The organism is Chelatococcus composti, assembly GCF_014201415.1.
GTDB classification, from domain to species: Bacteria; Pseudomonadota; Alphaproteobacteria; order Rhizobiales; family Beijerinckiaceae; genus Chelatococcus_A; species Chelatococcus_A composti.
This window is the reverse complement of record NZ_JACHEH010000003.1, coordinates 1-110,831: the sequence shown is the minus strand read 5'-3', so window position 1 is coordinate 110,831 and position 110,831 is coordinate 1. Positions and strand designations below refer to the sequence as shown.

Here is a 110,831-nt window from a genome sequence, read left to right as displayed (position 1 = left end):
TGCGATGACGACAATGACCTACAAACACTGGCGCGACGTGCCCGAGCGCTCGTGGCGCTGGCCGAACTTCTCCCCTGCCGAGATCGCCTGCCGGGGCACCGGCAAGCTGCTCGTCAACGAACCCGCGCTCGACAAGCTCCAGGCGCTGCGCGACCGTCTTGGCAAGCCGCTCATCGTCCGTTCGGCCTACCGCAGTCCGGTGCACAACCGGGCCGTCGGCGGCGCGCCACGCTCAAAGCACATGGACGGCACGGCCTTCGACATCGCCATGGCGAACCACGACCCGGTGGCCTTCGAGGCGGCGGCGCGGGAGGTCGGGTTCCTCGGCTTCGGCTTCTACCCGCGCTCGGGCTTCATTCATGTCGACCTCGGGCCCGCACGGCAGTGGGGCGAGCGGTTCCCGGTACGGGCGACGGCATTTGCAGCCGAAACGCCGCCCGCCCGCGAAGTGCTGGCCGACAGCCGCACCATGAAGGGTGGAGGGGCGGCTGGTGTGGCGACGCTGGGCGCCGCAGGGGTGGAGGTCGCGCAGAGCGTCTTGGCCGAGACCCAGACCGCCATCCTGCCGCTCGTGCCGTATCTCGACACGTTGCGCTGGCTGTTCATCGCCGTCGCGCTCGGGGGCATCGCAGTCACGATCTACGCCCGGCTCGATGACTGGCGCTGGGGGCGGCGATGATCGCCGCGCTCCTCACCGGGATCGCCGCCAGCCCATGGATGCGGGCGGCGCTGCGCTACGGAGCCATCGGGCTGGCAGTGCTCCTTTTCCTGTTTTCGCTTCGGAGGTCCGGCGAGCGAGCGGGACGCCTCGCTGAACGCCTTGAGACCACGGAGAAGGCCAATGATGTCCAACGCCGGATGCTGGAAGCGGCAGCTCGCCGCCCTCGCGATCGCGACGAGCTTGCTGAGCGGCTGCGCGACGGTCGGTTCTGAACCTGGCGGCAGCTCTGCATGTCCGCCGGTCGTGGAGTACAGTCGCGATCTCCAGGCACGTGCGGCCGACGAGCTCTTGCTGCTGCCGGAACGCTCGGTGCTGTCGGAAATGATGAGCGACTATGTCGTACTGCGCGGGCAGGCCCGGGCGTGCAGGGCCATTGACGATCGGAGCTGATCTGCCGATCTCTGGGGATTGATTACCCTTAACTTCTCCAATAATGTGGAGATATGGAAAAGCAGGACACCTTAGCCGCGCTGGCTGCGCTCTCGCAGGAGACGCGTCTCGACATCTTCCGTCTTCTGGTCGAGGCCGGTCCGGACGGGCGTGCAGTGGGGCGGATCGGCGAGGCGCTGGATCTCCCTTCGGCCACGCTCTCGTTCCACCTCAAGGAACTGAAGCACGCCGGGCTGGTGACGGTCCGGCGCGAAGGACGCTCGCTGATCTACTCAGCGGACTTCGCCACCATGACAGGCCTCATCGACTATCTGACCCGCCACTGTTGCGCCGGCGATCCGGCAGCATGCGGGATCGCCCCCTCGACGCACGCCGCCCGGAAAGAGACCGCATGACCACCAGGATCTATCACAACCCGAACTGCGGCACGTCGCGCAACGTGCTGGCGCTGATCCGCAACTCCGGCGATGAGCCGGAGGTTATCGAGTATCTGAAGACGCCCCCGAGCCGCGAGCGGCTCGTGGCGCTGATCGCCGCGATGGGGATCCCCGTGCGCGACCTCCTGCGCCGGAAGGGCACGCCCTACGACGAGCTCAAGCTCGATGCCCCCAAGTTCTCCGACGACGAGCTGATCGACCTGATGCTGGAGCATCCCATCCTCATCAACCGCCCCATCGTCGAGACGCCGCTCGGAACACGGCTCTGCCGCCCCTCCGAGGCGGTGCTCGACATCCTGCCGAACCCGCAGCGCGGGGAGTTCCGCAAGGAGGACGGCGAGCTCGTGGTGGACGCCGACGGGCGCCGCGTAAACGAGAGCCCCGCCCGATGAGCAACGACACCTACGCGCCCACGGCCGAGGCCATCGCAGCGGCGCCTGCCGGCATCGGCTTCTTCGAAAAGTGGCTCTCTGTCTGGGTGGCGCTCTGCATCGGCGCCGGGCTGCTGCTCGGCAACGTGCTGCCGGGCCTGTTCGAGACGCTCGCCGCGCTCGAGATCGCGTCCGTCAACCTGGTCGTTGCCGTCCTGATCTGGGCGATGGTCTATCCGATGATGGTGGCGGTCGACTTCGCGAGCCTGCGCCACATCGGCGATCGGCCGAAAGGGCTCGTGCTGACGATCGTGGTGAACTGGCTGATCAAGCCCTTCACCATGGCAGGGCTCGCCGTCCTGTTCTTCGAGGTCCTGTTCGCGGACCTGATCGCACCGGCCGATGCGCAGCAGTACATTGCCGGTCTGATCCTGCTGGGCGCGGCACCCTGCACCGCGATGGTGTTCGTCTGGTCGCAGCTCACTCGGGGCGACGCCACCTACACGCTGGTGCAGGTCTCGGTGAACGACGTCATCATGATCTTTGCCTTCGCGCCCATCGTGGCGCTGCTCCTCGGCGTCACCGATATCGTCGTGCCCTGGGAGACGCTCATCCTCTCGGTCGGGCTCTACATTCTGATCCCGCTCGCTGCCGGCGCCGCCACGCGCCAGTGGCTCGCGCGGGGCCGCCGGGGGGCGGACGCCGAGGCGGCGGTCGCGCGCTTCACGGCGGCGGTCAAGCCCTTCTCGGTGCTCGGCCTGCTGGCGACGGTCGTGCTTCTATTCGGGTTTCAGGGGCAGATCATCCTGGAGCAGCCGCTGCTGATCGCGCTGATCGCGGTGCCGCTCCTGATCCAGTCCTACGGCATCTTTGCGCTGGCCTATGCTGCGGCCTGGGCGTGGCGCGTGCCCTTCAACGTCGCCGCGCCCTGCGCGCTGATCGGTACGTCCAACTTCTTCGAGCTCGCGGTGGCCGTCGCGATCAGCCTCTTCGGACTGCAATCCGGCGCTGCGCTCGCGACCGTGGTCGGTGTTCTCGTCGAGGTTCCGGTCATGCTGTCACTTGTCGCCTTCGCCAATCGGACTTGTCACCATTTTCCCGCGGATGACGGAGGCGCGCGGCATGGCTGACCATCCCGTCCCGATCGAAGACCTGCCGAACATCGACCCAGCATCGCTCCGGCCGATCGACGTGGCTGCGCTCGCCGGGCCCGGCGCGCCGGCGCACCCGCCCCGCATCCTGATGCTCTATGGATCGCTCCGGACGCGCTCCTACTCGCGCTTTGCCTCGGAGGAGGCGGCGCGCCTGCTGCGCTGGTTCGGCGCCGAGACCCGCGCCTTCAACCCGTCCGGCTTGCCGCTGCCGGACGCGGAAGACCCCGACCACCCGAAGGTCAGGGAGCTGCGTGAGCTCGCCACTTGGTCGGAGGGCATGGTCTGGTGCTCGCCCGAGCGGCACGGCGCGATGACCGGCGTCATGAAGGCGCAGATCGACTGGCTGCCGCTGTCGCTCGGCGGCGTGCGGCCGACGCAAGGCAAGACGCTCGCGGTCATGCAGGTCTCCGGCGGCTCGCAGAGCTTCAACGCCGTCAACCAGATGCGCATCCTCGGCCGCTGGATGCGCATGGTGACGATCCCAAACCAGTCCTCGGTGGCGAAGGCGTGGGGCGAATTTGATGAGGGCGGCCGCATGCGGCCGTCGCCGTACTACAATCGCATCGTCGACGTCATGGAGGAACTCGTGAAGTTCACCCATCTCACGCGCGGCCGTTCGGCCTATCTAACCGACCGCTACTCGGAGCGGGTGGAAAGCGCTGAGCAGCTGTCCAAGCGCGTCAACCAACGCTCGATCTAGCATTTTCCTCTGCCGCTGAGGTGCTTGCGCGGAGCGGGGCCATTAATATCGCAGCATCGCACTCACTGAGACGAGGCGCTTGTCGACATCATCGCAAGAGGCGCAGCGGGTCGCTCCCGACCAACAACTACGAAGAAGCGCTACATTGCGTTGATCGACGCAGCGCGCGTGGTCAGTCGAGGAACTCGGGCTACCCCCGGACGCGTACGCCATCACCGACCGCGCCCCGTCACGCCAGAGCGCCATGAGGACCAGTACTTTCTCGATGGAGAAACCGTGCCCCTGAACGGGGCGGATAAAGCGCAACGTGTGACGCGCCGCAGGTCTCCTCTGGGCCGGGGGCCAAGCATCACCCTTGAAACGCCCGCTCATGAGGGAAATCGCCTTCCTTCAGATATGCAACTTCCGCCCGCGACGAGCGGCGGCCAAGAACCTGATTGCGATGGGGATGACGGCCGAACGCCGCGATCACTTGCTTCACGTCCAGGGCCTGCTTCACGAGCGAACGGTAAATCGGCTGCAGGTGCGTGGGGGCTTCTGCGGCGATCTCCTCGCGAAGTCCGATGAGAAGGTCCAGGCGCTGGAGATGGTCTGGCCCTTCGCAGTGGCCGAGTGGCAGACCATGAACGACCTTGAACCATGGCGTTGATAGCGCGGCGTAGTGGCCATTCAACAATCCGTTCATTGCCAGCGCCAGCGCCGCCTTGTCCTGCGCGAAAGCGTGGGCATCGCCTCGCCAGACCGATCGCGAGAACTGATCGAGCACGATGATGAGCGCGAGCCTGCCTTCGGGATCGGAGGCCCAGTGGTCAAGATTTCCCGCGGCTCCTTCAACTGTGAGTTCCGCGAAGCGGGCCGTGATTTCGTCGTCCGCGCCGCCCCGCATCCGCCAAGACCAATGGCTGCGATGGACGTCCGCATCTATGTCGAGCGAGTTCCCCTCAGGGAACCAGAATTCGAGTACGACCTGCCATTCATTGCGTTTGTTCGTGTTCTTCATCGCAAAACGTGTGCGCCGAGGGACTGAACATCGAGACTAACGCCCATCCATGTCAACAGGTCCAAAACGAAACACTCCATTTGGCCAACAGGTTTATACGAGGCCAATGTGGAGGCAAATTCAGGCCAGCTGGTGTCGCAGCAGCACGCGGACTGGTCATCCACACGTGATGGACCTATGGTTAAAGAGGCCTGCCAAAATACAAGGAGCACACCATGCGCGGATTTGTCGATGACATCGAAAAGTTGACCGAGGAGAACGCCGACTATCGGCGGGTCCTCTATACGGCGAGGAACATGCAGTTGGTCCTGATGGCGCTACAGCCCGGCGAAGAGATTGGCGAAGAGGTGCATGACGGTGGCGACCAGTTCTTCCGTGTCGAGAAGGGGCAAGGCGAGATCCTGATCGATGGCGCCGCACACAAGATAAAGTCGGACATGGCGATGATCGTACCGGCGGGCGCGCGACACAATGTCAGGAATACGGGCGACGAGCCCCTCAGGCTTTACACGATCTACAGTCCTCCCGAACATGTCGATGGCGTCGTCCATTCGACCAAAGGCGAAGCCGACGCTGCCCACGAGCACTTCGACGGAAAGACGACCGAAGAATAGCTCGGCTTTGCCGACTCTGTCGGAAACCGGCACCAGTCTCACTGACAGGAGCCAGCTGCGACCATCGTCGAACGTTCATGATCTCGTCGCTACGGCGGGCGGCGCGCGTTGTTGCGCCCGGAAGCATAGTTTCGGCATGAGAGCCTGCGCCGCGATTAGGAGATGAAGTGGGAAAAGCATTCGAGATCGATCGTTCGTTCGTTTTGACGGTCCTGACCGTCGCTGGGATGCTTCTGGCCATACTCGCTCTTTGGCCGCTGCAGGGTGCCGCCGCCGCGTACTTTTCCCTCGCAGGTCTGTTGCTCGTTTATCTAGCGGGCGGACTGCCAGCCGCTTGGCGGGCGGCCGCCACCTTGTGGGAGGAGCGGATCCTCGACATCGACCTCTTGATGGTCGTTGCAGCGGTCGCGGCTGCGGCCGTCGGGGCGCCTTTCGAGGGCGCCGTCCTGCTGACGCTCTTCAGCATCTCCACGACGCTGGAGGAACGGGCGCTCGGCCGCGCGCGCCGGGCCATCGAGGCGTTGATGGAGCTTCGGCCGGAGACGGCACTTCGCAAGGCGCCGGACGAGTCAGTCTCGGAAGTCCCTGCTGCCGATCTTCAGGTGGATGACGTCGTGGTGCTGCGGCCTGGCGCGCGGGTTCCGGCGGACGGGGTGATCGTCAGCGGCCGGGGCTCTCTCGATGAAGCCCATATCACCGGCGAGTCCATGCCCGTCGCCAAACAACCCGGCGCCCCGGTCTTCGAGGCGACGGTCAACCTCGACGGCGTGCTCGAGATGGCCGTAACGAAGACGATCGAGGAAAGCACCGTCGCCCGCATGATCGCACTCGTGACCGAGGCGCAGGCGGCCAAGGCTCCGTCGGAGCGCTTCAGTGCCTGGTTCGGGCAACGCTACACGGTCGCGGTCATGGTCGGAGCCGTCCTGGCCTTCGCCGCGTTCTACTGGCTGGGGCGCGACTGGGAGGAGGCGCTCTACCGATCAGCGACCCTGCTGGTAGCGGCGAGCCCCTGTGCAATCGTGATCTCCGTCCCTGCCGCGATCCTCTCCGCCCTGTCGGCTGCCGCGCGCGGAGGTGTATTGTTCAAGGGCGGCGGCGCGCTCGAGACGCTGGCGGCGGTCGACACCTTCGCCTTCGACAAGACGGGAACGCTGACGACCGGCAGGGCCTCGATCACGAAGGTGGTGGCGCTCGACGGCAATGAGCGACGCTTCCTCTCGCTGCTGGCTGGACTTGAGGCCCACTCGGAACATCACAGCGCGGCAGCCATCCGGCAGGAAGCCGTCAGCCGCGGTGTTGAACCGGCCAAGGTACTTAACGTGATCACCCGGCCGAGTGCCGGCATCGTCGGCGACGACGGCGGGAGGCAGGTATGGGCAGGCAATCCGCGACTCGCCAGGCAAATGGACGCTTCCATCGATCACCCGATGCTGAAGGCGTTGGCTGCGGACACCGAGACGGTCATCTATTTCGGGCGGGATCAGCAGGTGATGGGAGCTGTTACCATCGCGGATCAGGCCCGCCGACCTCTGCGGCGGCGCTTGCCGCATTGCGGGAAGGTGGGGTCACCGCAATCATCATGATGACCGGCGATCGCCGTCCGGTTGCGTTGCGGATTGGCGAAGAGCTCGGATTGAAGCCCGAGGAAATCCATGCCGACATGCTGCCGGAGGACAAAGTCAGGATGGCGGGGGAGTTGGCTGCAAGAGGCAAGGTCGCCTTCGTCGGCGACGGGGTAAATGACGCCGCCGCGCTGGCCCGCGCCGATGTCGGGATCGCCATGGGTGCTGCGGGCTCCGACGTCGCGCTCCAGGCAGCCGATGTGGCGCTTCTGTCGGAAGACATGGGACGGCTCGCGGAGGCGCATCGACTGGCGCGGCGCACGGCGCGGATCATTCGGCAGAACCTCGCCTTCGCCATGGGTGCCATGGTCATTCTGGTGACGGGCGCGCTGTTCTTCGAGCTGCCTCTGCCGCTCGCAGTGATCGGTCACGAGGGCGGAACGGTTCTGGTGGTGCTCAACGGGCTGCGTCTGCTGCGGGACCCCATCCGCCGCAACGAAAACAAGTCAGCGTCACCAGATCAGGTGGTGACGGTCGACAGCATCAGCGCCCCCGTCCAACGTCATGCCTATCGCAGGAAAATCCCGCGGCGCGCGGGTTGAAGACAACGACTTCAACTCGTTTCCGGCCCAGAGAAGGTTGGATGTCAGTCCCTCTCCCTCCGCCATCCCTCTTTCCAGCCTTGCTCTCCGGCAAAGCAAAATCGGCTGAAACCTCTAGGGGTTATCCCTCTTTCGGTGTTCCGTCTTTCCCGCCTGCGGACTGATCGGGCAGACCATCGCCACACGCGGCGCGCGGGTCAGGCTGGCGGCTATTATCGCCAAGGGCACGGCGGACATGCCGGGCTGCCGCAGCTAAATCGTCGCCTGCGACATGGAGGATACCGGCCCCCTGTGGGTGACGGGAGGTGTGGAAGGTCAGGCAGAGCCCCACCCGCTCGCTCGACCTGCCGGCGGTGAGGGCGTCAATCGCCGAGGCGCGGCCGCTCATCGCCGCCTTCCGCAACCGCCGCGAGACGCTGGCGATCGCCGGCGTGGACGAGGGCTCAGCCTGCGTCGGCGCGGCCTGCAAGCGCCACGTAGAATCCGGCGCCGTCACGGGCAGGAAGCGGCGTGAGCCGCGCCACCCAGCCCTTGCGCCGCGCCTCGAGCAGAAGGCGGCCGACGGGCTGGAACAGGGTCTCGCCGCTCGTCGGCGTCGCCGGATCGATGAGGACGGCGACGGACTTGCCGGCAGCGAAGCGGCTGCGCTCCAGCATCTCCTGGATGGAGGCGAGCGCCCGCTGGCGGGAGACGCCGCGCAGGTCAATCACCGATTCGGCATCTGCGAGGCCGAGATTGCCGCGCAACTTGGCTGCATAGACGTCGTCAAAAAAGGGCATGGGCGCGACAACTCGGGCAAGGCGACGCAGGTGGGGAACGCCGACAACGGACGCGCGCGGCGCGGCCGCGAAGCGTTTCGTCGTCGACAGTCTGTCCACGCCCGCGCTGCCACGTCAACCGCGTCGGCAAGCCGCTGCCGGAGCGTGAGCCGAGCGGCCGGGCGCGGCCTCAGCGCACGATGACGTTCTTGAACTGCCAAGGGTCGTCGTAGTCGACATCCTCGGGGAAGAGCACGCCCCGCCCCGTCACCGGCGTCCAGTCGGTATACCGGCCGACGACGGGCCCGAGGTAGGGCCGCTGCACCTCAAGACAGCGGCGAAAATCCATCTCGTCAGCCTCGACAACGCCGCGGTCGGGATTCTCCAGCGCCCAGACCATGCCGGCCAGCACGGCCGAGGTTACCTGCAGGCCCGTCGCGTTCTGGTAGGGAGCGAGGCGGCGCGTCTCCTCGATGGAGAGCTGCGAACCGTACCAGTAGGCGTTGCGCGCATGGCCGTAGAGCAGCACGCCGAGCTCGTCGATGCCGTCGACGATCTCCTCCTCGTCCAGGATGTGCCACACGTCCTGGACCTTCCACTGCCCGCCCGCCATCTCGTGCAGGGACAGCACGGCATCGTCGCAGGGATGGTAGGCATAGTGGCAAGTGGGGCGGAAGAGCACCCGCCCGCCCTCCCGGGCGGTGAAGTAGTCCGCGATCGAGATCGCCTCGTTGTGGGTGATGAGCCAGCCGTGCTGGGCGTCGGCGGTGGGCGTCCACGAGCGCACGAGCGTGCCCGCTCCGGGGCGCGTCAGATAGATGCCGGCGCCGCAGCCGAAATCGTGCGCTCGCGCCTCGGGCGGCAGCGCCTTCTCATGCGTGCCCCAGCCCAGCTCCGCCGGCTGCAGCCCCTCGGCGATGAAGCCGTCGACCGACCAGGTGTTGACGAAGGTGCCGCGCTCCTTCGGCTTCCTGGCACGCTGAGTATCGCGCTCGGCGATGTGGATGCCCTTGACGCCGGCCTTCATCATGAGCAGCGCCCACTCCTTTCGGCTCGTCGGCTCGGGCTCGTCGAGCCCGAGGTCGGCGACGAGGTTGAGGAGCGCCTGCTTGACCAGCCACGACACCATGCCGGGGTTGGCGCCGCAGCAGTTCACGGCCGTGCGCCCGGGGCCGAGCGCCCCCTTCATCTCCAGCACGGATTCGCGCAGCGCGTAGTTGGAGCGCTGCGACATGGTGAGGCGCGGGTCGGTGTAGAAGCCGGCCCACGGCTCAGCCACGGTGTCGATGTAGAAGGCGTCGCACTCGCGCGCGAGGCGCATCATCTCGGTGGAGGACACGTCGACCGACAGGTTGACGAGGAAGCCCGGCCCGGGCCCGGCTGTGAGCAGGGGCTTGAGAAGGCGATCAAAATTCTCGCGCGTGACCGCCTCGTTGATGAAGCGGATGCCGCGCTCGTCGAGCACGCTGCGGTTCTTCTCATCGGGATCGATGACCACGAACTTCGACCGGTCGTGCGCGATGTGACGCTCGATCAGCGGCAGGGTGCCCTTGCCGATGGAACCGAAGCCGATCATGACGATGGGGCCGTCGATGCGGGCATGCACGGGCCAGTCGGTCATCTCTTCCCCTCCTGCTGGCGGCGATGTCCCGCGATCGGGACGGGCGAAACGGCTGCAAGTCGCACGAAGCCATGTCCGTGCGACGCGATCAATCGGAAATGCCGGATCAGGCCGCGCGGGCGAGCCCTTCATCACCCTGCTTCGCAGCGGCGACGAGCTCGCCGAGGTCGGGCAGGGCCGCCGGCTGGCCCGTCGGCGAGACGAGCCCGCGCGCCCCGGCGAGCGCTCCGGGGACGAGCTCCAGCCCGAGGAAACGCTCGCGCGCGAAAGGCCCCGGCAGCCACAGGCCGGCGGTATGCGCCGCCGAGAAGCCGAAGCGCGCATAGTAGGACGCATCGCCCACAAGCAGGATCGCGCGATGGCCCAGTGCCGCCGCATCGGCGATGGCCCGGCGCATCAGCGCCCCGCCGATGCCGGCCGAGCGCATGTCGGCTGCCACCGCAAGCGGCCCGAGCAGAAGGGCCGGACGCGCCGGCCCGGCCGTCACGTGCCACAGCCGCAGGGTTCCGACGAGGCGCCCGTCATGGCGCGCGACCAGGGCCAGCCCCTCGGCCGGCAGGCGCCCTTCCCTCAGGCGCTCGGACGTCTTGCCGAAACGCGCCTCGCCGAAGGCCTCGTCAAGCAGCGCCTCGCGCGCCGCGGCGTCGCGCGGCTGCTCCCGTTCGATGATCATGGCAATGCCTTCCCCGTCCCGCGCGCGAGACGATGCGTGCGACACTGGTCGCTGCTGAGGAAGGGGAGCCGGCAGCCCGGCTCCCGACGACGGCGAAGCCGGAACCCGTCCTGGGCTGCGGCTCAGATGTGGTACGCCTTGAGCGGTGGGAAGCCGTTGAAGGCGACTGCCGAGTAGGTCGTCGTATAGGCGCCCGTGCCTTCGATGAGGATCTTGTCACCAATCGACAGGCTCACCGGCAGCGGATAGGGCACCTTCTCGTAGAGCACATCGGCGGAATCGCACGTCGGCCCTGCGAGCACGCACGGCTCCACCGCATCGCCATCGCGCGGCGTGCGGATGGGATAGCGGATCGCCTCATCCATCGTCTCGGCGAGGCCGCCGAACTTGCCGATGTCGAGATAGACCCAGCGGATGTCGTCGTCCGCGCTCTTGCGGGAGATGAGCACCACCTCGGCCTCGATGACGCCGGCGTTGCCGACCATGCCGCGGCCCGGCTCGATGATCGTCTCCGGAATCGCGTTGCCGAAGTGACGGCACAGCGCCTGGAAAATCGATGCGCCATAGGCCTCGACCGCCGGCACATCCTTGAGGTAGCGCGTCGGAAAACCGCCGCCGAGGTTGACCATCGACAGGTTGAAGCCGCGCTCGGCGCACTCGCGGAAGATGCCAGCCGACGAAGCGAGAGCCTGGTCCCAAGCCTCGGTGTTGGCCTGCTGCGACCCGACGTGGAAAGACACGCCATAGGCCTCGAGGCCAAGGCGATGGGCGTACTCCAGCACGTCGACGGCCATCGACGGCTCGCAACCGAACTTGCGCGACAGCGGCCACTCTGCGCCCGCACCGTCGCACAGGATGCGGCAAAAGACCTTGGAGCCGGGCGCAGCACGGGCGACCTTCTCCACCTCTTCCGTGCAGTCGACGGCATAGAGGCGCACACCAAGCTCGTAGGCGCGCGCGATGTCGCGCTCCTTCTTGATGGTGTTGCCGTAGGAGATGCGGTCAGGCGTCGCGCCGGCAGCCAGGGCCATCTCGATTTCGGCCACGGATGCCGTGTCGAAGCAGGAGCCGAGACCGGCGAGCAGCTTCAGCACCTCGGGCGAGGGGTTGGCCTTGACGGCGTAGAACACGCGCGTGTCGGGCAGCGCGCGCGCAAAGCTGAGGTAGTTCTCGCGCACCACCTCGAGATCCACGACGAGGCAAGGGCCGTCTTCTCGTCGGCTGCGCAGGAATTCGCGAATGCGCTCGGTCATCGACCTGCTCCCAAAGCTCAAACGGGGGGCGGACAACCACCCGGCATGACACAGGTGCGATAGCCTCCGCCGCCACGCTGTGGAGACGTGACGGCGCCGAGGGGTTTCACACCCGAACGTGCTGCCTACGCTTTGGAAGGGATTGCCTTCCGCACGCCTGGCAATGATGGACAAGCCTCTTCGGTAGCCCGAGCCGACCTTTGGAGGGTCGGTAGAGACCAAAAAAGCCCGTTCCGTCGTTGCTTTAAGCCGCGTCCCCCGCGGAGAGCGGAGTGCGCCGGTTTCGCCTCCGGCTGCCAGTCAAGTGTTCGAAGCCTGCGCTTCGGGCGGCTGTCCGGCCTCTTGTCCGGATGCCCACCGACCGGCACGCGACCACAGGCACGTGCGAAATTGGGCATGCGTTTAATAGTATCCTTGCCCGTCTCTCTCAAGACCTGCGGCAGGCCAAAATGACGAAAATTTTCGTGCGGTGGACGCAGCCCCGCCTTGATGCTGCCGCATGGGCGGATTGATGGGATCTTAAAGGTGGGACTGACACCGTTCCAGCGCCCATCCAATGGGATTCAACCCGCAAGCGAAGCAGATGACGATCGACCGACGCATATTCCTGAAGCTCGCCGCAACGGCCACCGCCGCCGCTTCCCTGCCGCGGGCCGGTGTCGCCCAGCAGGTCGACCCCGCCATCCGCGGTCCGCAGGCTCGCCCTCCCTTCGGCTACGAGGACGTCATTCGCCGTGCGCGAGACCTCAGCTCTCTGCCCTACGAGCGTCCGACGAGCACGGTGGAGGACATGCTCGCCAAGCTCGATTTCGACGCCTATCGCGACATTCGCTTCCGGCCGGACAAGGCCCTGTTCGCCCAGAGCGGCAGCCCCTTCCGCATGCAGCTCTTTCATCCCGGCTTCCTCTTCCGCCAGCCGGTGACGATCAACGTGATTCGCGAGGGCGTGCCGACTCCGGTACCCTTCTCGGCCCAGATGTTCGACTACGGCCGCACCAAGCTCGACAAGCCGCTGCCGGTGAACACGGGCTTCGCGGGTTTCCGCCTGCACTATCCACTCAACAAGCCGCAGGTGTTCGACGAGGCCATCTCCTTCCTCGGCGCGAGCTACTTCCGCTTTCTCGGCCGCGGGCAGCATTATGGCCTTTCGGCGCGCGGGCTGGCCATCAACGCAGGCGGGGATCCCGAGGAGTTTCCGGTCTTCCGCGAGTTCTGGATCGAGACCCCGGCGCCCGACGCCGAGCGCGCTACAATTTACGCCCTGCTCGACAGCCCCTCGATTACGGGCGCCTTCCAGTTCCACCTCTATCCTGCGGCGCAGAGCGTGCTCGACGTGACGGCGACGCTGTTCCCGCGCACGAGCATTCCCAAGCTCGGCATCGCGCCGCTGACGTCGATGTTCTTCTCCGGCGAGAACGACAGGCACAGCGATTCGGGCTACCGGCCCGAGCTGCATGATTCGGATGGGCTGCTCATCCACTCCGGCTCGGGCGAATGGATCTGGCGGCCCCTGCGCAATCCGCAGCGTCCGTCGATCTCCGCCTTCGTCGAGAACAACCCGCGCGGCTTCGGCCTGATGCAGCGCGACAGGCAGTTCTCGCACTATCAGGATCTCGACCTGCACTACCAGACGCGCCCGAGCTACTGGATCGAGCCACATGGCAACTGGGGCGAGGGCCATGTGGAGCTCGTCGAGCTACCGACGGGCGACGAGACCAACGACAACATCGTCGCCTCGTGGATCCCGCGGCAGACGCCCGAGCGGGGGCAGGAGCTGACCTACGGCTACCGCATCACAGCCCTCGACCGGGAGACGGAGATGCACCCGGGCGGCAAGGTGCTGAACACCTTCGTCACCCTGCCGAAGGCGCACGGCTCGGACGAGCCCGTGCCGGCCGGCGCGCGGCGCTACCTCGTCGACTTCAACGGCGACGATCTGCCCTACTATCTCTCCGATCCGCAACTCGTGCAGGTCGACGCCAGCGTCTCCGCCGGCCAGGTCACGCGTGCCTTCGTACTGCCGAACCCGGCCATCGGCGGCTTCCGCGCCTCCATCGACATCGAGGCGCCAGAGGGCCAGACGGGCGACGTGCGCGCCTTCCTGCGCGCGGGCGGAAAGGCCCTGACGGAGACCTGGATCTATCCCTGGTCGAGCCAGTGAGGGCTTGATGCCCTCACCTGCGCCACAGCTGCGGCGGCGGGCAATCCGCCACCTCGCGCAACAGGGCGATGAAAGCCTCGGCGCCGTAGGCGGCCGCGGCCTCGCCCTTCTCCCGGCTGGCGCTCGCAGCATCGCCCATGGCGCCGGCCGCGTGAAGATCCTGGCTCATCCAGCCGAAGGACGTGGACGTGCCGATGCCGATGTGGCGGTAACGCTGCTCCATGGCGACCGAGCGCGGCTCGAAGTTCTCGGCCTTGTCCATGTGCACGGTGTCGGGCCGGAAGGCGAGCATCAATGATGTCTCCACCTCGCCGGCATGGATGCCGTGCCGCAACTCCCGCGCATCGAAAAGGTCGGGATAGCCGAAGCGGTGCCACGAGGCCGCGACCACCAGCATGTCGCAGGCAATGCGCAGCTCGCGCGCCACGATCTCGATGACGGCGACATTGCCGCCGTGCGAATTGACAATGACGAGCTTGCGGCAGCCGGCGCGGGCAACGCTCTGGCCGATCTCCGTCCAGGCCCGGATGGCCGTCTCGGCCGAGAGTGTGAGCGTGCCCGGATAGGCGAGATGCTCGTTCGACTTGCCGACCGCCTGCACCGGCAGGAAGAGCACGGGCAGGTCATCCGGCAGGCGCTCGATCACCGCATCGAGATAGCCCCGCATGATGTGGGTGTCGACGCCGACCGGCAGGTGCGGGCCGTGCTGCTCGACCGCGGCAACGGGCAGCACGGCGATGGCCTCGCCCATCGGCAGCCGGCGAAAGTCCTCGCTCGTCAGGTCGATCCAGTAGCGGGAGGGAAACATGCGGCAGATCCTCGGCATGAAGAAGGTGGGCCTTCCGGGCCTCATCGCGGCCGGGCGGCCGGCTGTCAGCCCTTGGCGGCGGCGATGATCTCCACCTCCACCTTGAATTCCTCGCGCGTGAAGCCGGAGACGATCATCAGCGTGGAGGCCGGCGGTGGTTCGCGCACGAAGCGGTCGCGCACCTCCATGTAGGGTTTCATGTAGGCCCGGTCGGTGACATAGGCGTTGATGCGCACCACATCGCCGAAATCCATGTCCGCCTCGGCGAGAATCGCGCCGAGGGCGCGGAAGCACAGCTCGGCCTGGGCGCCGGCATCCTCCGGCACCTCGTCGTTGACGCTGATGCCGAGCTGGCCGGAGGCGAACAGCATGCGGCTGCCGGCCTCGACCTCGACGGCATGGCTGTAGCGGGCGAAGGGGCGGCGGACGGCCGCCGGGCTGTGGGCCTTGTTCATTGCTGATCCGTCCCGTGCTCGGATGGCTGTCACACCATCGCGGACAGTGCGCGTCGCGGCAACGTCCGAATGGCGAAGATCGCCATGCAGCGGTGGAAGGCGCGCTCCGGCACGGGTCTTGCCAGCGCCGGCGGGGGTCGCCGTTGTGAATCTTGCCAAGACTCGCGCGAGCATCGCACAACTGGCGCCTGCGTTTCACAGGCTGCGCAAGAGGGAGGCAGCGCATGATCGGTTCAAAGGCACTGGCGGCGGGCGTGACCGCCTTGGCGATGCTCGCGGCGACGGGCGCCGAGGCGCTCGACAAGGTCCGCTTCGGCACCAACTGGGTCGCACAGGCCGAGCACGGCGGCTACTACCAGGCTCTCGTCGACGGCACCTATGCGAAATACGGGCTCGACGTGGAGATCGTCCCCGGCGGGCCGCAGTCCAACAACCGCATGCTGCTGCCGGTCGGCAAGCTCGACTTCTACATGGGCGGTAACATGATCCAGGCCTTCTCGGCCGTGCAGGAGAACATCCCGACCATCGTCGTCGCCGCGCATTTCCAGAAGGATCCGCAGGTCATCATCTCCCATCCCGGGCTCGACAAGTGGGAAGACCTGAAGAAGGCGACGCTGTTCATCTCCAAGGAAGGCCTCGCCTCCTTCTACCAGTGGATGGTCAGTCAGTACGGCTTCAAGGAGAGCCAGGTCCGTCCCTACAACTTCAACGCCGCCCCGTTCATCGCCGACAAGAACTCGGGCCAGCAGGGCTACCTCACGTCCGAGCCGCTCGCCGTGGAGCGCGAGGCGGGCTTCAAGCCCAACGTCTTCCTGCTCGCCGACTACGGCTTCTCGACCTACGCCACGACCGTGGAGACGCGTCTCGACCTTGTGGAGAAGAACCCCGATCTCGTGCAGCGCTTCGTCGATGCCTCGGCCATCGGCTGGTACAACTATCTCTATGGCGACAACACAAAGGCGAACGAGGCCATCAAGCGCGACAACCCGGAGATGACCGACGAGCAGATCGCCTATTCCATCGCCAAGATAAAGGAATACGGCATCGTCGATTCGGGTGATGCGCTCGAGAAGGGCATCGGTGCGATGACCGACGAGCGCATGAAGGACTTCTTCGACAAGATGGTGAAGGCCGGCGTCGTGCCGGCGGATCTCGACTACAAGAAGAGCTACACCCTCCAGTTCGTCAACAAGGGCGTCGGCCTCGACCTGCGTCCCAGGAACTGAGGGACCGGCAAGCTGCCGGAGGCGACAGGCGCTTCCCCGGAGCGGTTGACGCGCCGGGGAGCAAAATGCAACCACTGGCGCGGCTGACGCGGGGCGAATGCCCGCCCCGCCGCCCGGCGCGTGAGACCCCACGATGCTCGATATCCAATGACGCTCGCTTCGCTGTCACCCACCCTCGCGGACCGGGAGCCGGTCGTGTCCCTGCGGGGAGTGGGCAAGACGTTCTCCAACGGCACCGTGGCGCTCGAGAACCTCGATCTCGACGTCTTTCCGGGCGAGTTCCTGTCGCTGCTCGGGCCTTCGGGCTGCGGCAAGTCGACGGCCCTGCGCCTGATGGCGGGCCTCGGCCGGCCGAGCCGCGGCCGGGTTTCCATCGCCAGCCATGATCCCGGCGAGCGCCGCGGCAACATCGGCTTCGTCTTCCAGGAGCCGACGCTCATGCCCTGGGCGACGGTGGCCGACAACGTCTGGCTGCCCCTGCGCCTCAAGGGCGTGTCGCGGGCCAAGGCGGATGCCACCATCCGCGACAGCCTCGCGCTCGTCGGCCTTGCAGCCTTCGCCGACGCCTACCCGCGGGAACTGTCCGGCGGCATGAAGATGCGCGTCTCCATCGCCCGCGCGCTCGCGACGAAGCCCGCCATCCTCCTCATGGACGAGCCGTTTGCGGCGCTCGACGAGATCACCCGTTTCAAGCTGAACGACGACCTCTTGCGCCTCAAGGCGGAGCTCGGCTGCACCGTGGTCTTCGTCACCCACTCGGTCTACGAGAGTGTCTACTTGTCGAGCCGCATCGTGGTGATGGCGGCCCGGCCCGGACGCGTCATCTCGACCATCGACGTCGACGTGCCGATGCCGCGAAGCGACAGCTTTCGCTCCACGCCGCGCTATGCCGAGCTGTGCCGCGAGGCATCGGCGGCCCTGCACGGTGCCATGGCGCCCGACGACCATCTCTAGCAAGGCCACGATGAGCGCCTCGACAGACGATACGCCCCCTGCCTCCGGCGCCGCCCGCTTCGATGCGGCGCGCCTTGCCTCCGTCCTCCTGCCCGTCGCTATCCTCGTCCTTGCCCTCGCCGGCTGGGAGGCGGTGGTGCAGATCAACGAGATCCCGCCCTACATCCTGCCGGCGCCGTCGCAGATCGCAGCAACACTGGTCAAGGACTGGCCGGTGCTGTTCGGCTCGTTGCTCGTGACGCTGCGCATCACGTTCCTTGCGCTGTTCGCGGCCGTCGTCGGGGGCGTCCTGCTCGCCATCCTCTTCGCCCAGTCGCGCTGGATCGAGCTGTCGTTCTTCCCCTTCGCGGTCATTCTGCAGGTGACACCCATCGTCGCCATCGCGCCGCTCCTGCTCATCTATCTCGAGCCCGGCACGGCCGTGCTGGTGTGCGCTTTCCTCGTCGCCTTCTTCCCCATCCTGTCGAACACCGCGCTCGGCCTGGCCTCGGCCGACCACAACCTCCGCGATCTATTCGACCTCTATGGCGCCTCGCGCTTCAAGCAACTCGTCTACCTGCGCCTGCCGGCTGCCCTGCCCTATTTCCTCGGCGGGCTGCGCATCGGCGGAGGGCTGGCGCTGATCGGCGCCATCGTGGCCGAGATAGCAGCCGGCACAGCCGGCCAGGGGTCGGGCCTGGCCTTCCGCATCATCGAATCGGGCTACCGGCTCAACGTCCCGCGCATGTTCGCCGCCCTCTTCCTGATCTCGGTGGCGGGCATCCTCATCTTCCTCATCTTCACCGCGCTGAGCCACCTCCTGCTGCACCGCTGGCACGAGAGCGCGCGCAGGCGGGAGGCATGACATGAGCCGCGGCTTTATTTCGCTTCCCGACACCCCGGTCTATGTGCTCGCCGATGCGACCGTGCCGGCAGCCGTGCTGCCGCCGGAGGCCGCGCGCGGCGCCGTGGAAGGGCTCGTGCGCTGCGACATCCACGTGGCGCGAGGCCGTATCACGCGCATCGTGCCTCAAGGGGGCGGTCCGGACGCTCCGTCCGAGGCGTCTGCCGTCCCCGTCCGCATCGACCTCGACGGCGGCATCGTCCTGCCGCGCCTTGTCGACGTGCACACCCACCTCGACAAGGGCCACATCTGGCCGCGCTCGCCGAACCCCGACGGCACCTTCATGGGCGCGCTCCACAGCGCCGGGCGCGACCGGGTCGCCTTCTGGAGCGCCGAAGACGTTGCCGCACGCATGGACTTTTCGCTGCGCGCGGCCTTCGCCCACGGCACCTGTGCCGTGCGCACGCACCTCGATTCCCTCGGGCCGCAGACCGCCATCTCCTGGCCGGTCTTCGCCGAGATGCGCGAGGCGTGGAAGGGGCGCATCACTTTGCAGGCCACCGCCCTTTTCACCTGTGACATCGTCACCAACGACGAGCCGCAGTTCCGTGACATCGTCTCCACGGTCGCCCGCCACGGCGGCGTCCTCGGCGGCGTTACCTTTCTGGGAGCTGCGCCAGACGCCGCGCTCGACCTGGCGCTCGACCGCATCTTCATGGCCGCGGCAGCCAACGGCCTCGACCTTGACTTCCACGTCGACGAGAGTGACGCGCCCGAGGCGCGCAGCCTTGAGCGCATCGCCGACGCTGCCCTGCGCCACCGCTTCCAGGGCCGCATCCTCGCCGGTCACTGCTGCTCGCTCGCGCTACAGGACGAGGCCGATGCCGCACGTGTCATCGACAAGCTCGGCGAGGCCGGCATCGCCGTCGTCTCGCTGCCGATGTGCAACATGTACCTGCAGGACCGTCGGCCGGGCCGCACGCCGCGCTGGCGCGGTGTCGCGCCGCTGCACGAGCTGAAAGCGGCGGGAGTGCCGGTGATGGTGGCGAGCGACAATACGCGCGATCCCTTCTACGCCTACGGCGACCTCGACATGATCGAGGTCTTCCGCGAGGCAACGCGCATCGCCCACCTCGACCACAGCGACGACAACTGGATCGCTGCGGTGACGACGACACCGGCGGCCGTGATGCGTCTTGCCGACGCCGGCCGTCTCTCCGAGGGTGGCGCTGCCGACTTCATATTGACGCGGGCGCGCAGCTGGACGGAACTTCTGGCACGACCACAGGCCGACCGCGTGGTCGTCGTGGGTGGGCGGACCATCGACGAGACCTTGCCGGACTATCGCGAACTCGACCGGCTGGTCGCAGCGCAACAAGAGGGACAACAGGACCGATGACCCACCGCTACGACATCGAGGGGCTCAAGACCCGCATCGAAGGTATCAAGACGGAGGAAAACCCGGCCCTCGTCCGCCAGAAGAGTCGCGATTTCTACTGGTATTCGCCCACACTCAAGCGCCAGCTCGAGAACGTGACCGGCGACATCCTCGTCTCGCCTGCGAACGAGGGCGAGGTGCTGCGCGTGCTCGCCGCCGCCTACGAGCTCGGCATCCCCGTCACGCCGCGCGGCACCGGCACGGGCAATTACGGCCAGGCGATGCCCCTCTCGGGCGGCATCATTCTCGACATGTCCGGCATGGACAAGGTCAAGGAGATCGGCCTCGGGCGCCTCGTGGCCGAACCTGGCGCCATGCTCGCCAAGATCGACCGGCAGACCCGCCCGCATTCGGGCCAGGAGCTGCGCCTCTTTCCCTCCACCTACGCAACGGCCTCGCTCGGCGGCTTCATCGCCGGCGGCTCGGGCGGCGTCGGCTCCATCCGCTGGGGCGGCCTGCGCGACGCAGGCAACATCCTGTCGCTCAAGGTCGCGACCATGGAGGCGACCCCGCGCATCCTGACGCTCACCGGCGACGACCTGCACAAGGTGGCCCATGCCTACGGCACCAACGGCATCATCACGGAGGTCTCCGTGCCGCTGGCGCCAGCCTATACCTGGGTCGACCTCATCGTCGGCTTTAACACGCTGGCGGAGGCGGCGGCCTATGCCAACGCGCTCGGCGAGCAGGACGGCCTGCTGCTGAAGGAACTCGCCGTCATCGCCGCGCCGGTGCCGCACGACGTCTTCCTGCGCCACCAGAAGTTCCTGCCGCGCGACAAGCACATCGCCGTCATCATGGTGGCGGAGCACGCGCTCGACGCGACCCTCGCCTTCACCCGCCGCGTCTCGGGGGCCGAGGTGCTGTTCCGCCAGGATGCGATAAGCCCGGAGGAGCTGCGCGGCCTGCCGCCGGCCTTCGAGCTCGCCTGGAACCACACGACCCTGCGCGCGCTGCGCGTCGACCCCAGCATCACCTATCTGCAGACGCTCTATCCCTTCCCGAACCAGCTCGAGCTCGTCGAGAAGGTCCATGCGCACTTCGGCGACGAGGTGATCGCGCATCTCGAATTCGTCCGCTTCGATGGCAAGATCACCTGCTTCGGCCTGCCGCTCGTGCGCTTCACCAGCGAGGAGCGCCTCGAGGAGATCATCCGCATCCACGAGGACATGGGCGTGCCCGTCTTCAACCCGCACCGCTACACGCTGGAGGAAGGGGGCATGAAACAGACCGACGCCGTGCAGCTCGCCTTCAAGCGCGAGGCTGACCCGCGCGGCCTGCTCAACCCCGGCAAGATGATCGCCTGGGAGAACCCGGACTACGACTATGCGTCGGGCCGGACCTATCTCTTCCCCGGCCTTGCCGACCGCGCCGCCTGACGGCCGATGCGCATTCTCCTCGTCTACTGCCACCCGTGCGCGGAAAGCTTCACGGCCGCTGTGCGCGATACGGCCCTCGCCACCCTGTCGCGCCGCGGCCACGAGGTGCACCTGCTCGACCTCTATGCCGAGGGCTTCGATCCGGTGATGAGCGCGGAGGAACGGCGGGGCTATCACACGCCCGGTGCCAACGAGGCACCGGTCGCCAACCACCTCGCCCTCGTGCGCTGGGCAGAGGGCCTCGTCTTCGTCCACCCCACGTGGTGGTATGGCCCGCCAGCCATGCTGAAGGGCTGGCTCGAGCGGGTCTTCGTGCCGCACGCCACCTTCCGGATGCCCGAGCGTGGCAAGCCAACCGTCGGCGCCCTGCACCACATCCGCCTCATCGCCGCCATCTCCACCCTCGGCAGCCCGCGCTGGTGGTGGTGGTTCATGGGCATGCCCGGCAGGCGCATGCTGCTGACCGGCATCGGCGCCCTGTGCGGCCTGAGGTGCAAGCGCCTCTGGCTCGGCCTGCATTCCATGGACACGGTGACGGAGGACGAACGCCGCCGCTTCCTCGCCAAGGTCGAGCGCGTTCTCGGCCGCATCTGACCGCGCCCATGCCGGTTGTCATTGAAGTGTCGCAACCGGGCGACCATTATTCTGACGGCAGGCAAGCCCTTCAATGGGCGAAACCGTTCGAGGCCCGCAATGAAACACCCGGTCGCCAAGAGTGTCGGGTGGGCCCTTGTCCACGCGGCCCGCCTCCACCGCACGCGCGTCGGCGAGCGGCTCAACCGCCTCGGCCTGTTTCCCGGCCAGGAGCAGGTGCTGCAGGCCCTCGTCGGTGGCAGGACGCTGACCATGGGCGAGCTGGCCAGCCTCCTCCGGGTGAAGCCGCCCACCGCCTCCAAGACCGTCGCGCGCCTTGCCGCCCAGGGCCTCGTCGAGCGCGCCACCGAGCCGGGCGATGCCCGCGTCGTCGTCGTGCGACTGACGGAAGAAGGCGCCCGCCGCGCATCGTCCATCGACAATCTCTGGAACGAGGTGGAGAACGAGCTGCTGCGCGGCCTCGACAACAAGGACCGCAAGCGCCTGCGCAAGCTGCTGCGCAAGGTGGCCAGGAATCTCGCCGCCAGTGGCACCGCAGACGGTGCCATGGGCCTCGACGACGATCCGGACGACATGGAGGATACGCCGGCCGTCGCCTCGGTCGGCTGAACGCTCGCCGCAGCGCAGCAACGCGCAAGGTGCAGGGGAGCCCTGCGAGGGAACGCCTGCCTCCTCACCTGCTCCTGGTCTAGCGTCATGCAGGCTCGATCAAAACGGTTGAAACCGGCACATGACGTCGCAGGCTTCGCTCGACGCGGCGGATGAGAAGGCGCGCAGGGACCGGCTGCTCGCCATCACGCTCATGTGCGGCGCCCTCATGTGCTTCGCCTGCCTCGACACGAGCGCCAAGTGGCTCAACCGCTACATGGACCCCATCCAGACGGTCTGGGTGCGCTACATCGGCAGCATCCTCTTTGTCACGGCGCTCATCAACCCGGTCACCCATCCTGGCGCCCTCAAGTCGAACCGGCTCGCGCTGCAGCTCGCGCGCTCGCTGCTGCTTTTCCTCTCGACGATTCTCAACTTCTTTGCCCTGCGCTACCTGCAGCTCGTCGAGACGATGTCGATCCTGTTCTCGACACCACTCATCGTGGCGCTCATTGCCGGCCCGCTCCTCGGCGAATGGGCGGGGCCCAGGCGGCTTGCCGCCATCGCCGTCGGTTTCGTCGGCGTCCTCGTCGTCACCCGGCCCGGCATCGGCGGGCTGCATCCGGCCGCGCTGCTCTCCGTCGCCGGCGCCTTCTGCTACGCCCTCTACAGCCTCGCCACCCGCGTTCTGGCCGCGCACGATTCGTCCGAGACGACGATGGTCTATTCCGGCTTCGCCGGGGTTGTGCTGACGACGCCGATCATTCCCTTCGTCTGGACGGCGCCGCCCTCGCTCATGGTCTGGCTCGTCATGTTCGCCGTCGGCGCCTTCGGCGCCCTCGGGCACTGGCTGCTGATCGTCGCCCATCGCTATGCCCCGGCGCCCGTTCTGGCGCCGTTCATCTACACCCAGATCGTTTGGATGATCGCGCTTGGCCTCATCGTCTTCGGCGACGTGCCGGACGCATGGACCCTCACCGGCGCGGGCATCGTCGTCCTCTCAGGGCTTTATCTGCTCTATCGCGAGCGGGAGCAGAAGACCTCCACAGACCGGACGGCCGGCTGAGGTCACGCCTTTCCAGCACAGCAGTTCAAGAATGGATTCGCCAAATGGCCCCTTGACTTAATTCGATTGAAAATGCGTGCTTGCGAAAGGTGCGAGGCCCCGCCGACCGGGGCAGTCCGAGGGGGAAGCGCAGACTATGACCGTCGATGGCTTGATGAACGAGGGCCAGGAACGCGGCCGTGTAACGCTTCAGGTCATCGCCGACAAGCTCTCCCTTTCCACGGCGACGGTCTCGCTCGCGCTGCGAGACAGCGCCGTCGTGGCCGAGAGCACCAAGCAGCGCGTGCAGGAACTCGCCCGCGAGCTCGGCTATGTCTACAACCGCAGCGCCGCCAGCCTGCGCACCGCGCGCACCAACATCATCGCGGTCGCCTTCCACGACATCACCAACCCCTACTTCACCGAGCTGCTCAGCACCATCGAGGACACGGCGAGCCGCAACGGCCTCTCGATCCTGCTCGGCACCTATTCCGAAAGCCTGGAGAAGCAGAACAAGGTCTTCGCGACGCTTCGCGAATACAGGCCCGACGGCATGATCATCTGCCCTGCCGGCGGCACCACCAGCGCCAACCTGCGCCTCCTGACCTCGGCCGGCATCCCCGTCGTCCAGGTCTCGCGCGAGGTGCCGGGTACGACCCTCGACTTCGCGGGCTCCGACGATGCGCGCGGCATGGAGCTGGCTGTCGAGCACCTGCTCGCGCTCGGGCACCGGCGCATCGCGCTCATCGGCGGCAACACGCTGATCTCCACGGGCAACAACCGCAGGACCGGCTACCGCAACATGCTCGCCCGCCACGGCATCCGCTTCGATCCCTCCCTCGTCGTGGAGGGCTTCGGCACGCGCGAGCTGGGCTTCCGCAGCATCCAGCGCCTGCTGCAGCTCGACGACCCGCCGACGGCCGCCGTGTGCTTCAATGATCTCGTCGCCTTCGGCGCCATGCTCGGCCTGCGCCACGCCGGACGCGAGGCGGGCGTCAACTTCTCCATCGTCGGCTGCGACGACGTCGCCGAGGCAGCGCAGTGGTACCCGGCCCTGACCACAATCCACAACCGCCAGCTCGAGATGGGCCAGAGCGCCGCCGAACTGCTCATCCGCCGCATCGCCGACCCGCAGGCCGACGTGCGCCGCGTCGTGCTGGAGCCGCGCCTCGTGGTACGCAACTCCACCTGCCCGCTGCGCTGACGGGGCCGACGCTCCGTCGCCCCGCACTCGCTGCCACCCGTCTTCCCAAAAAAGCGAATGCCCGCGACGGGCGCGGGCATCGCAGCGGACTGTGCCTGTCAGCCGTGTCTATTCCTTCACCGCGCCGGTCATCGACGAGACATAGTGCTCAACGAAGAAGGAATAGAGGATGACGACCGGCAGCGAGCCGATGAGCGCGCCGGCCATCAGCGAGCCCCATTCATAGACGTCCGAACGGACGAGCTCCGTCAGCACGCCCACCGGCACCGTCTTGTTCTCCGACGAGGCGATGAAGGTCAGCGCGTAGATGAACTCGTTCCACGACAGCGTGAAGGCGAAGATGCCGGCCGAGATGAGCCCCGGCACCGACAGCGGCAGCAGCACCTTCATGAGGATCTGCCAGCGCGAGGCACCGTCGATCAGCGCGCACTCCTCGAGCTCGTAGGGGATGGAGCGGAAATAGCCCATCAGCAGCCATGTGCAGAACGGCACGAGGAAGGTCGGATAGGTGAAGATGAGCGCCAGCTTGGTGTCGTAGATGCCGAAGTTGAACACCATCAGCGCCAGCGGGATGAACAGGATCGACGGCGGCACCAGATAGGCGAGGAAGATGGCGAGGCCGACGAAGCGCGCCCCCCTGAAGCGCAGCCGCTCGATGGCATAGGCCGCGAACACCGAGGTGACGAGCGACACGAAGGTTGCCGCCACTGCGACGATAATCGTGTTCACGAGCCAGCCGGGATACGAGGTCTCGAACAGCAGGTAGCGGATGTGGTCGAGCGTCGGCTCCACCACCCAGAAGGGGCTGTAGTTGTTGTAGTCCGTCAGCTGCGCATTCGGTTTGATGGCGGTGATCGCCATCCAGTAGAACGGGAACAGCAGGACGAACAGGAAGACGAAAAGCGGCAGGTAGACCGTCACGAGCCGGCGCGGCAGGCGCTCGAGATAGCCCATCCCTCCCTCGTCGCCGACGAGGGGCTCGCGAACAGGCGCCGTTTGGGTGGAAGCGCTCATCGGTGTCTCCTCAATCGGCCCCGCCCTGCTGCCAGCGGCGGCGCTGCAGGCCGAAGTAGCTGAACAGGATGGCAGCGAGCAGGAAGGGGATCATGGCGACCGCGATCGCCGCGCCCTCGCCGAGCTGCCCGCCCGGAATGGCGCGCTGGAAGCTCAACGTCGCCATGAGATGCGTGGCGTTGAGCGGCCCGCCGCGCGTCAGCACGTAGATGAGCTGGAAGTCGGTGAAGGTGAACAGCACCGAGAAGGTCATCACGACGGCGATGATCGGCGTCAGCATGGGCAGCGTGATATAGCGGAAGCGCTGCCAGGACGTGGCGCCGTCCAGCGTCGCCGCCTCGTGCAGCGAGGGCGGAATGGTCTGCAGGCCGGCGAGCAGCGAGATGGCGACGAAGGGAATGCCGCGCCAGACGTTGGCCGCGATCACCGAAGCCCGCGCATTCGTCGCGTCACCGAGGAAGTTGATGGGCGCATCGATGAGGCCCATGCGCTGCAGCGCCCAGGAAATGATGGAGAACTGCGCGTCGTAGATCCACCAGAAGGCGATGGCCGACAGCACCGTCGGCACGACCCACGGCAGCAGCACGATGGCCCGGAAGAAGGCCTTGAACGGCAGCCGCTCGTTGAGGATCAGCGCCAGCCACAGCCCCAGTGCGAACTTCAGAACCGAGGCGACGGTGGTGTAGAGGATGGTGTTGAACACCGAGAGCCAGAAGATCTGGTCCTCCCACAGGAGCTCGTAGTTTTCCAGCCCCACGAAGACGCCGGCGCGGCCGATTCGCGTGTCGGTGAAGCCCAGCCAGACGCCGAGGCCGAGCGGATAGGTGAGGAAGACCAGCAGAAAAACGGCCGCCGGCAGCAGGAAGAGGAGGCCAAGGAAGTTGTGGTCGTGCGCGAGCCGGGACAGGCTCCAGCGCGACGAAGGGGCAGCCGTTATCGTATCGGCACTGACGGACATGCGCCGCTCTCCGGTTATTCTGAAAAACAGTCCGCCGCTCGGCCAGACAGGGAACCGCGACGGCCGTGAAGGGGCGGCGGCGATGCCGCCGCCCCTCCGATGATCACACCCGATAGTAGCGGTTGGCGCGCTGCTCGGCGCGCTTGGCGGCCTCCTCCGGCGTACGCTGGCCGGTCGCGGCCTCGGCGAACATGTCGACCAGCACGTAGTCGGCCATCACGGCAGCCGAGGCATAGCCGAGCGGGCCGGCATAACCGTTGGGCCGCAGCGTCTCGGATGCCTTCGCGTAGGGCTCGTGCAGCGGAGTCGCCTTCCAGATGGGGTTGCTGGCGTAGGCCTTCAGCGTCTGGCAGCAGTAGGCGTTCGAGCCCTCGATCCAGTTGTTCATCTGGTCGGCCTCGAACATGAACTGCAGATAGGCCTTCGCCGCCTCCGGATACTTCGTGTACTTGAAGATCACCGCCGTCGTCGTCTGGTGCAGCTCCACAGACTCGCCAACCGGGCCGATCGGCAGGTTGGTCGTCTTGATGTCCTCCGCCATCTCCGCCAGCTTCGGGTCGTTCTTGGCGGAGTAGTAGAGCGACACGCCGTTGGCCGTGAGCGAGATCTCACCCGCAAGGAAGGCGCGGTTGTTGTTGACGTCCAGCCAGCTCTCGGTACCGGGGATGAAGGTCTGGTAGAGCTCACGGGCGTATTTCAGCGCCTCGATGGTCTCCGGGCTGTTGATGACGACCTTGCCGTTCTCGTCGACCATCTTGCCGCCGTGGCTCCACAGCAGCCAGTGGGCATAGTTGTTGCCGTCGCCCACGGCCTTGCCGTGCGGGAAGCCCGCCGGGTGGCCGTTGGCCTTCAGCGCCTTGCACAGTTCCAGGAAGCCCTGGGTGTCCTTCGGGAACTCGCTGAAGCCGGCCTCCTTCACCCAGCTCTCGCGATAGCAGATGGCGTTGCCGATGGTGGCGAGCGGAATGCCGATGAACCGCCCGTCACGCTTGGCATAGCCCTCGGGGCCGGCATACCAGCCACCATAGCGCGAGGCCAGGTCGTCGGCGAGGTCGGTCACGTCGAGGAGCTTGTCCGGATACTGGTGGGCGTCGTCGAACCACACCCACATGATGTCCGGGCCGGAGCCGACGTTGGCCGCGACCGCCGCCTTCGGGCGGATGTCCTCCCAGCTCTCCTTGTCGATGCGGACCTCGACGCCGGTGAGCTCCGTGAACTTCTTGGTGTTGGCGAGCCAGGAATCCTCATCCCCCTTGACGAAGGGCGACCAGCGCAGCACGCGCAGCGAGGCCCCCGGCTCGGGCGTGAACTTCAGGGCCGACTGAGCGCGTGCCGGCCCGGAACCGAGCAGGGACATGCCGGCTGCACCGGCCGCGAGGCCGGCGCCGCCGAGAAGCAAATCGCGTCTTGAAATGGTCATGGGCAATCCTCCGATGTGATGGGACGCAACTCATTGCGCGGTGCGGCCGTCCCTTCGCCATTCTTCGTGACGACACCGCCATCACGACCGCAGCCCCCCGGGGCTGCGGCCGAAACCCTTAGAGGCGCTTACCCGTCTGCGCGTCGAACAGGTGCACGAGCTCCGGATTGGGCGCGAGCGGAATGGTGTCGCCCGGCCCGACGGTGACACGCTCGCGGAACACGCCGACGATGTCCTGCCCGCCCAGCTTGGCGAAGACCTGCGTCTCCGACCCCGTCGGCTCGACGACGACAACCTCGGCCGGGATACCGTTCTGCGCATCGATGACGAAATGTTCGGGGCGGATGCCGTAGACGGCCGGGCGGCCGTCGGCACCGGCCGGCGCCGTGGCGAGTGGCAGCTCCAGGCCGCCCTCGGCCTTGAAGACAGCCTTGCCGTTGACCTTGATGCTGCCCTTGATGAAATTCATGGCCGGCGAGCCGATGAAGCCGGCGACGAACATGTTGGCCGGCCGGTCGTAGAGCTCCAGCGGCGCACCCATCTGCTCGACGATGCCGTCGTGCATCACGACGATCTTGTCGGCCATGGTCATGGCCTCGATCTGGTCATGCGTCACGTAGACGGTGGTCGTCCTGAGGCGCTGGTGCAGCTCCTTGATCTCGGTGCGCATCTGCACGCGCAGCTTGGCATCAAGGTTCGACAGCGGCTCGTCGAAGAGGAAGACCTGCGGGTCGCGCACGATGGCGCGGCCCATGGCGACGCGCTGGCGCTGGCCGCCGGAGAGCTGACGCGGATAGCGGTCGAGCAGGTGGCCGAGCCCCAGGATGTCCGCGGCCTTCTTCACGCGCTGTTCGATCTCGCTCTTGGGCGCGTTGCGCAGCTTGAGCGAGAACGCCATGTTGTCCGCCACCGTCATGTGCGGATAGAGCGCGTAGTTCTGGAACACCATGGCGATGTCCCGCTCCTTGGGCGGCACGTCGTTGACGACGCGGTCGCCGATGCGGATCTCGCCACCGGTGACGTTCTCCAGGCCCGCCACCATGCGCAACAGGGTCGACTTGCCGCATCCAGACGGGCCGACGAGAATCACGAACTCGCCGTCCGCGATGTCGATAGAAACGCCGTGGATGACCTGCGTCGCGCCAAACGCCTTGCGAACGTCTCGAATCTCAACCGATGCCATTTAAGTCGACCGTCCCTTTTGAGGCGGCTCTTCCGGCCGCAACACTACTCGCCCCGAAGCCTTGAGCGGCATCAGGACACGCGAAATCGTTCGTCAAACGCAGTTTCTGCGCAAGACGGAAACCTTGCCATCGCGAAAAGCTGAGATGCGCGACCTGTCGTGCACGCCGTCTCCCTCCCCTGGGCCCGTGAAGGCCGTTTCCCCTTCGCCGGTGATCCGGCTGTCATTGGTGTGCCGCATCTGCGCGACACCTTGTTGACCGTAACGCTAGCCGGGTCTCAACTTGAATTCAATCGTTTAAACGCTTAAGCCGGCGAAACCCAACGACAGCCAAGGAAACGCACCCGTGAGCAAGCCCGAGATTCTTCTTGTCCGCCCCATCATGCCGCTCATCGAAGAGGGGCTGACCAAGCACTTCACGCTGCACAAGCTGGCCGAGGTCGGGGACGAGGCAGCCTTCTTCCGCGAGGTGGGCCCGCGCATCCGCGGCGTCGCCGCCGGCGGGGCCGGAAAGGCGGACCGGGCGCTCATCGAGAAGCTTCCGGCGCTTGAGATCATCGCCAACTTCGGCGTCGGCTACGACGGCATCGACGTGAAGGCGGCCGCCGAGCGGGGCATCATCGTCACCAACACCCCTGACGTGCTCACCGGCGAGGTGGCGGACCTGGCGCTGGGCCTGCTGCTCGCCACCGTCCGCCAGATTCCGCAGGTGGACCGCTACCTGCGTGCCGGCAAGTGGCTGGAGAAGCCCTATCCGCTCACCACCACCCTGCGCGAGCGCAAGATCGGCATCCTCGGCCTCGGCCGCATCGGCAAGGCCATCGCCAGGCGCTGCGAGGCCTTCGACCTCGAGATCGCCTATCACGGCCGCCGCCGGCAGGACGACGTGCCCTACCGCTACTACGACAACCTCGTCGACATGGCGCGCGACGTGGACGTGCTGATGGTGGTCGCGCCGGGCGGGGACGCAACCTATCACATCGTCAACGAGGAGGTGCTGAACGCCCTCGGGCCGAACGGCATCCTCATCAACGTCGGTCGCGGCACCGTCGTCGACGAGAAGGCGCTCATCGCCGCGCTGCGCGACGGCAGGATCCTCTCCGCCGGCCTCGACGTGTTCGAGAACGAGCCGCATGTGCCGGCCGAGCTCATCGCCATGGACCACGTGGTGCTGCTGCCCCACGTCGGTTCCGCCTCGGTCTACACGCGCAACGCCATGGGCCAGCTCGTCGTCGACAACCTCGTGTCGTGGTTCGAGGGCAAGGGCCCGAAGACGCCCGTCCCCGAGACGCCCTGGCCGCGCAAGTGACGGCAGGGCCGAACGAACCAGGGCAGATCGCGAAAGAGCGGCCTGCCAACCCGTGAGCAAAAGAAAAGGCCGGGCGATCCGCCCGGCCTTGTCGCATCAGATGCCCAGCTTGCCGCCGAGCTCGTCCTCGATGTGGACGCGGATGATCTCGTCGAAGGTCGTCTCGGCCCTGAAGCCGAGGGAGAGGGCGCGCCTCGCATCGAAGTTGCGCGGCCAGCCGGCCACGATCTTCATGATGACCGGGTCGGGCTCGCGGCGCACCAGCGCCACCGCCTTGTCGCCTGCCACACGGCGCAGTGCCTCGAGCTGCTCGCCCACCGTCACCGACAGGCCGGGCATGGTGATGTTGCGGCGCGGCCCCACCGCCTCGCCGTCGATGGTCGCGGCGTGGATGAGGAAACCGACGGCCGACCGCGGACTGGCGTGCCAGTGGCGCACGTCCTCGCTCACCGGCAGAATGGCCTCCATGCCGGACAGCGGCTCGCGGATGATGTTGGAGAAGAAGCCGGACGCCGCCTTGTTGGGCTTGCCTGGCCGCACGCAGATCGTCGGCAGGCGGATGCCGATGCCGTCGAAGAAGCCACGCCGCGTGTAGTCTGCCAGCAGCAGTTCGCCAATGGCCTTCTGCGCGCCGTAGCTCGTCAGCGGCGTTGTGAAGAACTCGTCACCGATCGCCTCGGGGAAGGGCGCGCCGAACACCGCGATGGAGGACGTGAAGACGAGCCGCGGCACGTATCCCTCGATGGCCCGCACGGCGTCGAAAAGATAGCGCGTGCCGTCGAGGTTGATGCGGTAGCCCTTCTCGAAGTCCGCCTCGGCCTCGCCGGAGACGATCGCCGCGAGATGGAAGATGACGTCGGGCCGCTCCGCCACCAGCTTCTCGGCCTCGCCCGGCTGCGAGAAGTCGGAGGCCAGCGTCTTGACCGCGAAGGGCGCGCCAGCCGGCGCGGTCGGCTCCACGATGTCGTGCAGCGTGACGCGCGTGATCTCCTTGCCGCCGAGCGCGCCGTCCCGGGCGAGGCGCTCCGTGAGCTTGCGGCCGACCATGCCGGCCGCGCCGAGGATGAGAATATGCATGCTTCCTGGATCCTTTCAGAAGGCCGCAGGGTTGGGACGGCGCGCACCGGAGGCGCCGCCGCCCCGGCCCTGTGGATGTTCAGAGCGCGAAGCCGCCGTCGACGATGTGGATCTGCCCGGTGGTGAAGGCCGACTCGTCCGAAGCGAGGTAGACCGCAAGCGCGGCGATCTCCTCGGGCTTGCCGAGGCGCCCCATCGGCTGGCGATCGATAAAGGCCTGGCGCACGGCCTCGACGGCCTGGCCGGTCTTTTGCGCCAGCGTGGCGATGCGCTCGTCGAGCGAGGGCGATTCAACCGTGCCGGGGCAGATGGCGTTGGCGCGGATGCCCTTGCGGATGAAGTCCGCCGCCACGGCCTTGGTGAGGCCGATGACCGCCGCCTTGCTGGCGCCATAGACGTAACGGTGCGGGATTCCGCGCACCGAGGAGGCGCCTGAGGCGATGTTGATGATGGAGCCCGCGCCCTTCTCCAGCATGGCCGGCAGGAAGGCCTTGATGGTGCGGTGCATGGACTTCACGTTGAGGTCGAAGGAGAAGTCCCAGTCCTCTTCCGAACACTCGAGGACGGTGCCGTGGTGAACGAAGCCGGCAGCGTTGACGAGCACATCGACGGCGCCGATCTCTGCGCGCAACGCTTCGACCGCCGGGGTGGAGCGCACGTCGAGCTGGCGGATCTCCGCGCCCTTCAGCCCCTGCAGCTTCTCTGTATAAAGATCGGTCGCCACCACCGACGCCCCTTCACGCACGAACGCCTCGGCAATCGCGCGGCCAATTCCCTGTCCCGCCGCCGTCACCAGCGCGCGCTTGCCCTCTAGCCTTCCGGCCATAGTCGCCTCCTCAGATGCTTGTTGTGGTCGTGGAAGCCGCCCCTTCGACCGGGGCGGTGATCGATCTTGCCATGTGGATGACCGTCCGGTCGGGCCGCACGTCCTCGCGCTCGATCGCGAAGCCCTTGCGGCCGTACCAGGCGATGTTCCGCTTGAGCGGCGCGCCCGTGTAGAGCCGGGCGACAGGCCGCTTCAGCGCCGCCGCGCGGGCCAGCGCTGCCTCGAGCAGGCGGTTGCCGATGCCGCGCCCCTGCGCATGGGGGGCGACAGCGATGCTCTCGATGAGCAGATCATCCTGCCGTGGCTCCAGGATGAGCGCACCGTCGAGCCGGCCTTCCTCCTCGAGCAGCCAGACCTCGTTGGTCGCGAGCACAGTGCCGTAGTCCCACAGGAGCGGGATGGGCTCGACCCCGAGGATCTCACGGTTGCGCGCGTAGGAAGCGGCCTGCAGCGCCTCGAGCGCGGCGCGGTCCGCAAGGCTCGCGCGGCGCAGGCCCGAGGGCAGCGTGAGTGCGTTGTAGGCGGAGAGGCTCACGCGCTGGCGCCCCCCGGCGTCGAAGTTCTCCGGTGCGAGCCAGGCCTCGAAGGCGCGCTTGCGCACCGGCCATTCACTGTCGAGCATGGAGAACCAGGCCGTGTCCCGGTTCCTGCCCTTGACGATCATGTGCTGGCGGAAGACCCCCTCGAAGCTGAAGCCGAAGCGCAGCGCCGCCCGCCGGGAAGCGGCGTTGAGGGCATTGCACTTCCACTCGAAGCGGCGGTAGCCGAGATCCTCGAAGACGTGACGCCCGAGGAGGAAGATCGCCTCGGTTGCCGCGCGGGTGCGTTGCAGCGCCGGCGAGAAGACGATGTGCCCCACCTCGACGACCCCATGGGCGGGACGGACCTCCATCAGCGTCACGAGGCCGACGGCCCGGCCCGTGCCCCGGTCGATCACGGTGAAGTAGAACGGGTCGCTCAGCTCCTCCCGCCCCCCGAGCCACAGGGCAAAGGCCTTCTCGTCCGCGAAGGGACCGTAGGACATATAGTCCCACAGGCTGTCGTGGCCGGCGAAGGCTGCCCAGAGGTCTCCAGCATGGCGCCTGGCGTCGAGAGGCGCGACAACCACCGTCTGCCCCACGTGCTCGCGGCGCACCGGCAGGCCGCGCGCCGGGCCAACGACGGGTGCATTCATCGCCTCGGCCTCCTGCCACGGGCAAGATCGTCGCGGAAGAAGCCGTTGATCTCGTCGAAGGGCACCGCCGGCGCGAGCGCGTCGAAGCGCCCCGTCGTCGCGACCTGGCGCGCAGCCTGCATGAAGGCCTGCCACGCGACACGGCACAGGGCCGAGCCGCCGCTCAGCCGCTTAACGCCAAGCGCCGCGAAATCGTCAAGCCCCATCGTCGTGCCCGCGGGGATGAGCACGTTGACGGGCTTGGGCGCGACAGCCTCGACGATGGCGCGGATCTCCTCCGGCGTCCGGCAGCCGGGAGCATAGAGGCAGTCGGCCCCGGCCTCGGAATAGGCAACAAGCCGGCGGATGGCCTCGTCGAGCGGCGCCTCATGGCCGACGAGCCAGCACTCAGCCCTGGCCGTCAGCACGACGCCCTTGCCGGCCTCGTCGATGGCCGCCCGTGCCGCCGCGATCCGCTCCTTGGCCAGGGACAGCTCGTAAAGCGGGCGGGACCGCTCGCCCGTCGCATCCTCTATGGAGAGACCGGCGACACCTGTCTCCACGCACAGCCGCACGTTCTTGGCGAGATCGCCGGGCTCATGGGCATAGCCCGACTCGAAGTCGGCATTCACCGGCACGTCGACAGCCTGAACGATCTCACGGATATGCGCCAGCATCAGATCACGCGGAACGGCCCAGTCGGTATCCGGGAAGCCCTGCGAGAAGGCGACGCCGGCACTCGTCGTGGCCAGCGCCTTGAAGCCGAGGCTCTGCAGGAAGCGGGCGGTGCCCACATCCCACGGATTCGGCATGATGAAGGCGCCGCCGGCCTCGTGCAGCCGGCGGAAGATGTGACGGCGGTCGTGGATGGAGCTCACTGCTCTCTCCTTCAGGAAGGGCGAGCCGGGTGAGAACAACGTCAGTGGTTGTCGCGCGGCACCCCGAAGGTTTGCGAAACCTTCTGATATTTCACCGCCGGCTTGAGCACCATGCCCTCCGAGAGCTGGTCCACCATCGAACGCTGGATCTCCTGCCACGGCGTCTGGCTGGGCGGATAGGGATAGCCGCCGTTCTTCTCCAGCTCTGCCCGACGGGCGGCCAGCTCCTCGTCGGAGATGAGAATGTCGGCCCTGCCCTTGCGCAGGTCGATACGCACCCGATCGCCGGTCCTGACCAGGGCCAGGCCGCCGCCAGCCGCCGCCTCGGGTGAGGCATTGAGGATGGACGGCGAGCCCGACGTGCCGGACTGGCGCCCGTCGCCGACGCAGGGCAGCGAGGTGATGCCCTTCTTCAGCAGGTAGTCGGGCGCCTGCATGTTCACGACCTCGGCCGCCCCCGGATAGCCGATGGGCCCGGCCCCGCGCATGAAGAGGATGCAGTGCTCGTCGATGCCGAGCGCCGGGTCGTCGATGCGCTTGTGGTAGTCCTCCGGGCCGTCGAAGACGATCGCCCTCCCCTCGAAGGCGTCGGGATCGTCGGGGTTCGAGAGGTAGCGGTCGCGGAACTCCTTGGAGATCACGCTCGTCTTCATGATCGCCGAATCGAACAGGTTGCCCTTGAGCACGATGAAGCCGGCATCCTGCATCAGGGCATTGTCGAAGGTGCGGATCACGTCGCGATCCTCGGCCTCCCGGCCGCGGCAGTTCTCGCCGATGGTCTTGCCGTTGACGGTCAGCGCGTTCTCGTGGATGAGCCCGTGCTTCATCAGCTCGTTGATCACTGCCGGCACGCCGCCGGCGCGGTGATATTCCTCGCCGAGATACTTGCCGGCCGGCTGCAGGTTGACGAGCAGCGGCACCTTGTGCCCCACCCGCTCCCAGTCCTCCACCGTCAGCGGCACGCCGATGTGCCGGGCAATGGCGTTGATGTGGATGGGCGCATTGGTCGAGCCGCCAATGGCCGAATTGACCACGATGGCGTTCTCGAAGGCCTCGCGCGTCAGAATGTCAGACGGCTTCAGGTCCTCCCACACCATCTCCACGATGCGCTTGCCGGTCTCGTAGGCGATCTGCCCGCGCTCGCGGTAGGGGGCGGGAATGGCGGCGCAGCCGGGCAGGCTCATGCCAAGCGCCTCGGCAAGCGAGTTCATGGTCGAGGCCGTGCCCATGGTGTTGCAATGGCCGACCGACGGCGCCGACGACGAGACGAGTTCGATGAACTTCTCATAGTCGATCTTGCCCTCGGCCAATAGCTCGCGTGCCTTCCACACGATGGTGCCGGAGCCCGTGCGCTCGCCGCGGAACCAGCCGTTGAGCATCGGCCCGCCCGAGAGCACGATGGCAGGGATGTTGACGGTCGCCGCAGCCATGAGGCAGGCCGGGGTCGTCTTGTCGCAACCCGTGGTCAGCACCACGCCGTCGAGCGGATAGCCGTAGAGCACCTCCACGAGGCCGAGATAGGCGAGGTTGCGGTCGAGCGAGGCTGTCGGGCGCTTGCCCGTCTCCTGGATGGGATGGACCGGGAATTCCATGGCCACGCCACCGGCAGCCCGGATGCCCTCGCGCACGCGCTGCGCCAGCTCCAGATGGTGGCGGTTGCAGGGCGAAAGGTCCGAGCCTGTCTGGGCGATGCCGATGATCGGCTTGCCGGACTGCAGCTCCTCCCGCGTCAGGCCATAGTTGAGGTAACGCTCGAGATAGAGCGCGGTCATGCCCGGATTGTCGGGATTGTCGAACCAGAGGCGCGACCGCAGCTTTGACTTGTCTCGGGTTTGCGCAGACATGGCGTTGTCCTTCCCCGTTCCCGGCCCTTTTGAAAAGGCACTATAAAACGATTTAGCCGTTTGATTTCCCTGCCAGCATCGCCCTAAATGCAGCGGAAAATCAATCGCCGGACCGATGCATTGGAGGCAGGGCTCCGTTGTCTCACACTGGCAGCGGACGGGGAATGGAGGCTTGGCAAGCGATCACGGGGGGCGGGCGCCCCAGTCATGAAGCTCCTTGCGGCAGCGGTGGCCACCGGCGCGCTCGCGTTCGCGGGACAGGCGCTCGCGGCCTGCCCAGAGCGGCCGCCGTGCCGCGGCTGCGGCTGCAAGGGCGGCCCCGGCTATCGCGGCCCGGACGGCCGCTGCGTCGGCTTCCGCGACCTCGCCAGGGTCTGCGGACCGCAGCCGGAGCTCAGATGCACCTTCGAGAACGCCCCGGGCGCCGGCGCCAACCGCGACTGTGCCCTTGGCAGATGAAAGACCAACCAGGACGCCAACTGAACAGGCAGGGAGTGAGAATGCCCAGGATCGTCGACGCCTTCGGGCGCATCGGAGAGGAGAATGCCTTCGCCGTGCTGGCGCGCGCCACGGCGCTCGCCGCCGAGGGGCGCGACATCATCAACCTCGGCATCGGCCAGCCGGACTTCCCGACACCGCCCCACATCGTCGAGGCGGCGGTGAAGGCCCTGCGCGACGGGCACCACGGCTACACCCCGGCCACCGGCATCCTGCCGCTGCGCGAGGGCGTTGCTGCCGACATCCACCGGCGCCTTGGCGTATCGGTCTCGCCGGAAGAGGTGCTGATCGTGCCCGGCGGCAAGGTCACCATGTTCATGGCGATCCTCATGTTCGGCGAGCCGGGGGCCGAGATCCTCTATCCCGACCCGGGCTTCCCTATCTACCGGTCGATGATCGAGTTCACCGGTGCCAAGCCCGTGCCGGTGCCGATCCGCGAGGAGAACGGCTTTGCCTTCTCTGCCGAGGAGACCCTGTCGCTGATCACGCCGCGCACGCGGCTCGTCATCCTCAACTCCCCTGCCAACCCCACCGGCGGCGTCACGCCCAGGGCGAAGGTCGAGAAGCTCGTGGCGGGGCTTGCCGCCCATCCGCACGTGGCCGTGCTGTCGGACGAGATCTACGGCCAGATGACCTACGACGGCGAGGAGCACGTATCGCTGCTCGCCTATCCGCAGATCCGCGACCGGCTGATCTTGCTCGACGGCTGGTCGAAGACCTACGCCATGACCGGCTGGCGCATGGGCTACTCGGTCTGGCCGAAGCCCTTCTACGAGGCGGCGCGCAAGCTGGCCGTCAACTCCTATTCCTGCGTCAACGCCGCCGCCCAATGGGCCGGTCTCGCCGCCCTCACCGGCCCGCAGGACTGCGTGCGCGAGATGGTGGCCGAGTTCGACCGACGGCGGAAAGTCGTCGTAGAGGGGCTCAACAAGCTGCCCGGCGTCTCCTGCGCCACGCCCAAGGGCGCCTTCTACGCCTTCCCGAACATCTCGCGCACGGGCTGGAAGGCCAAGGCGCTCGCCTCCGCCCTTCTCGAGGAGGCGGGCGTCGCCGTCATCGGCGGGCCGGACTTCGGCGTCCACGGCGAGGGTTTCATCCGCCTCTCCTACGCCAACTCCACGGAGAACATCCTGAAGGCGCTGGAGCGCATGGGCGACTTCCTCGCCTCGCACAAGGCGGCCTAGGCGCGGCAGCAGCCTGCCTGCCCCGGACGGCCGCATCCGCAAGGCGCGGCGCGGCGCGTCCGGGGTGGCCTGCCCTCAGGCCTTGGCCGCCGTCGCCGCCGCGTCGATGTGGGCGATGAGCGCCCTGTCGAGACCGAGCGCATCCCCGAGCTGGGCGAGAAAGGCCTTCTCCTCCGGGGTGTCCGGCTCGATGGCGAGGCGCGCGGCCGTGTAGATCTCGCTCGCCAGCTCCGGCGTGCGGGCGGCGGAGGCAAGCGTCGTGATCGAGGCAGGATTGGCGAACTCGCTGTCGAGGAACTGCGTTGCCTCGATGTCGAAGCCGGCCTGCTTCAGCCCGCCGATGATGCGGCCGCGCTCCTGGGTGTCGATGTGCCCGTCCGCAGCGGCGGCGGCGATCATCGCCCTCAGCAGCACCAGCGCCGTGTCCTGGGACGCCGAATCCGCGCTGAAGGGCGACTGCGAGGGCGGCGCCAGCATCGGCGTCCCGCCATCGGCCTGCGTGGCAGCGGATGCGGCCGGCTGCTGCCCGGCCTTCCAGTTGCGATAGGCGGTGTAGGCGAGGCCGCCGATCAGCGCAAGGCCGCCGAGCTTCGCGGCCGAGCCGGCCAGCTTGCGGCCGGATTTCGAGCCCATGAGCAGCCCCGCAAGCCCGCCGATGACGGCGCTCGTCGCCATGTTGCCCTGCGGGGTGTTGAGATAGCCCATCGCCTTTTCCGCGATGTTGCCGCCAGCGCCCGCCCCGCCGGTGAACTGCCCGAGCACGTCGTTCAGCATGTTTCCGAGGCCGGCATCGGCCGGCTTGCCATGGCTGCCAGCAGCAGCCGAACCGACCAGCGCATCGAGAAGCTTCTTGGCGTCGAACATCCCCTCTCTCCCTGTTGCGGGCGCTGCTCGCCGCCCTCTCTTCCCGGCAGGTAGGAAGAGCCGGCGACGATTGCCAGATGGCCCTTGCGCCGAACGATGACAAATCGCCCGGCCCCGACTCGCGCGCCCTCGCCGCGACAGGTCGTCAACGGCGACCGGCCGATGCCTTCCATGCCGTGCGCCCGACCTTCCGAACGCACGCGGGACGCTCGGATCGAGAGGATATCGTTACCGACGCGGGCGGGCTCGCCAAGACCCGCGATGACGGGGCCTGAAAATGCCTCGCGGCGCGAGGGCCGCGAGGCACTGCGACTACTCTGCCGGCGTCGCGCCGGCAGCAGGGGTACCGCTTGCGCCAGCCTTGCGCTCGCGGCGGCGGGCGCGGCGCTCGTCACGCCAGGCGGAGAAGTTGGCGATCGCCATCAGCGCAGCCGGCGTGACAATGAGCGTCAGGATCGTCGCGAAGCCGAGGCCGAAGACGATGGCGGTCGACAGGTGCACCCACCACTGCGTCGACGGCGCGCCGACGAAGACGTCGCGGTTGACGAAGTCGATGTTGACGCCGAACGCGATGGCCGCCACGCCGAGCACCGCCGTCACCGCCGTCAGCACCACCGGCCGCGCACGCTCCCGACAGGTCTCGATGATGGCGTCGTAGGGCGCCCAGCCCTCGCGCCGCAGCCGGTCATAGGTGTCAATGAGAACGATGTTGTTGTTCACGATGACACCCGCGTTGGCGATGATGCCAATACCGGTCATGACGACGCCGAAGGCCTGGCCCATGACGAGGAGGCCGACGAGCACACCGATGGTCGACAGGACAACCGCGGTCAGGACCAGGAAGACGCTGGTGAACTTGTTGAACTGCGCCAGCAGCACAGCGAAGATGAGGAACAGGGCCGCGCCGAAGGCCTTCATCAGGAAGGCGCCGGCCTTCTCGCGCTCCTCGTCCTCGCCCTTCATCTTGAAGGCGATGCCCTCGCCGAAGTTCTCCTTCGCGAGCGCCTCCATCACCGCCTGCTGAACCTGGGCGGTCTGCACGCCCTCGGCAACGTTGGCCGTCACCGTCACGACGCGCTGTCCGTTGACGCGGTTGATGAGGCCCACCTTCTGCTCCGGCACGCGCGTGACGAAGTTGCCGATCGGCACATAACCCGAGGGCGTGTTCATCCGCAGGTCATCGAGCTGGTCGATGCTGCGCCGGTTCTCCGGGAAGCGCACGAGGATGTCGACTGACTTGTCGGTGTGGTCGGGCCTGTACTCGGCCACCTTCACGCCGTTGGTAACGAGCTGCACGGCGGTGCCGACCGAGGCGGGATTGGCGCCGTACTTGGCGGCCTCTGCCTGGTTCACGTCGAGCCGCCAGTCGATGCCCGGCAGGGGCAGGCCGTCATCGACGTCGCGCGTGTCGGGCATGGCGCGCAGCATCTCGGCCACGCGCGCCGCCGTGGGAAAGAGCTTGTCGGGATCGAGCGAGGTGATCTGCAGCGTGATGGGTTTGCCCGTCGGCGGCCCGGCCGCCGGCTTCGTCACCTCGATGATCACGCCCGGAATGTGCGCCGTCTTGCGGCGGATCTCCTCCATGATGACCGAGGCGGGACGGCGCTGGCGCCAGTCGACGAACTCGAACTGGATGGTGCCGACCGTATCCTCGGTGACCTCGTTGGAGCCGCGCTGGCCCTCGCCGGCGCGGGCATAGACAGTCTCCAGCTCCTCCATGTCGAGGAGCGTCTGCTCGACCTGCCGTACCAGCGCATCCTTCTCCGCGATGGAGAGGTTGCCGCGCGCACGCACCTGCACGAGCGCATAGTCAGGCTCCACCTCGGGGAAAAACTCGACGCCGTTGCCGTAGCGCGCATAGGCTTGGATCACGCCGATGAGCAGCAGCACCGCCAGGCCGAGCGTCGCCAGCGGATGGCGCAGGGCGAGGCGCACCGTGCGCATGTAGAAGCCACGGTCGGCGGCGCGCTCGTCCTTGACCTCGGTGGCACGGCCCATGAGGGCACCGAGCGTCGGGGTGAAGAAGAGGGCGACCGCCAGGGAGGCCGACAGCGTCGCGATGAGCGTCAGCGGCAGGTATTTCATGAACTCGCCGACGACGCCGGGCCAGAACATCAGCGGCGAGAAGGCGGCGATGCGCGTCGCCGTGGCGGCGATCACCGGCCCTGCCATGCGCTTGGCGGCCATCGAATAGGCGGCCTTGGCCGGCATGCCCTCCGCCATGCGCCGCTCGGCGAACTCCGACACGATGATGGCATCGTCCACAAGCATGCCCACGGCGAGGATGAGCGAGAACAGCACGACGATGTTCACCGTCAGCCCGGCAAGCTGCAGCCCGAGGATACCGGTGAGAAACGATGCCGGAATGGCGATGCCGATGAAAATCGACGCCCGGCCGCCGAGCGAAAAGAGCATGATGACGACGACCAGCAGAACGGCGGTGATGACGCTGTTCTGCAGCTCGTGCAGCATCGAGCGGATGTCTTTCGACTTGTCCTGTGTGAAGGTGACCTCGACGGTCTCGGGCCAGGTCTTCTGCAGGTCGAGCACCGTCTTCTTGACCGCGTCCACCGTCTCGATGAGGTTGGCGCCGGTGCGCTTGACGATCTCGAGCGTCATTGCCGGCTTGCCGTTGATGCGCGTGATGGAGGTCGGGTCCTTGAAGGTCGGCCGCACCTCGGCCACGTCGCCAAGCGTGACGACGGCGGACGGCGTCGCAGCCACGGGGATCTTCAGCACGTCCTCCGGCCGCTCGATCAGTGAGGGAACCTTCACGGCAAAGCGCCCCGAGGCGCTCTCGATGGCACCGGCAGCGACGAGGCTGTTGCCGGCTGAGAAAGACTGGACCAGCGTATCGAGCGAGATGCCGTAGCTCTTCATCAGCATCGGCTCGGCGATGATTTCCACCACCTCGTCGCGCGCGCCGCGCAGATCGGCCGAGAGCACGCCCGGCACCTGCTCGATCGCCGTCTCGGCCTGGCGTGCGAGCTGAAGTAGCGTCCGCTCCGGCACGTTGCCGCCGAGCGCCACCACAAGGACAGGGAACAGCGAGAGATTGACCTCCTGCACCTTCGGCTCGTCTGCCTCGCGCGGCAGGTCGCTCTTGGCGTCGTCCACCTTGGCGCGCACATCGGCGAGCGCGGCGTTGGAGTCGAAGCCGGCCTCGAACTCCACGAGCACGTAACCGCCGCCCTCGAAGGCGGCCGCCCGCATCTCCTTGATGTGCGAGACCGACTTCAGCTGCGTCTCGAGCGGCCGCAGGATGAGCCGCTCGGCATCCTGCGGGCTGATGCCGCGCTGGGTCACGCTGACGTAGATGATCGGGACCTTGACGTCCGGCTCAGCCTCCTTGGGGATCGAGAGATAGGCCGAAAAGCCCGCGATGAGCAGGAACGCGAGCGTCGCAAGCGTGAGCCTGGCGTGGGAGATGGCATAATCGACAGGATTGGCCATGGGCCCGGTCCCCGAACGTTGCGGCGGAGAGGCCGCTCGCGCCGCTCCGCGGTAAAGATGCATGGTGCCCGGGCACCTGCCGGCGGCCCGGAGCGGGAAGGCGTCGGCCTCAGCCCTTGCCGATCACCGTCGCCGACGCCTCGACGGGCGTCACGCGCTGGCCTTCCTTGACGAAATCCTGGCCTTGCACGATGACGCGCTGCCCCGTCTCGAGGCCGCCCAGCCACACATGGTCAAGCCCGTCCTCGACGATCCTGACAGGTACGAAAGCCACCACGTCACCGGCGCCGACGACCCGCACCCCGAGGCGCCCCTCGGCCGAGAAGGTCAGTGCCGAGCGCGGCACATGGGCCGCCGGCTCGGGCGCAAGCTCGAGGATGACGTCGCAGGTCACGCCGTCCGGCAGCCGCCCGTCGGGATTGGCGAGCTCGATGTCGACGCGGTAGGTGCGCGTCTGCGCGCTCGCCGCCGCCGAGATGAAGCGCACACGCCCCTCGGCCTCGACGCCGTTCACCGTCTTGACCTTCGCGGTATCGCCCACCGCGATGCCGCCGAGCTGGCGCTCGGCGATCTCGACCACGGCGAGCATAGGATCGAGGCCGATGATCTCGGCCACCTTGGCGCCGATCTGCAGGGGCTGGCCGGTCTCGACAGGCACGTCGATGACCATGCCGTCGATGGGCGCGCGCACCTTGTTCTTGCTCAGCTCCGTCTCCGCTTGGGCGAGCGAGGCCTCCGCCGCGCGCAGCTCGGCCTCGAGCTGCGGTTTCTGCAGGGGGGCGAGGTTGCCCTGCTCGATGAGCTTGAGGCGTGCCCTGAGCTCCGTACGCCGCTGCTCCAGCTTGGCCTTGGCCTGCGCCACCAGCGCCTCGCGCGCCTCGTCGGAGATGACAGCGAGAATGTCGCCGGTCTTGACCTGCGCGCCGCGCCGCACGTTGAGCTGCTCGATGGTGCCGTCGGCGCGCGCGATGACAGTGACGCGACGGTCGGCTTCCGTGCGTCCAGACAGGACGATGCGGCGCGCGTGATTCTCCACCGTCACCGGCAGGACAGCGACGCGGAAGAGCGACTGCTCCTGCGTCTCGGCCTGGGGAGCCAGCGCCGCCGTCTGCTCGCCGTCGCGGCCGAACACGCCGGATCCGATCCACGCGATGGCACCGAGCAGGATGACGAAGGCAAGAACTCGACTCGGCTTCATGAGGACGCCCCCGCGTCGCTGACGCCTTGCGACAGGGTGATGTGCCCCTTCAGCAAGGCGCCGATGATTGACAGAACATGACCGACCTCCCGTCCGGCATCGAAGTCCGGCAGGGTGGCCCGACGCACGAACAGCCCATCGGCGAGCGTCGCGATCAGCACGGCTATGTCCCGCGCCTCGTTGAGCCGCGAGACAGAGCCGTTCTCCTGCGCAGCGGCGATCATGTCCGTCAGGTGTCCGATGAGATCGCCCTCGAACTCCTGCACCGTCGCCGCCACCTCGCGGTTGCGGGTCGCCTCCGCCCAGATCTCGAGGCCAAGGATCGCCCTTTCGCGCGGCTCCTCCTCGAAATGCTTGCGCCCCAGCTCGCGGAAGGCGGCGATGAAATCATCCCCCGGCCCGATGACGGACAGGTCCGACGCCATCTGCGCCCTGTCCCGCTCCGCAAGACCCGCGACGATGGCGTCCTTGGAGCGGAAATAGCGGTAGAGGTTGCCGGCGCTCATGCCCGCCTCGGCGGCAACGTCCTGCATCGTCGTGCGATGAAAGCCGCTGCGGACGAAGCACCGTTCGGCGGCATCGAGAATGCGCGCGCGCCTGTCGGCGTTCGCGTCGTTCCCGGCAGGTCTCTCCCATTCGTCGTTACGCAAACTGCACCCGATGAGAATGAACGTTCATTCTCATATGAATCGGCGCGCTTCCGGTGTCAAGCGGGGATGCGCTTGCCCGGCGATCGCGGCGGCATCGTGGCCAAGCTGGAAAGGCGCCCGGCAAGGGGCGCCTTTCCAATCAGACTGCGCGAAAGCTCAAGCGGCACGGCGATCGTGCCGTCCCTCGCGGATCTCCTCGGCCAGCTTGCTGCAGAAGGCGTCGAGGTCACCGGGATTGCGGCTCGTGACGAGGCCCTGGTCGGTGACCACCGCGCTGTCCTCCCACTTGCCGCCGGCGTTGATGACGTCGGTCTTGATGGACCTGTAGGAGGTGACGCGGCGGCCGCGGACGATGTCGGCCTCGATCAGCAGCCACGGCGCATGGCAGATGGCGCCGATCACCTTCTTGTCCGCCCAGAAGCGGCGGAGGAAGGCGAGCGCCTTCTCCTCCACCCGCAGCAGGTCGGGATTGATCTGGCCGCCGGGCAGCACCAGCGCGTCGTAATCCTCGGGCCGGGCTTCGTCGAGCGTCCTGTCGACCGGCACGGGCCGGCCCCAGTCGTCGCCGTCCCAGCCCGTGATCTCGCCGGCCTTGAGAGAAACCACATCGACTTCGGCACCTGCCTCGCGCAGCCTGTCGCGCGGCACCTCGAGCTCCGACTGCTCGAAGCCGTCGGTGGCGAGGATGGCGACTCGCTTGCCGGAAATGTCCTGCATCCGTCTTCTCCGTTCGTTGTGGGGACAGCCCCCAACGAAGCGCGACGGCCTTCGTTCCGACGCCGGGGAGAAGAGGAGCGGCAGACCGGGCGGCGCCGGCCTCAGCCAGCGCCGGGGGCCGCCGCGCGCCGGCTGGCGAAAAACTGGCGCAGGACGATGGGGCTCGCGACAGCGATGCCGGCGAGCGTGCTCGGCAGCCCCGGTGCCGCGGTGGGCAGCGCCGCAAGGCCGATGACCCACCGCTCCCAGCCTGCGAGCGGGGCAAGCCCGTAACCCGCGAAGGCCGCCGAAAGCAGCGTGATGCCGACGATGCAGCCGGCCGTCGTCATCAGGAAATCGGGCCAGTTGAAGCCTTGCGTAACGATGAGCATGGACGGGCCGTAGACGAAGACGAAGGGCACCATCACCTTGCCGAGCGCCAGCCGGAAGGCCGTGTTGCCCGTGCGGAAGGGATCCGCGCCCGCCATGCTGGCGCCTGCATAGGCCGCCAGCGCCACGGGCGGTGTCACGTCCGCCAGCACGCCGTAGTAGAAGACGAAGAAGTGCGCGACGATGGGCTCGATGCTGAAGAGCGCGAGCGTCGGCGCCGCCACCGTCACCATGATGATGTAGTTGGCCGTCGTCGGCACGCCGCAGCCGAGCAGGATGCAGACGACGCCGGTCAGCACCAGGGTGAAGAAGAGCGTCAGCCCCTTCTCGCTCAGCAGTTCGCCGGGTACGACCGACATCACAGCCTGGCCGATCTGCGCCGCAAGGCTCGTGACGATGTACGAGATCTTGAAGCCGACACCCGTCAGCGTGACGACGCCAATGATGATGCCCACGGTTGCCGCCGCCGCGCCGACCGAGATGGCATACTTCGCGCCGACCACGAAGCCGTCGAGGATGTCGATGACAAGCGCCTTGTGCTTCTCGTCGCGCAGCCAGCCGACGACGCCGAGCCCGATGGCAAAGAGCACCATCGGCACGGAGAACCAGAGCTTGGTGACGAATCCGAAGGCCACCGCAAGCACCAGCGCCGCGAAATAGCCCACCGTGATCAACGGTACGCGCGCGAGCCCCACGACCATGCAGGCCGTGATGCCCCAGAAGGCGGCGAGGTAGGGCGTATAGCCCGAGAAAAGGATCGTCAGCAGCGCCGCAAGCGGCATGATCGTCTGCCAGCCCTCGCGCACCACCTTGACCGGGTTGGGCAGCTCGGCCGCGCTCAGTCCGCGCAGCCCGGCCTTCTTCGCCTCGAAATGCACCTGCGTGAACACGCCGTAGAAGTGCATGAAGGCCGGCACCACGGCCGCCAAGATGACGCTGGTGTAGGCGATGCCGAGGAACTCGACCATGAGGAAGGCCGCAGCGCCCATGATGGGCGGCGTGATCTGCCCGCCGGTCGAGGCCGTCGATTCCACCGCCGCCGCGAAATGGCGCGGGTAGCCGAGCCGGATCATGGCCGGAATGGTCAACGAGCCCACGGTCACGGTGTTGGCGATGGACGAGCCGGAGATCATGCCGAAGAGGGCGGAGCCGAAGATCGAGATCTTGGCCGGCCCGCCGGCGTAGCGCCCGGCGAGGCAAGAGGCGAGATCAATGAACAGCTTGCCGAGGCCGATGCGCGTGGCCAGCACGCCGAACAGCACGTAGTGGAAGACATAGGTCGCCACCACGCCGAGCGGAATGCCGTAGATACCCTGGCTCGTGAGATAGAGGTGGTTGACGATGTTCGACCAGGATGCGCCGGGATGCTGGAAGATGCCCGGCATCAGCGCGCCGAAATAGGCGTAGGCCATGAGGCACACCGCGATGATCGGCAGTGGCCAGCCCACACCGCGACGGGTCGCCTCGATGAGCGTGATGATCATCAGCGTGCCCATGGTGACGTCGGTCGTGGTCGGGTTGCCGACGCGGAAGGCGAGATCGCTGAAGATCCACGGCACGTAGAGGCTGGCAGCCACGGCGGCAACGGCGAGGCCCCAGTCGAGCAGCGAGATGCCGCCGGGGCGCCACCACTGCGACGGCGCCACCTTGTCCTGGTCGGACTTGCGGGCGGCGAAAACGAGGAAGATGAGGCCGACGACGAAGGCCATGTGGATCCCGCGGTGCGTCGTCTCCCGCAAGAGGCCGAAGCCCGCCGTGTAGTAGTGGAAGCACGACAGCGCGAAGAGCAGTCCCGCCACCAGCCATGCCACCGCGGGCCGCAGCGGGCGGAAACGCATCTCCGGATCGAACTTTTCCTCGAGCGAGCGACTCTCGGTTACGGCGTGGAGGCTTGCTTCGGCCATCGTCGGACCATCCCAGTCGTCGGCGCTTTGCTGCGCCTTGTGTTTTCGCGCGCCGCCCCGACGGGGGCAGCGCCCCTCAAAAAGAAGCCCTCCGCCGGGCGAGGCACCGCTGACCGCGGAACCGGCGGAGGGCCTCTCGATCGAACGGCCCTGTTACTTCAAAAGGCCGGCTTCCTTGTAGTAGCGCTCGGCGCCCGGATGCAGCGGAATGCCCGCGCCGGCGAGTGCCGTCTCCTTGCGGATGAGCTTGCCCTTGGCATGGCCCGCGTCGAGCGCCTGACGGGCCTTGTCGCTCCACAGCGCCTTGGTGATCTCGTAGACGACGTCATCCGGCACCTTGGACGAGGTCACCCACTGCGCACCGACGGCCAGGGTCTCGACCTCACCGACACCCTTGTATGTGTCGGCCGGGATCTTGTCGGCAGCGAAGAACTTGTATTCGCTCATGATCTTCGCAGCGCCCTCGCCGTTGATCGGCACGAGGTCGATGCCGGATGCGCTCGTGGCCGCAAGCTCCGCGATGGCGCTCGTCGGATAGCCGCCGACGAAGAAGAAGGCGTCCATGCCGCCGTCGCGCATCTTCTCGGCGGCCTGGTTCGGCTTCAGGTAGTCCGCCTCGATGTCCTTCTCGGTCAGGCCCCAGCCGCTGAGGATGATCTTGGCGTCGACGAGCGTGCCCGAGCCCGGCTCGTCCAGCGACACCCGCTTGCCCTTGAGGTCGGCGACGGACTTGATGTTCGCCGCCTTGGAGGCGACGAGGTGGATGCTCTCGGGATAGAGGTTGGCGATGAGCCGCAGGACCTCGACCTTGCCCTTGCCCTCGAACAGGCCGGTGCCGGTGTAAGCCCAGTAGGCAACGTCCGCCTGGCTGAAGCCCGATTCGATGGCGCCGGAGGCGATGCCGTTGACGTTGGCCACCGAGCCGTTGGCCGCCTGCGCCGTCACGATGAGGTTGGGCGGATTGGAGACGACATTGGCGATGAGACCGCCAACCGGATAATAGGTGCCGGCGGTGCCGCCCGTGCCGATACGGAAGAAGGCCGGTCCCTGCGCGAAGGCCTCGCGCCCCGCGAGCGCAGCCGCTCCGAGCCCAAGCCCCAGACGCGCAACGTCACGACGCGAAAACAGTTTCTGCATAATCAGTTGCCTCCCGAAATGCGGGCTCCACCCGCTGTTCGCCGATGACGGCGCTGACGGCAGATTAGTCAGGACACGGTGAATTTAAAAGCCGCCCCCGTCGCATGCTCCACGACCGGATTGCGCGGCATCGTTGACAGGCGATGCGACGATGCCGCGAATAGCGCCATGGACGCTCGCCGGCCAACAATCGGGGAACATGCGCTCGATCCCTCCCTGCCCGCAGACGAGGCGGTGCGGGTTCTCGCGCGGGCCCTTCTCGCGGACATGACCCACGCCCTCGCCACCTTCGGCGCCGCGCCGGCGGCAGCCGCGCATGAGACGCGCAAGGGCATCAAGGCGCTGAGGGCGCTGCTGCGCCTCGCCGACCCGGCCTGCGAGCGGCTGGGCGGGATCGACAGGCGATTGCGGAGCAGTGCCGATCTGCTCGCCGGCGCGCGCGAGGCGCGTGTCCTCGCCGAAACGCTCCGCACCCTGGCGCCCCGTGCGCGTGGCGCGGCCGCCGCGCCGCTCGCCCGCCTGGCCCGCTGGGCAGGCGAGCGGGCCACCGCTGCCGAGGCCGAGGCTTTCGAGCACCGGCGCGTGGCGCAGGCGGAGGAGGCGTTGAACGAGATCGGCGAAAGTATCGGCGGCTGGCCTGTGCCGGGTAACTGGTCCGCATTGCTCGATGGCGCAAGACACGCGGCGCGCCGGGCGCGACGGCGCCTCGCGAAGGGCCTCGCTCGCCGCGATGCCGACGAGCTGCATGCGGCGCGGCGCTGGGTGGTGCGCCACCGCTACCATCTCGGCTTCCTCGCCGCTGCGGGGCGGCACAGGCAGACGCGCCGCTTGCGCATGCAGGACCTGCGCGATCTGCTCGGCCGTCACCACGATCTTCACGATGCCCGCCGCGCCATCACCGAGTCCGGCCTCGTCGGCATCACGGAACTTGCGGCTATCGAGAGGCTCGTCACGAAGGAGCAGCGACGGCTGGAGAAAAAGATCTGCCGCGCGGCCAACCGCCTCTTCGGTGGCAGGAACCGCCGTCTCACGAAGGCCCTGAAGGCCAATTTCGGCCAGCGGGCGGACTGACCACGCTCAGCCGGCCCGGGCGGTGGCCGGCTGCTCCATCGCGGCCCGCCATTCGGCATCGGCGCTGAAGTCAACGCCGTTGTCGACCGAGAGCACATGCGCGAGGCGCGTGCGTGCCCGGTTGATGCGGCTCTTGATCGTGCCGAGCGCGCAGCCGCAGATCTCCGCCGCTTCCTCGTAGGACATGCCAGCCGCACCGACGAGCACGAGCGCCTCGCGCTGGTCGGCCGGCAGGGTCATCAGCGCGGCGCGGAAATCGCACATGTTCATGTGGTCGAGCTGCGAAGGCGGCATGGCCTGGGCGGCGGCGGCCCGGCCGTCCACGTCCTCCACCTCGCGGCTGCGCTTGCGGTACTCGGAGTAGAAGGCATTGCGCAGGATCGTATAGAGCCAGGCGACCATGTTGGTGCCCTCGGTGAAGGATCCGAGGTTGGCCCAGGCGCGGATAAGGGCCTCCTGCACGAGATCATCTGCGCGGTCGGGGTTACCCGTCAGGGACAGCGCAAAGGCCCGCAGGCTCGGGATGGCCTTCAGCAGATCCTGCTTGGTCTTCTCAGTCGGCTGCATCGGCGGCTCCCTGTTGGCGATCGAGCGCTTCGAGAAGCTGGCAGAAGCGGTCCGGCACCGGCTCGTCGAGAATGTCGTCGTACATTGCCTTCAGGCAGCGCGTCAGATGCTCGGGCAGCGGAATCGCCGGCCGAGTGGCAGGAAACGGCGCAACAACCGTTCCGTTCGTGTCATCAGCCATGAAGCGCCCGCTTTCTCTCTTGCGTAGCTGAGGGGCTGCCCGGCCGCCGCCGGCGGCAGCATCACGGCGTCGGTTGCGGCCGTCTCCGGCCCTTCCGTCGCTCGCCATGGTCATCACGGTTTCTCCGTAAATGCTGTCACGATGATGTGTCCGTCCTGTGTCCATCCCCGTTTAACGTGACGCGAGCCGAGAAGTTCCAGGAAAAGCCGGCGCCCGCGAAGAACAGCGAACGGAACCAACCTCGTCGCCGCGACGTTCTTTCCGGTGAGCCGCCCGCCGCGGCTTTTCGCGACATTCCTCAGGAGGTGAAAATGAACTGGGATCAGGTCGAAGGTAACTGGAAGAAGTTCAAGGGCATGGCCCAGCAGCAGTGGGGCAAGCTCACCAACGACGACCTCGATGTCATCGAGGGCAAGCGGATGGAACTCGTCGGCCGGCTCCAGGAGCGCTACGGCTACGCCAAGGACGAGGCCGAACGCGAAATCGACAGCTGGCTCAACCGGAAGTAAGCGGGACCGAGCCCCATCGACGGGGAGGAGGAGAGGATGGCCACCAAGACAGAGGACGTGTCCGCCGAGGCGGTTGAGCTGCGACGGGAGATCGACAACCTGCGGGGCGATATCGGCCGTCTGACCGAAGCTGTTTCCGCCCTCCTGCAGCGCGAGATTGCCGACACCGGCGAGCGCGTACGCGAGGCGGCGGGCGAGACGCTGAACCGCTTCTCGTCCACTGCCGAGGACATCGCCCGGGCCACGCGGGACGCGGCCGCGGGCGCCGAGCAGCGCCTGCGGTCGGCTGGCTCCGAGATCGAGCGCGGCATTGAGCGCAATCCGCTCACGGCCGTGTTGATCGCCGGTGGCATCGGCCTCATCCTCGGCATAATGAGCCGGCGCTGATGGGTGGCCTGTTCTCGCTCGTCACCAATGTCGCCCGCCGGCAGGTGGAGGAAACGGTTGCGCGCGCCGTGCGCAGCGTTGTCCTCACCTTGCTGGCGGCCGTCCTGCTCGGCATCGGCCTTGTCTTCGGGGCGATCGCCGCACACCGCTGGCTGGAAGGGCTCTACGGGCCGATCGTGGCCCCGCTGATCGTGGCGGGGACCTTCGTCGTCATCGCGGCCATCGTCCTTCTGGCGTCCCGTTCCGAGCGCGCGCCCCCGCACCTCGTCAGCACACCGCGCACGAGCGCGGCGGCCGCAGGCGCACCACCCACGGCGGCATCCGCGTCGGACAAGCAGACAGCGCTGGAAGCCTCGGCGCTCGCCGCCGGGCGCGAGCTTGCGCAGTCGCTCGACGGCAAGCAGCTCGCGCTCGTGGCGCTGATCGCCGGTTTCGTTTCCGGCCGGCTCCTGGAAACGCGCGGCCCGGCAAAGCGGCAGGACTGATTCGGGCGGCCCCGGCTCCGGCCAGGGCCGCTCTGTCCGTCAGCTCGCCTCGGCGACGGAGCCGACGCCGGCCTGGTGCGAGCGCCGGTCGAAGAACAGCGCCTGGCTGATCACCGCCTTTACCGCATCCGGGTTGAACGGCTTGGTGACGAGGAAGGTCGGCTCGGGCCGTGCGCCCGTCAGCAGCCGCTCCGGATAGGCCGTGATGAAGATCACCGGCATTTCCGCCTCGGAGAGGATGTCGTTCACCGCATCGAGGCCGGACGAGCCGTCGGCGAGCTGGATGTCGGCGAGAACAAGCCCCGGCCGGCGGCGCTTCACCGCCTCGAGCGCTTCCTTGTGCGTACGCGCCACGTCGATGACACGGTGACCGAGGCTCTCGACGAGCGCCTCGAGATCCATGGCGATGATCGGCTCATCCTCGATGATGAGAATGTCCGTCGCCAGCTGCTGGGAGAGTTCCCGGCCCGCCTCCGTGAGGAGGCCGGTGGCCTCGTCCTCGGAGCAGTCGAGCGCCTCGGCCACGTGCGCCGTCGAAAAGCCCTCCACGGCCGCGAGCAGGAAGGCGACACGCGGGCGCGGCGTCAGCTGCTCGAGCCGCGCGAAACCTTCATCCTGCTGCCCGGGCGCAACGGGCGCTTCCACCCTCGGCTGGGCCGACTGCCACACCTTGAGGAAGACACGGTAAAGAGCGACGCGCAGGTCGATCCGCCGGTCGAGCGCAGCGGGATCGGCAAGGATCGCCTCCAACGTCGCAACGGCATAGGCATCACCGCCGCTCTGGCTGCCCGCGAGCACACGCGCGAACCGGCGCAGATAGGGCAGATGGGGAGCAATCGCTTGGGCCAGGGACATGAACAACCTCTGTTTCGTTGTCGTCAGCACACCGCCGCAGCGGTGACGGCCCGCCCGCCTCATGCGGCGTCAGCCATCATGAGCAAACTAAGTCTATCCAAAAAAGTTCCGATGGGGCAGGAACAAATTAAAATCCCGTCCATTATTTGATGTAACGGGAAGATTGCAGACGGAACACGAGCAGGCATATGGGCGCTGACGAGGCCGCAAAGAGTGGTCGCACCCGACGGCAGCAGGACCCCGCGACGGGCTCGCCCCTCTCCGGAGGGAGGGGGCCCGGCAGGCAGCGGACCCTCGACAGGGACATCCAGGCGCAGATCGGCCAGCAGTTGCGGGCGATCTACGATGATGTCCTGACTCAGGAAGTGCCCGACCGTTTCACGAAGCTGCTCGCCGAGCTCGACGCCCGGATAAGCGAGGCTGCTCCTGCCGCGGAAAAGCCGGACAAGAGCGGGCAAGAGCGATGAGGATCGGCCGAGGTGCTGGCAGTTTCCCCGACGATGGAAGCGCGTTGGCATGAACGGTCGCCATTGATGCCCGTAGCCTCCCGCATGTGCCCGGCGCGTCGGTCACGCTCATGGAGTTGACCGGCGCATCATGACCATCCTTCGCAACACCGGCGCGAGCGCCCCCAACGACGACCGCCAGATCCATGCCATGGACGGAGTGAGCGGTCTCGGCCGCAGTTTGCGCGGCCGCCTTGTCGCGGCGCTGGCTCTTGTGCTGTTGCCTTCGGCGCTGATCGCGCTCGGCTGGACCGTGGCGCAGAACCGGCAGTTGCGGCAGGAGCGGATCGATGCCGCCGTCCAGGCCAACGCATATGTCTCGGCGCAGATCGACGAGGTGCTCAGGGAAGCGCAGCTTGCCGCCGCCGAACTCGAGGCGCAGCTCGAGAAAACCCGCGATGCGGCCGATCCCTGCAGCGCGGCTGCGCCGGTTCTCGGCTCCTACCCCGAAATGACGGCGGTCGCCGTCTTTGCCGGCGATGCACTGCGCTGCGCCTACGGCTTCGAGCGCGAGGCCCTCGTCGCCCGCGCCAGCGCGACGACGCGCGACCGGCTGTCGGCGCAGCTCGCGCAGGGGCTCACGGCCGTGATCGACAGCCCCGTCACCGGTGGCCCGGTGCTGGTAGCGAGCGCCATCGGCTCGGGGCGTGACCAGGATACGATCGCCATCTTCTCCGTCTCGCACATCGTCTTCGAAATTGCCCTGCGCTCGGCCCGGGTGCTGCAGGAGCGCGGCTCGATCGTCCTTTCGCCGTCGGACCGGCTGGTGGCCGAGTACCGTACCGAGAACATCCCCGCCGACTGGCTGCCGAGGAACGGCGTCTCCGCCCGGCAGTTCGGCAGCGGCTCCCACGTCTTCACGGGCGAGAGCCGCGGCGGCGAGGACTACCGCTACTTCGCCACCCGCTCGTCGCGCACGGGGGTGACGGTCCTCACCGGCTATCCCTCGGCATCCTTCTTCAGCAACGAGCAGCGCCAGCTATGGGGCGCCATCATGCCGCCGGTCATCATGCTGGTAGGCGCGACAATCGGCATCGTCTTCGCTGTCGACAGGCTGGTGCTGCGCTGGCTGCACTACCTCAAGCGCCTGACGCGGGTCTACGGCAGCGGGCGCTTCTCGGTCCGCGCCGTGCGGCTCGCCCATGCGCCGAGCGAGCTCGCGGAACTCGGCGAGGCCTTCGACAACATGGCCGAGAAGGTCGCCCAGCACGCCGAGGCGCTGGCAACGGTGGCGGAGGAGAAGTCGCAGCTCCTGCGCGAGCTGCACCACCGGGTCAAGAACAACTTCCAGGTCATCGTCAGCCTGCTCAGCCTGCACAAGCAGGCGCTGCCGGCGGAGCGGCGCGACGACATCCGCTTCATTGAGGATCACGTACAGGCCATGGCGGTGGCCTACCGCGTCTGCTACGCGCTGGGCGACGTCACGGATGCCCAGCTTGCCGAACTGCTGGAGGACGTGGTGGACGGCCTGCGCCGCTCAGCCGCCCTGCCGGCGGACCAGGTGAGGGTCGAGGTGACCGCCCGCGACATCATGGTGGACCTCGACCGCGCCATCGGCATCGGCCTTTATCTCGCCGCGCTGCTGCCCGCCTATTTCGACGAGGCGCGGCGCAAGGGCCGATGCGTCGACATATCGGCCGTGCAGAGGGAGAACGGGCTCGTGCTGAGCTGCCGCTTCGCCGACGACGCCCCCGTCTGCGCCCTGCCACCCCTGCGGGAACGGCTGACACGGGCCTACATCCGCCAGCTTGCGGCACGGCCGCTCGACGCCGACTGCGCCAGCGAGCGCAGCATCGTGCTCGCCATTCCGGCACCGAGGCCTGCCGCCGGCTGATCAGCCTTCGCCGAGCCGCCGCGACCAGTCCTCAACCTCGCCGCGCTCCAGCCGCCGGGTCGCCAGTGCCTTCCACGACGCTGGCAGGCGCGGCAGGCGCGCCAGCTCGGCGAGCGCCTCGCGGTCGAGCACATCGACGTAGAGAACGTGCAGCACGCGCGACAACGGCCAGCGCGGCTGCTGCCGCTCAACGAGTTCCATACGGTCGCCCGGCGTGACCAGGCCCGGTTCCAGCACCCGATAGTACCAGCCGGTGCGGCCGCTCTGCTGCACGCGGCGGGCCATGTCCTTACGGTCAAAACGGTGGTTCAGCTTCCAGCAGGGCTGGCGCGCCTGCGAGACCTGGAGCAGCGCGGTGCCGACGCGGAAGACGTCGTCGATGCACACGTCCGCCTCGACGAGGCCCCGCGTACGCAGGTTCTCGCCGAAGGCGGCCCGCTGCGGCAGGAATACGGACATGTCGATGCCCTCGCCCGCCCAGGCGTCGTAGTGCTCCGCCGGGTAGTGGTGCACCGCCTTGTCCAGCCCGCCGTGATTCCTGCGGTCGGCCTGCTCGTCGCCGGCGAGCCCCGTGGCGCGGATCTCGACCGGCCCGTCGAGACGCCGCTTGTCGATGGCGCTGAAGGTGCCCTCGCGTGCGTAGGGCACCGCCTTGCCGGCAAAGACGGCCTCAATCGCGATCATCGGCCCGTTTCTCCTTTCCGCTCGCGTTGTAGCGGCTCGACGAGCGGGCCGGCATGTGCCACGGCGTCGCCGCCCTGCCCTATTCGGTGCCGAACAGCTCGGCGCAGCGGGAGAAGGAGAGGCCCGCCCCTTCCGTGTCCCGGTTGATCCGCACCGAGGTGATGATGCCCTGCGCATCCGTCACGATCTGCGCCTCGCAGAACAGCTCGACACGCTGCGCCGGCTGCACGATCACCGAAGTCGGCATGGCGAAGCGGAAGGAGGTCGACGTGCTGCGCGTGCGGGTGATCGTGGTGCCCGGCGCCGGATTGGACACGGTCGTCACCGTGCGCTCGGAGCGGGAGATCGGCTGCGAGAAGCCCTGTGTCTGCACCCGCGCCGGCCGCACGTAGCTCGTCTCGCCGCCGCGCCAGGTGTAGATCGCCCCGCCATCCTCGAGCTCGTAGCGCGACTGCGGCGGGCCGTGCTCGATGAAGAAGTCGTCAGCCTTCTGGCCGATCCACTTGCCCCTGAGCGCCCTGCTGGCCTCCTCCGTCGTCTTGCAGCCTGCGAGCGCCGCGCCCATCGCGAGCGCCAGCGCGATTCGCGTCCATTTCATGAGCACCCCCCAGGTTCTGGCAAACCGGGAAGGTGTTCTTGCCGTCCCGTTCCGGAAAGACAAGGGGACAAAGGAACGCGGCCGCGACGACGGCCGCCGGCCTCACAGGCGCCAGTGCAGGACGCCGCCGGGCAGGCTCCCCGGCACGATGGCCGAGCGCACGTCGATCACCACCGCGTCCGGAGCCAGCATCGATGCGAGAAAAGCTCCGCCGTCAGACAGATAGGCCCGGTGCGGCACGGCGAGCACCAAGCCGTCGAGCCGCTGCAGGGCTGCGAGGTCGGCAAGGGCGATGCCGTAGACGCGCTCAGCCTCCCGCGCGTCGGCGAGCGCGTCATGCACGAGGGGACGGATGCCATACTCGCCGAGCTCGGCGATGATGTCCGGCACGCGGCTGTTGCGCAGGTCCGGCACATTCTCCTTGAAGGTGAGGCCGAGGATGGCGACGCGCGCCGTGCGCAGGTCACGCCCGCGCCCCAGAAGCAGCTTCACCAGCTTCTGGCCGATGAAATGGCCCATGGAGTCGTTGATGCGCCGCCCGGCGAGGATCATCTGCGGGTGGTAGCCGAGCGCCTCGGCCTTGGCGGTCAGGTAATAGGGATCGACCCCGATGCAATGGCCGCCCACAAGGCCCGGCGAGAAGCGCTGGAAGTTCCACTTCGTGGCCGCAGCGTCGAGCACGTCGCTGGTGGCGATGCCGACCCGGTCGAAGATGAGGGCGAGCTCGTTCATCAACGCGATGTTGAGATCGCGCTGGGTGTTCTCGATGACCTTCGCCGCCTCCGCCACCTTGATGGACGGCGCCTCGTGGATACCGGCCCGCACCACCGCGCCGTAGACCGCGGCCACGGTCGCGAGCGTTGCCTTGTCGGATCCGGAGACGACCTTGGTGATCGTGGTGAAGCGGTGGGCGCGATCGCCGGGGTTGATGCGCTCGGGCGAGTAGCCGACGGTGAAGTCGCGACCGAAGACGAGGCCGCTCTCGGCCTCCAGCACAGGCACGCAATCCTCCTCGGTCGCGCCGGGATAGACGGTCGATTCGTAGACGACGATGTCGCCCTTTTTCAGCGCGCGCCCCACGGTACGGGAGGCAGCGAGGAGCGGCCGCAGGTCGGGTAGGCGGTCCGGCGTGATCGGCGTCGGCACCGTGACGATGTGGAAGTCCGCCTCGCGCAGCGCCTCGGGATCGCTCGTCAGCCGCAGTGTGGGCGCCGCAAGCTCCTGCGGCTCGACCTCACCCGTGCGGTCGATTCCTTCGTTCAGCTCCGCGATGCGGCCTGCGTCGATGTCGAAGGCGATGACGCGAAAGCCACCCGCCGCGAAGGCGCAGGCCACCGGCAGGCCGACATAGCCGAGACCGACGACCGAAATGGTCCGGTCCGGCCTGTCAGACACCGTAATACTCCCGATACCAGTCGACGAAGCGGCCGACACCGGTCTCAACGGGGGTGGACGGCGCATAGCCGGTGTCGCGCGCGAGGGCACTCGTGTCAGCGAAGGTGGCAGCCACGTCGCCGGGCTGCATCGGCAGCATGTTGCAGATCGCCCTGCGGCCCAGCTTCTCCTCGAGCACGCGGATAAAATCCATCAGGGGCACCGGGCTGCCGCGGCCTATGTTGTAGATGCGGAAGGGGGCGATGCCGCTCGACGAGGGGTCCGGATGCGGCGAGGCGGCATCCCAGGCGGGATCGGGCCGTGCCGGCCGGTCGAACACGCGCACCACGCCCTCCACGATGTCGTCGATATAGGTGAAGTCGCGGCGCATGTCGCCGTTGTTGTAGACGTCGATGGCCTCGCCCGAGAGGATGGCGCGCGTGAACTTGAACAGCGCCATGTCCGGTCGCCCCCACGGGCCGTAGACCGTGAAGAAGCGCAGCCCCGTGCACGGCAGTCCGTAGAGATGCGCATAGGAATGTGCCATGACCTCATTCGCCCGCTTGGTGGCTGCGTAGAGGCTCATCGGATGGCCGACGCCGTGCTGCTCGCTGAACGGAAGGGCGGCATTGGCGCCGTAGACCGAACTCGTAGAGGCGTAGACCAGGTGCTCGACGCGCGCCTGCCGCGAGCATTCGAGGATGTTGAGGAAGCCAACGAGATTGCTGCCCGCATAGGCGTGCGGATTGGAGACCGAATAGCGCACGCCCGCCTGGGCAGCGAGGTGGATGACGCCGCGCGGCCGGTGGCGGGCGAAGACATCCTCGAGCGCCGGCCTGTCGGCCACGTCAACACGCATCTCGACGAAGCCGGAGCGTCGGGCAAGGCGCGCCAGCCGCGCCTCCTTCAGCGCCGGGTCGTAATAGTCGTTCACGATGTCGAGGCCGACCACGGTTTCGCCGCGCGCCAGAAGCGCCTCGGCTGTGTGATACCCGATAAAGCCGGCCGCACCGGTGACGAGAATGGTCATATCGCTGGCCCGTCCGCTCGCCTGTCCGCGACCGAGGCGGACAGCGTTTCATAACCGCTGACGTGGCCTTTGCACAGACGGGCATGACCGGCCCTTCCGGGCAGTCTCCCACAAGGGCATGCGTGCCTTCCCGTTGCCCGGGCCTGCCCACGCGTTGCTCTTGACGACCGCTCGCCGGCATGCCCTCGTATGGCACAAAAACGGGGAACCAGCCATGTCGAGCACACGCATGCCCATCAACGCCGTAAGAAACTTCCTCTCCCGCAGCCTCTCCCGACGGGCGCTCGCCCGCGGCCTCGTCGGCGCCACCGCTGCCGTCCTCATCGCCTCTGCCAGTCCCGTCGCCCTGGCCGCGACACCGAAGGACACGCTCGTCCTCGCATGGGCCATCGACGACATCATCACGCTCGATCCCGCCGAATCTTTCGAGATCAGCGCCGGCGAGATCATGGGCAACACCTATGACCGGCTGGTGCGCTTCGACGTGGCCGATCCCTCCAAGCTCTACGGCGACGTCGCCGAGAGCTGGACAGTCTCCGAGGACGGCAAGACCTACACCTTCAAGCTCAAGCCCGGCCTCAAGTTCGCCTCCGGCAACCCGCTGACGGCGGAGGATGTCGCCTTCTCGCTGCAGCGTGCGGTGAAGCTCGACCTAGCACCGGCCTTCATCCTCACCCAGTTCGGCCTGTCGAAGGACAATGTCGAGCAGAAAGTGAGGAAGATCGACGACCTCACCGTGGTGCTGGAGACGGACAAGGCATATGCGCCGACCTTCGTCCTCAACTGCCTCACAGCGAACGTGGCCGCCATCGTCGACAAGAAGCTCGTGCTCGAACACGAGAAGGACGGCGACCTCGGCAACGGCTGGCTGAAGACGAACTACGCCGGCTCCGGCCCGATGAAGATTCGCGACTGGCGCGCCAACGAGATCCTGGCGCTTGAGCGCAACGACAACTACTACGGCGAAAAGGCCAAGCTGCCGCGCGTCATCTATCGGCACGTGAAGGAGAGCGCGACGCAGCGCCTGCTGCTCGAGAAGGGCGACGTCGACATCGCCCGCAACCTCACGCCCGAGGATCTGGCGGCGGTCGAGAAAAATGCCGACATCGCCATCACCAGCCGGCCCAAGGGCACGATCTACTACATCAGCCTCAACCAGAAGCACCCGATCCTCTCCAAGCCCGAGGTGCGCGAGGCGATGAAGTGGCTGGTGGACTACGACGCCATCGGCGAGACGCTGATCAAGGGCATCGGCAAGATCCACCAGACCTTCCTGCCCATGGGCCTGCTCGGCGCCATTGACGAGAAGCCCTACAAGCTCGACGTCGCCAAGGCCAAGGAGCTGCTGGAGAAGGCGGGGCTGAAGGACGGCTTCTCCATCACCATGGATGTGCGCCAGACCCAGCCTGTCGCCGGCATCGCCGAGGCGGTGCAGCGCACCTTCGCCCAGGCCGGCATCAAGATGGAGATCATCCCCGGCGACGGCAAGCAGACGCTCACCAAGTACCGCGCCCGCAACCACGACCTCTATATCGGCCAGTGGGGCGCCGACTACTGGGATCCCCACACCAACGCCGACACCTTCGCGCGCAACCCGGACAATTCCGACAACGCGGCGTCCAAGCCGCTCGCCTGGCGCAACGCCTGGGACATTCCGGAGCTGACCAAGAAGGCCGACGCCGCGGTGCTGGAGCGTGACGAGGCCAAGCGCGTCGAGATGTACGCCGAGCTGCAGCGCGACCTCCTGAAGACGAGCCCGTTCATCATCATCTACCAGATGGTCGAGACCGCCGGCGTACGGAAGAACGTGCAGGACTTCGTCCTCGGCGCGACCTCGGACTCGACCTACGTGTTCAAGGTCTCCAAGAACTGAGGGCCGCATGGCACCCGGTACCGCCAGGGCAGGCGGGCGCAGACGCGCCCGCCTGCAGGCGACGGCCATGGCCATTGTGCGCTTTCTCGTCGTCGTCGCGCTGACCTATCTTGGCCTGCTCGCCGTCACCTTCTTCATCGGCCGCGTCATTCCCGTCGACCCGGTGCTCGCCATCGTGGGAGACCGGGCCCCAACGCACGTGGTGGAACGTGTGCGCGAGGAGCTGGGCCTCAACCTGCCGCTCTACCAGCAGTTCCTTATCTATATCGGCAAGGCGCTGAGCGGCGATTTCGGCACCTCGGTGCTGACGTCCAACCCGGTGATGGCCGACATCCGCCGCGTCTTCCCCGCGACGCTGGAGCTGGCGACGCTCGGCACACTCATCGGCACCGTCCTCGGCGTGCCGCTCGGCGTCCTCGCGGCGGTGCGGCGCGGCAGCTTCCTCGACCAGATCGTGCGCGTCATCGGCCTCGTCGGCTATTCGGTGCCGATCTTCTGGCTGGGCCTGATGGCGCTCCTCGTCTTCTACGCCCGGCTTGGCTGGGTGGAGGGACCGGGACGCATCGACGTCGTCTACGAATACACGGTGACGCCCGTCACCGGCATCCTGCTCATCGACACGGCGATGCAGGGCGAGTGGGAGGCCTTCCGCAACGTCTTCGGCCACCTCATCCTGCCGGCGTCGCTGCTCGGCTATTTCTCCATGGCCTACATCAGCCGCATGACGCGCTCCTTCATGCTGACGGAGCTGGGGCAGGAATATGTGGTGGCAGCGCGGGCGAAGGGCCTGTCCGAGGGCAAGATCATCTGGCGCCACGCGCTGCGCAACGCGCTGGTGCCACTCGTCACCGTCATCGCCCTGTCCTACGCCACGCTGCTCGAGGGCTCGGTGCTGACGGAAACGGTGTTCTCCTGGCCCGGCCTCGGCCTCTACATCACCGATTCCCTGCAGAATGCGGACATGAACGCCGTCCTCGGCGGCACCATCGTCGTCGGTTCGGTGTTCATCGGCCTCAATCTGCTGTCCGACCTGCTCTACCGCGTCCTCGACCCCAGAACACGAGCCCGATAGCGGATCCGCGCAAGATGAAGAACGACGCTCAAACCTGGCGCGAATGGCTGACGAGCGAGCGGCCGGCCTCGCGCCGGCAGGCCCGCCTCGGGCGCGCCTATGCGGCCTGGTCGCGCTTTGTCGACAACCGGCTCGCCATGGCCGGCCTCTTCATCATCCTGGCGCTCCTCCTCGTCGCCATCTTCGCCGACGTAATCGCGCCCTACTCGGCCGTGACGGACGGAGACCTGCGCACGGCGCGCCTCCTGCCGCCGAGCGCCGAGCACTGGTTCGGCACCGACGACCAGGGACGCGACATCTTCGCCCGCCTGGTGCACGGCTCGCGCATCACGCTCTTCGTCGTCGTTCTGGTGGCGGTGATCGCAGCGCCCGTCGGCCTGCTCATCGGCACGGTCTCGGGCTATGCCGGCGGCTGGATTGATGCAGTGCTGATGCGCATCACTGACATCTTCCTCGCCTTTCCGCGCCTCGTGCTGGCGCTGGCCTTCGTGGCGGCGCTCGGACCGGGCATCGTCAACGCCGTCATCGCCATCGCCATCACCTCATGGCCGCCCTATGCCCGCATCGCCCGCGCCGAGACCCTGACGCTGCGCCATGCGGACTACATCAATGCCGTGCGGCTGATGGGCGCCTCGCCGGCACGCATCATCGCGCGCCACATCACGCCGCTGTGCGTGTCGTCGGTCATCATCCGCGTGACGCTGGACATGGCCGGCATCATCCTCACGGCGGCGGGCCTCGGCTTTCTCGGCCTCGGGGCCCAGCCGCCGTCACCAGAATGGGGTGCCATGATCGCCTCCGGCCGCCGCTTCGTGCTCGACCAGTGGTGGGTGGCGGCCGCCCCAGGCGTGGCCATCTTCATCGTCAGCCTCGGCTTCAACCTGCTGGGCGACGGCCTGCGCGACGCACTCGATCCGAAGGCGGCCGGCCAATGAGCGCGCTTCTCGAAGTCGAGAACCTCCGCGTCAGCTTCCCCACGCGCTCGGGCGTGGTTGAGGCCGTGCGCGGCGTCTCGTTCACCCTCGGGCGTGAGCGGCTCGGCATTGTCGGGGAATCCGGCTCGGGCAAGTCGCAGACCGGCCGCGCCATCCTCGGCCTCACACCGCCGCATGCGACCGTCTCCGCCGACCGGCTCGTCTTCGACGGCATCGACCTACTCTGTGTGAGCGCGAAGGAGCGACGGGCCCTGCGCGGCAAGCGCATCGCCATGGTTCTGCAGGACCCCAAGTTCTCGCTGAACCCGGTCATGCGCATCGGCGACCAGATCATGGAAACCCTGGCCGCCCACGGCCGCGGCACCGGCGCCGAGGCCCGGCGGCGCACGCTCGCCATGCTGGAGGCCGTGCAGATCCGCCACCCGGAGCGCGTCTTCAGGCTCTATCCGCACGAGGTCTCCGGCGGCATGGGGCAGCGGGCGATGATCGCCATGATGCTGGTGGCCGAGCCGGACCTGCTCATCGCCGACGAGCCGACCTCAGCCCTCGACGTGACGGTGCAGCTGCAGGTGCTGTCCATCCTCGACAAGCTCGTGGCCGAGCGCGGCATGGGCCTGATCTTCGTCTCGCATGATCTGAGGCTCGTCTCCTCCTTCTGCGACAGGGTGCTCGTCATGTATGCCGGCCGCGTGGTGGAGGAGATTGCCGCCGACAGGCTGCACCAATCGCAGCATCCCTACACGCAGGGCCTGCTCAACTGCCTGCCCAAGCTCGGGCAGAGCCAGCACCCCCTGCCGGTGCTCGATCGCAAGCCGGAGTGGGCAGCATGACCGACGCGCTTACGATCAGCGACCTCGTCGTCGAGTTCGACGATTTCCGCGCCGTGGACGGCGTCAGCCTGTCGGTACGGGAGGGTGAGTCCTTCGGCCTCGTCGGGGAATCGGGCTCCGGCAAATCCACCGTGCTGCGGGCCGTGGCCGGCCTCGCTCCGATCACGGCCGGTACGATTGCCGTCGGCGGCGAGACGCTCGGCCGCACGCGCAGCAAGGACTTCTACCGCCGGGTGCAGATGGTCTTCCAGGACCCCTACGGCTCGCTGCATCCACGCCACACCATCGACAGGGCGCTGGCCGAGCCACTGGCGGTGCACGGCATCGGCGACGCAGAGCAGCGTATCGTGAAGGCGCTCGAGGAAGTGGGTCTCGGCACGGGCTTTCGCTTCCGCTATCCGCACCAGCTGTCCGGCGGCCAGCGCCAGCGCGTCGCTATCGCCCGGGCGCTGATCCTGGAGCCGAAGGTCCTGCTGCTCGACGAGCCCACCTCGGCCCTCGACGCATCGGTGCAGGCCGAGGTGCTCAACCTCCTCGAGGAGGTGCGGCGCAAGCGCGGCCTCACCTACATCCTCGTCAGCCACGACCTCGCCGTCGTCACGCACATGTGCGAGCGCCTGCTCGTCATGCAGCATGGCAAGCCCGTGGAGCTTCTCACCTCGGCCGACCTGGCCGCGCGGCGGATCGAGACGCCCTACACGCGCGAACTGATGGTGGCGAGCGAAGGCTTCAAGCGCGGTGCGTGAAGCTCGCGGGGCATGCCCCCGGCTCGCCCCAAGGCCGTTTCACGATTCCAAACGAAATCCGCCGCGCTCATCGCGCGGCGGATGACTTTTCCGGGCTCGACAGCCTTCCTCAGGCAGCCTTCACCTGGGCGAGGAACTCGTCCACCTGCTGGCGCAAGATGTCGGACTGGCGCACGAGGTCGTTGGCCGCCTCGACGATCTGGCTCGAGACGACGCCCGTCTCGGCCGCCGCGCGGCTGACGCCGGCGATGTTCGAGGACACCTCCTGCGTGCCCTGGGCGGCCTGCGAGACGTTGCGGGCGATCTCGTTGGTGGTCGCACCCTGCTGGTCCACGGCCGAGGCGATCGTGGTCGAAACCTCGTCGATCTGGCGGATCGTCTCCGTGATGCTGTCGATGGCCGCCACGACGTCGTTGGTGGCGTTCTGGACAGCGGCAATCTGAGCCGAGATGTCGTCCGTCGCCTTGGCGGTCTGCTCGGCGAGGTTCTTGACCTCGGTGGCGACGACGGCAAAGCCGCGACCCGCCTCGCCAGCCCGCGCCGCCTCGATGGTGGCGTTGAGGGCGAGGAGGCTCGTCTGCGAGGCGATGTCCGTGATGAGGCTCACCACCTCGCCGATGCGCTGGGCGCTGGTGGCAAGGCTGCGCACCACGTCCGCGGCCTGCTTCGTCTGGCCGTTCGCCGCGCTCGCAACACGGGCCGCGGTCGTGACCTGCTGCCCGATCTCACGGATGGAGGCCGTGAGCTCCTCGGCCGCCGAAGCGACAGTGTTGACGTTGCTCGTCGCCTGCTCCGCAGCGGCGGCCACCGTCGTCGACTGGCGGCTGGTCTCCTCGGCGGCGGAGTTCATGGCGTTGGCGTTCTGCTGCAGCTGAGCAGCGGCGGTAGCCACGGCCCGGGCAACGCCCATCGCCTCGGCCTCGAACTTGTTGACCAGGGCCTCGATGGTGCGCGCACGCTCTTCCTTGGCGCGCTGCTCGGCCTCCTGCTGGGCGGCGAGACGCTCCCGTTCGATGGCATTCTCGCGGAAGACCTCGACGGCACCCGTCATCTCGTCAATCTCATCGCGGCCAAGGGCGGGCGGCACCTCGACATTGCTGTCACCCTCGGCAAGACGCAGCATCACGTCGCGCAGACCCTGCAGGCGACGCGCCAGTTTGCGCGCGACGACGAGAGCGAGCCCGCCGATGAGGAGGAAAAACACGAAGCCGACACCAGCCGCCATGAGCGACGCTTCCCGGATGCGCGCCGTCACGTCGTCGGTGTAAAGCGAGGTGCCGACGGTCCAGTTCCAGGGCCCGAAGCGCTCGACATAGGCGAGCTTGGGCACCGCCTGCGACATGTCATCGCCCGCGCGCGGGAAGCTGTAGGAGATATAGCCGGAGCCCTTCTCCTTGCTGATGGCGAGCATTTCCTTCACGTACGCCACGCCGTTGGCGTCCTTGGCGTCCATGAGGTTCTTGCCCTCGAGGGCCGGGTGACCGCCGTTGACGATCTCGTTGCCCTCATCGTCGATGATGAAGAAGTATTCGTCGCCATTGTAGCGCATGGCGCGAACCACGGCGCGCGCACGCTGCTGCGCCCAGCCCTCGCCGATGAGGCCCTTCGCGGTTTCCTGGAACTGCTGGTCGATGGCCTTGATGACGACGCCCGTCACCGACTTGAGCATCTCCACGCGAGCCTCGCGGATCGAGGCCGCCTCCATCGATGCAAGGATGGCCACAACCGCAGCGATGCTGACCGCAAAGAGTACGACGACCGACGCGAGCCGCGCACCGATCGTCCTGAGGCCGATCTTTTCTAGAATGCGACCGAATCCGTTTCGAACCTTGGCAGTTTCCATGCCAGCCACCCCGCAATCGCAGACCGGCTCTCGCCAGCCGGTCGCCCTTCATTTCATGCCGCCCCGTTGCCGGTCGGCGGCGTTGCCTCGCCGATCAGGCTGCCATTGGCCGGGCAGCCTGCTCGATCGCGTATCGGAATAGACGCCACATGGCGGTGCCGCAGAGCGGACGCCGCCGGCACTTCTCCGGCTGGGCCGAGCGCAGCAGAACCCGCCGGAATCGAGGGAACACAATTTCCCACCAAACACCGCCGGCACCCTAGGAGCGGAGCCTTGCGCGAAGCTGTAGGTCGGCTCAGCGCGCCAGCGTGACCGGCATCCCCGAGCTGAGCTCGACGCCGCGGTACCTACCGCCGTCCTCCACGAGGCGGACGACCATCGCGCCGCGTGCATAGAGCACCACATCGCCCCCCTTGAGGTCCCAGCCGTTGATGCTCCGCAGCGCCTCGCTGGTGCAGCCGCTCGTCGACGCGCGGTACTGGTCGAGGAGCCCGGCATTGGTCAGCACCAGCTCGCAGGCCTTGCCGCCCGCCTCGGTCACGCGCCACCGGCCCGAAAGCTGGGACCGCTGGGGCAGCGGCTTCACCTGACGAGACTGGGGCGGCGGATCGTAGCCCTTGACCACCTTCGGCGCCGGCAGCGGGGCGGGAGCGGCAGGCACCACCCGGGGAGGAGGCGGAGAGGCCGGCTGCGGCCGCGGAGGCTCCACCGTAACAGGCGGCATCGGCTCTTCCCGCACGGCCCTCGCCCGCGGGCGCGCGGGAGCGGCCGGCGCCACGACGACGTTCTCCACCACGACCTCGACGGAGGGCGGCGGCGGCCGATAGCACCGCACCGGCGGGTTCCAGGGACTGGTGTAGTAACGCTCGCAGCTGTTGAACTCGCCTGACTGACAGCCGGCGAGAAAGACGAGCCCGAGAAGCGGTCCCGCGCTGCGGCCAAGCCCCCGCATCGGCGCACGGGCAACGCGGCCCGCTTCCGCGCTCGAGGAGGTGAATTCGCGCGTCTTCTTCATTGTGTGGCCTCAAAAGGCATCCGGAACGGCAGCATGAGGCGGGGATCGTCGAGGCCCGCGGCCAGCCGCCGACGAGCGGCATCATCCGTGGCCATCAGCAGGCCGGCGATCACCTCCCCCTTGCCTGCGACCGAATAGCGAAGAACATTAGCCGGCTCTTTTTCTCCGCAGGCGCCGGAGAGAAAGCCCAGCGCACCGCCCGCGCCATCCTCCTGTCCGCAAACGAAGGACAGGCCCTTCAGTGAACCTTCGCGGACCTGTGCGACGATCTGCAACCGGCTGTTGCCGGCAAGGGCGAGGCCGACCCCGGCCGTCACCAGCACGCCGGCAACGCCCGGCCCGAGATGCAGGAAGCCCTCGGCGACAACCTCCGCGTCGGTCTCGGGGCTGGCCAGGCGATCGAATACGGCAATGCCCGAGAGGTCGTCGAGCAGCAGGAAGAGCCGGCGATGGCGATGGGACGTTCCGTGTGCGTTGCTGTCGACGAGGAGCGCTCTTGCCCCCTCGAGAGCGATGTCTGCGACAAGCCAGCCGCAGCCACCGACGCTTGCCGCATCGACCGGCCTGAGAATGTTGTGGGCAGCGCCGCTGCGGAAGTGGCGGCCCGGCGCACCGGCGTCGCGGACGGCGATCCCGCCCGGATCGGCGACCCAGCGGATGCCCTTCGCGGCATAGACGAAGGAGCCGCAGTCGTCGTGCCCGCGGCCGCAGCTCGCTCCGAAGCGCGCGGCGAAATAGGCCCAGTCGCTGGCGTCCTTGTGGCGCGCCGTCACGATCCCGGCCTGCCTGTCGAGCACGATCGGGGCGGAGGCCCGCGCGGCCAGCATCTCGGCCACCGCCGGCTCGGACATCACGTCGCGGCCGCAGCGGGCGATGAGATCCCGCAGGATGGGCAGGTGCTCCGCCCCGCCCGTCGTCTCGCCGAAGGGGACGAGGCAGCCGTCAGGGTCCGTCAGCGCCACGCTCGTGGCAATGGCCCGACCGAGCGGCATCGCCAGCCGCCGACGCAGACCCTCCGTGCCCGGCAGGGCGGCGAGGACACCCTGCACCGCCAGAGCGACGGCGAGCGCCTCGAAATGAAGGTGCGACGAGCCCTCGCTCGGCATCGCCGCCTCGTCGAAAAGCTGCGTCACCGACCAGTCGATGTGATTGAGGGCCAGCAAACGCCACAGGGGTGCGAGCGGCAAGCGGGGCAACGCCGCGGCGGCGGTGGCGAGCGCGGCCGCAGCATGCAGCCGCTCGCGCGCCTCGCCGATGAGATTGTCGCCCAGGGCCTCGGCGAAGAACCGCGCATGCCGCACGATGGCGGCGAGCAGCGCGACGCTCCTGCCGGCCGGCAAGCCGGCCGAGAGCGACCGCGAGAGGAGCTGCACCAGCACCTCGAGACGGATCGCGGCCGTGCGCGGACTGAAGCGATCCTCGTCGTCTATGTCCGCACGCGGAAAGGCCGCATCCCACGACAGGGCGAGGGCTACAGCCTGGGAAAGGTTCTTGCGCTCGCCGTCCCCCACGAGCGAGAGCAGCCAGCCGAGCGCGTGATAGCGGGCACGCCACAGGCCGCAGGCAAAGGGATCTTCCTGCCAGTCGAGGACTTCCGGAAGGAGCCATTCCTCGCGCCCGGCAAGCCTCAGGCGCCCGTCGGCCGCCGCGCCCATGCCGCCGGCGAGCCAGGCGCCGAGATCGGTCTGGACGAGAGGCGCTGAAGCAAGGGCCGTTTCATCGACGAAGGAGGCGAGCAGCCCGCGCGCGTCGCGCTCGGCGATGCCGAAGCGCTCGGCCAGATGCCCGAGCGCCGCCAGCGGCTCGCCTTCAGCCGCTGCGGAGCCCTGCTCGTCGAGCGCGACCTCATAGGGCAGGCAGCGCCAGATCTGCGCCCGCCCGCGCGCCTGGAAACCGATCTCGACCAAGCTGGCACCGGCGGGCGGAACGAGGCGCAGCGTGAAGCGCCGTGCGCGCCGGTCCGTCGGAAGCATAATGAAGGCGCCGACGCCCTCCGCCTCGAGCGTGCCCTCGTAGGGGCGCGGCAAGGCACGGCCCTTTTCGTCGCGGTAAACGATACGCACGAAGGCCATGTCCGGCGCCGGCGAAGCGCACAGGAGCTGGCCGCGCAACGTGAGCGCAACGCCCGGCACGACACCCCAGGTCTCCCAGCGCGGCTCTGCATCGAGAAGCTGCATACCGGGCGGGTCCGCCGTCTCCCCAGCTGGCTGGGGCAGAAGCTGCAACCGGGGCGCCGACACCTCGAACGGCGCCGTGTTGCGCCAGCTGCGCACCGACAGCTCCACCCGTTCGGCATGGCCCGGCAGCCAGAAGGCGACACGCACCCGGGAGACCTTGTGCCCCGGGGCGACAGGGCCGGCCAGGTCGATCACGAACGGGTCGATGCGCCCGCGCATCAGCCCCGGCACGACCGGTAGGTCGAGGCTCACGCCGTCAGCCGTCAGGAAGTCGAAGCCGAGCCGCACCGCATCCGGCACGCCGACGGCCTTCTCCTCCTCGGCCCAGGTGATGGCGAACGACAGCTCGCACCACCGGCCGGCCGGCACGGCGCCGAATGAGAACTGGGCCCGCGCACGCCGGTTGCGTGCCTCCACGACGTGGCCGGTACGTTCGGCGGATTCCGCGCTCGGCCGTGCAGCCGCCGGAAGCCCCCGCCCGGCGCCCTCCTGTGCCGCAGGCGCACCGTCGTCCGAAAGCGGCGGGATGGGGGCAGTTCGGCCAGCGACGGCCTTCGCCGGCTGTGTCCGCTTCTTCCCCTGAACCACCGAAAGGCGCGGCGGCTGAAACGGCTTCACCCGGTCCGACGCCTTCGTCAGACCGGGCTTCAACAGAGCTTCGAGACCGGGCCGCACGTGTCGCGCCCCCTTCTTCTCATCAGGTTGTTCGTCGTCGCCGCTCACGCCGCGGCCACGCGATCAAAGAACCGGCGCACGTCGCCGTTCATGTTCGCCGCCTGCTCGTCGAGCGAGGACGCGAGCGTCTGGACGGTGGTGACGATGCCTCCGATGTCCTGCGCAGCGGCGCGCACCGTGGCCACCGCATCAGCCACGCCCTGCGCGTCCTGCGATATCTCCTCGACCGCAGTGAGGATCGAATGCGTCGCGGCAGCCTGGTTCTCCACCGCCGCGGTGATTGCCTCGGCGGCCTGGACGACCTCACTGATGACCGCACCGATGCCGTCGAGATCGCTGACGGTCGCGCGCGTGGCCTGCTGGATCGCAGCGATCTGGTCGGCGATCTCCTGGGTCGCCTTGGCCGTTTGCATTGACAACGTCTTGACCTCACGCGCCACCACGGCGAAGCCAAGCCCTGCCTCGCCCGCACGTGCTGCCTCGATGGTGGCGTTGAGCGCGAGAAGGTTCGTCTGCCGCGCGATGCCGCCGATGAGTTCCACGATGGAGCCGATGCGCTCGGTCACCTCGGCGAGGCCGCGCACGCCGGCATCGGCGGCCTTGGCCTGCTCAGCAGCCTTGCCGGCAATCTCGTAAGCGCGCTCGGCGTAATTCTCGACCGTCTCGATGGACTTCGCCATCGAGCCCGCCGCGGCGGCGCTGCGGGCAGCCCGCCCGGCCATTTCCTCGGCCGTCTTCGTCATGCTGTCGGCCTGCTTGGTCGTGCGGCTCGTTGCCTCGCCGAGCTGCTCGGAGGCGCCACGCATGACGTGCGCCGCCTTATTGAGCGCCGCAAGGCTGTCGGAGAAAGTGTGGTCGAAAACGTCGATCTCGCCCGCCAGGCGCTTGCGGCGCTGCTCGCCGGCCGCCAGCAGCGTCTCGTGATAGACAGAGACGGCAATGCCCATGTCGAACATGACCGCGCCGTTGACGGCATTGATGAGCCGCGTCAGGCGGCCCGGACGCAGCCGCGTTTCCTTCACGAGCGCAGCCGTCAGATCGGCGAGGATGACGTTGTAGCCGCCGATGTACCAATCCGGCTCGATGCCCACGCGCACGTGCGCCCTCGCAACGGCCCGCACGCTCTCGAGATAGCCAGCATCGAATCCCGAGTTGAATAGCCGCTGCCAATGAACTGCCTGGGCCTTGGACAGCCTCTCCTGATGGTCGCCGACGAGCCTCGCCATCGACGGGAACTTCCCGACGTGGCGGTAGAAATCGGCAATAACGCGCGGCATGTGCGGTTTGAGAAGCTCCCAGGCAACCTTGAGCTCGCCGCGCATGGCAGCATCGATTTTGTAGAAGGCTAGACGCTCGTTCAGATAGTCAACCGATTCGGACATCATTCCTACCATGCGCACTTATCCCGGAAGCCGCGGCGCATCGCGGCCCCGGGCGGGAACGAGAAAGGGGGAGGAGGCAGGCCAACGACTCTCATCCAGCAACCCTCATTCAGCAGCCTCAGCCATGCGATTGGGAATATAGACTCCCGGCCGGCCAGACGCGGAGCGAAAGGCATCGGAAATGCCCATCACCGTCTCGGCCGCGCCAAGAACCAGATAACCGTCGGGTGCGAGAACCTTCGCCATCCGCGAAAGCACGTCTGCCTTCGTGGGGATGTCGAAGTAGATGAGCACGTTGCGACAGAAGATGATGTCGAACGTGCCGAGACCGGCGAAGGACTGCAGCAGGTTGAACTGGCGGAACTGCACCATGGCCCGGATTTCGGGCCGGATCTGCCACTGGTCGCCCTTCTGCTCGAAGTACTTCAGCAGGTACTGAATAGGCAGGCCACGCTGCACCTCGAAGGCTGAATAGATGCCTTCCCGGGCTCGGTCCAGCACGTGGGCGGCGATGTCCGTCGCCAGGATCTCCACGGTGACGCCCGGCAGCAGATGCGCATTCTCCTTCAGGATCATCGCCAGGGAATAAGGCTCCTGCCCCGTCGAGGCCGCGGCACACCACACGCGAATGAGGCGCGAGCCGCGCCGGTCGATGAGGCTCGGCACCATGAAGGAAATGAAGGCCTCGAACGGTGTCTTGTCGCGGAAGAAGGAAGACTCGTTCGTCGTCATCGCCTCGACGACGGCATCAGCCACCGCCCCCGTCGGCGCGGCCCGCAGGCCTGCAATGAGCTCCTCGACATTGGCGAGCCCCGCCTTGCGCGCAACGGGCGTCAGGCGGCTCTCGATGAGATACTGCTTCTCCTGCGAGAGGTTCAGCCCCGAGCGCTGCTTGAGGAACTGCTGCAGGAACTCGTAATCGCCGGCCGCAATCATGCCTTCCCCCCGACGATCAGCTGGCTGACCTTAGGCCCGATTTCCTCGATGGGGAGCACGGCCGCACAGGCACCGGCGGCCAAGGCCGCGCCCGGCATCCCCCACACGACGCTCGTGGCCTCGTTCTGCGCGATGACGCTGCCGCCCGCTTCGGCAATGGCGAGCGCACCCCTGGCACCATCGCTGCCCATGCCCGTCAGGATGACGCCGAGCGTCGCCGCGCCGAAGACGTGGGCGACGGACTCGAACATCGGGTCCACCGCCGGCCGGCAGAAATGCACCGGTGGCGCGTCCGAGAGACGGATGACGGGCTTGTCGCCGACCTTCTCGACGAGCATGTGCCGGCCGCCCGGCGCCACATAGATGCGCCCGGCCACCAGCGGCTCGCCATCGACGCCCTCAGCAGCCTCCCGCTTCGCGGCACGGCCGAGATGCTGGGCGAGAATGGTTGTGAAGGTCGGTGGCATGTGCTGGACGATGAGGATGGGCAGCCGCGCCAGCGCCGGGCCGGCCCCCTGCAGGAACTGCATCAGCGCCTGCGGCCCGCCGGTGGAGCTGCCGATGCAGAGGACACGCGCCGGCACGCTGGAGTAGGGCCTCAGCTTTTCCACGCCCCGCGACGCATGCGGCCGCGACTGGGGTGCCGGAGCAGCAGCCACAGGTGCCGCCGGCTTCGGGGCCGATGCTTCAAGCGGAAGGCGCTGGCCCGCGGCGGAACGGGCGCGCACCCGCTGCCCAAGGTGGCGCACCTTCTCCACGAGCTCGCGGCGGAAGTCAGCCGAAGTGGCGAGGCGGCCCGTCGGGTCGGGCTTCGGCACATAGTCGGCCGCGCCGAGCGCCAGCGCCCTGAGGCTCGTCTCCGCCCCGCGCTGGGACAGCGTGGAGGCGACGAGCACGACGGTGTCGGGCTTGGCCTTGAGGAGGAGAGGCAGGGCCGTGAGCCCGTCCATCTCCGGCATCTCGATGTCGAGAATGACCACGTCCGGGCGGGAGTGGGTCATGTCCTGCGCCGCGAGGCGGCCATGCCGGTGCGTGGCGACGACGGCGAAGTCGTGCTCTTCCTCGAGCCAGCGCGAGACGAGCCCGCGCACGACCGCCGAGTCGTCCACGATCATGACGCGGATCTGGTCACCCGCCGGAGCGGCTCCCGTGACATTGGTCATTAAAGCGGCTTTCCAGCGTCAGCGAGAGCCTCAGCCTCGATAAGGCCGACCTCTTGGAACTTGAAGGTCAGGATCTCACGGTCGAAGGGCTTCATGATGTACTCGTCGGCCCCCGCGATGAGCGCCCGCGCGATATGGCCCGGATCGTTCTCCGTGGTGCAGAACACGATCTTGGGGCGGTTGCCGCCCTCCATGGCGCGCACCGCCTCCAGGAACTGTGGGCCGTCGAGGACCGGCATGTTCCAGTCGAGCAGGATGGCATCCGGCATGAAGGACATGCAGTGGTCGAGCGCCTCCTGCCCGTTGCCTGCCTCGCTCACCTCGAAGGACAGTTCCTCGAGGATCTTGCGCGCCACCTTCCGGATGAAGGGGGAATCATCGACCACCAGACACGTTTTCATCCGCCGCCTCTAATTACTCTCCGGCTTCGACAGCTGCGGCTCAGGCCGCCATCGCCCCCTGTCGCAGGGACAGGACACGCTCGACGTCGAGGATCACCATCAGCTCGTTGTCGAGCCTATGGATGCCGTCAGCCACCTGGGCCCAGCGCGGATCGAGATTCATCGGGTTCGGCTCGCGCGTCGAACTGTCGAGCGCCAGAACCTCGCCGACCGTGTCGATGATGAGACCGTAGGACTCGCCCTTGTAGTCGATGCCCACGGCCATCGGCTGCACGATGTCCGTCGCATCGGGGAAGTCCAGCAGCCGGCGCATGTTGATCGTCGTCACGATGCGTCCGCGCAGGTTGAGCACGCCCTCCACCGCGCGCGGCGCACGCGGCACGCGCGTCGTGCGCTCGGGCATGAAAACGTCGTGCACGGACAGGATGGGCAGGCCGAAGAGCTGCCCGGCGATGCGCACGGTGACATACTGGACGGTGTCGGCGGACTTGCCCGCCGCCTCGGTCGGCTTGGTCATGCTGCTGCCACCTCCTGTTGGACCCCGGCGAACTCCTTGAGCGCCTCGAGAAGGCCGGGCTTGTCGAACTTGGCGATGTAATCGGAGAAGCCGACGGAACGGCCCCGCTCAATCGCCTCGGGTGTGCACAGGCCGGAAAGAGCGATGATCGGCAGCCCCTCCAGCCGCGGATCACTGCGCAGACGGCTGGCGAACTCGAAGCCGTCCATGTGCGGCATCTCGATGTCGGTGACGACCACGTCGAACATGGCGCCGCCCTCGATGAGCTGCAGGGCGGTGACGGCCGAGTCGCACAGCGTCACGTCGTAGCCGGCGGCCTTGAGCGCCGGCCCGATCATGTTGCGGAAGAAGGCGCTGTCATCGACCAGCAACAGGCTGCGCCGCTGCGGCTCGCCCTGCTGCGCGCGACGGTGGAACCAGTCCTTGAAGCCCATCGGCAGGTAATGGGCAATGTCGATGATCTCCGTCGTCTGGCCGCGCACGACGCCCGAGCCGAGGATGCCCGGCACATCCGACGCGAGAGTGATCTCGAACTGCTCCTCGACGATGTCGATGATCTCGTCGACCATGAGGCCCACGGAGCGGCCGGAATCCGAGAACACGAGCACCGGCTGCGTGCCGCTCTCGCGCTGTTCGACGCGATCGTTGACCGGCACGAGCGGCATGAGCGTGCCGCGGTACTGGACGACCGGCCGACCCGTCGCGCGCTCGATCTTCTCCACCGGCAGCTCCTCGAGGCGAGTGACGAGCGACAGCGGCACCGCCTTGGGCTCCGGCCCGCCGGCGCGGAAGAGCAACAGCGCCACCGCGTTGCCCTTGCCGGACGCCCGCTCGGCGTCGGCCGCGCTGGAGTCGCTGGAGCTGAGTGTCGAGGAATGCGCCACTGCCTGGGCGATGCCGTTCGGGTCGATGATCATGATGACGCTGCCGTCACCAAGGATCGTATTGCCCGAGAATATCGACAGGTGCCGCAGCAGCGACGACATCGGCTTCACCACGATTTCCTCGGTGTGGAAGACCGCGTCCACCACGATGCCGAAGGTCTGGTTGCCGACCTGCATGACGACGATGAAGCCCTGCTCGCCCTGCTCCGTCTCGTTGACGGCGCTGCCGGGCTCAGCCGTGCCGAGCAGCTCCGCGAGCGGTACGACCGGCAGCAGCTTGTTCCGCAGCCGCAGCACCGGCGTGTTCTTGATCCGCTCGATGCGGTGGCCCGACTTGTGGTGCACGCGCACCAGCTCCATCACCGCCAGCTGCGGGATGGCGAAGCGGTCGCCCGCCGCCTCGACGATCAGCGCCGAGACGATGGCGAGCGTGAGCGGGATCTTGATGACGAAGGTGGTGCCGCGCCCGGGCACGGAGCGCACGTCGATCGTGCCGCCGATAATCTCGATGTTGTTGCGCACCACGTCCATGCCGACACCGCGGCCCGACACGCTCGTGACCTTGGCGGCAGTCGAGAAGCCGGCGTGGAAGATGAACTTGTGGATCTGGGCCTCGCTCATCTTCTCGAGCTCGGCCTCGGTGGCCAGTCCGTTCTCCAGCGCCTTGGCGCGGATGCGCGCCGTGTCGAGACCACGCCCGTCGTCCGAGATCTCGATGATGATGTGCCCGCCTTCGTGATAGGCGGCGAGGCGGATCTTGCCGCGCTCGGGCTTGCCGGCGGCACGACGCTGCTCCGTCGACTCGAGGCCATGGTCCGCCGAATTGCGCACCATGTGCGTCAGCGGATCCTTGATGAGATCAAGGATCTGCCGGTCGAGCTCGGTCTCGGCGCCGACCATCTCCAGGTCGATCTGCTTGTTCAGCTCCTGGGCGAGATCGCGCACGATGCGCGGCAGCTTCTGCCACGCGTTGCCGATGGGCTGCATGCGCGTCTTCATGACGCCTTCCTGCAGCTCGGCCGTGACGTTGGAGAGGCGCTGCAGCGGCACCTTGAACTCGGTGTCGCCCTGGCGGCGGGCAATCTCCATGAGCTGATTGCGCGTCAGCACCAGCTCGGAGACCATCGTCATGAGCTTCTCGAGCGTGTCGACATTGACGCGCAGCGACTGCGAGGACACCGAGCCCTTGCCGGCCCCTTCGTCAGCCTCGCCCGCCTTGCCCGGCTTTGCCGCAGGCTTGGCGGCGGGCTTGGCCTCGCTCTTGGCTTCCGCCTTCGTCTCGGTCTTGGCCTCGGCAGCCGGCGCCGCGGGAACCTGCTTGGCGACCGGCTTCGGCACCGGCACCTCGGCCTGCGCCTCGCGGAAGGCACGCTCGATGTCGTCGAGCGAATCCTCGCCGGGCAGCAGCTCGCGCTCCAGCACCTGGGGGGTCAGCGTGCCGACGGAAACCTTGCGCTGTGGCGCCGGCTCCGGCTCGGGCTCCGGTTCGGGCTGGGCTTGCGAGCCGAGGGCGAGCGCCTCAAGCGGGCCGATGAGGTCGTCGTCGTTGCCTTCCGGCTCCTGGCCGAGGTTGGTCTCCAGCTCGACCAACAGCTCCTTCACGCGGTCGATCGTGCGCAGGATGAGACCGACCGCCTCCGTCGTGACCGGCGCCCCCTCGCGGAACTTGCCCATGAGGGTTTCTGCGGCATGGGCCAGGGCGCCGAGGCGCGGCAGGCCGAGGAAGCCGCACGTTCCCTTGATGGTGTGGACGAGGCGAAAGATGTTGTCGAGAACCTGAGCGTTGTTGGGATCCCGCTCGAACTTCACGAGTTCGACGTCAACGACGTCGATATTCTCGTTCGTCTCGGTCAGAAACTCCCGAAGCAGATCGTCCATGCGCCCAACTCCCAAAGCCCGCCGTGCGGCCCGCCCGCCCGGCGCCGGAGGGATCGCGGCCGCCAACGGCCCGCGCATCCCTCCTTCCCGTTCCGTTCCGGCCGAAGCCTTCCCCCCGGCCTCTCAACCCCTACCGATCAGGCCGCCCGCACCCGTGCGATGAAGCGGTCGACCTCCTCACGCAGCCGCTCGGCCTGATCCGTCAGCTCGCTGGCTGCGGACACGATCTCGGACGCCACGCGTCCGGTATCGGCCGCCGCCTGCGTCACATCGGAGATGTTCGCCGAAACCTCCTGCGTGCCCTGCGCCGCCTGCTGGACGTTGCGGGCGATCTCGCCCGTCGCAGCGCCCTGCTCCTCGACGGAGGAGGCGATGGTCGCGGAGATCTCGTCGATGCGCGCGATCGTCTCCGAGATGCCCTCGATGGCGCGCACGACGTCGCCGGTCGCAGCCTGGACCGCGTTGATCTGAGCCGCGATCTCCTCGGTGGCCTTGGCCGTTTGCGCCGCGAGGTTCTTCACTTCCATGGCGACGACCGCGAAGCCCTTGCCCGCCTCGCCTGCCCGGGCTGCCTCGATGGTGGCGTTGAGGGCGAGGAGGTTCGTCTGCGCCGCGACGTCGTTGATGAGGCGGATGACTTCGCCGATGCGCTGGGCGCTCTCGTCGAGACCGCGCACCACCTGAACGGTGGAACCGGCCTGCTGCGCACCCTCGCTGGCAATGGCGGCGGCGTTCGTGACCTGCTGGCCGATCTCGCGGATGGACGCGGAGAGCTGCTCGGCCGCGGAGGCGACGGTATGCACGTTGTTCGTTGCCTGGTCGGACGCAGACGAGACCGCGAGCGACTTGTAGTTGGTCGCCTCCGCCGCGGCGGTCATGGCGGCGGCATGCTTCTCAAGCTGGGCGGCAGCGGCAGACACGGAGCGCACAACGCCGATGACCTGCGCCTCGAAGGCCTCGGCCAGCTCGTTCAGCATGGCGCGCTTGCTTTCCTCCGCGCGCGCGTCGATTGCCGCCCGCTCGCTCTTCAACCGCTCGCCCTCGATGAACGCATCGCGGAAATGCTCTGTGGCATCCCAGATGGCGCCGACCTCGTCGCGCGAGCGGCGCGTCTCGAGCTCGATGTCGTAATTGCCGGCGGCCATCTGCTGCAGGACGCCCGAGACCCGACGCAGCGGCCGGCTGAGGAGGAACGTCCCGATCCATGCGCCGAGACCAACGGCGAACGCCAGACCGATGACCGCAGCGCCCACGACGAGGTTCATCATGCGGTCCTGGAAATTCTGCATGTTGGCGCGGATGCTCGCCAGCTGGCCGAAGATGGCCTCGACCTGGCTGTCGAGCAGATCCTGAAATTCCTTGCGGTTGCGCCGGTTGCTCTCGTTGTTGCCCTGCTCACTGGCAGCGGCGGGCGAAACGTCGACGCCGAGCCGCGCGGTCTCGAGGCGGAAGGCCCGGAACTCGGCGGCGCGCTTGGCCAGTTCGTCAAAGGAGGCGAGCCGGTCCGGCGGGACGATCGCACGCCACTGCGAGATGGTCTTGTCCATCTCGTCGAGATACTTGCGGATGCCCTCGGCGAACTGCATCGCAGAGTCGCTCGTCTCCGACATGTAGACGCCGCGCGATTCCATGACGACCGCCGAGATGAGGCGGTTGAGATGCTCGGCGTAGAAGGCGCGCTGGGCGGTCTGGTTGAGCAGGCTGGTCTGCTTGTCGTACTGCCGCAGCGCATAGACGGCCATCGCCGCGACCATGACCGTTACCGCCCCCATGATGGCGACGATCGTATAAATCTTGCCGGAGATCTTCATGCGCGCCGCTTTCCCTGCCGCAAAAACGTCTTAGCTATAAAGTTGACGTGAGGACGATCACGACCCCATGTCCTCTTTTCTCAGGTAATTAATTTCCTCGATGAGAACGTCGTGGATGATCGGACTGCCAAGTCTTTCGTTGGTCCTGTCCTTGATCACCTGCAACAGTTCCGTCAGGTTTTGCCGCGAAAGGTTCCGGAAATCGATGCGGTCCTCCGCGTAGATGCGGCGGAAAGCCTCGTCGACCAGGAAGGGATCGGGCGGCACGGACATCTCGCGCAGCGTCGCCGCATCCGCCGTGTAGACGAGCTGTGTGACAATGTAGCCCTGCAGGTCACCCTCGATGATGACCGGCACGTTCATTGTCGGCAGCTTTTTGTATTCGAGCCCCTCGAGGTAGGTCTGCTGCCCACCGAGCGGATTGCCGCCCGCGACCCAATAGGCGGTCGCGTAGCTCGACATCAGGGCGATGGCGGCCACCCAGAACCCGGTCAGCAGCAAACGCATCATCGCGCGGGCCCCCTGACGTGCCCGGACGGCTGGTAGGTGCCGTCAGATTCCTCGGCGCGGATGGACGCGGCCACAATCTCGGCGACCTCGTTCATGGCGCGCAGGTTGAGTTCAAGCACCGCCTGGTTACGGGCAAGCTTCTGACGCACGCTACTCAGACGGTCGATGACCTGGCGCTCGAGGGGCTCCTGGTCGACCACCTTCATGAGCCGGCTCAGCTCGAGCAGGATCTGGCTCTTGCGCCGGTTGCTCTCCTCAAGGTCGATGTCGTGGTGTGTCTCGAGCGCGCGCGTCTCGACGTCGACAACGAACTCCAGCCGATCCATGGCGCGCAGCAACGCGGAGCCTGTCGCGGACAGCCGCGGCCCCACGGTGGGAAGGATGCTGCCTTCGCTGCCGGCAGCATCGGCGATGCCGCCGCCTGCTCCTGCCCCGCTCATTTCATCGAACGTCATGCTCTGTTCTCCTCACCTGTTCCGCCGATCGGGGAGGCTCCCTTGCCGTCGCTGTCAGCCACTTGCTGTCTTGCCTTCAGGGAGCGCTCGGTGGACGTGCGCAGCATTTCGGCAATGCCGATGCCCCCAGCCGCAGCCACCTGCTCGCCCATCTTCTCGGCGAGCATCGATTTCCAGATCTTGCCGGCCGTCCCCGTTCCGAAGACGACCTCGCCGTTTTCCGGCAGCATGGCCTCGATGAAGTTCTGGAGAACGAAGGCCTCGAATTTCCGATAGGGGTCGCCTTCGCTCGGGCGCACGGACGCCGCACGGCTGCGCATCGCCGTGAGCGCGCCCTCGATATCGTGCGTCGAGCCGAGCACCGGCCGCCGGACGGCGTCGAAAGTGTCGGCGAAATCAACGCCCGCTTGATTCGCCGGCATGTTCTTGAGGCGCTCGAGCGCGGCCTGATAGCGCGACGGCTCGACGGCCCGCGTCACCTCAAGCACGATATCCGACGGCGGCTGAATGGCCATGGCTTACCCTTTTCACGGCGCAGAACGGATAGAGTCGTGCGCCGTGGGGTAATTTGCCCACGCAGGCTTATGTCAGGCTTGCGTCGCGCGCGCCTGAAGAGCGTCGAGGATCTCCGCCAGGCTGCGCTTGTCCTCCTGCTCGCGCGAGACGCGCGCCACCCGCGCCGTGTACCGTTCCACGCGCTTCAGCTTCATCGCCTCGTTGAGCACCAGCTGCGCCTGCGAGCGTCGCGCTTCCTCGAGTTCGGCGGCGTGGCATGCAAGGCGGTGAAGGTGGCGGGCCATGGTCTCCACGAACATGCCGTGCAGCGGCTCGTCCGCGTTGAGGCTCGCCAGGATGTCCGTCTGTGCGCGCGAAAGCTCGGCCTGCCGCCGCTCGATGTCGGCGAGCTTCGCCTCCGCCATGCGGCACAGGCGCTCCTGCACGTCGATGAGACGGCGCATCTTCTCGAGTCTGCGGCGGGCGTCCATGGGGGTCATCCGTTGCGAAGCCACTCGGCGAAGCCGAGCATGAACAGGGTCATGTATTCGCGGAAGAGGAGGTAGACGATCAACATCCCAAGACCGATCACGAGCGGCATCAGGATGAAATAGATCGGTAACTGAGGCGTCAACTTGTTGGCGAGACCGATCGCGAAGTTGATGACGAGCGAGTAGATGATGAAGGGGCTGCTGATGCGCAGCGCGATCAGGAAGGCATCGGCCAGCTTGTCCACCACCTCCGACAGGGCAAGGCGCGTGCCGAAGGTTTCCCCCGGCGGCAGCCGCTGGTAGGAGGCGACCAGCCCGCGCAGCAGCTCCCAGTGCAGGTCGGCGAAGAAGACGAGTGCCACCGCGGTTAGCGTGATCAGCGTCGCGAGCGAAGGCAGGCCCTCGCCGTCGTCTACCGGCGTGCCGAGCATGCCGCCCACGCCGATCGCCATGGCGACGGCCACCGCGAGCGTCTCGAGCGCCATGAAGAACAGCCGCGCCAGGAAGCCGATGACGAGCCCGGTGAAAGTCTCCGCCCCGATGAGGCCCAGCATGTCGGCCGGCTGCGCATCCCCCACGCGCGCACCGACGGGGCCGAGGAGCAGCGGCATCAGGGCGAGGGAGACGGTGACAGCAACGAAGAGGCGCACGCGCGTCGGCACGCGTGCGCTCGAGAAACCCGGCGCGATCATCAGGCAGCCGCCGACGCGACAGAAGATCAGGAAGACGGCGAGAAGCGACTGCGAAAGCTGGGCGCTCACGAGATCGTTCCGAGGGACTTGATCTCGATACCCCGCGCGATCTCGACGTGCGAGAGCACCGGCAGGGTCGGGAACAGCCGCTCGATGATCATGCGCACGTAGGGGCGCGCATCGGGCGCGGTGACGAGGACGAAGCTGGTGCCCTCGTTGAGGTGGCGGCGGATGACCTGCGAAGCCTCGTTGCCGAATTGCTCGACGAGGCGCGGGTCGATGTCGAACTCGATGACGTCGCCGCGCGCGTCGCGCTTCAGGCTCTGATGGAAGGCGAGGTCCCAACGGTTGCCGAGGCGCAGCACGTTGAGCACGCCGTTTTCGGCAAGGTCGCCGCAGATCTGCGGCGCGATGCGCATGCGCACATGCTCGGCAACCTGCTCCGACCGGCGGGCATGCGGCACGATCTCGGCGATAGCCTCGAGGATGAGATGCAGGTTGCGAATGGAAACGCCCTCGGCGAGCAGCAGCTTCAACACTGCCTGCAGGCCGGAGTAGGAGATCTGCGACGGGCAGATGTCGTCGATGAGCCGCTTGTATTCCGGATCGAGCCGGTCGAGCAGCGCGCGCATGTCCTTGTAGGAGAGGAGCTGCGCAAGGTTGTTGCGGATGATCTCGCTCAGGTGCGTCAGCAGCACCGAGACGTTGTCGACGGTGGTGAAGCCCTGCCGGCGCACCTCGTTGGCATAGGTCTCGGCCACCCACATGGCCTTGATGCCGAAGGCCGGCTCGCGCGTCACCTCGCCCGGCACGTCCGGTTGCGGGCCGTCACCAGTGACGACGAGCATCTCGCCGATGCGCATCTCATGCGTGGCCACCACCGTGCCGTGGATCTTGATCTGGTAGGTCTTGCCCGGCAGCGCCAGTGAATCCGACAGCTTGATGTCGGGCACGACAAAGCCGTACTGCTGGGCGAACTTGCGCCGCATCTTGGCGACGCGGTGGGCGAGCTCCCCGTGGGCGTTGAGCAGCTTCATGGACAGCTGCTTGCCGAGGCACAGCTCGATCTCGGCTGTCTTGAGAGACTCCTTGACCGACTCCTGCGCCTCGCGCTTGGCCTGCTCTTCCTTCTCCTTCTCCTTCGCCTGGGCGGCGGCGAGGGCCTCCTGCTCGGCGATGCGCCGGGGAATGGCGTAGCCGACAAAGCCCATGAGGCCGCCGAGGGCGACGAAGGGGAGGAAGGGAAGGCCCGGCACGACAGCCATCGTGAACATGAGGCCGGCGGCCACGAACAGCGCCTTGGGATAGCCGCCGAGCTGGCCGAGCACGGCCTGGTCCGCGGAGCCGCGCGTGCCGCCCTTGGAGACGAGGAGACCGGCGGCCAGCGAGACGATGAGCGCCGGGATCTGCGAGACGAGGCCGTCACCGACCGACAGCTTGGTGAAGACGTCCGCCGCCTGCGACAGCGACATGCCGTGCCGCGTGACGCCGATGATGATGCCGCCGAAGATGTTGACGGCGGTGATGATGAGGCTCGCCACCGCCTCTCCGCGCACGAACTTCGAGGCACCGTCCATCGAACCGAAGAAGGCACTCTCCTCCTCCAGCTCGCGCCGGCGCCGCTGCGCCTCCTTCTCGTCGATGGTGCCAGCCGACAGGTCGGCGTCGATGGCCATCTGCTTGCCGGGGATGGCGTCGAGAGTAAAGCGAGCGCCCACCTCCGCGATACGTGTCGCACCCTTGGTGATGACGAGGAAGTTGACCGTGATGAGGATGAGAAAGACGACGATACCGATGACGAAGTCGCCGCTCATCACGAACTGGGAAAAGCCGTTGATGATGTGGCCGGCGGCCGTCACGCCCTCGTTGCCATGGGCGAGAATGAGGCGGGTGGTGGCGATGGACAGCGCCAGGCGCAGCATCGTGGCGATGAGCAGCACCTGGGGAAAGGCCGAGAACTCCAGCGGCTTGTGGATCCACAAGGCCACCATGAGGATCAGCACGGAGAAGGCGATCGACAGGGCAAGGCCCATGTCGATGAGGATCGTCGGAACAGGCAGGAAGAGGATGGTGAGGATGGCGACAATGCCGACGGCAAAGCCGATATCGAGCCCTCTGCGCCCGCCGGTCACCGCCTGAATCATCGTCACGTCCGACATCGCCTGTTCCCTCGTTTGCCGCCCCGCCCGGCCGCCTCAGAAGCCGGTCGTGATGCGGCCGTAGACCTGCTCGGTGAAGGCGAAGATCTGCGCCCCGGTGAACGAGCCGGTGAGCGCGATGACCACGAAAATGGCGAGGATCTTCGGAATGAAGGTCAGCGTCATTTCCTGGATCTGGGTCAGCGCCTGGAGAAGCGCGATGCCGATGCCGACGAGCATCGCCGCGGCGACGGCCGGCCCCGCCCCGATGATGATCGTCCAGATCGCGGCCTGGACGATGTCGAGTGCATCAGCCTCGTTCATCGGCTCAGCTGATCTTGACGCCGGGACCGAGCAGCACGCGCGTGCCGTCCTCGAGCTCCGCGACGGCGCCTTCGTCGTAGATCCAGACGGCCTTGACCGTGCCGGAGATGCTCTCGTCGGCCGTGGTCAGCGTGCGGCCGATGATGCCGTCAATCTGCTGCAGGGCGCTGGCGACGAGCAGGGAGTCGAGCTTTTTGTTCATGATGACGCTCTGCTCCACCTGCGAGAAGCTGGCGAGCTGCGCCATGTACTGGGTGGAATCCACCGGCTCCGTCGGATCCTGGTTCTTCAGCTGGGCCACGAGGAGCTTGAGAAAAGTGTCATAATCCACCGACGCGTTCGACGCGCCCGTCGTCCGGGTGGCTGCCGTGGTGTTGCTGTTCACACCCGATACAGCGGCTACGGTCATGTGTCTTCTCCCGATCTCTGACCCAGGGCGCCCCTCCTAGCCCGCCCGCTTGCGCAGGGCCGGCGCCTCGGCCTCCCGCTCGTGCTCGTCGAGGAGCGGCAGCTCGTCGACATAAAGACCGCGCAGCATGCGCATTGCCTCGAAAGGCCGGCCCTCCTCCGCAAGGTTCCGCACCTTCTGGAGCGCGGCGAGGAAGGATTCGTCGGGCTTCGTGCTGTAGCTGCAGGGGACGAGGTCGAAGATCTGCTGAAACAGCTTCAACGTCTCCTGGGCCGTCGCCGGGTCCATCAGCATGGTCTGCAGGACGAAGTAGAGACGCTTGAGCGGCGTCGTCGCATCCTCGATCTGCAGGACGTGGTTCTCCAGCAGGAAGGTGGCGTCGTTGAGCAGCTCGATCGTGACCTTGCGGTCAACCCGCAACACAGCCCCGTTGATGTAGAGGCGCTCTCCGGCCCGCAGCGACAGTTGCATCGAGCGCTTCATGCAAGACCGTTCCGGATGGCAGTGTTGACTTCGATGAGGGCGCCGAAGCTACCCTTCATCTCCTGCCTCAGGCGCTGCGCCTCGCGCAGCACCCACAGGCCGATGGAAATGAGGCTGGCGCGCAGCTCCCGCGGCAGGCCGTTCTCGTCGCTGGCGAGATCCTCGAGCAGCAGGTTCCAGAGCCGGGTGAGGAAGAAAATCGCTTCCACGGCCTCGCGCGAACCGGCGCCCTTCGCCTCGGCCGCCTGCAGGAGTTCGATGGCGTGGTCGAAGGCCATGCGCTCGCGCATCCGGGCCTCGGAAGGGGCCTCGTCGAGAATCTCCGCGTAGGAATGCCGATACATCCGTTCGCCTCTTCCAGGGTTACAGATAGTTGAGCAGGCTGAGGCTCTGCAGGCGAACCGTCAGGGAATAGGACATCTCGATCTGCGTCAGGACGGCATCGAGCCGGACCTTCGCCTCGGCCGGGTCGACATCCTCCAGGTCGCCGACGCGCGTGGCGAGGATCTTCTTCTGTGCCTCCATGTTGGTGTTGGCCGTATCGATCCGGTTCTGGGCGACGCCCATGTGCGCCTCAAGGTCGATGATCTGGGCGATGGCATTGCCCATCAGCTCCGTCGCCTTGTCGATCACCACCTGCAGCGCGTCAGTGTTGAGCTTGTCGCTGCCGAGATCGAACACCATCGTATAGGCCGCCGCGAGCTGGCGGATGGCCATCTCGTTGGCCGAGACGGAGGAGGTGAGCGTCTCGCTGCGCGAGATGCGGCTGCGCTGGACGGCGTCCGAGGCGTTTGACCAGTTGGCCTTCCAGTTGGCATCATTGAAGAAGAGGTCGGCGAAGGCGGTGTCCAGGAAGTTCGCCATATCCGCCGCCGAGATGTCGGAGACGCCCGGATCAGCCTGCGTGACGCCAAACGCGGCGAGATAGGCCGCATCGACCGCGTTCTTGTTGGGCGAGCCGGCACCATACTCGTTGATGGGCTGCACACCGCTGTTGATACCGGCGAAGAGGAACTGCCCGTCGACGGCGGAGTTGAGACTGCCGATCAGGGCTGCGAGCTTGTCGCGCGCCGCATTGCGGATGACCTCGCTGCCGCGCTGCGCATGCGGGACGGACAGGAGCTCGGCCTGGAACTCGTCCGCCATGGCGCGGATGGTGCCGAGGGCCTCGACGGTCACGTCCAGCCGCGTCCTGGTGCGGCTGTTGGCGTCGATCATCGCCGTCAGGTTGTCGTAGTCGGCCCGCAGCGACACCGCCTGGCTCATCCGGCCACCCAGCGTAAGGCCGACGTCAGCATGGCGGCCGCTGGCGATCTCCTGGTTGTAACGCGCCGCGTCCGCCTGCATGCGCACAAGCGAGGAGCGCGGTGAGTTGAGCAGCGAGTAGGTGGAGATGAACGTCGTCTTCATGGCGCTTACCTCACTGCCTCGAGGAGTGAGCGCAGCATCTCGTCGATCACCGCGATGAGGCGCGAGGCCGCCGAATACGAGCGCTCGAGCTGGAGCTGCAAGGCGAGTTCGTCGTCGAGATTGACGCCCGTCGCGGTCGACAGCGCGTCGGAGGCGCGGGCCAGAACCGTCTCCTGATAGGCAGCGTCGGTATCGGCGCTGGTGCGGCGGGCTTCCAGCCAGCCCACGGAGGAGGCGGAGAAGTCCGCCAGCGAGCCGGTGACCGCTATGCCGGCCACGGCATCGAAGGTACGGCTTGCATTGAACCGGTCGATGAGCAGGAACAGGCGCTCGGAATAGCTGTTGTCGCCGGTCGGATTGGTATCGCCGTCGCGCAGCTCGTCGAGCGAGCCACCCTGGTCCGGATCGTAGGCCGGATTGATGCGAATGTCGGCCGCGAGCCCCGGACGCAGCGTGCCGGCCGGAGGCAGCCCGACCTGCGTGAAGAGACCGCCAGCCGCCGTGCCGGTGTCGAAGATGTCGATGATCGCGCGGGCGATTTCGTCAAGCTGGTTCTGGTACGTGACGGCCACCACGTCGCGCACTTCCATCAGGCCGACGATGCGACCCGAGCGTAGCGGCATCGTGGTGGTGCCGGTGACGGGCACGCCATCGATGAAGACCTGGCTGCCGATCGTGGTCGCGCCGTAGACCAGCGTGGGCGTGAACTCGACCTTGCGGGCACTCGTCTCGAACAGCGTCACGCCGCCGTCCGTATAGAGCACCATGTCGTTGTTCTCACGGGTGACGACGTTGACGCCGATCTCCTCCGAGATCAGCGCCAGCACGCCGTCGCGCTTGTCGAGCAGGTCAGTGACGTCGGCGCCGGTCGCCGTACCCTTCACCACGGCACGGTTGAGCTCCTCGAACTGCGACAGGAGGTCGTTGAGCCGCTCCACCGACCGCGCGATCTCAGCATCCGCTTCCTGGCGGGTAGCGGCCACGGTGTTGGCCGCATCGTTCAGCGTTGTGACGAGCGCACTGGCATCGCTCAGCACCTGGCCGGCCAGCACCCTGTCCTGCGGCGCATTGGCATAGAGGTTGAGCGAGTCGAGCAGCTTGCCGAGCCGCGCGGCGGGCGAGCGCGCATCCTCCGTGTCACCCACCGTCTGGTGCAGCCTGTCGAGCCCGTCGAGCTTGGCCTGGCTCGCTGCCGCGCGCGAGGTGGCATCAAGCATGCGGTAGTAGAGCTGGGCATCGGCCGCGCGGGAGATGGTGACGATGCGCACGCTGCCGTCGCCGGTGGTGACGGACCTTGCAATCTTGCGCGAGTAGCTCGGATCGAGCGCCCCGGACGTATTGGCTCCCGACACGGCGATCTGCGTCGCCGTCGTCAGAAGCGACGAGCGAGCCGTGTTGAGGGCTACGGAAAGACTCATGACAAGGGCTCCGGCAAGACTAAAGAAGACCTTCTCGTCAGCGCTTCAGGTTCATGAGGACGTCGAGCAGCTCGGAGCCCGTCTGGAACACCTTGGAATTGGCCGTGTAATTGCGCTGGGCCTCGATCATGGCGGTCAGCTCCTCGCCCATGTCGACGTTGGACTGCTCAAGCGCACCGGAGAGGATGGAGCCGAGCCCCGACTGGCCGGGGAACGCAACCTGGACGTTGCCGGACTCGATGCTGGCCGAATAGACGTTGCCGGCCTCCGGCGTCATCTTGTCCGGGCTCGGCACGGTGGCGAGCGGGATGCGATAGGTGGCGATGCGCGTACCGTCCTCGTAGACGGCATAGACCGTGCCGTCCTTGCCAAACTCCATCTTGTCGACCTGGCTCGGCGCGTTGCCGTTCACGATCGGATCGAGCGGCGCGTAATCGGAGGCGAGCTGCTGCATCGTCGAGACGTCGAGCGTCATCGCCTGGCCGTTCGGGATATTGATCGGCGTCATGGTCGCGCCGGCGACGATCTGGCCCGAGGTGTCGAACTCCAGGGTGAAGGGGCCCGCCGACCAGCCCGTGGGGTCGACGCCTTCGATCCTGACCTCCCACTGCTGGTTGGCCGGGGCCAGCGGGTCGAAGTCCGACTGCTTCTCGAAAATAACGTTGAACTGAACCTTGTTGCCGACGTTGTCGTAGACGATGAGCGAGGACTGGAACGTGTCACCCATGGCCGCGCCGATCGGCAGATTGCCGCCGAGCGAGGCGCTCGTCGTCGGGTTGGCCGACATGGCGAGATTGGCGAGGTTGACACGCTCAAGCCCGTCGAGGCTGTTGAGCGTGACGTTGGGATTGCCGTTCGCCAGCGGGTAGCCCATCAGATAGTAGCCGGCGGTGTTGACGAGGTTGCCCTCGCTGTCGGGCACGAAGCTGCCGGCACGCGTCAAATAAGGCGTGCCGCCTTCGTCCGACACCACGAAAAAGCCGTTGCCCTGCACCGCCAGGTCGGCCATGGAGGTGGTGAAGACGAGCGGGCCCTGCTGGCTGATGGAATAGCGGACGTTGGTGACGACAGCGCCCGAGTTGTAGCTGCCCTTGCCAGAGGAAAGGACAAGCGAGGAGAATTCCGTCGAGGCACGCTTGTAGCCCGTCGTGTTGGCATTGGCGATGTTGTCGGCGACGGTGCCAAGCTTGTTCGACTGGGCGTTCATGCCGGACACGCCGGTGCGCAGCACACCATAAAGGCTCATGGTACCCTATCCTCGCTTTCCGTAGTTCCCCCAGTAAACGGGCAGTAGCTTGCGTGAGGCTGCCCCTTTCCGCCGCCTGGCCCCGGCCGGCGGCCATTCCTCGTCGCTACTGGCGCAGAACCTGCGCCAGTTCGGCGAAGGCATCGACACTCGGCGGCATGCTCGGATCCTGCCGCAGCGCCTCGTAGATGCGCGGCACCAGGTTCACCGCCTGATCGAGCGCGGGGTCGGAGCCAGCCTGGTAGCCCCCCATCAGCCGCAGGTCCCGTGTATCCTCGTAGCGGGCGATCATGCCCTTGAGGCGCAGCGCAAGCTCCTTCTGGTCGCTCGTCCAGATGTGGTCGGCGAGACGCGAGATGGAGGCGAGCACGTTGACCGCCGGATAGCGCCCCTGGTCGGCGATAGCCCTGTCGAGCACGATGTGACCGTCGAGCGTGCCGCGGATGTTGTCGGCAACGGGATCGTTGTGATCGTCGCCGTCGACGAGCACGGAGAAGACCCCCGTAATGGTGCCGCTGCCCTCCTCGCCGGGCCCGGCACGCTCAAGGAGCTTCGGCAGGTCGCTGAAGACGCTCGGCGCATAGCCGCGCGCCACGGCCGGCTCGCCCGCCGACAGCGCAACGTCGCGCGCCGCGTGGGCGAAGCGCGTCACGGAATCGACGATGAGGAGGACCGATTCCCCCCGATCGCGGAAATATTCGGCGATACTGAGAGCCGTCCGCGGCGCGAGGCGGCGCATCATGGGGCTCTCGTCGCCCGTCGAGACCACGGTGATGGCTCGCTCGCGGCTCGCGGCGAGCGGGCCTTCCAGGAACTCGCGCACCTCGCGGCCGCGCTCGCCGACAAGGGCAACGACCACGGTATCGAAGCCGCTGGCGCGGGCCAGCATGGACAGGAGCGTCGACTTGCCGACGCCGGAGCCCGCAAAGATGCCGATGCGCTGGCCTTCGCAGATTGGCATGAACAGATCGATGACGCGCACGCCCGTGCGCAGTGGCTTCTTCACGCGGGCGCGCGTCATCGCCGAAGGAGGCGGCGCGTCGGCCGGCATGGCCCGCTCGCCCGCGCCGAGGGGCCCGAGCCCGTCGACCGCCTTGCCCAGCGCGTTGATCACCCGCCCCTTCCAGCCCTCGTGGGGATAAAGGGCCATGGTGCCGAGACGGTAGGCGCGTGCGCCGATGCCGATGTCGACGGAGCCGTCAAACGGCTTCACTGTCGCCCCCGCATCGTCGATACGCACCACCTCACCCGCATGCTCCCGCCCGCCGGCGCAGAGCGTGACACGGTCCCCTAGCTTGAGGAAACGGGAGAGGCCGGCGACGCGGTAATAGGTCGGCGTCACCTCGCGAACGACGCCGCCAATGCGCACGCTCGGCATTTCCTGCGCTCCGGCCGTGACAACGGCGGCCAGCCGCTCGAGCGTGTCCATGGCCGGATCAGGTCGACGGGCCGAGGCTGCGGATCGCCTCCCGCAGCGAGGATTCGCCGTCGTTGACGGCCGTCGAGGCGTTGTCGAAGGCGCGGGAGACGGCGATGAGCTTCGTCATCTCCATGATCGGATTGACGTTCGACTCCTCGACATAGCCCTGCAGCACGCCGTTGGCGACGAAGTCCTGTACGGGCGCGACGCCGGTCCTGGCAATGACGCCGGACGCCTCGAAACGCTCCAGTTCGGCGCCCGGCGCGATGGTGAAGAGGCCGATGGCGCCGATCTGCTGCCCGTTCTGCATCAGCGTGCCGTCGCGAGCGATGGTCGGCGGGCCGGCCTGCACGTCGAGCATGATCGGCGCGCCGGCGATGTCGAGGATCGGATAGCCCGTCACCGTGCGCAGCAGGCCGTCGTTGCCGATCTGCAGGCGCCCGTCGCGGCTGTGCACGATGCCGGCCGGCGTGGCGATGGCGAACCACGCATCGCCGTCGATGGCGAGGTCGAGCGGATTGTCGGTCTTGGTGATGCCGCCCTGCCGGCGCGAGATGTAGTTCTCGCCGCTCGTGGCAAAGGCAACCGCATCCTTCGCTGTGCGGGACAGCACGGTCTCGAACTTCACCTCTTCGGCGCGGTAGCCCGCCGTCGACATATTGGCGACATTCTGGGCGATGGTGTTCAGCCGGCGCTCCAGCGCCACCTGCGCCGAAAGGCCGACATAGAGCGCTGCTTGCATCCTTACAGTCCCGTCTTGATCTTCTGCAGGCTCATGAGGAGATCGACCCCCATACCCGCCGTCTGCGCGCTGTTGCCGAACAGCGTGAGCACGGGTGCCGAGACGGCCAGCGGCATGTTGGTGGCATCATAGGCTGCCGCGAAGCGCTGCAGGAACTTGTCGAGCTTCTCCGGATCCTTGAAGTCCTCGATGTTAAGCTTGGCCTCGATCATCTTGGCCTGCACCTCGATGTCCGCGGCCGAGGCCTCCGCCGGAATGCCGAGTGCGGTCTGAACCACCGCCAGCAGCGCCCGGTCGGCAAGGATGCCGTAGACCGACTTCAGCTCCGGCGCCTTGCGCTGGAAGTAGAGGGCGAGGCGGACGCCCTCGTTCTCGGCCCCCGCCTGCTCCTCGAGCAGCTGGCGGACGTAGCGCTCCACCGTGCCCTCACGGGTCGCGGAGAAGACTGTCGTCGTCTCGCCGTAGCGCGCGAAGTTGAACGTCTTGGCAAATTCCGCGAAGCGCTTGTCGGCAAGCCGGTTGGCGAAGCTCTTGCTGTCGTCGACGCCTTCCGTCAGCACCTTGCGCATGTAGGCCTTGGCATAGATCATGTCTTCCAGGCCGAAAGCCTTCATGGCAAACGAATAGACACGGTGATCGCTGAGGAAGTCGTCGATCGACTTCACCTTCTGGATATTCTCCAGATAATACTTGCTGTCGCGCTCGACCTGCGGCGAAGACGCCGTGCGCTGCAAGGAGCGCGTCAGGTCCTTGGTGATCATCCGATAGCTGACGAGGGTGGACATCATGGCGGCAGCCTCCTGCGGGAAGGTTGAACCCGCTAGCTTGCCCGAGCCTGACCTGCCCTCCAGCCCGGCGCTTTTCAGCCCCGCGCAAGCCTCGCGCGATAGGAACAGTCATTAGGCCCCAGCCGGAGGACTGGGACAGCACAACGCCGGCAAGCGGAGGAGATCGGACTTGAGTTTCTTCATCGGCCTGATCATCGCCATCGGCTCGATGCTCGGCGGTTTCATGGCGCTCGGCGGAAAGGTTTCCGTCATCTGGCAGCCGTTCGAATTCGTCATCATCGGCGGCATCGCTCTCGGCATCTTCATCATCGCCAACCCCATGCCCACGGTGAAGGACACGGGCAAGGCGATCAAAGAAGCCATCGCCGGCGACGTGCCCAAGCGCGAGGACTACCTCGCCGTGCTGGGCCTCCTCTTCAACCTGATGCGCGAGCTGCGCGCCAAGGCCCGCAACGAGGTTGAGGCACATATCGACGATCCGCAGAACTCGCCGATCTTCACCACCTTTCCACGCGTGCTGAAGAACCCGGAACTCACGAACTTCATCTGCGACTACGTGCGTCTCCTCATCATCGGCAACGCCCGCCCGCATGAGATCGAGGCCCTCATGGACGAGGAGCTGACCACCATGCGCCGGCACAAGCTGAAGCCGTACAACTCGCTGACCGTGGTGGCGGAGGCACTGCCGGCACTCGGCATCGTCGCGGCGGTGCTCGGCATCGTGAAGGCGATGGGCGCCATCGACCAGTCACCGGCCATCCTCGGCAGCCTCATCGGCGCGGCCCTCATCGGCACCTTCGTCGGCATCTTCACGTCCTATGCCGTGATCACGCCGCTGGCACAGAAGATCAAGGTGACGCGCGAGAAGCAGGCCCGCATCTACATCATCGTCAAGCAGACGCTGCTCGCCTACATGAACGGCGCTCTCCCGCAGATCGCCCTGGAACATGGCCGCAAGGCTATCTCCGCACCCGAGCGGCCGACCATCGACGAGGTGGAGAACGAAACCGTCATGGGTCGCAGCGAAGCGCCGGCCGCCGAGGCCGCCTGATCCATGGACAGCAACATGAACCAGGCCGTCAGCAACGACATTCGCGACAGGCTGCTCGACGCAGCCGGCCTGTCGCTCGACCGGTTGCCGATGCTCCATGTGATCTTCGATCGCATGGCCACATACTGCGCCGACAATCTGCGTCACCTCTCAGCCTCGCCATCCTACTTCTCGCTCTCGACCATCGAGAGCGGGCGTGTCAGCGACATCCTCGAGATCTACGAGGCGAACGCCGTCGCCGGCGTCTTCAACGTGCCGGAGTGGGACAGCGAGATACTCGTCGGCTTCGACCGCGACTTCGTCTTCACCATGGTCGAGGTGCTGCTCGGCGCGGACGGCTCGGAGCCGCCTGAAGATGAGGAGCGCGGCTTCACCAACATCGAGATGCGCATCTCAATGGCCATCTTCGAGCAGGTGGGCAAGGCACTGCAGGCCTCCTTCTCGATGGTGTCGGACGCGCGCTTCAAGTTCGAGCGGCTCGAGACGCGCATGGACTTCGCCGTCATCGGCCGCCGCAACAACCTCGCCGTCGTCTCCAAGTTCCTGCTGCAGGCGCTCAACCGCGGCGGCGAGATGTTCGTCATCATCCCGCAGTCGGCCCTCAACCCCATGCGCCAGACGCTGGCGCGCGTGATCTCCGGCGACAGCTCCACCCGCGACCCACGCTGGGCGGAGCAGATCCGCAACGAGGTGAGCCGCACGGAGGTCAAGCTGCGGGCGGTCCTCGAAGAGCGGGAGATGACGCTCGGCGAAATTGCCGATCTCAAAATCGGGCAGGTCATCGAGCTGCAGGCGACACCGCGCAGCCGCGTCAAGCTCGAAGGCAACGACCAGCCGCTCTTCTGGTGCCGCCTCGGCCAGTCAGACGGGTCCTACATGCTGCGCGTGGAGGACTACTTCGATCAGGAGCAGGAATTTATCGATGACGTCCTCTCTCGTTGATTACGTCCTTCTCGCCGCCCTCGCCCTGACGAGCGCCTGTGTGCTGGCGACCTACCTCAAGCTGCGGAACTTCGACCGCAATCACTACGACTACAAGCGCACGCTGGAGGCCACGGCGGACGCGCTGAAGACGGCCGGCCATTCCATGGGCAGCTTCACCGCCGACGGCCAGAAGACGCTGGTGGAGCTTTCCCTGCGCATCGAAGACGCGCGCAAGACGCTTGCCAGCCTCGACGCCGGAATCGCCGCCGCGCGCGAGACGCTGGCGAAACTCGAGAAGGCCGCCCAGCCTCAGGCCGGTGGACGTGCCGCCCTGCGGCTCGTGGGCGACGACAAGACGGCGTGACGCCCTTCCCGGGGCGCAAGACGAGGAAATGATCGAATGAACCAGAAGTCGGACGACGACCTCGAAGGTTTCGGCGATACCGCCACCCACGACGAGGCCCTGTTCGCCCAGGGCACCGAACCGCGCAAGGCAGCCGACAAGGACGAGACGCTCGGCAGCCCCCGCAACCTCGACACCATCCTGCGCATCCCCGTCGTCATGCAGGTGGTGCTCGGCTCGGCGACGATGCCCGTGGCCAACCTCATGAAGCTCGGGCGCGGCGCCATCGTGCCGCTCGACCATCGGGTGGGCGAGCCGGTCGATGTCGTGGTGAACGGCCGCGTCATCGCCCGCGGCGAGGTGGTGGTGGTGGAAGACGACAACTCCCGTTTCGGCGTGTCGCTGACGGAAATCGTCGGCCCGCCTGGATCCGAGCTCGGTAGCTGATGGCTACGACTGCAATCCCCTCGAAAGCGCCACAGCCCATCGTGCCGCGCGCGACGCTGACGCGGGGTGTCGAGAAGGTGGCGGCGCTGCTGCTCGCCATGGAAAAGCCGACCGCCGGCCGGCTGCTCACGCATTTCACGTCCGAGGAGATCAAGGAGATCACGCGGACGGCGGCCGAACTCGGCCCCATTCCCGCTTCACAGATCGAGGCCCTCGTTGAGGAGTTCGCGGCCCAGTTCGCCACCGGCAAGAACCTGTTCGGCACGGCGAGCGAGGTCGAGAAGCTGCTGCAGGGAGTGCTGCCGCCGGAGCAGATCGCCGAGATCATGTCCGGCCTCCTGGGCAACTCCAACCGCTCGATCTGGGACCGCATCTCGAACGTCTCCGAGAACGTCCTGGCGAGCTACCTGCTCAAGGAGCACCCCCAGACCGCCGCGCTCATCCTCTCCAAGGTCAAGCCCGCCTGCGCAGCCAAGACCATGAGCCAGCTGCCGCAGGATCTGCGCAACAACATCATGCGGCGCATGCTGACCTTCAAGCCCATCGTCGACGAGACGATGCGCATCATCGAGCGCACGATCCATGAAGACTTCATGCTGAACTTCTCCCGCAACGCGGGGGCGGACACGCACGCCAAGATGGCCGACATCATCAACAAGATGGAGCGCGACCATATGGAGGACGTGCTGAACTCGCTCAGCGTTACGCGGCCGAAGTCGGCGGAGATCCTCAAGGGGCTGCTTTTCACCTTCGACGACATCGTCAACCTCACGCCGGCGGCGCGCACGCTGCTGTTCGACCAGATCCCCACCGACAAGATCGTGCTGGCCCTCAAGGGCACCGACCCATCGTTCCGCGAGGTCATCCTGTCCTCGCTGGCCTCGCGCGTGCGCCGTATGGTCGAGCACGAGCTCAACGGCCGCGAGCCCGCCGCCCAGCGCGACGTGCTGGAGGCGCGGCGCAGCATCACCGATCTGGCGCTGGAACTCGCCGGGCGTGGCGAGATCGACCTCAACCCCGAAGGAGGAGACGACGCCTTCATTCGCTGAGCCGGACCGGCAGGCGCGGACGTGCCTGCCGCCGGCCGTCGACGGCGGAGGGTGAAGGCGCCGTCAGGCGCGCGCCATGGCCGAGCAGCCCGATCAGGACAGCAAAACCGAAGAGCCGACCGAGAAGAAGGTCCGCGACGCCCTCGACAAGGGCAACGTGCCCTATTCGCGCGAGATGTCGATCTTCGCATCGCTCGGCGCGATTCTCGTCGCCTTCTCGTTCCTGACGCGTGAGAACGGCGCCCGGCTCGGCGAGCGCCTGACACGCCTCATCGACACGCCCGGCGGGTTCTCGCTGGCGAACGGCTATGACGCATCGCTGCTGATGCAGGCCGTTTTCTGGGATGCGGGGCGGTTCGTGCTGCCCATCGTCCTCGTCATCGCCATTGCGGGCACCTGCGCATCCCTCTTCCAGAACACGCCGCGCATGGTCCTCGAGCGCATCCGCCCCAAGTGGCAGCGGATCTCGCCGAGGTCGGGCTTCAAGCGGATCTTCGGCAAGCAGGGATTTGTTGAATTTTTCAAGTCTCTATTCAAGTTCACCGTGGTCAGCCTGGCGTGCCTCATCCTGCTGGGCTCGGAACAATCGCGGGCGATAAATGCCATGTTCACGGATCCGAGCCTTCTGCCGGAAACCCTGCTGACCATAGCCCTCAGACTCGTCTCGGCGGTCTGTGTCGCCACCATCCTGCTCGTCGCCGCCGACCTCGTCTGGGCGCGGCTTCGCTGGCACCGCGAGCTGCGCATGACGCGCCAGGAGGTGAAGGACGAGTTCAAGCAGACCGAGGGCGATCCGCTCGTCAAGTCGCGCCTGCGCTCCCTGGCGCTCGACCAGTCGCGCAAGCGCATGATGGCCGCGGTGCCGAAGGCCACCGTGGTCATCACCAACCCCACTCATTTCGCGGTCGCCCTGCGCTACGTGCGCGAGGAAGGCGGCGCTCCCGTCGTCGTCGCCAAGGGCCAGGATCTCATCGCCCTCAAGATCCGCGAGATTGCAACCCAGCACGACATCCCGATCGTCGAGGACCCGCCGCTCGCCCGCGCGCTCTACAGCGCCACCGAGGTCGACCGCATGATCCCGCCCGAGTTCTTCAAGGCCGTGGCGCAGGTTCTCTACTACGTCTACACCCGCGAGGGCGGCCATGGCGCCCAGCCGCAGCCGCAGACCATGGACCGGCCGCTGCTGAAATAGGCGGCCGCTTCCTTACAGAAAGCCGATCCACCGCCCTGCCACGACCGCGCCGGTCCAGACGACGAGCGACAGCGCGGCCGCAAGCCGCACGCCGGCATCGACCGGCCCGCCCGACGCGGCGTCCCGCCACGCCGCCCGGCGGCGCAGCAACAGGGCATTGGCGACGCCGACGGCAATGAGGCCTAGCTTGGCAAGGAAGGCCGGGTTGCCGGCGTACTCGACCGGCCGCACCGAAAAAAGGAGCGCGCCCGTCATCAGTGCACACGCCATGCCCACTGCCGCGCAGCGGGACAGGAAGGGCGCCAGCACCGCGAGCGAACGGCGCCGGAAGAGCTCGAGCAGCCGCAGGTCGAGCGGCACGATGGCGCCGACGACGAGGCCGACCGAGAGGATATGCGTCGCGTTGGCAAGAAGATAGGCGAAGCTCGAGCGCCGCAGCAGCGCCGCCCCAGGCCAGGCGGCGAGCGCCAGCAGGGCTTCGTTGGCAAGGTTGCTCAATTGGTCCTGATACGGTCGGGATAGATGTCGTAGGTCTTGCCGCCCACAGTAATGCGCACCGCCTTCATCCGCCTCTCGCTCCGATCCTGCGAGCGGTTGCCGATGGCTACGATCTCATCGCCAACGCGGGCCGAGCCTTCGCGGAAGCCCGCCCGCTCCGTCTGGCGCGGGTTGCCGAGCTCCACCCGCCACACACCGTCGGAGGAGGTCTCCACGTCGAGTGTGGGATGCGGCGGGCCGATGTAGATGTCGCGGATCGTGCCCCGAAGCTCAATCTGTTCAGCCTCCGCCCACGACCAGCCGTGATGGGCGACGGCACCGGAAAGGACGGGAAGCGCGAGCATCGACACCGCAAGGGCGCGAACGGCAAGGACACGCGCGAGGGATCCGGCAGAGAGCAGCGAGCCCATGATTGCACTCCCCTGCTGCTGTTGCGGGTGGCAGCAGACCGTAGGGAGGGCACGGCGGCCGGTCAACGGCCGGCCGATCAACAGTCGGAGAGTGCAGGGCCGTCAGAAGAATGACCGCACCAGCCCGCCCACCAGCATGTTCCAGCCGTCGATGAGGATGAAGAACAGCACCTTGAACGGCAGGGCGATCACTGTCGGCGGCATCATCATCATGCCCATGGACATGACGAGGGTCGCCACGATCATGTCGATGACGAGGAAGGGCAGGAGAATGAGGAAGCCCATCTCGAAGCCACGCCGCAGCTCGGAGATCATGAAGGCCGGAATGATGATGCGCAGATCAATCGCTTCACCGTCGGCACGCGGCGCGAAGGAGCCGGCGGCGAGATCGTCGAAAAGCTGCAGGTCCTTCTCGCGCACGTGGCGCAGCATGAACTCCCGGAACGGCGCCGTGATCTTCTGATAGGCCTCCTCGTGGGAGATGCGGTTCTCCGTCAGGGGCTTCAGCCCCTCCTCCCAGGCTTTGTCGAAGGTCGGCGCCATGACGTAGAAGGTCATGAACAGCGCGAGCGACACCATGACGATGTTCGCCGGCGTGCTCTGCAGGCCGAGCCCCGAGCGCAGGAACGACAGGGCGATGGCAAAGCGGGTGAAGCTTGTCACCATGATCAGCAGCCCCGGCGCCAGCGATAGCACCGTGAGCAGCACGATCATCTGGACGATGCGGCCGGTCATTGCGCCCTCGCCGCTCGGCAGGAGCTGCCCAAGATCGGGAAGCTGGCCGCTCGCCTGGGCAAAGGCCGCTCCTGCCGTCAGGACGAGGACCGGCAGGACGAGCCCGGCGGCGAGGAGGGAGCGGCTGCGCAAGATCATGCCGGGATCCTCACTGCACGATCATGGTTTCGATCAGCAGCTCGCGCACGCGCCCGTCGGCACGCACGCGGGCCCGTTCGTTGAGATCCTCGCGCAGGTGCTGCAGGCCGCTCGGCCCCTCGATCTGGGCGAGCTTCAGCGTCCGCACGTAAGCCATCATGTCCTGGCGGATCTCGGCGCCCATGACATCGGGGTTCTCAATGGCGCCGTTGTCGAAGATGATGGAGGTCTCGAGGCGCACCCACACGCCAGACGGCTCGGCCAGATTCGAGACCACCGGCTCGAGCGTCTTGATGACAGTGTCGCCCGAGTACTTGAGCGGCCGCGGCGCGTTCTGCGCCGCCTCCTTCTCCGCATTGGCGAGGCGCTTGACGGTGTTGGCGAGGTGTATGCCGGACAGGCTGCCGACACCGAGCGCGATCAGCGTCAGCATGACGAGCGCGGGCAGCCAGCTGTCGCTGCCCCCCTCCTCCTTCTTTTTCCGTCTCCTGAATAACGGCGCTCGCGCCATGTCCCTTTCCTCGCCTGCCTGCCGCCTCAGAACGGCACGATGAGATCGTAGATCTGCTGGCCAACCGCCGGCTGCTGCACCTCCATGCTGCGCCCGCGCCCGCCGTAGGACACCCTCGCCTCGGCAATCTTGTCGTAGGCGATGGTGTTGTTGCGCGAGATGTCGGAGGGCCGCACGATGCCGGCGATGTTGAGCACCCTGAGCTCGTAGTTGACGCGCACCTCCTGCGAGCCGCTGATGACCAGGTTGCCGTTCGGCAGCACCTCCGTGACGACGGCGGCCACCGTCAGCCGCAGCTTCTCGGAGCGGTCAATCTGGCCCTTGCCCTTGCTGGCGGTGCGCGAGTTGATGGCGAGAGCGCCGAAGATCGAGTCCCCCGTGCTGCTGTTGCCATAGCCGAGGTCGAGGCCGAAGTTGACGTTCGAGTTGCGCGAGCGGTCGCTCTCGTTGTCGAACTGGGCCTTGTCGTCCATCAGGATGTTGACGGTGATGACGTCGCCCACCTGGCGCGCGCGCGGATCGGCGAACAGGTCGCGCGTGCGGCCGGTCCAGAGCGAGTGGTAACTGCCCGGGCGCTTGTAGGCGGCATAGGCCGTCGTCGGCAACGGTTCGCGCTGCACGTTGAGCCCGTAGCCCACGGGCGTCATGTTCGGTTCCCGCCCGATCTCGTCCAACTTGACGGCACAGGCGCCGACAGAAAGGGCGAGGAGCGCGGCGAGCATGCCGGAAACGGTCGTCTTCATCACGATTTCTCCGCCGCCCGCTCGCGCGGGACACTGTCGATGAGCGTGCCCGTGAGCTGGGCGGCACGTCCCGGCTCCATCTCGTTGAGGATGGCGCTCGAGATGCGCGGGTTAAGGCGGGCGATGATGGCGGCCGCCTTCTCATCCTTGAGGCTGGCGAGCTGCTGGGCGGCGGCCTCCGGCCGCATGCGGCTGAAAATGGCGACCAGCCCCTCGTCGGCCTGCTTCAGGAACTCGTTGCGCCGGCGCAGCCATTCCTCGTACTCGGCCCGCTTCTTCTCCAGCTGGACGATGCGCTGTTCGATCTCCTTCTCGAGCGCGGACAGCGTCTGCATCTGCCAGGCGAAGCGCGCGTCCGCGGCCGCATCGGCCACGTTGGCGCAATAGGGATTGGTGCGGGCCGCCTCCGCCTGGGCGCGTGCGGTCTGCACCGCATCCTGCGCCACGGCCGCCTGGCCGAGGCCGGCAATTGCAGCAGCAACGGTGATCGTGGCGAACCTGCGCATGATCAGCGACCTTTCTGCCCTGACGCGCGGGGCGCCCTGCCGCCCCGCTTCCCCTTTTCCGCCTGCTTCTTCACTCTGCCGCACGGGGGCCTCACTGCACGACGAGGTCGGCCTGCAACGCGCCGGAGGTCTTGATGGCCTGCAGGATTGAGATGATGTCGCTCGGCTTCAGGCCAACCTGGTTGAGACCGCGCACCAGCGTCTGCAGGTTTGAGCCTTCGATGATGCCTACACGCCCGGTCTGTTCGCGCGCCTGGATCTCCGTGCGCGGCACAACCACCGTCGCCCCGTCGCTGAAGGGCTCCGGCTGCGAGACCATGGGCGTCTCGGTAATGCGCACCGTCAGGTTGCCGTGCGTGACGGCAACGGTCGAGATCTGCACGTCCTGGCCGATGACGACGGTGCCCGTGCGCTGGTCGATGACGACGCGCGCCGGCGTGTCAGGCGCCACGCGCAGCTCGCCGATCTCGGCGATGAACCGCGCCGGATTGACGTGTGCCGGCCGCTCCAGGACCACGCTGCGGAAGTCGCGCTCGGTGGCCACGCGGCGCCCGTAGCGACGTTTGGAATAGGTGTTGATGACGTCGGCGATGGTCGCCGCCGTCCTGAAGTCCGGGTTATGCAGCAGGAGCACCAGCCGCCCGATGTCGCGCAACCCGCCTGGCACGGCACGCTCCACCAGAGCACCGTTGGGAATGCGCCCGACCGTCGGCACGCCCTGGGTCAGCGTCTCCGCCTCGCCTTGGGCGGAAAAACCCGAGACCATGATGGGCCCCTGCGCCACGGCATAGACCTGGCCGTCGCCACCCGTCAGCGGCGTCACGAGCAGCGTGCCGCCCCGCAGCGAGGTCGCGTCGCCCATGGAGGACACCGTGACATCGATGCGCGAGCCGACCCCAGCGAAGGCCGGGATGTTGGCCGTTACCATGACGGCAGCGACATTGCGCGTGCGCAGGTTGCTGCCGCGCACGTTGACGCCCATGTAGTCGAGCATCGACTGCAGCGACTGCTCGGTGAAGGGCGAGTTGCGCAGCGTATCACCCGTGCCGTTGAGGCCCGTGACGAGGCCATAGCCAATGAGCTGGTTGTCGCGCACGCCCTGAATGCTGGCGATGTCCTTGATGCGTGTCGAGGCCGTCGCCGGCCCGCTCAGGAACAGTGCGCCGATGAGGCTGCTGGCGATGGCGAGCAGGAACCTCTTCATTGGATGCCTACCCGGATCGATCCATCCGGTTGGACGATACCCGAGACGACGAGCCCGCTGTCCACGTTGCGAACGCGGACATGCTCGCCGGCGCCCGCGGACTGGAGGGGAGTCCCAAGTGCAGTGATGACGAGGCCTTCGGCCTCGAACACGAGCCGGGCCGCAGCGCCGCGCTTGACGACCTCGGGCGAGCTCACGGCGTTGTAAGGGATCGGGCTGCCCGGCAGCAGCGTGCGCCGCGCGCTCTTGCCGATCACCTGCGAGGCGTCGATCACGCTCGCGAAGCGGGTCGTATAGCCGTCCGGAAACGAACGCTCCGTCAGCATGCTCTCGGTGATGATGTCGCCCGGCCGGATGGTGGTGACGGGCACCGGCAGCATCTCGGCCAGCGCGACGGCCGGCACGAACGCCGCCATCGTTGCGGCGAGCCCGGCGAGAATCCGGAGCAGGACGAATTTGCGCGATGCCGTGCCGCTTGCCATGGCGTTCACCCGCCCGATCAACGGATGCCCTTGGAGACCGTCGCCGCCATCTCGTCGGCGGCCTGGATGACCTTTGAGTTCATCTCATAGGCCCGCTGGGCGCTGATGAGCTCGGTGATCTCCTTGACCGGATCGACGTTCGAGGCCTCGAGGTAGCCCTGCAGGATCTTGCCGTAGCCGGGGTCGCCCGCCACGCCGAGAACCGCTTCGCCAGAGGCGGTCGTCTCGCGGTAGAGGTTGTCGCCGAGCGGCTCGAGACCGGCGTCGTTGGCGAAGTTCGCGATGACCAGCTGGCCGAGCTCCTGCGGCTCATCCTCGCCCGCGACCTTGGCAAAGACCTGGCCGGTGGCGTTGACGGAGATCTCGATGGTGTTCTCCGGAATGGTGATAATGGGCTGGACGAGGTAGCCCTCAATCGTGACGAGCTGCCGGTCGGCATTCTTGTTGAAGGAGCCGGCTCGCGTGTAGAGCAGCTCGCCGTCCGGCCCCTGCACCTGGAACCAGCCGCGGCCGTTGATGGCGAGGTCGAGTTCGTTCGAGGTCTGCGTCAACGGCCCCTGGCGGTGCACGTAGCGGATCGCCGCCGCCCGCACACCGAGGCCGAGCGTCGCCCCTTCCGGGATCGGCGCCGTGTCGGCGACGTTCGGAATGCCCTGCATGCGCTCGACCTGGTAGAGCAGGTCGGCGAACTCGGCACGCGCCCGCTTGTAGGCCGTGGTGTTGATGTTCGCGATGTTGTTGGCGATGACCTCAACGTTGGTCTGCTGGGCGTTCATGCCCGTCGCCGCGATGGCGAGTGCTCTCATCGGATCCTCCTCAGATCGCCATGCGGCTGATTTCCTGGTATGCGGCCACAACCTTGTCGCGGATCGCGATGGCCGTCTGCAGCGTCTGCTCCGCGGACATCACGGCCTGCACGACCTGCTGCACCGAGGCCTGGCCCTGGATGCCCGAGAGCGCGGCCGCCTCGCCCTGCCGCATCGTCTCGACCGCCTGGCCGGCGACCTGGGCCAAGATCTCGCTGAAGTTCGCCGTCTGGCGCGCCGTGGCGGCGGCGCTCACCGCCTGCATTGCCGAAAGACGCGCCTGAGTGATCGATTGCACGCCGCCAAGGTTCGACGTCAGGGACGAGATCTGGTCAATCATGAGGAGCTTCTCAGCAAGTCAATCGTCATGGAGATCATGGAGCGCGCCTGCTTGATCATCTGCAGGTTCGCTTCATACGAGCGATTGGCCTCGCGCATGTCGGCCATTTCGATCAGCATGTTGACGTTCGGATACTTGACATAGCCATCCGCATCGGCGGCCGGGTTGCCCGGCTCGTATTCGATGCGGTAGGGCGCCCTGTCCCTGCCGATGCGGTCGACCTTGACTGTCGCGGCACCGAGGGCGCGGTCGAGTTCGCTCTTGAAGGTGACGGTCTTGCGCGTGTAGGGGTCGGCGCCGGCCGTGGAGCCGGTCGATTGCGCGTTGGCAATGTTCTCGGAGACGACGCGCAGACGCATCGACTGCGCCTCGAGCCCCGCAGCGGAAAGACGGGCAGAGGCCTGTAGCGGATCGATCATCAGGATCCCTTCACGCTCATCAGGTACATGCGGTGGAAGGACCGCACGATGTTCGTGTTCAGCGAATAGTCGCGATTGATCTCAGAGGCCTTGAGCAGCTCCTGCTCCAGGCTGACGCTGTTGCCCGAGTGAACGATTTCCCAGCTGTCGCCCTTGCGGACCTTCGCCGTCTTGGCGCCCGCCTCGTCGACGCTGAAGTGCCGCGGGTTGGTGGCGGCGAGGGTCAGGCGTGTCCTGTCCATCACCTCGTCGAAGGGCACGACGTCCCGCGCCTTGTAGCCCGGCGTGTTGACGTTGGAGATGTTGCCCGAGACCGTCGACTGCCGGACCGCGAGCCAGTCGGCCTGGCGGGCTGCGACCTTGAAAAGATAGACGGGGTCCAACAGAACGCCTCCTGCACTATCGCATGCCGAGACGTTTGTAGTTCGTTAACCTTGCACGAGGCTGTCCCGTCGCCCCTCCGGCCCCTCAGCTGCAGAAGCTGCGCGCGTTCGGCGTCCATGCGCCGAAGCCGACGGCCACCAGATTGGCGATGACGCGGCAGACATAGCGCTTCTGCGCCGCGTCGTTGTCCGGGCCGGCATGATAGCGCGCGACAGCCATCGTCCAGGTGCCCTCGCGCTGTTTCAGCTCTTTCAGGAAGCGGGCCGCATATTCCACGTTGTGGCGCGGGTCGAGCATGGCCTCCAGCGAGGGAAAACGGTCGCTGTGGTAGTGGTGGTTGATCTGCATGCAGCCCAGGTCGATCAGCTTGATGCCATCGCGACGCGCCTCGTGGAAGCGGCGGATGGCGGCCTTCGCATCCGGCGCAAAATAGGCCGTGCCCTGGATGTTCATGGCATAGGGCTGCATGGAGCCGCGCCGCCCGGTCTCTGTCAGGCCGACGGCATAAAGCACGCCGACTGGCACACCATACTTCGCGGCTGCACGGGTGATCTCGCCTTCGCAGACGGCGCTGCCGCCGGCAGGAGCATCGGCAGCGGTCGCCACGCTAGAGATAGATGCCGCTGCTATCGCGGCCAGAAGCCAGGCCCGTATGGCCATCGCCTTCTCCCTCTCGCCGTGATCTGCGGGCGTGCTCCTCCGCCTGCGAGGGCGAGGCGCCTCGCCCGCCACCCGAAGTCTCTCCCTGGAATGCCTGCTGGCCGGCCGCCGACTGCTGGCCGCCACCGTGCAGTGTCTGGCCCCCACCGGCATCGGCAGAACCGATCTGAAGCGTCACCACCTCGGGCCGGTAGCCGGCCGCCCGCAGGACACCGGTGAGCGCTTCGCTGTCGTTCTGCAGCATCTGCACGGTGCGAGCATCGCTGGCGCGCATGTGGACCTCGATGCCGTCACCGACGAGGCGCATGCGCACGCTCACGCTGCCAAGCTCGGCAGGATGGAGCTGGATGTGCAGGACGCGCACGGGCCCGCCCGCCTGCTGCTGCCCCGGCTGCGCCTGCATCTCGGCCGCATGGCCGGCAGGTTGCGTGCGGCTGGAGGCGAGGCCGCGTGCCTCGCCGGCGAGCCGCTCGCCAAGCTGCTGCAGCGTCTGGGCCGGAAGGCCCTCGGCCTGCGGGCCGGTGCTGCCGGCAGCCTCGGCCTCGACCTTCACCGCGCGCAGCGCCGCAGCCTTTTCGGCAGGCTGCCCGCCCTGGCGCCGTGCCTCGCGCAGCCCGGCCGGCGGTGAGCTCTCGACGCGCCCCTTGACCTGCGGCAGCGGCTCCTCGGCAGCCTCGCCCGCGCCGGCCTGCGGCTTCACGACGCCGACCGGCTCGAAATGCGTCTCCCGCCCCACCACCGTCAGCTTTGGCAAAGGGCGCTCCCTCGGCGCAGTGTCGACGCCCAAGCCCTGCTTCGTGCCCGCCAGACGCTGCGCGGCTGTGCCCTCCTCATCGACCGCCTGTTGCTTGGTCGCCGCAACATCGGCTTCAGCATCGGCCTGCTTCGCGGGCCGCTCCGAAACCGGCAGGTTGACGCCGTCCGCGTTCACGCGGGGCTGCCGGCCCGCGGCCTCTGCCGCACCGTCAGCCCTTGCCTCCGCCCCCTCCGGCAGCACGTCGGCCCATTCGCCGTCGGCAGGCGCGGAAGCATCGGCGGTCTCTTCCCCGGCCCCCACCACTTCGCCGAGCCGCTCGACCAGCGCGCGCAGGGAGCGTGGCGGCGCAGCCTCGGCGCGCCTCTCCTCGCCCGCCGCCTCGCCGCGCCGGCCCACACCCTGCACCTTCTCAAGCAGGGCGCGGAAGGCGTCGCCGTCCTGCCTGCCGTGCGCCTCCCCCCGGGCGCTCCCGTCGGCAGGCACATCGCGCTGGACCGGCATGCGCAGGAACGACGGATCGAGCATCGTCATTCTTTGTCTCCCTGAGCTCCCTTGAGCAGGGCATCGACCGCCCCGATGAGTTCCTGCGCCCGCATGATCGTGGGCGTCGGCTGCTGGATGACAGATGGCGTGACGGGCACTGCCTCCGCCGGGGCCGTGACCGGAGACGCCTGCTGCACCGCGGGCTGCCAGTCCGCCGCAGACGGTGCTGCCGGGCGGGAGACCGGTGCGGGAACGGACGGCTTCTCCGCCGCCGGGAGTGCCGCCTCGGCACCGGCCCTCGCCGCCGGCTTCGAGGCCGTGCGGCTCTGCCCGCCCGCTGGCTTCGCATCCGTCTTCGGCGCAGCTGCAATTGACTCGTCCGCGACCTCCGGCGGCTCGGGCAGGGCAGCAGGCCACTGCCGGATGTGCCGCGCGAGGCTCTGTGCGGTCTCAAGCAGCTCGAGATCGGCCTGCGACAGGAGCGAGCGGTTGATGGCACGCAGCTCCGCGCGAGCCTCGTCATAGCCGGCTTCGGTCACGATCTTCGCCGCGGCCTGGTAGAGGCGGGCGCGCTCCGCCGCTGCCTCGCCCGGGCGGGAGAGCGCAAGCGCCTGCCGTGCGGTGTGGATCGCCGCCTCGATGCGCCCTTCGTAGACCGAGGCGCGCGACACGAGCAGATAGAGATCGCGCCGCGTCACCGGGTCGAGGTTGTCGAGCATTCCGTCGAGGCGGCCGAACCGGGCCGGGTCCTTCGTGAAATCGAGGCGTGTGAGCGCCGCGGCGAAACGCTGCTGGAAATTGCCGGCATAGACGGAATGCCGGAAGCGCCGCATGTAGCGCTCTGCCAGCGCCTCAAAACGGTCGAGATCGCCGAGCTGGCTCGCGACGAAGATCTCGCGGCGCAGCGCCGCCTCCTCCACCAGCGTTCCCGGCATCAGCAGGCGGGCGAGGGCCAGCATCTCCATGGCCGCAGCCGGCTGGTCCCGCACGAGCAAGGCGGCCTTGACAAGGGCAATCTGCCCGCCGAGCCCCGGCGCAAGCGCACGCGGCGACACCGGCTGGAGCAGCCTGCGCGCCTCGTCCTCCTGCCCCTCGACATAGGCGAGGGCGCCGAGCAACAGCCGTTCGTCGACATTGGGCTTGCGCTCGAAACCGAGAAGGTGGCGGATGACGCTCGGCTGACCCCCGCTGAGCAGGTAGACCACGGCGGCGCGAGCATTCCGCGGCTCCTGCCAGACCTCCGCGGGCGCCGCCATGAAGTGCTCCTCGATCAGCTTGAGGAGCCCGCGCTGGCCGGCATGGGCCGCCGTCGAGCCCGCGGCGATCTGGTCCTGCATGTGCTGCAGGGTACGCACGAGTTCGTACGGCTGGGCATCCACCTTCCCGCCGGCAGCCTGGGCCGCAGCGGCGAGCGTGACGAAGCCGGCAAGGACGGTGGCGGCGAGTGCCCTCACCGGCTCTCCTCCTTGAGCAGGATCTCGATGCGCCGGTTCTCGGCCGCATTCGGATCGTCGGGGACCTTGAGCATGTGATCCGCATGACCTTCGACGCGCTCGATCCGGCTGTCGGACAGGCCGCCGCGCACCAGCATGTAGACCGCCGCATGGGCGCGGGCCGTCGACAGGCGCCAGTTGTCATAGTCCGCCGAGCGGAAGGGGCGGCCGTCGGTATGTCCGCGCACAATGATCTTGCCGGGGCGCTTCGCCAGTGTCTCGGCAATGCGCTGCATGATACGCACCACCTGCGGCTGCGGGACGGCCGAGCCGATGGGGAACATGCTGAAGTTGGCCTCGTCGGTGAGGCTGATGAGCGTGCCATCGCCGGACTTCTCGACGTGCAGATGGGGCACGGCCGTGCCCTCGCCCGCGAAAGCTGCCTGCAGCTCCCGCTGGAGGGCCGCCAGCTCTTCCGACATTTCGCCACCGGGAGCTGCCGTGGCGGCGGCCATCTCGCCAGCCGTGCCTTCTGCCGGGGCGGTGTCGGTCGTGGCACGGGCGAGCGCATCCGGCTTGGCCGTTTCCGGAGCCTTGTTCACGGTGCCCGGATCGCCGGGCGGCTGCTGGCGTGCCGGCTGGAGCGGCACCGTCCGCCAGTAGGTCGGGTCGAACGGGTCGCGGTGGGCCTCACCGCCGCTGATGCCGATCTCGGCCGTCTCGCCCATGACGAGGTCGACGCTCGACGGCACCGGCTTCGGGTCATTGGCCGTGGCCGGCTCGGCGGCGAGCTGCGCCAGAACGGCATAGGGATCCTGGAAAAGTGCACTGTCCTTGTATTTCGCCAGCGGCGACTGCGCGCTGCGGTTACCCGCCGCCTCGCCCTTGCCCCGGCCCTCGTCGCGGGGCTGGCGGCCATCCTTGCCGCTGCCCCCGCCCTGTCCTTGCCCGGGCTGCACACTGAGCGGCTGGCCTTGCTTGTCCGGCTCGCCCGAGGGATGGCCGATCGTCGGATCGCGCAACCCCTTGCGGTCGGTGACACTGTCGGCGAGCTTCAGCGGGTTGAAATACTTGGCCACCTCGCTGCGGGTCGTCTGATCGGTCACGTTGATCAGCCACATGACGAGGAAGAAGGCCATCATCGCCGTCATGAAGTCGGCATGGGCGATCTTCCAGACGCCGCCGTGGTGCGCATCCTCTTCCTCGTACCCGCGCCGGACGAGAATGATTTCGGAAGGGTTCTTGTCGCTCATGACGCGTCCTGCCCAACGACTGCCGCGAGCTCCGCCGCCCATTCGGCGAGCCGCGTTTCGATGACCGTATCGTCGGCGACGACACGCACATCCGGCCCCGTCCCCGGCACGAAGCGGACGGCGGCAGCCAGGTCGCCGAGATGGCCCGCGAGCGCCGCGGCAAGGTCATCCGCTGCGCTGATTTCGATGAGCTCGTGCTGCGTCGTCTCGGCGAGCGTGCGCACGGCATCGGCCAGCGCCGCCAGCGCACGCTCGCGCTGGGCCTGCTCCAGAAATGGTGTCAGCGTGCGCGCCAGTGCCGTCGACAGACGCGACTGCATGGCGTTGAAGGCAACGTGAATCGCTTCGGCGAGAACCTGCCCCTCATTCCGTGCCCATTCGGCGCGCGCGGCAGCCAATTGTTGCTGGAATTGCTCGCGCTCGACGCGCAGCTTCTCCTCCCACGCCGCCTCGGCCGCCGCCCAGCCCTCGTTGCGCCCCTTCTCGAGCGCCTGGGCGATCTGCACCTCGGCATCGCGCGCCGGCGGCTGCACCAACGACTGGGACGGTGGCGCCCCCGCACGCCGGGGCGCCGGCTGTGACAGCCGGCGCTCCTCCGCGTTGAAATCGACGAGCAAGCTGACCAGCGGCGGTCGCGGCATCAGGCGGGATCCTCCTGATACAGCCACTGCTTGAGGATGGCCGCCGCCTGCTCCTCACTGAACTCCACCATCTGCTCGAGCCGTCGGGCCGGCGACTGGTTCATGCGGATGGTGAGCTCCTCGATGAGGTTCGAGCCTTCGGACGGGCCGGCGAGCTGCGGCGCCTCAGCGCCCGGCGGCAGGGCCGGGTCGCCCTCGGCCGCGGCGACCTTCGCCTCCTCGGCCGGCGGGCGGGCCAGGATGGCGGTGACGGCTGGCCTCAGACCGAACCAGATGACGAGCAGCGCCACAACGAGGATGGTGGCGGCATTGATGAAGTTGCCGGACTGGCGCACCAGCAGCTCGCCGATGCTGATCGGCGGAACGGGCTCGAGATTGCGCGAATCCTCGATGAAGTTGACCGCCGAGACCTTGATCTGGTCGCCGCGGTCCGTGACAGCGCCCGCGGCGGACGCGACCAGCTGCTCGATCTCGCGCATCTGCTGGTCGATGGCTGCGTCGGTCGCGTTCGGACCGGCAAGCGCGGCGAGACGCTCCCGATTGACGAGCACCGCAATCGACAGCCGCTCGATGCGATAGCCGTCACGCACGGTCTCTACCGTCTTGCTGGAGATCTCGTAGTTCGTGACCTCCTCGCGCCGCTGGTTGTCCTCGCTTGACACCTCCCCGCCAGAGGCCTGCACCTGCTCGTCGGGCAGGTTCTGCTGCACTGTTGTCGGGTTTTGGTTGTTGCGGTTCTGCGAGACCTCGGTCTCGCGAATGGTCCGGACGGACCGCTCCACGCGGGATTCGGGGTCGTAGATCGTCTCGTTGGTGCGGGTACGGTCCGTATTGAGGCGCGCGGCGACGCTGACCTCGAAATTGCTCAGGCCGAGATAGGGGACGAGAGTCTTGCGGACATTGTCCTGAATCTCGAGGCTGACCGTGCGCTCGAGGCTGGCCATGCGCCCCGTCGCGGCGCTCGTCGCGTCGTCCCCGGCCAGAACCAGCGTGCCGTCCGTGTTGAGCACCGTGACCTTGTCGACACTCATGCCCGGGATCGCCGCGGCGACGAGGTGGCGAATGGCGCGGGCCGGCGTGACGCTGTCGGCAGTCTCTGTGCGGATCACGACGGAGGCGGAAGCGGGCTGCGCCTCACGGCGGAAGGAGCCGCGATCCGGCAGCACAATATGGACGCGCGCAGCCTTGATGCCGGCCATGGTCTGGATCGTGCGCGCCAGCTCTCCCTCCAACGCGCGAACGCGCGTCACCTCCTGCATGAAGGAGGTGAGCCCCAGCGAACCAAGATCGTTGAACAGCTCGTAGCCGGAATTGGCGCTCTGCGGCAGGCCCTTCTCGGCAAGCAGCATGCGCGCGCGCGCCGTGTTGCCATAATTGACAAGCACCGAGGTGCCGTCAGCACTGACGTCGAACGGGATGCCGGCATCCTTGAGGACGGCGCCCATGCGTGACACGTCCTCGCGCGAGAGGCCGGTGTAGAGGGGTTCCTGTTGCGGGCGGCTGAGATAGTACGCGCCGAGCCCGACGACGAGGAAGACGGCAAGGCCGATGAGGCCGAGCGCGATCAGACGCCGCGTCCCGAGATCCCGAATGTTGGCCCAGAGCTGTTCGGCCTGTGCACGAGAGTTCATGAACTGCTTCTTGCTCCTGCCAAAATTGCGCTCGCGGCGCGCAGCCCTGCCGCAGGTGCGCTCGTCACCCTGCCGCGCGCGCCGCTGCGGGACGCGCCGCGACGGCAGTCAGGGAACGGGTCCCGGTACCTGGCCACGGCGCACAACGCCACACCGTAGGGCCGCAGTCTCCCCCTCGAACCTTGTCCGGAGGTTGCAAAACAAAAAGGCCGCGCCCGGCGGGCGCGGCCTCTTGCATGCGAGGAAAAGTCCCTATTAGCCGCGGAACAGCGACAGGACGTTCTGCATGGAGGAGTTGGCGATGGAGAGGGCCTGGATGCCGAGCTGCTGCTGGACCTGCAGCGCCTGCAGCTTGGTGGACTCCTCTTCCATGTTGGCGTCGAC

The 110,831-nt window shown here is 67.3% G+C and carries 112 protein-coding genes and 1 pseudogene; 38 read left to right on the top strand and 75 right to left on the bottom strand.

Annotation, left to right across the window (positions count from 1 at the left end; genetic code table 11):
- Nucleotides 1-4: 4 nt before the first annotated feature.
- The 6 genes from HNQ73_RS06765 (at nt 5) to arsH (ending at nt 3,773) form a co-directional block, all read left to right on the top strand.
- Nucleotides 5-679, top strand: a complete 675-nt coding sequence (locus HNQ73_RS06765) for a YcbK family protein (protein ID WP_035029097.1) — start codon at nt 5-7, stop codon at nt 677-679.
- A 162-nt stretch (nt 680-841) separates the two neighbouring features.
- On the top strand, nt 842-1,111 hold the full coding sequence (locus tag HNQ73_RS06760; RefSeq protein ID WP_183333587.1) for a hypothetical protein: 270 nt from the start codon (nt 842-844) through the stop codon (nt 1,109-1,111).
- A gap of 53 nt (nt 1,112-1,164) precedes the next feature.
- Nucleotides 1,165-1,506 (top strand): ArsR/SmtB family transcription factor, encoded by a 342-nt coding sequence (locus HNQ73_RS06755; protein WP_035029088.1) that lies wholly within the window; start codon nt 1,165-1,167, stop codon nt 1,504-1,506.
- Nucleotides 1,503-1,940 carry an arsenate reductase (glutaredoxin) gene (arsC, locus tag HNQ73_RS06750; RefSeq protein ID WP_182793615.1) on the top strand — a complete coding sequence of 146 codons (438 nt, stop codon included), beginning with the start codon at nt 1,503-1,505 and terminating at the stop codon, nt 1,938-1,940. The genes HNQ73_RS06755 and arsC overlap by 4 nt, the downstream gene beginning before the upstream one ends.
- Nucleotides 1,937-3,049 (top strand): ACR3 family arsenite efflux transporter, encoded by a 1,113-nt coding sequence (gene arsB, locus HNQ73_RS06745; RefSeq protein ID WP_051520660.1) that lies wholly within the window; start codon nt 1,937-1,939, stop codon nt 3,047-3,049. Before arsC ends, arsB begins: the two co-directional genes overlap by 4 nt.
- Nucleotides 3,042-3,773, top strand: coding sequence for an arsenical resistance protein ArsH (arsH, locus tag HNQ73_RS06740; protein WP_035029230.1), 732 nt, complete (start codon nt 3,042-3,044; stop codon nt 3,771-3,773). Before arsB ends, arsH begins: the two co-directional genes overlap by 8 nt.
- A gap of 349 nt (nt 3,774-4,122) precedes the next feature.
- On the opposite strand, the gene HNQ73_RS06735 is transcribed toward arsH, so the two are convergent.
- A complete protein-coding gene (locus HNQ73_RS06735) occupies nt 4,123-4,773 on the bottom strand; it encodes a DUF924 family protein (protein ID WP_183333585.1) in 651 nt (216 codons plus the stop codon).
- Nucleotides 4,774-4,988: 215 nt separating this feature from the next.
- Between HNQ73_RS06735 and HNQ73_RS06730 the strand changes: the two genes are divergently transcribed.
- Both HNQ73_RS06730 and HNQ73_RS06725 read left to right on the top strand, forming a co-directional pair.
- Entirely contained in the window at nt 4,989-5,387 is a 399-nt protein-coding gene (locus HNQ73_RS06730) for a cupin domain-containing protein (RefSeq protein ID WP_035029077.1), read from the top strand.
- A 227-nt stretch (nt 5,388-5,614) separates the two neighbouring features.
- Nucleotides 5,615-7,551, top strand: a pseudogene (locus HNQ73_RS06725) (heavy metal translocating P-type ATPase).
- Between the two features lie 443 nt (nt 7,552-7,994).
- Here HNQ73_RS06725 and HNQ73_RS06720 read toward each other — a convergent pair.
- The 4 genes from HNQ73_RS06720 to HNQ73_RS06705 all read right to left on the bottom strand — a co-directional run bounded on the left by HNQ73_RS06720 (nt 7,995) and on the right by HNQ73_RS06705 (nt 11,856).
- Nucleotides 7,995-8,330 (bottom strand): hypothetical protein, encoded by a 336-nt coding sequence (locus HNQ73_RS06720; RefSeq protein WP_183333583.1) that lies wholly within the window; start codon nt 8,328-8,330, stop codon nt 7,995-7,997.
- A gap of 169 nt (nt 8,331-8,499) precedes the next feature.
- Complete coding sequence (locus HNQ73_RS06715) at nt 8,500-9,930, bottom strand: homospermidine synthase (protein WP_183333581.1); 1,431 nt, start codon at nt 9,928-9,930, stop codon at nt 8,500-8,502.
- A gap of 106 nt (nt 9,931-10,036) precedes the next feature.
- Nucleotides 10,037-10,603 carry a GNAT family N-acetyltransferase gene (locus tag HNQ73_RS06710; RefSeq protein ID WP_183333579.1) on the bottom strand — a complete coding sequence of 189 codons (567 nt, stop codon included), beginning with the start codon at nt 10,601-10,603 and terminating at the stop codon, nt 10,037-10,039.
- 122 nt (nt 10,604-10,725) lie between these two features.
- Nucleotides 10,726-11,856 carry a type III PLP-dependent enzyme gene (locus HNQ73_RS06705; RefSeq protein WP_183333577.1) on the bottom strand — a complete coding sequence of 377 codons (1,131 nt, stop codon included), beginning with the start codon at nt 11,854-11,856 and terminating at the stop codon, nt 10,726-10,728.
- 583 nt (nt 11,857-12,439) lie between these two features.
- Here HNQ73_RS06705 and HNQ73_RS06700 point away from each other — a divergent pair.
- On the top strand, nt 12,440-14,017 hold the full coding sequence (locus HNQ73_RS06700) for an OpgD/OpgG family glucan biosynthesis protein (protein WP_183333575.1): 1,578 nt from the start codon (nt 12,440-12,442) through the stop codon (nt 14,015-14,017).
- Between the two features lie 13 nt (nt 14,018-14,030).
- Here HNQ73_RS06700 and HNQ73_RS06695 read toward each other — a convergent pair whose 3' ends face one another.
- Complete coding sequence (locus tag HNQ73_RS06695; RefSeq protein ID WP_183333573.1) at nt 14,031-14,825, bottom strand: creatininase family protein; 795 nt, start codon at nt 14,823-14,825, stop codon at nt 14,031-14,033.
- A gap of 65 nt (nt 14,826-14,890) precedes the next feature.
- Entirely contained in the window at nt 14,891-15,280 is a 390-nt protein-coding gene (locus HNQ73_RS06690; protein ID WP_183333571.1) for a RidA family protein, read from the bottom strand.
- 224 nt (nt 15,281-15,504) lie between these two features.
- On the opposite strand from HNQ73_RS06690, the gene HNQ73_RS06685 reads away from it, so the two are divergent.
- The 9 genes from HNQ73_RS06685 (at nt 15,505) to HNQ73_RS06645 (ending at nt 24,531) form a co-directional block, all read left to right on the top strand.
- Nucleotides 15,505-16,506 (top strand): ABC transporter substrate-binding protein, encoded by a 1,002-nt coding sequence (locus HNQ73_RS06685; RefSeq protein WP_183333569.1) that lies wholly within the window; start codon nt 15,505-15,507, stop codon nt 16,504-16,506.
- 147 nt (nt 16,507-16,653) lie between these two features.
- Nucleotides 16,654-17,460, top strand: a complete 807-nt coding sequence (locus HNQ73_RS06680) for an ABC transporter ATP-binding protein (RefSeq protein WP_183333567.1) — start codon at nt 16,654-16,656, stop codon at nt 17,458-17,460.
- 10 nt (nt 17,461-17,470) lie between these two features.
- Nucleotides 17,471-18,304 carry an ABC transporter permease gene (locus HNQ73_RS06675; protein ID WP_183333565.1) on the top strand — a complete coding sequence of 278 codons (834 nt, stop codon included), beginning with the start codon at nt 17,471-17,473 and terminating at the stop codon, nt 18,302-18,304.
- 1 nt (nt 18,305) lies between these two features.
- A complete protein-coding gene (locus HNQ73_RS06670) occupies nt 18,306-19,682 on the top strand; it encodes a cytosine deaminase (protein ID WP_183333563.1) in 1,377 nt (458 codons plus the stop codon).
- Complete coding sequence (locus tag HNQ73_RS06665; RefSeq protein WP_183333561.1) at nt 19,679-21,100, top strand: FAD-binding oxidoreductase; 1,422 nt, start codon at nt 19,679-19,681, stop codon at nt 21,098-21,100. Before HNQ73_RS06670 ends, HNQ73_RS06665 begins: the two co-directional genes overlap by 4 nt.
- 6 nt (nt 21,101-21,106) lie before the next feature.
- Nucleotides 21,107-21,694 (top strand): NAD(P)H-dependent oxidoreductase, encoded by a 588-nt coding sequence (locus HNQ73_RS06660; protein ID WP_183333559.1) that lies wholly within the window; start codon nt 21,107-21,109, stop codon nt 21,692-21,694.
- Nucleotides 21,695-21,793: 99 nt separating this feature from the next.
- Entirely contained in the window at nt 21,794-22,303 is a 510-nt protein-coding gene (locus HNQ73_RS06655; RefSeq protein WP_183333558.1) for a MarR family winged helix-turn-helix transcriptional regulator, read from the top strand.
- A 121-nt stretch (nt 22,304-22,424) separates the two neighbouring features.
- Nucleotides 22,425-23,348, top strand: a complete 924-nt coding sequence (locus HNQ73_RS06650) for a DMT family transporter (RefSeq protein ID WP_183333556.1) — start codon at nt 22,425-22,427, stop codon at nt 23,346-23,348.
- A gap of 136 nt (nt 23,349-23,484) precedes the next feature.
- A complete protein-coding gene (locus HNQ73_RS06645) occupies nt 23,485-24,531 on the top strand; it encodes a LacI family DNA-binding transcriptional regulator (protein ID WP_183333554.1) in 1,047 nt (348 codons plus the stop codon).
- Between the two features lie 108 nt (nt 24,532-24,639).
- On the opposite strand, the gene HNQ73_RS06640 is transcribed toward HNQ73_RS06645, so the two are convergent.
- The 4 genes from HNQ73_RS06640 to HNQ73_RS06625 all read right to left on the bottom strand — a co-directional run bounded on the left by HNQ73_RS06640 (nt 24,640) and on the right by HNQ73_RS06625 (nt 29,106).
- Nucleotides 24,640-25,545: a carbohydrate ABC transporter permease gene (locus HNQ73_RS06640; RefSeq protein WP_183333552.1), complete on the bottom strand. Its 906-nt coding sequence runs from the start codon at nt 25,543-25,545 to the stop codon at nt 24,640-24,642.
- Nucleotides 25,546-25,555: 10 nt separating this feature from the next.
- Nucleotides 25,556-26,503: a carbohydrate ABC transporter permease gene (locus HNQ73_RS06635; protein WP_183333550.1), complete on the bottom strand. Its 948-nt coding sequence runs from the start codon at nt 26,501-26,503 to the stop codon at nt 25,556-25,558.
- A 103-nt stretch (nt 26,504-26,606) separates the two neighbouring features.
- On the bottom strand, nt 26,607-27,923 hold the full coding sequence (locus HNQ73_RS06630; protein ID WP_183333548.1) for an ABC transporter substrate-binding protein: 1,317 nt from the start codon (nt 27,921-27,923) through the stop codon (nt 26,607-26,609).
- A gap of 118 nt (nt 27,924-28,041) precedes the next feature.
- Nucleotides 28,042-29,106, bottom strand: a complete 1,065-nt coding sequence (locus HNQ73_RS06625; RefSeq protein WP_183333546.1) for an ABC transporter ATP-binding protein — start codon at nt 29,104-29,106, stop codon at nt 28,042-28,044.
- Nucleotides 29,107-29,452: 346 nt separating this feature from the next.
- Between HNQ73_RS06625 and HNQ73_RS06620 the strand changes: the two genes are divergently transcribed.
- A complete protein-coding gene (locus HNQ73_RS06620; RefSeq protein WP_183333544.1) occupies nt 29,453-30,415 on the top strand; it encodes a 2-hydroxyacid dehydrogenase in 963 nt (320 codons plus the stop codon).
- A 96-nt stretch (nt 30,416-30,511) separates the two neighbouring features.
- Here the strand turns inward: HNQ73_RS06620 and denD are convergent, their stop codons facing one another.
- From denD to HNQ73_RS06595, 5 genes are all read right to left on the bottom strand, one after another.
- Nucleotides 30,512-31,492, bottom strand: a complete 981-nt coding sequence (gene denD, locus HNQ73_RS06615; RefSeq protein WP_183333542.1) for a D-erythronate dehydrogenase — start codon at nt 31,490-31,492, stop codon at nt 30,512-30,514.
- Nucleotides 31,493-31,571: 79 nt separating this feature from the next.
- On the bottom strand, nt 31,572-32,318 hold the full coding sequence (locus HNQ73_RS06610; protein WP_183333540.1) for an SDR family oxidoreductase: 747 nt from the start codon (nt 32,316-32,318) through the stop codon (nt 31,572-31,574).
- Between the two features lie 10 nt (nt 32,319-32,328).
- Entirely contained in the window at nt 32,329-33,492 is a 1,164-nt protein-coding gene (locus tag HNQ73_RS06605) for a GNAT family N-acetyltransferase (protein ID WP_183333539.1), read from the bottom strand.
- Complete coding sequence (locus HNQ73_RS06600) at nt 33,489-34,349, bottom strand: isocitrate lyase/PEP mutase family protein (protein WP_183333537.1); 861 nt, start codon at nt 34,347-34,349, stop codon at nt 33,489-33,491. The genes HNQ73_RS06605 and HNQ73_RS06600 overlap by 4 nt, the downstream gene beginning before the upstream one ends.
- Before the next feature lie 41 nt (nt 34,350-34,390).
- Nucleotides 34,391-36,193, bottom strand: coding sequence for an IlvD/Edd family dehydratase (locus HNQ73_RS06595; RefSeq protein ID WP_183333535.1), 1,803 nt, complete (start codon nt 36,191-36,193; stop codon nt 34,391-34,393).
- Between the two features lie 207 nt (nt 36,194-36,400).
- Here HNQ73_RS06595 and HNQ73_RS06590 point away from each other — a divergent pair, with 207 nt between their 5' ends.
- Together HNQ73_RS06590 and HNQ73_RS06585 are read left to right on the top strand one after the other, a co-directional pair.
- Nucleotides 36,401-36,652 (top strand): hypothetical protein, encoded by a 252-nt coding sequence (locus HNQ73_RS06590; RefSeq protein WP_183333533.1) that lies wholly within the window; start codon nt 36,401-36,403, stop codon nt 36,650-36,652.
- Between the two features lie 41 nt (nt 36,653-36,693).
- Nucleotides 36,694-37,875: a pyridoxal phosphate-dependent aminotransferase gene (locus HNQ73_RS06585; protein ID WP_183333531.1), complete on the top strand. Its 1,182-nt coding sequence runs from the start codon at nt 36,694-36,696 to the stop codon at nt 37,873-37,875.
- 75 nt (nt 37,876-37,950) lie between these two features.
- On the opposite strand, the gene HNQ73_RS06580 is transcribed toward HNQ73_RS06585, so the two are convergent.
- From HNQ73_RS06580 to HNQ73_RS06550, 7 genes are all read right to left on the bottom strand, one after another.
- Nucleotides 37,951-38,739, bottom strand: a complete 789-nt coding sequence (locus tag HNQ73_RS06580) for a tellurite resistance TerB family protein (RefSeq protein ID WP_183333529.1) — start codon at nt 38,737-38,739, stop codon at nt 37,951-37,953.
- A 312-nt stretch (nt 38,740-39,051) separates the two neighbouring features.
- Nucleotides 39,052-42,192, bottom strand: a complete 3,141-nt coding sequence (locus HNQ73_RS06575) for an efflux RND transporter permease subunit (RefSeq protein WP_183333527.1) — start codon at nt 42,190-42,192, stop codon at nt 39,052-39,054.
- Between the two features lie 109 nt (nt 42,193-42,301).
- The gene (locus HNQ73_RS06570; RefSeq protein WP_183333525.1) at nt 42,302-43,390 is read right to left on the bottom strand and encodes an efflux RND transporter periplasmic adaptor subunit; all 1,089 of its coding nucleotides are present in this window, start codon (nt 43,388-43,390) and stop codon (nt 42,302-42,304) included.
- Nucleotides 43,387-44,040, bottom strand: a complete 654-nt coding sequence (locus tag HNQ73_RS06565) for a TetR/AcrR family transcriptional regulator (protein WP_183333523.1) — start codon at nt 44,038-44,040, stop codon at nt 43,387-43,389. Before HNQ73_RS06565 ends, HNQ73_RS06570 begins: the two co-directional genes overlap by 4 nt.
- A 156-nt stretch (nt 44,041-44,196) precedes the next feature.
- Complete coding sequence (locus HNQ73_RS06560) at nt 44,197-44,757, bottom strand: type 1 glutamine amidotransferase domain-containing protein (RefSeq protein WP_183333522.1); 561 nt, start codon at nt 44,755-44,757, stop codon at nt 44,197-44,199.
- 101 nt (nt 44,758-44,858) lie between these two features.
- A complete protein-coding gene (locus HNQ73_RS06555; protein ID WP_183333520.1) occupies nt 44,859-47,030 on the bottom strand; it encodes a TRAP transporter permease in 2,172 nt (723 codons plus the stop codon).
- A gap of 153 nt (nt 47,031-47,183) precedes the next feature.
- On the bottom strand, nt 47,184-48,167 hold the full coding sequence (locus HNQ73_RS06550; protein ID WP_183333518.1) for a TAXI family TRAP transporter solute-binding subunit: 984 nt from the start codon (nt 48,165-48,167) through the stop codon (nt 47,184-47,186).
- 168 nt (nt 48,168-48,335) lie between these two features.
- Between HNQ73_RS06550 and HNQ73_RS06545 the strand changes: the two genes are divergently transcribed.
- The gene (locus HNQ73_RS06545; protein WP_183333516.1) at nt 48,336-49,238 is read left to right on the top strand and encodes a CHAD domain-containing protein; all 903 of its coding nucleotides are present in this window, start codon (nt 48,336-48,338) and stop codon (nt 49,236-49,238) included.
- A gap of 6 nt (nt 49,239-49,244) precedes the next feature.
- On the opposite strand, the gene HNQ73_RS06540 is transcribed toward HNQ73_RS06545, so the two are convergent.
- Nucleotides 49,245-49,805, bottom strand: coding sequence for a sigma-70 family RNA polymerase sigma factor (locus tag HNQ73_RS06540; protein ID WP_183333514.1), 561 nt, complete (start codon nt 49,803-49,805; stop codon nt 49,245-49,247).
- Nucleotides 49,792-50,100, bottom strand: coding sequence for a NepR family anti-sigma factor (locus tag HNQ73_RS17910; RefSeq protein WP_244650000.1), 309 nt, complete (start codon nt 50,098-50,100; stop codon nt 49,792-49,794). The genes HNQ73_RS06540 and HNQ73_RS17910 overlap by 14 nt, the downstream gene beginning before the upstream one ends.
- A gap of 197 nt (nt 50,101-50,297) precedes the next feature.
- On the opposite strand from HNQ73_RS17910, the gene HNQ73_RS06530 reads away from it, so the two are divergent.
- Genes HNQ73_RS06530 through HNQ73_RS06520 form a run of 3 tightly spaced genes read left to right on the top strand, consistent with a single transcriptional unit; the run spans nt 50,298 to nt 51,367 of the window.
- A complete protein-coding gene (locus tag HNQ73_RS06530) occupies nt 50,298-50,495 on the top strand; it encodes a CsbD family protein (RefSeq protein ID WP_183333512.1) in 198 nt (65 codons plus the stop codon).
- Between the two features lie 36 nt (nt 50,496-50,531).
- Nucleotides 50,532-50,882, top strand: coding sequence for an ElaB/YgaM/YqjD family protein (locus HNQ73_RS06525; RefSeq protein WP_183333510.1), 351 nt, complete (start codon nt 50,532-50,534; stop codon nt 50,880-50,882).
- Entirely contained in the window at nt 50,882-51,367 is a 486-nt protein-coding gene (locus HNQ73_RS06520; protein WP_183333502.1) for a phage holin family protein, read from the top strand. The genes HNQ73_RS06525 and HNQ73_RS06520 overlap by 1 nt, the downstream gene beginning before the upstream one ends.
- A gap of 39 nt (nt 51,368-51,406) precedes the next feature.
- Here the strand turns inward: HNQ73_RS06520 and HNQ73_RS06515 are convergent, their stop codons facing one another.
- Nucleotides 51,407-52,222 carry a response regulator gene (locus HNQ73_RS06515; RefSeq protein WP_183333500.1) on the bottom strand — a complete coding sequence of 272 codons (816 nt, stop codon included), beginning with the start codon at nt 52,220-52,222 and terminating at the stop codon, nt 51,407-51,409.
- A 188-nt stretch (nt 52,223-52,410) separates the two neighbouring features.
- On the opposite strand from HNQ73_RS06515, the gene HNQ73_RS06510 reads away from it, so the two are divergent.
- Both HNQ73_RS06510 and HNQ73_RS06505 read left to right on the top strand, forming a co-directional pair.
- The gene (locus tag HNQ73_RS06510; protein ID WP_183333498.1) at nt 52,411-52,689 is read left to right on the top strand and encodes a NepR family anti-sigma factor; all 279 of its coding nucleotides are present in this window, start codon (nt 52,411-52,413) and stop codon (nt 52,687-52,689) included.
- Nucleotides 52,690-52,819: 130 nt separating this feature from the next.
- Nucleotides 52,820-54,562, top strand: coding sequence for a sensor histidine kinase (locus HNQ73_RS06505; protein ID WP_183333496.1), 1,743 nt, complete (start codon nt 52,820-52,822; stop codon nt 54,560-54,562).
- Here the strand turns inward: HNQ73_RS06505 and HNQ73_RS06500 are convergent, their stop codons facing one another.
- From HNQ73_RS06500 to HNQ73_RS06485, 4 genes are all read right to left on the bottom strand, one after another.
- Complete coding sequence (locus HNQ73_RS06500; RefSeq protein WP_183333494.1) at nt 54,563-55,246, bottom strand: MOSC domain-containing protein; 684 nt, start codon at nt 55,244-55,246, stop codon at nt 54,563-54,565.
- Nucleotides 55,247-55,325: 79 nt separating this feature from the next.
- A complete protein-coding gene (locus HNQ73_RS06495) occupies nt 55,326-55,844 on the bottom strand; it encodes a hypothetical protein (protein ID WP_183333492.1) in 519 nt (172 codons plus the stop codon).
- Nucleotides 55,845-55,946: 102 nt separating this feature from the next.
- The gene (locus HNQ73_RS06490; protein ID WP_183333490.1) at nt 55,947-57,239 is read right to left on the bottom strand and encodes a nucleotide sugar dehydrogenase; all 1,293 of its coding nucleotides are present in this window, start codon (nt 57,237-57,239) and stop codon (nt 55,947-55,949) included.
- The gene (locus tag HNQ73_RS06485; RefSeq protein WP_183333482.1) at nt 57,232-58,248 is read right to left on the bottom strand and encodes an NAD-dependent epimerase; all 1,017 of its coding nucleotides are present in this window, start codon (nt 58,246-58,248) and stop codon (nt 57,232-57,234) included. Before HNQ73_RS06485 ends, HNQ73_RS06490 begins: the two co-directional genes overlap by 8 nt.
- Nucleotides 58,249-58,462: 214 nt before the next feature.
- Between HNQ73_RS06485 and HNQ73_RS06480 the strand changes: the two genes are divergently transcribed.
- Genes HNQ73_RS06480 through HNQ73_RS06460 form a run of 5 tightly spaced genes read left to right on the top strand, consistent with a single transcriptional unit; the run spans nt 58,463 to nt 63,704 of the window.
- Nucleotides 58,463-60,121 (top strand): ABC transporter substrate-binding protein, encoded by a 1,659-nt coding sequence (locus tag HNQ73_RS06480; protein WP_210305024.1) that lies wholly within the window; start codon nt 58,463-58,465, stop codon nt 60,119-60,121.
- A gap of 7 nt (nt 60,122-60,128) precedes the next feature.
- A complete protein-coding gene (locus tag HNQ73_RS06475; RefSeq protein WP_183333480.1) occupies nt 60,129-61,193 on the top strand; it encodes an ABC transporter permease in 1,065 nt (354 codons plus the stop codon).
- 14 nt (nt 61,194-61,207) lie between these two features.
- Nucleotides 61,208-62,128, top strand: coding sequence for a nickel transporter permease (gene nikC / locus HNQ73_RS06470; RefSeq protein WP_183333478.1), 921 nt, complete (start codon nt 61,208-61,210; stop codon nt 62,126-62,128).
- Entirely contained in the window at nt 62,125-62,958 is an 834-nt protein-coding gene (locus tag HNQ73_RS06465; protein ID WP_183333476.1) for an ABC transporter ATP-binding protein, read from the top strand. The genes nikC and HNQ73_RS06465 overlap by 4 nt, the downstream gene beginning before the upstream one ends.
- On the top strand, nt 62,955-63,704 hold the full coding sequence (locus HNQ73_RS06460; RefSeq protein ID WP_183333474.1) for an ABC transporter ATP-binding protein: 750 nt from the start codon (nt 62,955-62,957) through the stop codon (nt 63,702-63,704). Before HNQ73_RS06465 ends, HNQ73_RS06460 begins: the two co-directional genes overlap by 4 nt.
- A 109-nt stretch (nt 63,705-63,813) precedes the next feature.
- On the opposite strand, the gene HNQ73_RS06455 is transcribed toward HNQ73_RS06460, so the two are convergent.
- The 26 genes from HNQ73_RS06455 to HNQ73_RS06330 all read right to left on the bottom strand — a co-directional run bounded on the left by HNQ73_RS06455 (nt 63,814) and on the right by HNQ73_RS06330 (nt 91,407).
- Nucleotides 63,814-65,547 (bottom strand): methyl-accepting chemotaxis protein, encoded by a 1,734-nt coding sequence (locus tag HNQ73_RS06455; RefSeq protein WP_183333472.1) that lies wholly within the window; start codon nt 65,545-65,547, stop codon nt 63,814-63,816.
- A 295-nt stretch (nt 65,548-65,842) separates the two neighbouring features.
- Nucleotides 65,843-66,562, bottom strand: a complete 720-nt coding sequence (locus tag HNQ73_RS06450; protein WP_183333470.1) for an AprI/Inh family metalloprotease inhibitor — start codon at nt 66,560-66,562, stop codon at nt 65,843-65,845.
- Nucleotides 66,559-69,156 (bottom strand): heparinase II/III family protein, encoded by a 2,598-nt coding sequence (locus HNQ73_RS18140; RefSeq protein WP_183333468.1) that lies wholly within the window; start codon nt 69,154-69,156, stop codon nt 66,559-66,561. Before HNQ73_RS18140 ends, HNQ73_RS06450 begins: the two co-directional genes overlap by 4 nt.
- A gap of 302 nt (nt 69,157-69,458) precedes the next feature.
- Nucleotides 69,459-70,808, bottom strand: coding sequence for a globin-coupled sensor protein (locus HNQ73_RS06440; protein WP_183333466.1), 1,350 nt, complete (start codon nt 70,806-70,808; stop codon nt 69,459-69,461).
- Between the two features lie 93 nt (nt 70,809-70,901).
- The gene (locus HNQ73_RS06435; protein ID WP_183333464.1) at nt 70,902-71,732 is read right to left on the bottom strand and encodes a CheR family methyltransferase; all 831 of its coding nucleotides are present in this window, start codon (nt 71,730-71,732) and stop codon (nt 70,902-70,904) included.
- Nucleotides 71,729-72,895 carry a protein-glutamate methylesterase/protein-glutamine glutaminase gene (locus tag HNQ73_RS06430; RefSeq protein WP_183333462.1) on the bottom strand — a complete coding sequence of 389 codons (1,167 nt, stop codon included), beginning with the start codon at nt 72,893-72,895 and terminating at the stop codon, nt 71,729-71,731. The genes HNQ73_RS06435 and HNQ73_RS06430 overlap by 4 nt, the downstream gene beginning before the upstream one ends.
- Nucleotides 72,895-73,296: a response regulator gene (locus HNQ73_RS06425; RefSeq protein WP_183333460.1), complete on the bottom strand. Its 402-nt coding sequence runs from the start codon at nt 73,294-73,296 to the stop codon at nt 72,895-72,897. Before HNQ73_RS06425 ends, HNQ73_RS06430 begins: the two co-directional genes overlap by 1 nt.
- Nucleotides 73,297-73,336: 40 nt before the next feature.
- Nucleotides 73,337-73,813: a chemotaxis protein CheW gene (locus tag HNQ73_RS06420; RefSeq protein ID WP_183333458.1), complete on the bottom strand. Its 477-nt coding sequence runs from the start codon at nt 73,811-73,813 to the stop codon at nt 73,337-73,339.
- Entirely contained in the window at nt 73,810-76,575 is a 2,766-nt protein-coding gene (locus HNQ73_RS06415) for a hybrid sensor histidine kinase/response regulator (RefSeq protein ID WP_183333456.1), read from the bottom strand. The genes HNQ73_RS06420 and HNQ73_RS06415 overlap by 4 nt, the downstream gene beginning before the upstream one ends.
- A 137-nt stretch (nt 76,576-76,712) precedes the next feature.
- A complete protein-coding gene (locus tag HNQ73_RS06410; RefSeq protein WP_183333454.1) occupies nt 76,713-78,386 on the bottom strand; it encodes a methyl-accepting chemotaxis protein in 1,674 nt (557 codons plus the stop codon).
- Between the two features lie 57 nt (nt 78,387-78,443).
- The gene (locus HNQ73_RS06405; RefSeq protein ID WP_244650001.1) at nt 78,444-78,896 is read right to left on the bottom strand and encodes a hypothetical protein; all 453 of its coding nucleotides are present in this window, start codon (nt 78,894-78,896) and stop codon (nt 78,444-78,446) included.
- Complete coding sequence (locus tag HNQ73_RS06400) at nt 78,893-79,351, bottom strand: hypothetical protein (protein ID WP_244650003.1); 459 nt, start codon at nt 79,349-79,351, stop codon at nt 78,893-78,895. The genes HNQ73_RS06405 and HNQ73_RS06400 overlap by 4 nt, the downstream gene beginning before the upstream one ends.
- Entirely contained in the window at nt 79,348-79,866 is a 519-nt protein-coding gene (locus tag HNQ73_RS06395) for a rod-binding protein (protein WP_183333452.1), read from the bottom strand. The genes HNQ73_RS06400 and HNQ73_RS06395 overlap by 4 nt, the downstream gene beginning before the upstream one ends.
- 72 nt (nt 79,867-79,938) lie before the next feature.
- Complete coding sequence (locus tag HNQ73_RS06390) at nt 79,939-80,337, bottom strand: hypothetical protein (RefSeq protein ID WP_183333450.1); 399 nt, start codon at nt 80,335-80,337, stop codon at nt 79,939-79,941.
- A 5-nt stretch (nt 80,338-80,342) separates the two neighbouring features.
- Nucleotides 80,343-81,098 carry a flagellar biosynthesis protein FliR gene (gene fliR, locus HNQ73_RS06385; protein ID WP_183333448.1) on the bottom strand — a complete coding sequence of 252 codons (756 nt, stop codon included), beginning with the start codon at nt 81,096-81,098 and terminating at the stop codon, nt 80,343-80,345.
- Nucleotides 81,095-83,188: a flagellar biosynthesis protein FlhA gene (gene flhA, locus HNQ73_RS06380; protein WP_183333446.1), complete on the bottom strand. Its 2,094-nt coding sequence runs from the start codon at nt 83,186-83,188 to the stop codon at nt 81,095-81,097. The genes fliR and flhA overlap by 4 nt, the downstream gene beginning before the upstream one ends.
- 36 nt (nt 83,189-83,224) lie before the next feature.
- Nucleotides 83,225-83,491, bottom strand: a complete 267-nt coding sequence (gene fliQ, locus HNQ73_RS06375) for a flagellar biosynthesis protein FliQ (RefSeq protein ID WP_183333444.1) — start codon at nt 83,489-83,491, stop codon at nt 83,225-83,227.
- A gap of 4 nt (nt 83,492-83,495) precedes the next feature.
- A complete protein-coding gene (gene flgD / locus HNQ73_RS06370) occupies nt 83,496-83,900 on the bottom strand; it encodes a flagellar hook assembly protein FlgD (protein ID WP_183333442.1) in 405 nt (134 codons plus the stop codon).
- A gap of 36 nt (nt 83,901-83,936) precedes the next feature.
- Nucleotides 83,937-84,383, bottom strand: a complete 447-nt coding sequence (flbT, locus tag HNQ73_RS06365) for a flagellar biosynthesis repressor FlbT (protein WP_244650005.1) — start codon at nt 84,381-84,383, stop codon at nt 83,937-83,939.
- Nucleotides 84,380-84,727 (bottom strand): flagellar biosynthesis regulator FlaF, encoded by a 348-nt coding sequence (gene flaF, locus HNQ73_RS06360; protein ID WP_183333440.1) that lies wholly within the window; start codon nt 84,725-84,727, stop codon nt 84,380-84,382. Before flaF ends, flbT begins: the two co-directional genes overlap by 4 nt.
- Before the next feature lie 19 nt (nt 84,728-84,746).
- Nucleotides 84,747-85,793, bottom strand: coding sequence for a flagellar hook-associated family protein (locus tag HNQ73_RS06355; protein WP_183333438.1), 1,047 nt, complete (start codon nt 85,791-85,793; stop codon nt 84,747-84,749).
- Nucleotides 85,794-85,798: 5 nt separating this feature from the next.
- Nucleotides 85,799-87,211, bottom strand: a complete 1,413-nt coding sequence (gene flgK, locus HNQ73_RS06350) for a flagellar hook-associated protein FlgK (RefSeq protein ID WP_183333436.1) — start codon at nt 87,209-87,211, stop codon at nt 85,799-85,801.
- 37 nt (nt 87,212-87,248) lie between these two features.
- On the bottom strand, nt 87,249-88,457 hold the full coding sequence (locus tag HNQ73_RS06345; protein WP_183333434.1) for a flagellar hook protein FlgE: 1,209 nt from the start codon (nt 88,455-88,457) through the stop codon (nt 87,249-87,251).
- Between the two features lie 106 nt (nt 88,458-88,563).
- Nucleotides 88,564-89,886 carry a flagellar protein export ATPase FliI gene (fliI, locus tag HNQ73_RS06340; RefSeq protein ID WP_183333432.1) on the bottom strand — a complete coding sequence of 441 codons (1,323 nt, stop codon included), beginning with the start codon at nt 89,884-89,886 and terminating at the stop codon, nt 88,564-88,566.
- Nucleotides 89,887-89,893: 7 nt separating this feature from the next.
- Nucleotides 89,894-90,619 (bottom strand): flagellar basal-body rod protein FlgF, encoded by a 726-nt coding sequence (flgF, locus tag HNQ73_RS06335; protein WP_183333430.1) that lies wholly within the window; start codon nt 90,617-90,619, stop codon nt 89,894-89,896.
- Between the two features lie 2 nt (nt 90,620-90,621).
- Nucleotides 90,622-91,407 (bottom strand): DUF1217 domain-containing protein, encoded by a 786-nt coding sequence (locus HNQ73_RS06330; protein WP_183333428.1) that lies wholly within the window; start codon nt 91,405-91,407, stop codon nt 90,622-90,624.
- A 169-nt stretch (nt 91,408-91,576) separates the two neighbouring features.
- Here HNQ73_RS06330 and motA point away from each other — a divergent pair, with 169 nt between their 5' ends.
- The 6 genes from motA to flhB all read left to right on the top strand — a co-directional run bounded on the left by motA (nt 91,577) and on the right by flhB (nt 96,413).
- Complete coding sequence (gene motA / locus HNQ73_RS06325) at nt 91,577-92,458, top strand: flagellar motor stator protein MotA (protein WP_183333426.1); 882 nt, start codon at nt 91,577-91,579, stop codon at nt 92,456-92,458.
- A gap of 15 nt (nt 92,459-92,473) precedes the next feature.
- Complete coding sequence (locus HNQ73_RS06320) at nt 92,474-93,400, top strand: flagellar motor switch protein FliM (RefSeq protein ID WP_244650007.1); 927 nt, start codon at nt 92,474-92,476, stop codon at nt 93,398-93,400.
- A complete protein-coding gene (locus tag HNQ73_RS06315) occupies nt 93,381-93,746 on the top strand; it encodes a hypothetical protein (protein ID WP_183333422.1) in 366 nt (121 codons plus the stop codon). Before HNQ73_RS06320 ends, HNQ73_RS06315 begins: the two co-directional genes overlap by 20 nt.
- A 36-nt stretch (nt 93,747-93,782) precedes the next feature.
- Nucleotides 93,783-94,172 carry a flagellar motor switch protein FliN gene (fliN, locus tag HNQ73_RS06310; protein ID WP_183333420.1) on the top strand — a complete coding sequence of 130 codons (390 nt, stop codon included), beginning with the start codon at nt 93,783-93,785 and terminating at the stop codon, nt 94,170-94,172.
- Nucleotides 94,172-95,221 carry a flagellar motor switch protein FliG gene (locus tag HNQ73_RS06305; protein ID WP_183333418.1) on the top strand — a complete coding sequence of 350 codons (1,050 nt, stop codon included), beginning with the start codon at nt 94,172-94,174 and terminating at the stop codon, nt 95,219-95,221. Before fliN ends, HNQ73_RS06305 begins: the two co-directional genes overlap by 1 nt.
- A gap of 76 nt (nt 95,222-95,297) precedes the next feature.
- Nucleotides 95,298-96,413 (top strand): flagellar biosynthesis protein FlhB, encoded by a 1,116-nt coding sequence (gene flhB / locus HNQ73_RS06300; protein ID WP_183333416.1) that lies wholly within the window; start codon nt 95,298-95,300, stop codon nt 96,411-96,413.
- A gap of 12 nt (nt 96,414-96,425) precedes the next feature.
- Here flhB and HNQ73_RS06295 read toward each other — a convergent pair whose 3' ends face one another.
- The 19 genes from HNQ73_RS06295 to HNQ73_RS06205 all read right to left on the bottom strand — a co-directional run.
- On the bottom strand, nt 96,426-96,911 hold the full coding sequence (locus tag HNQ73_RS06295; RefSeq protein WP_183333414.1) for a DUF6644 family protein: 486 nt from the start codon (nt 96,909-96,911) through the stop codon (nt 96,426-96,428).
- Nucleotides 96,908-97,255, bottom strand: coding sequence for a DUF6152 family protein (locus HNQ73_RS06290; RefSeq protein ID WP_183334265.1), 348 nt, complete (start codon nt 97,253-97,255; stop codon nt 96,908-96,910). Before HNQ73_RS06290 ends, HNQ73_RS06295 begins: the two co-directional genes overlap by 4 nt.
- A 168-nt stretch (nt 97,256-97,423) precedes the next feature.
- Nucleotides 97,424-98,194 (bottom strand): flagellar type III secretion system pore protein FliP, encoded by a 771-nt coding sequence (fliP, locus tag HNQ73_RS06285; RefSeq protein ID WP_210305022.1) that lies wholly within the window; start codon nt 98,192-98,194, stop codon nt 97,424-97,426.
- A 10-nt stretch (nt 98,195-98,204) separates the two neighbouring features.
- The gene (locus tag HNQ73_RS06280) at nt 98,205-98,705 is read right to left on the bottom strand and encodes a flagellar basal body-associated FliL family protein (RefSeq protein ID WP_183333412.1); all 501 of its coding nucleotides are present in this window, start codon (nt 98,703-98,705) and stop codon (nt 98,205-98,207) included.
- A gap of 26 nt (nt 98,706-98,731) precedes the next feature.
- The gene (flgH, locus tag HNQ73_RS06275) at nt 98,732-99,448 is read right to left on the bottom strand and encodes a flagellar basal body L-ring protein FlgH (RefSeq protein WP_183333410.1); all 717 of its coding nucleotides are present in this window, start codon (nt 99,446-99,448) and stop codon (nt 98,732-98,734) included.
- Entirely contained in the window at nt 99,448-99,954 is a 507-nt protein-coding gene (locus tag HNQ73_RS06270) for a MotE family protein (RefSeq protein WP_183333408.1), read from the bottom strand. The genes flgH and HNQ73_RS06270 overlap by 1 nt, the downstream gene beginning before the upstream one ends.
- 91 nt (nt 99,955-100,045) lie before the next feature.
- Complete coding sequence (flgI, locus tag HNQ73_RS06265) at nt 100,046-101,158, bottom strand: flagellar basal body P-ring protein FlgI (protein WP_183333406.1); 1,113 nt, start codon at nt 101,156-101,158, stop codon at nt 100,046-100,048.
- Nucleotides 101,155-101,640 (bottom strand): flagellar basal body P-ring formation chaperone FlgA, encoded by a 486-nt coding sequence (gene flgA, locus HNQ73_RS06260; RefSeq protein ID WP_183333404.1) that lies wholly within the window; start codon nt 101,638-101,640, stop codon nt 101,155-101,157. Before flgA ends, flgI begins: the two co-directional genes overlap by 4 nt.
- A 17-nt stretch (nt 101,641-101,657) precedes the next feature.
- The gene (gene flgG / locus HNQ73_RS06255) at nt 101,658-102,446 is read right to left on the bottom strand and encodes a flagellar basal-body rod protein FlgG (RefSeq protein WP_183333402.1); all 789 of its coding nucleotides are present in this window, start codon (nt 102,444-102,446) and stop codon (nt 101,658-101,660) included.
- A 10-nt stretch (nt 102,447-102,456) separates the two neighbouring features.
- On the bottom strand, nt 102,457-102,786 hold the full coding sequence (fliE, locus tag HNQ73_RS06250) for a flagellar hook-basal body complex protein FliE (protein WP_183333400.1): 330 nt from the start codon (nt 102,784-102,786) through the stop codon (nt 102,457-102,459).
- Entirely contained in the window at nt 102,783-103,205 is a 423-nt protein-coding gene (gene flgC, locus HNQ73_RS06245) for a flagellar basal body rod protein FlgC (protein WP_183333398.1), read from the bottom strand. Before flgC ends, fliE begins: the two co-directional genes overlap by 4 nt.
- The gene (flgB, locus tag HNQ73_RS06240; RefSeq protein WP_183333396.1) at nt 103,205-103,588 is read right to left on the bottom strand and encodes a flagellar basal body rod protein FlgB; all 384 of its coding nucleotides are present in this window, start codon (nt 103,586-103,588) and stop codon (nt 103,205-103,207) included. Before flgB ends, flgC begins: the two co-directional genes overlap by 1 nt.
- Nucleotides 103,589-103,673: 85 nt before the next feature.
- Complete coding sequence (locus tag HNQ73_RS06235) at nt 103,674-104,219, bottom strand: lytic transglycosylase domain-containing protein (RefSeq protein WP_373284886.1); 546 nt, start codon at nt 104,217-104,219, stop codon at nt 103,674-103,676.
- Nucleotides 104,197-105,537 carry a flagellar hook-length control protein FliK gene (gene fliK, locus HNQ73_RS06230; protein ID WP_183333392.1) on the bottom strand — a complete coding sequence of 447 codons (1,341 nt, stop codon included), beginning with the start codon at nt 105,535-105,537 and terminating at the stop codon, nt 104,197-104,199. Before fliK ends, HNQ73_RS06235 begins: the two co-directional genes overlap by 23 nt.
- Nucleotides 105,534-106,943, bottom strand: a complete 1,410-nt coding sequence (locus tag HNQ73_RS06225; RefSeq protein ID WP_183333390.1) for a chemotaxis protein MotC — start codon at nt 106,941-106,943, stop codon at nt 105,534-105,536. The genes fliK and HNQ73_RS06225 overlap by 4 nt, the downstream gene beginning before the upstream one ends.
- Nucleotides 106,940-108,175 carry a flagellar motor protein MotB gene (locus tag HNQ73_RS06220; protein ID WP_183333388.1) on the bottom strand — a complete coding sequence of 412 codons (1,236 nt, stop codon included), beginning with the start codon at nt 108,173-108,175 and terminating at the stop codon, nt 106,940-106,942. The genes HNQ73_RS06225 and HNQ73_RS06220 overlap by 4 nt, the downstream gene beginning before the upstream one ends.
- Complete coding sequence (locus HNQ73_RS06215; protein ID WP_183333369.1) at nt 108,172-108,816, bottom strand: hypothetical protein; 645 nt, start codon at nt 108,814-108,816, stop codon at nt 108,172-108,174. The genes HNQ73_RS06220 and HNQ73_RS06215 overlap by 4 nt, the downstream gene beginning before the upstream one ends.
- On the bottom strand, nt 108,816-110,447 hold the full coding sequence (gene fliF, locus HNQ73_RS06210; RefSeq protein WP_183333368.1) for a flagellar basal-body MS-ring/collar protein FliF: 1,632 nt from the start codon (nt 110,445-110,447) through the stop codon (nt 108,816-108,818). Before fliF ends, HNQ73_RS06215 begins: the two co-directional genes overlap by 1 nt.
- Before the next feature lie 255 nt (nt 110,448-110,702).
- A partial coding sequence (locus HNQ73_RS06205; RefSeq protein WP_277355655.1) for a flagellin occupies nt 110,703-110,831 on the bottom strand: 129 nt, incomplete at its 5' end.

Bases quoted from the DNA above. Each gene is read 5' to 3' on its own strand.
- HNQ73_RS06765 (WP_035029097.1), top strand. From the start codon at position 5: ATGACGACAATGACCTACAAACACTGGCGCGACGTGCCCGAGCGCTCG.
- HNQ73_RS06760 (WP_183333587.1), top strand. From the start codon at position 842: ATGATGTCCAACGCCGGATGCTGGAAGCGGCAGCTCGCCGCCCTCGCG.
- HNQ73_RS06755 (WP_035029088.1), top strand. From the start codon at position 1,165: ATGGAAAAGCAGGACACCTTAGCCGCGCTGGCTGCGCTCTCGCAGGAG.
- arsC (WP_182793615.1), top strand. From the start codon at position 1,503: ATGACCACCAGGATCTATCACAACCCGAACTGCGGCACGTCGCGCAAC.
- arsB (WP_051520660.1), top strand. From the start codon at position 1,937: ATGAGCAACGACACCTACGCGCCCACGGCCGAGGCCATCGCAGCGGCG.
- arsH (WP_035029230.1), top strand. From the start codon at position 3,042: ATGGCTGACCATCCCGTCCCGATCGAAGACCTGCCGAACATCGACCCA.
- HNQ73_RS06735 (WP_183333585.1), bottom strand. From the start codon at position 4,773: ATGAAGAACACGAACAAACGCAATGAATGGCAGGTCGTACTCGAATTC.
- HNQ73_RS06730 (WP_035029077.1), top strand. From the start codon at position 4,989: ATGCGCGGATTTGTCGATGACATCGAAAAGTTGACCGAGGAGAACGCC.
- HNQ73_RS06720 (WP_183333583.1), bottom strand. From the start codon at position 8,330: ATGCCCTTTTTTGACGACGTCTATGCAGCCAAGTTGCGCGGCAATCTC.
- HNQ73_RS06715 (WP_183333581.1), bottom strand. From the start codon at position 9,930: ATGACCGACTGGCCCGTGCATGCCCGCATCGACGGCCCCATCGTCATG.
- HNQ73_RS06710 (WP_183333579.1), bottom strand. From the start codon at position 10,603: ATGATCATCGAACGGGAGCAGCCGCGCGACGCCGCGGCGCGCGAGGCG.
- HNQ73_RS06705 (WP_183333577.1), bottom strand. From the start codon at position 11,856: ATGACCGAGCGCATTCGCGAATTCCTGCGCAGCCGACGAGAAGACGGC.
- HNQ73_RS06700 (WP_183333575.1), top strand. From the start codon at position 12,440: ATGACGATCGACCGACGCATATTCCTGAAGCTCGCCGCAACGGCCACC.
- HNQ73_RS06695 (WP_183333573.1), bottom strand. From the start codon at position 14,825: ATGTTTCCCTCCCGCTACTGGATCGACCTGACGAGCGAGGACTTTCGC.
- HNQ73_RS06690 (WP_183333571.1), bottom strand. From the start codon at position 15,280: ATGAACAAGGCCCACAGCCCGGCGGCCGTCCGCCGCCCCTTCGCCCGC.
- HNQ73_RS06685 (WP_183333569.1), top strand. From the start codon at position 15,505: ATGATCGGTTCAAAGGCACTGGCGGCGGGCGTGACCGCCTTGGCGATG.
- HNQ73_RS06680 (WP_183333567.1), top strand. From the start codon at position 16,654: ATGACGCTCGCTTCGCTGTCACCCACCCTCGCGGACCGGGAGCCGGTC.
- HNQ73_RS06675 (WP_183333565.1), top strand. From the start codon at position 17,471: ATGAGCGCCTCGACAGACGATACGCCCCCTGCCTCCGGCGCCGCCCGC.
- HNQ73_RS06670 (WP_183333563.1), top strand. From the start codon at position 18,306: ATGAGCCGCGGCTTTATTTCGCTTCCCGACACCCCGGTCTATGTGCTC.
- HNQ73_RS06665 (WP_183333561.1), top strand. From the start codon at position 19,679: ATGACCCACCGCTACGACATCGAGGGGCTCAAGACCCGCATCGAAGGT.
- HNQ73_RS06660 (WP_183333559.1), top strand. From the start codon at position 21,107: ATGCGCATTCTCCTCGTCTACTGCCACCCGTGCGCGGAAAGCTTCACG.
- HNQ73_RS06655 (WP_183333558.1), top strand. From the start codon at position 21,794: ATGAAACACCCGGTCGCCAAGAGTGTCGGGTGGGCCCTTGTCCACGCG.
- HNQ73_RS06650 (WP_183333556.1), top strand. From the start codon at position 22,425: ATGACGTCGCAGGCTTCGCTCGACGCGGCGGATGAGAAGGCGCGCAGG.
- HNQ73_RS06645 (WP_183333554.1), top strand. From the start codon at position 23,485: ATGACCGTCGATGGCTTGATGAACGAGGGCCAGGAACGCGGCCGTGTA.
- HNQ73_RS06640 (WP_183333552.1), bottom strand. From the start codon at position 25,545: ATGAGCGCTTCCACCCAAACGGCGCCTGTTCGCGAGCCCCTCGTCGGC.
- HNQ73_RS06635 (WP_183333550.1), bottom strand. From the start codon at position 26,503: ATGTCCGTCAGTGCCGATACGATAACGGCTGCCCCTTCGTCGCGCTGG.
- HNQ73_RS06630 (WP_183333548.1), bottom strand. From the start codon at position 27,923: ATGACCATTTCAAGACGCGATTTGCTTCTCGGCGGCGCCGGCCTCGCG.
- HNQ73_RS06625 (WP_183333546.1), bottom strand. From the start codon at position 29,106: ATGGCATCGGTTGAGATTCGAGACGTTCGCAAGGCGTTTGGCGCGACG.
- denD (WP_183333542.1), bottom strand. From the start codon at position 31,492: ATGCATATTCTCATCCTCGGCGCGGCCGGCATGGTCGGCCGCAAGCTC.
- HNQ73_RS06610 (WP_183333540.1), bottom strand. From the start codon at position 32,318: ATGGCCGGAAGGCTAGAGGGCAAGCGCGCGCTGGTGACGGCGGCGGGA.
- HNQ73_RS06605 (WP_183333539.1), bottom strand. From the start codon at position 33,492: ATGAATGCACCCGTCGTTGGCCCGGCGCGCGGCCTGCCGGTGCGCCGC.
- HNQ73_RS06595 (WP_183333535.1), bottom strand. From the start codon at position 36,193: ATGTCTGCGCAAACCCGAGACAAGTCAAAGCTGCGGTCGCGCCTCTGG.
- HNQ73_RS06590 (WP_183333533.1), top strand. From the start codon at position 36,401: ATGAAGCTCCTTGCGGCAGCGGTGGCCACCGGCGCGCTCGCGTTCGCG.
- HNQ73_RS06585 (WP_183333531.1), top strand. From the start codon at position 36,694: ATGCCCAGGATCGTCGACGCCTTCGGGCGCATCGGAGAGGAGAATGCC.
- HNQ73_RS06580 (WP_183333529.1), bottom strand. From the start codon at position 38,739: ATGTTCGACGCCAAGAAGCTTCTCGATGCGCTGGTCGGTTCGGCTGCT.
- HNQ73_RS06575 (WP_183333527.1), bottom strand. From the start codon at position 42,192: ATGGCCAATCCTGTCGATTATGCCATCTCCCACGCCAGGCTCACGCTT.
- HNQ73_RS06570 (WP_183333525.1), bottom strand. From the start codon at position 43,390: ATGAAGCCGAGTCGAGTTCTTGCCTTCGTCATCCTGCTCGGTGCCATC.
- HNQ73_RS06560 (WP_183333522.1), bottom strand. From the start codon at position 44,757: ATGCAGGACATTTCCGGCAAGCGAGTCGCCATCCTCGCCACCGACGGC.
- HNQ73_RS06555 (WP_183333520.1), bottom strand. From the start codon at position 47,030: ATGGCCGAAGCAAGCCTCCACGCCGTAACCGAGAGTCGCTCGCTCGAG.
- HNQ73_RS06550 (WP_183333518.1), bottom strand. From the start codon at position 48,167: ATGCAGAAACTGTTTTCGCGTCGTGACGTTGCGCGTCTGGGGCTTGGG.
- HNQ73_RS06545 (WP_183333516.1), top strand. From the start codon at position 48,336: ATGGACGCTCGCCGGCCAACAATCGGGGAACATGCGCTCGATCCCTCC.
- HNQ73_RS06540 (WP_183333514.1), bottom strand. From the start codon at position 49,805: ATGCAGCCGACTGAGAAGACCAAGCAGGATCTGCTGAAGGCCATCCCG.
- HNQ73_RS17910 (WP_244650000.1), bottom strand. From the start codon at position 50,100: ATGACCATGGCGAGCGACGGAAGGGCCGGAGACGGCCGCAACCGACGC.
- HNQ73_RS06530 (WP_183333512.1), top strand. From the start codon at position 50,298: ATGAACTGGGATCAGGTCGAAGGTAACTGGAAGAAGTTCAAGGGCATG.
- HNQ73_RS06525 (WP_183333510.1), top strand. From the start codon at position 50,532: ATGGCCACCAAGACAGAGGACGTGTCCGCCGAGGCGGTTGAGCTGCGA.
- HNQ73_RS06520 (WP_183333502.1), top strand. From the start codon at position 50,882: ATGGGTGGCCTGTTCTCGCTCGTCACCAATGTCGCCCGCCGGCAGGTG.
- HNQ73_RS06515 (WP_183333500.1), bottom strand. From the start codon at position 52,222: ATGTCCCTGGCCCAAGCGATTGCTCCCCATCTGCCCTATCTGCGCCGG.
- HNQ73_RS06510 (WP_183333498.1), top strand. From the start codon at position 52,411: ATGGGCGCTGACGAGGCCGCAAAGAGTGGTCGCACCCGACGGCAGCAG.
- HNQ73_RS06505 (WP_183333496.1), top strand. From the start codon at position 52,820: ATGACCATCCTTCGCAACACCGGCGCGAGCGCCCCCAACGACGACCGC.
- HNQ73_RS06500 (WP_183333494.1), bottom strand. From the start codon at position 55,246: ATGATCGCGATTGAGGCCGTCTTTGCCGGCAAGGCGGTGCCCTACGCA.
- HNQ73_RS06495 (WP_183333492.1), bottom strand. From the start codon at position 55,844: ATGAAATGGACGCGAATCGCGCTGGCGCTCGCGATGGGCGCGGCGCTC.
- HNQ73_RS06485 (WP_183333482.1), bottom strand. From the start codon at position 58,248: ATGACCATTCTCGTCACCGGTGCGGCCGGCTTTATCGGGTATCACACA.
- HNQ73_RS06480 (WP_210305024.1), top strand. From the start codon at position 58,463: ATGTCGAGCACACGCATGCCCATCAACGCCGTAAGAAACTTCCTCTCC.
- HNQ73_RS06475 (WP_183333480.1), top strand. From the start codon at position 60,129: ATGGCACCCGGTACCGCCAGGGCAGGCGGGCGCAGACGCGCCCGCCTG.
- nikC (WP_183333478.1), top strand. From the start codon at position 61,208: ATGAAGAACGACGCTCAAACCTGGCGCGAATGGCTGACGAGCGAGCGG.
- HNQ73_RS06465 (WP_183333476.1), top strand. From the start codon at position 62,125: ATGAGCGCGCTTCTCGAAGTCGAGAACCTCCGCGTCAGCTTCCCCACG.
- HNQ73_RS06460 (WP_183333474.1), top strand. From the start codon at position 62,955: ATGACCGACGCGCTTACGATCAGCGACCTCGTCGTCGAGTTCGACGAT.
- HNQ73_RS06455 (WP_183333472.1), bottom strand. From the start codon at position 65,547: ATGGAAACTGCCAAGGTTCGAAACGGATTCGGTCGCATTCTAGAAAAG.
- HNQ73_RS06450 (WP_183333470.1), bottom strand. From the start codon at position 66,562: ATGAAGAAGACGCGCGAATTCACCTCCTCGAGCGCGGAAGCGGGCCGC.
- HNQ73_RS06440 (WP_183333466.1), bottom strand. From the start codon at position 70,808: ATGGTAGGAATGATGTCCGAATCGGTTGACTATCTGAACGAGCGTCTA.
- HNQ73_RS06435 (WP_183333464.1), bottom strand. From the start codon at position 71,732: ATGATTGCGGCCGGCGATTACGAGTTCCTGCAGCAGTTCCTCAAGCAG.
- HNQ73_RS06430 (WP_183333462.1), bottom strand. From the start codon at position 72,895: ATGACCAATGTCACGGGAGCCGCTCCGGCGGGTGACCAGATCCGCGTC.
- HNQ73_RS06425 (WP_183333460.1), bottom strand. From the start codon at position 73,296: ATGAAAACGTGTCTGGTGGTCGATGATTCCCCCTTCATCCGGAAGGTG.
- HNQ73_RS06420 (WP_183333458.1), bottom strand. From the start codon at position 73,813: ATGACCAAGCCGACCGAGGCGGCGGGCAAGTCCGCCGACACCGTCCAG.
- HNQ73_RS06415 (WP_183333456.1), bottom strand. From the start codon at position 76,575: ATGGACGATCTGCTTCGGGAGTTTCTGACCGAGACGAACGAGAATATC.
- HNQ73_RS06410 (WP_183333454.1), bottom strand. From the start codon at position 78,386: ATGAAGATCTCCGGCAAGATTTATACGATCGTCGCCATCATGGGGGCG.
- HNQ73_RS06405 (WP_244650001.1), bottom strand. From the start codon at position 78,896: ATGATGCGTTTGCTGCTGACCGGGTTCTGGGTGGCCGCCATCGCCCTG.
- HNQ73_RS06400 (WP_244650003.1), bottom strand. From the start codon at position 79,351: ATGACGTTCGATGAAATGAGCGGGGCAGGAGCAGGCGGCGGCATCGCC.
- HNQ73_RS06395 (WP_183333452.1), bottom strand. From the start codon at position 79,866: ATGGCCATTCAGCCGCCGTCGGATATCGTGCTTGAGGTGACGCGGGCC.
- HNQ73_RS06390 (WP_183333450.1), bottom strand. From the start codon at position 80,337: ATGGACGCCCGCCGCAGACTCGAGAAGATGCGCCGTCTCATCGACGTG.
- flhA (WP_183333446.1), bottom strand. From the start codon at position 83,188: ATGTCGGACGTGACGATGATTCAGGCGGTGACCGGCGGGCGCAGAGGG.
- fliQ (WP_183333444.1), bottom strand. From the start codon at position 83,491: ATGAACGAGGCTGATGCACTCGACATCGTCCAGGCCGCGATCTGGACG.
- flgD (WP_183333442.1), bottom strand. From the start codon at position 83,900: ATGACCGTAGCCGCTGTATCGGGTGTGAACAGCAACACCACGGCAGCC.
- flbT (WP_244650005.1), bottom strand. From the start codon at position 84,383: ATGAAGCGCTCGATGCAACTGTCGCTGCGGGCCGGAGAGCGCCTCTAC.
- flaF (WP_183333440.1), bottom strand. From the start codon at position 84,727: ATGTATCGGCATTCCTACGCGGAGATTCTCGACGAGGCCCCTTCCGAG.
- HNQ73_RS06355 (WP_183333438.1), bottom strand. From the start codon at position 85,793: ATGAAGACGACGTTCATCTCCACCTACTCGCTGCTCAACTCACCGCGC.
- flgK (WP_183333436.1), bottom strand. From the start codon at position 87,211: ATGAGTCTTTCCGTAGCCCTCAACACGGCTCGCTCGTCGCTTCTGACG.
- HNQ73_RS06345 (WP_183333434.1), bottom strand. From the start codon at position 88,457: ATGAGCCTTTATGGTGTGCTGCGCACCGGCGTGTCCGGCATGAACGCC.
- fliI (WP_183333432.1), bottom strand. From the start codon at position 89,886: ATGGACACGCTCGAGCGGCTGGCCGCCGTTGTCACGGCCGGAGCGCAG.
- flgF (WP_183333430.1), bottom strand. From the start codon at position 90,619: ATGCAAGCAGCGCTCTATGTCGGCCTTTCGGCGCAGGTGGCGCTGGAG.
- HNQ73_RS06330 (WP_183333428.1), bottom strand. From the start codon at position 91,407: ATGATGTCCACCCTCGTCAGCTATCGGATGATCACCAAGGACCTGACG.
- HNQ73_RS06320 (WP_244650007.1), top strand. From the start codon at position 92,474: ATGAACCAGGCCGTCAGCAACGACATTCGCGACAGGCTGCTCGACGCA.
- HNQ73_RS06315 (WP_183333422.1), top strand. From the start codon at position 93,381: ATGACGTCCTCTCTCGTTGATTACGTCCTTCTCGCCGCCCTCGCCCTG.
- fliN (WP_183333420.1), top strand. From the start codon at position 93,783: ATGAACCAGAAGTCGGACGACGACCTCGAAGGTTTCGGCGATACCGCC.
- HNQ73_RS06305 (WP_183333418.1), top strand. From the start codon at position 94,172: ATGGCTACGACTGCAATCCCCTCGAAAGCGCCACAGCCCATCGTGCCG.
- flhB (WP_183333416.1), top strand. From the start codon at position 95,298: ATGGCCGAGCAGCCCGATCAGGACAGCAAAACCGAAGAGCCGACCGAG.
- HNQ73_RS06290 (WP_183334265.1), bottom strand. From the start codon at position 97,255: ATGCTCGCGCTTCCCGTCCTTTCCGGTGCCGTCGCCCATCACGGCTGG.
- fliP (WP_210305022.1), bottom strand. From the start codon at position 98,194: ATGATCTTGCGCAGCCGCTCCCTCCTCGCCGCCGGGCTCGTCCTGCCG.
- HNQ73_RS06280 (WP_183333412.1), bottom strand. From the start codon at position 98,705: ATGGCGCGAGCGCCGTTATTCAGGAGACGGAAAAAGAAGGAGGAGGGG.
- flgH (WP_183333410.1), bottom strand. From the start codon at position 99,448: ATGAAGACGACCGTTTCCGGCATGCTCGCCGCGCTCCTCGCCCTTTCT.
- HNQ73_RS06270 (WP_183333408.1), bottom strand. From the start codon at position 99,954: ATGCGCAGGTTCGCCACGATCACCGTTGCTGCTGCAATTGCCGGCCTC.
- flgI (WP_183333406.1), bottom strand. From the start codon at position 101,158: ATGAAGAGGTTCCTGCTCGCCATCGCCAGCAGCCTCATCGGCGCACTG.
- flgA (WP_183333404.1), bottom strand. From the start codon at position 101,640: ATGGCAAGCGGCACGGCATCGCGCAAATTCGTCCTGCTCCGGATTCTC.
- flgG (WP_183333402.1), bottom strand. From the start codon at position 102,446: ATGAGAGCACTCGCCATCGCGGCGACGGGCATGAACGCCCAGCAGACC.
- fliE (WP_183333400.1), bottom strand. From the start codon at position 102,786: ATGATTGACCAGATCTCGTCCCTGACGTCGAACCTTGGCGGCGTGCAA.
- flgC (WP_183333398.1), bottom strand. From the start codon at position 103,205: ATGATCGATCCGCTACAGGCCTCTGCCCGTCTTTCCGCTGCGGGGCTC.
- fliK (WP_183333392.1), bottom strand. From the start codon at position 105,537: ATGACGATGCTCGATCCGTCGTTCCTGCGCATGCCGGTCCAGCGCGAT.
- HNQ73_RS06220 (WP_183333388.1), bottom strand. From the start codon at position 108,175: ATGAGCGACAAGAACCCTTCCGAAATCATTCTCGTCCGGCGCGGGTAC.
- HNQ73_RS06215 (WP_183333369.1), bottom strand. From the start codon at position 108,816: ATGCCGCGACCGCCGCTGGTCAGCTTGCTCGTCGATTTCAACGCGGAG.
- fliF (WP_183333368.1), bottom strand. From the start codon at position 110,447: ATGAACTCTCGTGCACAGGCCGAACAGCTCTGGGCCAACATTCGGGAT.